Below are 112,452 nucleotides of genomic sequence, written 5' to 3'. Positions count from 1 at the left end.
CCACGCCTCGGGCGAGTTGCGGGCGAAATCCTGGAAGTCGTGGATCAGGTGCGACTGGTCGAAATAACCATATTGCACGGCGACTTGCGCCCAGTCCGGCTGTTCCGCCAGGCGTTTCAGTCCCTGGCTGGCGGCGCGAAAACGGCAGATGCGGGCAAACAGCTTCGGGCTGATGCCCACTTGCTGGCGGAATTGCTGCGCCAGGTGCTGGCGCGATACGCCCAGCTGCTGCGCCAGTCCATCCACGCGTATCTGCCCCGATGCCGCCTCAATGGCTGCGATCGCATGTTCGGCCGCGCCGGCCTGGTGCCGTGGCGGCGCGGCGCGCAGGCGCAGCAGCAGATATTCTTGCAAAATTGAAACCCTTTGTGCATTGCTCAAGGGTTCGCACCATAGCGCGTCGCCCAGGCGCGCCGCCAGCTCGCGTCCCCACAGCTGTTGCAGGTCGGCACGTCCATCATTGAGTTCGCACAGGGGCAGCTGGAAGAATCGGGCCGCCGCGCCCGGCTTGAAGCGGGCCGCCACCGTTTGCACGAGGCCCTGGCTGATGACGGCGATCGGCGCCGTCATCATGCCGACGGCAAAGCTGGCGTCCTGCTGGTCCTGGCACAAAATATCGATGCAATTGTCGGGCAAGACATGGTGCGTCAAGGGCGTGGGGCCCGTCTGCACGCGGCAGGTCCAGACGCAGTCGAGCCAGGGGCGCAGGGCGGGGAGGGGCGGATATTCCTGGTAGACGATCATGGCCGGTGTTGATGCATAGAACAAGATTGCCCATATATTACACAGCCGAATTGTGCGCCGGCCAAAATTTGCCGGCCCGCGCCGCCGGCGCGCCGCGCTATCGGGCGGCGACAACCAGTATAATGCTCGGTTCATATCCACTATTGGCCGCACATCATGCAAGATAAATATAGTCCCGCCGACGTCGAACAAGCCGCCCAATCGCACTGGAAGGCGATCGACGCCTACAAAGCCGTCGAACACGACCCGCGTTTCCCAAAAGGCAAGTATTTTGCCTGCTCGATGCTGCCTTACCCTTCGGGCAAGCTGCACATGGGTCACGTGCGCAACTATACGATCAATGACGTGATGTACCGCTACCTGCGCATGAACGGCTACAACGTGCTCATGCCGATGGGCTGGGATGCGTTCGGCATGCCGGCGGAAAACGCGGCCATGGCCAACAACGTGCCGCCTGCGCAATGGACGTATTCGAACATCGCCCACATGAAGCAGCAGATGGAATCGATGGGCCTGGCCATCGACTGGTCGCGCGAAATGACCGCCTGCAAGCCGGAATACTACAAATGGAACCAGTGGATGTTCCTGAAGATGCTGGAAAAAGGCATCATCTACAAGAAGACGGGTACCGTGAACTGGGACCCGATCGACCAGACCGTGCTGGCCAACGAACAAGTGGTCGATGGCAAGGGCTGGCGTTCCGGCGCGCTGATCGAAAAGCGCGAAATCCCCATGTATTACGCGCGCATCACCGATTACGCGGAAGAGCTGCTGGCCTATGTCGATGACAAGCTGCCGGGCTGGCCCGAGCGCGTGCGCATCATGCAGACCAACTGGATCGGCAAGTCGACGGGCGTGCGCTTCGCCTTCCCGCATGAGATCAAGGACGCGAACGGCGCCCTGATCGGCGACGGCAAGCTGTATGTGTTCACCACCCGTCCGGACACCGTCATGGGCGTGACCTTCTGCGCCGTGGCCGCCGAACACCCGCTGGCCATCCACGCCGCGCAAACCAATCCTGCACTGGCCGCGTTCAACGCCGAATGCAAGCTCGGTTCCGTGATCGAAGCGGATATGGCGACGATGGAGAAGAAGGGCATGCCGACCGGCCTGTTCGTCACGCATCCATTGACGGGCGCGCAAGTGGAAGTGTGGGTCGGCAACTACGTGCTGATCACCTATGGCGACGGCGCCGTGATGGGTGTGCCGGCGCACGACGAGCGCGATTTCGGCTTTGCCAAGAAATACAATCTGCCGATCAAGCAAGTGATCGAGGTCAAGGGCCAGGAATTTTCGACGGACGCCTGGCAGGAATCGTATGGCAGCAAGGATGGCGTCTGCATCGCCTCCGGCAAATACGACGGCCTGCATTTCGCGTCCGCCGTCGACGCGGTGGCCGCCGACCTGGCCGAACTGGGCCTGGGCGAAAAGAAAACCACGTTCCGCCTGCGCGACTGGGGCATTTCGCGCCAGCGTTACTGGGGCACGCCGATCCCGATGATCCATTGCGCCGATTGCGGCGTGGTGCCGGTGCCGGAAAAAGATCTGCCGGTGGTGCTGCCGGAAGACTGCGTGCCGGACGGCACGGGCAATCCGCTGAACAAATATGAAGCCTTCCTGCAGTGCGACTGCCCGCAGTGCGGCAAGCCGGCGCGCCGCGAGACGGACACCATGGACACCTTCGTCGATTCGTCGTGGTACTACATGCGCTATACCTCGCCAGGCTCGAACGACGCCATGGTCGACGCGCGCAACGATTACTGGATGCCGATGGACCAGTACATCGGCGGCATCGAACACGCCGTCATGCACTTGCTGTACGCGCGCTTCTGGACCAAGATCATGCGCGACTTCGGCCTGGTCAAGTTCGACGAGCCGTTCGTCAACCTGCTGACGCAAGGCATGGTGCTCAATGAAACCTACTTCCGCAAGGACGCCGCGGGCAAGACCACCTGGTTCAACCCCGACGACGTGCGCCTGTCGCTCGACGACAAGGGCCGTCCGCAGTCCGCCGTCCTGGTGGCCGACGGCCAGCCGGTGGAAATCGGCGGCACGGAAAAAATGTCGAAGTCGAAGAACAACGGCATCGACCCGCAAGCGCAGATCGAGCAGTACGGCGCCGACACGGCCCGCCTGTTCACCATGTTCGCCTCGCCGCCGGAACAGACGCTGGAATGGTCGGGCAGCGGCGTCGAAGGCGCGAACCGTTTCCTGCGCCGCGTGTGGAACTTCGGCTACGCCCAGTCGGCAACGATCCAGGCCGCACTGGCTGGCGGCGCCGCACCGGCCACGGGCGACGCGCAGAAAAACCTGCGCCGCGAATTGCACAAGCTGCTGCAGCAAGCCGACTACGACTTGAAGCGCATCCAGTACAACACCGTCGTGTCGGCCTGCATGAAGATGCTCAACACGCTGGAATCGGCCAAGCTGGACGATAGCGCGCAGTCGAAGGCGCTGATCGCCGAAGGCTTCTCCATCTTCCTGCGCCTGCTCAATCCTGTCGCGCCGCACATCACCCATGTGCTGTGGGAAGAGCTGGGCTATGCCGGCGTGCATGGCGACCTGCTGAACGTGGCATGGCCGCAGGTCGACCCGCAAGCGCTGGAACAGTCCGAGATCGAGATGATGATCCAGGTGAACGGCAAGCTGCGCGGCTCGATCACGGTGGCCAAGGATGCGGACAAGGCCAGCATCGAAGCGGCCGCGCTGGCGTGTGAAAGTGTGCAGAAGTACGTCGAGACCACGCCGAAGAAGATCATCGTCGTGCCAGGCAAGTTAATCAGCATCGTGGTGTAATCATGACGACTTCCTCTCAAGTATCGCTGTTGGGCCGCCGCGCCGTGCTGGCGTTGGGCCTGACCGTCCTGCTGTCGGCCTGCGGCTTTCACTTGCGCGGTTCGAACGGCAGTTTCATGCTGCCGTTCGCGACGATGTACATCGGCTTGCCCGACTCGTCGCCGCTGGCGATCGGCCTGAAGCGCTATATCCGCGCCATCGGCAGCACGGAGGTGGTCAATACCAGGGATGGCGCCGACGCCGTCCTTGAAGTGCTCTCCGATCCGGAGATGAATCGTACCAAGACCATTTTGTCCTTGAACACCAGCGGCCGCGTACAAGAGTACCAACTCGGCTATTCGATCAATTTCCGCGTATTGGACAAGGCCGGCAACCAGTTGCTGGCGCCGACGACCATCAGCCTGGTGCGTCCCATCACCTTCGACGACAGGCAGGTACTGGCCAAGGAAACCGAGGAAGCGGCGCTGTACCGCGACATGCGCAACGACCTGGTGCAGCAGATCATGCGCCGCCTGGCCGCCATCAAGCCGGTGCTGCCGGCCATGTCGGAGGCGCCAGTGGCGCCCGTGACGCCGGCCGCGCCGGCAGCCCCGCAGCAGTAACGGGGACGCCATGCAATTGCGGATAGATGCGCTCGATGGGCATGTGGCCAAGCCGCTGGCGCAGCTGTATGTGATCACCAGCGACGAACACTTGCTGGCGCTGGAAGCGGCTGACAAGATCCGCCGCGCGGCGCGCGCGCAGGGGTACTCCGAGCGCGACGTGCTGACGGTGGAGCGCAGCTTCAAGTGGGGTGAACTGCTGGCGGCGAACCAGGAACTGTCGCTGTTCGGCGATAAAAAACTGATCGAACTGCGCATCCCCACCGGCAAGCCGGGCAAGGATGGCGGCGCGGCGCTGCAAAGCTACGCGAAAAACCTCAGTCCCGACAACCTGACCCTGATCACCTTGCCCAAGCTGGATTGGGCCACGCAAAAGGCGGCCTGGGTCGCCAGTCTGCAGCAGGCGGCCGTGTATATCGACATTCCGAATGTGGAACGGGCACAGTTGCCGGCGTGGATATCGCAGCGCCTGGCCGCGCAGGGGCAAAGCGCCGAGCGTGCCAGCATCGACTTCATCGCCGAACGGGTGGAGGGCAATTTGCTGGCGGCGCACCAGGAAATCCAGAAACTGGGCCTGCTGCACGCGGCGGGCAAGCTGACGTACGAACAAGTGCAGGACGCGGTGCTGAATGTGGCCCGCTACGATGTCTTCAAGCTGTCCGAAGCCATGCTGGCCGGCGACCCGGCGCGTCTGGTGCGCATGCTCGAAGGCTTGAAAGGCGAGGGCGAGGCGCTGCCGCTGGTGTTATGGGCCGTCTCCGAGGAAATCCGCACGCTGTTAAAATTGAAGGCCGGCATGGCGCAAGGGCGTCCGTTGGGCGCGCTGCTGAAGGAATACCGCATCTGGGGGCCGCGCGAGCGGATGATGGAACCGGCCCTGCGGCGCATTTCGCTGCCCGTGCTGGAAGCGGCGCTGCAGCAGGCGGCGCAGGTGGACAAGATGATCAAGGGTTTGCGCGCCAAGGGCTACGCGGGCGATGCCTGGGACGCCATGCTGCAACTGGGACTGAAGATCGCCCGAGGCTAGTTTTTTACTATATGGATACGAGCATGGACATCACAGAATATATGCAGGACGTGGGCACGCGCGCGCGCGCCGCTTCGCGCGCCATGGCGCGTGCCGACAGCGCCACGCGCAACCGCGCCTTGACCCTGATCGCCGCCGCCATCGTGCGCGATGCCGACCTGCTGCGCGCGGCCAACCAGCGCGACCTCGATGCGGCGGCCGCCGCCGGTCTGGCGCCGGCCATGCTCGACCGCCTGACCCTGTCCGACGCCGCCATCGCCACCATGGTTGAAGGCTTGACGCAAATCGTGTCGCTGGCCGACCCGATCGGCGAAATCTCGAACATGAAATTCCGTCCGACGGGCATCCAGGTAGGCCAGATGCGCGTGCCGCTGGGCGTCATCGGCATCATCTATGAAGCGCGTCCGAACGTGACGGTGGACGCGGCCGGCCTGTGCATCAAGAGCGGCAACGCGACGATCTTGCGCGGCGGCTCGGAAGCGATACACTGCAACCGCGCGCTGGCCAAGCTGGTGGCCGAGGGCTTGCTGGGTGCAGGCCTGCCTGCCGATGCCGTGCAAGTGATCGACACCACCGACCGCGCCGCCGTCGGCGCTTTGATCACCATGCCGCAGTACGTGGACGTCATCGTGCCGCGCGGCGGCAAGGGCCTGATCGCGCGCCTGATGGAAGAGGCCACCGTGCCGATGATCAAGCACCTCGACGGCATCTGCCACGTCTACATCGACGCCAAGGCCGATATCCGGAAGGCGATCGATATCGGCTTCAACGCGAAGTGCCACCGCTACGGCACCTGCAACACCATGGAAACCCTGCTGGTGTCGCGCGCCATCGCACCGACCGTGCTGCCGCAGCTGGCCGAACTGTATCTGACCAAACAGGTGGAATTGCGCGCCGATCCGGAAAGCCATGCGATCCTGGCCGCCGCCGCTTATCCGCACCTGGTGCCCGCCACCGAGGAAGACTGGTCCACCGAATACCTGGCGGCCATCCTGTCGGTGAAGGTGGTCGACGGCATCGACGAAGCGATGGACCATATCAACCGGTATTCATCGAAGCACACCGAGTCCATCATTACCGAGGACTACAGCGATGCGCTGCGCTTCCTGCGCGAAGTCGATTCCGCCTCGGTGATGGTGAACGCCTCGACGCGTTTCGCCGACGGCTTCGAATACGGCCTGGGCGCCGAGATCGGCATCTCGAACGACAAGCTGCACGCGCGCGGCCCGGTGGGACTGGAAGGCCTGACCTCGCTCAAGTACGTGGTCTTCGGCCACGGCGAAGTACGCAAATAGTCTCTTTCGCGGGCGGCCCACAAGGCGGCCCGCGCTCTCCTTTTTCGATACCTCTGACACTGGGAACCCCATGCTCTTTCTCTGGACCAAAGCCTTCCACATCATCTTCGTCATTTCCTGGTTCGCCGGTCTGTTTTACTTGCCGCGCATCTTTGTGAACCTGGCGATGGAGACGGAAACGGTGGCCACCGAGCGCCTGCTGCTGATGGCGCGCAAGCTGTACCGCTTCATGTCCCTGCTGGCGCTGCCGGCGATGGTGCTGGGACTGGCGTTGATGTGGATGCTGTATGGCGGCAGCCAAGGCGGCATGAAGATGCCGGGCTGGATGCACGCCAAGCTGACGTTCGTGGTGCTGCTGCTCGGCTATCACCACGCCTGCGGCGCCATCCTGCGCAAGTTTGAAAAAGGGCTCAACAAGCGCAGCCACACCTGGTTCCGCTGGTTTAATGAAGTGCCGGTGGTGATGCTGCTGGCCGTCGTCGTGCTGGTCGTGGTCAAGCCTTTCTAAGGGAGTCGAGATGAGTGCAAGCCAGAGCAAAGTCGTGCAGTATTTTTTTGCGCCCCACTCGCCATGGACCTACCTGGGGCATGCGCGCCTGATGGCCATCGCCGCGAAGACGGGCGCACAGATCGACGTGCGTCCCTTTGACCTGGGCAAGGTCTTCAGCGTCTCGGGCGGCCTGCCGCTGGCCAAGCGCGCACCGCAGCGCCAGGCGTACCGCCTGGCCGAACTGGCGCGCTGGTCGGCCTTTTTGCAAGTGCCATTGACCCTGCAGCCGAAGTTCTTCCCCGTATCGCCGGATGCGTCGGCCAAGCTGATCATCGCCACGCGCCTGGCGCACGGCGTGGAAGCGTCGCTGAAGCTGGCGCACGCCATCATGCGCGGCCTGTGGGCTGAGGAGCGCAACATCGGCGACGAGGAAACCCTGGTGCAGATCGCGTTTGACGCCGGTTTCGATGGCCGCCAGTTGCTGAAAACGTCGGAGACGGCCAGTGTGCAGGCGGAATACGACGCCAACACGGAAGCGGCCACCGCCGCCAGCGTGTTCGGTTCGCCGTGGTACATCGTCGATGGCGAAGGGTTCTGGGGCCAGGACCGCCTCGATTTTGTCGAGCGCGCGCTGGAGAAGTAGTTTTTTAGAGAGTGGCAGGTCGGATTAGCGTGGCAAAGCCGCGCGTAATCCGACAAGTTTTGAAATTTTTAGTTAATTGTTTTTCAACGGATAAAAGGTACACCATGGCTTCATATTTTTGCCCATGCCCGCGCGGCATGGAAGCGGCGCTGGCCGAGGAACTGGGCGAGATCGCCCAGGATAGTGCGACCATGAAGGTCCACAACCAGGTGCCCGGCGGCGTCCATTGCTCCGGCGACCTGCTCGATTCCTACCGCATCAATCTGCATTCGCGCATCGCTTCGCGCGTGCTGATGCGCATGGCCCATTCCGGCTACAAGACGGAAAACGATATTTACGACCTGACCCTGGCGCAATCGTGGGAAGACTGGTTCGGCGTGCACCACACGATCCGCGTCGACGTCACGGCCGTGAAATCGCCGCTGCGCAGCCTGGAATTCACGACACTGAAAATCAAGGATGCGATCTGCGACCGCTTCCGCGACCAGTTCAACGAGCGTCCATCGGTCAATACCAAGACGCCGGACATGCGCATCGTCGGCTTCCTCGACGCGCACACGTTTACCGTCTACCTCGATACTTCGGGCGAAGCCCTGTTCAAGCGCGGCTGGCGCGAAGAGACGGGCGACGCGCCGCTGCGCGAAAACCTGGCCGCCGGCCTGCTGCGCGTGTCTGGCTGGAAGCCTGGCATGGTGCTGTTCGACCCGATGTGCGGTTCCGGCACCATCCTGGCCGAAGCGGCGCAGATGCTGCAGGGGATACCACCGGGCGCGTCGCGCCAGTTCGCCTTTGAGAACTTCCACGACTTCGATCCGGCGCCGTGGAATGCCATGAAAAACGCCATCAAGGTCAATCCGCTGCCGGCCGAACCGACCATTTTCGGCAGCGACATTTCGGGCGACATGGTCGCCATGACGCGCCATAACCTGCGTTGCGCCGGCGTGCGCTTCGAGGTGCCCCTGAAACAGATCGAGGCGCAGGAAGTCAAGCCGCCGAGCGACGTGCCGGGCATCATGCTGACCAACCCGCCGTACGGCGAGCGTATCGGCGTGCGCGGCGACAGCACCATCCCGGAAGATGAACTGTCGACGTCCTTCTATTCGGCCATGGGCACGACCCTGAAGCAGCGTTTCGCCGGCTGGACCGTGTTCCTGTTCACGGCCGACCTGGGCCTGCCCAAGCTGCTGCGTCTGAAGGAAGCGCGCAAGACGCCTTTCTTCAACGGCGCGCTGGAATGCCGTTTGTTCCGCTTTGATATGGTGGCGGGATACAACCGCCGTGAAGAAGCCAAGCCCAAGCCACAGCAGTAAGCGTTCACCGCAAGACCCTCGCAGTCACCCCGCGCACGGACCGAAACCGGTCCGTGCGCCACTTTGGACCCGCCATGTTTCCCACCCCTCCGGCCGATGTGCCGCCCGACCCGGTCACGCCCGTTCCGCCTCCCACGCCGAGCCATATGGCGCCGCTGAGCCGCGGTGCGCTGGCGATGATGCTGGCCGGGCTGTCGATGCTGGGCCCCTTGTCGATCGATACCTACCTGCCCGCGTTTGGCGCGATCCAGGGTTCGCTGCAGGCGTCGCCGCTGGAAGTGCAGCAGTCGCTGACGTTCTACATGCTGGCCTTCGCCGGCATGGTGCTGTGGCATGGCGCGATCTCGGACACCTTCGGCCGGCGCAACGTCATCCTCGTGTCCTTGCTGATGTTTGCCATCGGCTCGCTGGGCTGCGCCTCGGCGCACACGGTGCACTACCTGTGGTTCTTCCGCATCATGCAGGGCGTTTCGGCCGGTGCCGGCGTGGTGATCAGCCGCGCCATCATCCGCGACCTGTATGCCGATGCGGCGGCGGCGCGGCTGCTGTCGCTGGTGACGATGATCTTTTCCATCGCCCCGGCCGTCGCGCCCATCCTGGGCGGCTGGATCGTCATCTGGTTCGACTGGCGCTCGATCTTCCTGTTCCTCGCCTTTTACACGGTGGTGCTGCTGGCGTTCTGCTACTGGCGCCTGCCCGAAACCCTGCCGATGGAAAAGCGCCAGCCCTTCAATCCCCGTTTCCTGGCGTCGAGCTATGGCCAGATCCTGCGCTCGCCCCTGTTCCACATCAAGGCCGGCATCGTCGCCCTCAATTTCGCGGGCCTGTTCCTGTTCATCACGGCCGCGCCGGAAATGCTGCCCAAGCAGCTGGGCCTGGGGCCATCGCAATTCGCCTGGCTGTTCATTCCCTGCGTGAGCGGCATCTTCATGGGCGCCGCGGCGGCCAACCGCATCGCCGGCAAGGTCACGTTCGCGCGCCAGATCGGCATCGGCTTTGCCTTCCTGCTGTGCGCCGCCAGCGTCAATGTCGTGTATCACCTGTTCCTGCCGCCATCCTTGCCCTGGTCGGTGCTGCCCTTGTTCTTCTACACCTTCGGCATGTCGCTGGTGGGGCCGGGCGCGACCCTGCTGGCGCTCGACCTGTTTCCGCACATCCGCGGCACGGTGGCCTCGTGCCAGTCGTTTGCCAGCACCTTGCTGGGCGCCGTGGTGGCCGGCGTGATCTCGCCGCTGCTGTCCGGCTCCGTGCTGTGGCTGGCGTCGGGTCAGCTGGCGTTTACGGGCCTGGCGCTGGCGCTGTGGCTGATATCGCGGCGCTTCCGCCACCGTTTGCTGGGTTCCTTCAAGGCATAAGTTTCCATGACAGAACGCTGGATTTATTTCAACTTAATTTTCTATATTGCAAGTAATATTCGGCGCTTATGATAAGATGACTTTTTTCCCGGCATCCTCTCAGGCAATAATTTTTTGGGTTACAGGAGTGGAGGATTCCTCTGAACGTGGCCGCGCTTCGCTGCTGAGCGCTCTTCCTTTTCAAACCGGCAATGCCTGATACGATGCATCAATCTGATCAAGATATTCGCAATCGCCTGCTGATTGCCCGCCTGCCGGCCATGCCGCAGATCCTCCTCAAGCTGATCGCCCACCTGCAGGCCGACGATGCCGGCATGCCGGAGCTGGCCGCACTGATCGCCAAGGATGCGGGCATGACCAGCAAGATCCTCGGCGTGGCCAGCAGCTCGGCCTACCATCGGCAGAGCAAGGTCGTCAGCCTGGAACAGTCGCTCGTGTCGCTGGGCACGGACATGATCAAGACCCTGGTCATCAGCGAATCCGTCTTCCAGACCTTCAACAGCTTTCCCCATTCCGGCAGCACGGATTTGCGCGCCTTCTGGAAAAGTTCGCTGTCGGCCGCCGTCATGGCGCGCGCGCTGGCCAAGGCCATGGCGTATCCGCACGTCGAGGAAGCCTATCTGGCCGGCTTGCTGCACAACGTGGGCCGCCTGGCCCTGCTGGCCACGGCGCCGAAGGAATACGCATTCAATTTCACGGCGCGCGACGATGCCGCCCTGTGCGCGGTGGAGCAGCGTACCTTGCAGATCACGCATGCCGAAGCGGGCGCCTGGTTGATCGAGCGCTGGCATCTCGATTCCTTCCTGGCCGACAGCGTGCTGTATCACCATGAACCGCTGGCGCGCCTGGAAGCGAGCCACCCCCTGATCCGCATCGTGCGCCTGGCGCATCTGCTGTGCTGCCATGCCGACGATGCGGACGAGGCCGAGTCCATCACGCAGGCGGCAAGCCTGTGCGCGCTGGACATCGAGACACTGGACGAGCTGGCCGGCAGCGTCGCGCGCCAGGTGGAGCAGGCCGCGCAGCACCTGGGCATCGACCTGGCCGGCGCGGACGATATCGCCACGCCGCCCGCCTATGCGCCGCCATCCGTCGATCCGGTGCAGCGACGCCTGTCCGATGAAGTGCGCAATATGGTGCTGGTGTCCGAAGTGGGCCAGACCTTCGCCCGGCAGCAGGGCGAGAGCAGCCTGCTCGAAGCCATCACGCGTTCGGCGCGCATTCTGTTCGATTTCGACACCGCCGTCATCCTGCTGCAAAACCCCACCGGCCATGCGCTCGTCGGCGTGGCGGCGGGCGAACATCAGCAGCGCCTGGCCGGCTTCTCGATCCCGCTGGCCAAGGGCGGCCTCCTGGCCGCCTCGGCGCTGGAGTGCCAGCTGGCGTTCCTGAAACGCGACATGCCGGCGCTGGGCATCGTCGAGGAGCAGCTGTTGCGCATCCTCGGTACCGACAGCCTGGTCTGCGTGCCTTTGGCGTCGGGCCAGCGCAGCCTGGGCGTGCTCATTGGCGGCGTGGCGGCGTGGCAGATTCCCGCTTGCCAGAAGCGCGAGGGTTTCCTGCGCGCGTATGCCAACCAGGCCGCCACGGCGCTGGAAGCGGCCATCAGCGCGCGCGGGCTGGCGCGGCGCCAGCTCGATCACGTGACCGAGGAATACCGCGCCGCGTCGCGCCGCGTCGTGCACGAAGTGAATAACCCGCTGTCCATCATCAAGAACTACCTGAGCGTGCTCGATCGCAAGCTGGAGAAGCAGGAGCCGGTGTCGGGTGAAATGGCGATCCTGAACGAGGAAATCGACCGGGTCGGTCAGCTGATCGGCGGCCTGGCCGATCTGCAGCCGGCGGCGGCGGGCGGCGTGACCGATTGCGCGCGCGTGGTCGACGATGTGCTGCGCCTGTTCCGCGCCACCGACTTCCTGCCGCCGAAGATCGAGGTGGTCACGCGCATGCAGGATGCGCCATGCGAGGTGGAGGCCGATGCCGACATGCTCAAGCAAATCCTGCTCAACCTGCTGAAAAACGCCGTCGAAGCCCTGCCCGATGGCGGGCGCATCGAAGTGGCGAACCGTGGCCACGTGAACCGCGACCGCCGCTTGTACCTGGAGCTGTGCGTCAGCGACAATGGCGCCGGCCTGGCGCCGGAAGTGCTGGCCAATCTGTTTTCCCCCGTGCGCAGCAGCAAGGAAGGCGCGCATCACGGCTTGGGCTTGTCCATCGTGCATGACCTGGTCACGCGCCTGCATGGCGTGATTGGCTGCCGCAGCAGCAAGTCCGGCACCTCATTTGAAATTTTACTGCCCATTCCCTTGCCGGCAAGCGCTGCAGCCGCGCTGCCCTCTCCCGGCAATACCGCTATGTCTTCGTAACGTCCATGAACTCCTCCGCCATTCCGTTTGACCTGGAAAACAGCCCGCGCATTTTGCTGGTCGACGACGAGCCCCGCCTGCTCGCCTCTCTCCATGAATTGCTGAAGGACCGCGGCTACCAGCTGCACACGGCCACCTGCGGCAGCGAGGCGCTGGCGCAGTTGTCGAAACTGCGCTTCGACCTGATCCTGCTCGACTTGCGCCTGCCCGACATGAGCGGCCATGAAATCATGGACCACATCAACCGGCGCGGCATCGAGGGCGATGTGATCGTCATGAGCGGCGACGTCGGCATCGAGGCGGCCATCGGCGCCCTCAAACGCGGGGCCTACGATTATCTGCGCAAGCCCTACAGCCGCGAGGAGCTGCTCAAGACGGTGGAGAACGCGCTGCAAAAGAGCAAGCTGGCGCTGGAAAACGAGCGCATCGCGCTGCAGCTGGAAAACTCGGAGAAGATGTACCGCTACCTGGTCGACAGCTCGCCCGACATCATCTATACGCTGAACCACGAAGGCCGCATCACCTTCATCAACGACCGGGTACACCAGTTGCTGGGCTTTAGCCGCGAAGAGCTGATCGGCAGCCATTACTCGATTCTCGTGCACGATGAAGACCAGGAGCGGGCGCGCTATGCCTTCAACGAGCGCCGCCTCGACGAGCGCGCCTCGCGCAATGTGGAACTGCGCCTGAAGTGCCATAGCGGCAGCGGCAGCGACCGGACCTTCAACAACACCCTGATGACGATTCCGCTCAATTCGATCGGCATGCACGGCCACGATCAGGAAGCGAAAAAGCAGGAGTACTTCGGCACCTACGGCGTGGCGCGCGACATCACCGACCGCAAGCGCGCCGAGGAAGTCATCTCTTACCAGGCCTATCACGACATCCTGACGGACCTGCCGAACCGCATGCTGTTCAAGGACCGCCTGGGGCTGGCCGTGATCCAGGCGCGCCGCAAGCTGACGGAACTGGCCGTGATGTTCATCGACCTCGATCGTTTCAAGCTGGTCAACGACACCCTGGGCCACGTGAAGGGCGACGAGCTGCTGCAGCAGGTGGCGCTGCGCCTGAAGGATTGCCTGCGCCGCGGCGATACCCTGGCGCGTCAGGGCGGCGATGAATTCACCATCGTGCTGCCGGAACTGCGCGACCGCCAGGATGCGCGCCTGATCGCCGACAAATTCCTCGAATGCCTGCACCAGCCGTTCGACCTCGATGGCAACCAGGTGCATATTTCGGCATCCATCGGCATCGCCATCTATCCGGGCGACGGCGAGACCATCGACGAGCTGCTGCGCCACGCCGACATCGCCATGTACCAGGTCAAGGCGCTGGGCAAGAACGGCCACAGTTTCTATCACGAGTCCATGCTCGACGTGTCGCACCAGAAGATCGCACTCGAGCAGAGCCTGCGCAAGGCGCTGGAGCTGAATCAGCTGGAGATGTATTACCAGCCGCAGGTGGACGTGATGACGGGCCGCATCGTCGGCGCCGAAGGCCTGATGCGCTGGAACCACCCGCAGCGGGGCTTGCTGACGGCCGGCGAATTTTTGCCGTTCGCCGAGGAAAACGGCTTGATGCTGCCGATCTCGGACTGGATGCTGGGCGCCCTGTGCCGCGACCTGGTGCAGTGGAACGCGGCCGGCGGCGAAGCCGTGCGCCTGTCGCTCAATTTGTCGCCGCAATACCTGGACCGCGGCGACTTTTTCGAGAAGATGCGCGGCGCGCTGACGCGCTACGGCATCGCGCCGGAAAAGATCGAAGTGGAGATCACGGAAAACATCTGCATCCGCAATCCGCAGTATGCGATCGAGCAGTTGAACAAGCTGTGCCAGCTGGGCGTGTCGGTCGCCATCGACGATTTCGGCACCGGCTATTCCTCGCTGTCCTACCTGCACCGCTTCCCCATCCACACCATCAAGATCGACCAGTCGTTTGTGAAGGAAATCCACGACGAGCACGGACACTATCCCGTCATCCTGGCCATCATCTCGATTGCGCGCGGCCTGGGTCTGCATCTGATCGCCGAGGGCGTGGAGACGGAAGGGCAGGCGCGCTACCTGCAGGACAAGGGCTGTACCACGATGCAGGGCTATCTGTACCACCGGCCCATTTCGCTGGGCAGTTTTATCGGCGTGCTGCAGGAACAGAACCGCCTGATCGCCGATGCCGCCCCCGCGCCGTCTCCGACGCTGACCATCGAGGCGTGACCGTGTCGCTTGCCGCTCCCCGCTACTCGGCTGCTCATTACACGGCCGATTACCTGCGCCTGAAAGGACTGGCCGAGAAAGGCAATGCGAACGCCCAGCACAGCCTGGGCTTCATGTATTTCAATGGCCAGGGTATCGAGCAAAGCTATGCGCTGGCGCTGCACTGGTACGGCCTGGCTGCCGCGCAGGGACTCGAGCACGCGCAATACAACCTGGGCGTGATGTGCCAGAAGGGCCAGGGCGTGCCGCAGGATTTTGCGCAGGCGGCGCACTGGTACCAGCAGGCGGCCGAACAGGGCTACGCGGCGGCGCAGTACAACCTGGGCTGGCTGTATGCCAAGGGCCAGGGACTCGCGCAAGATAGCGGGCTAGCCATGCTGTGGTTCAGCCGCGCGGCGGAACAGGGCGACGCAGGCGCGCAAAACAACCTGGGCATGATGTATGACAATGGCAAGGGCGTGCCGCAGGACTTCGTGCAAGCCATCGCCTGGTACCGCAAGGCGGCCGACCAGGGCTATGCGCGTGCGCAGTTCAACCTGGGCCTGCGCTACGATAATGGTCAGGGCGTGCGCCAGGATCGCCAGCAGGCAACGGCCTGGATGCGCAAGGCCGCCGAGCAGGGCTATGCGCCGGCCCAGTTCAACCTGGCGCTGCGCTATGAGAATGGCGACGTGCTGCCGCAGGACAGCCGGCAGGCGATCACCTGGTACAGGCGCGCGGCCGAACAGGGCCACGCCAGTTCGCAGTTCAACCTGGGCCTGATCTACGACAATGGACAGGGCGTGCCTTGCGATAAACAGGCGGCGCTGGAATGGTATGTCAAGGCGGCGGGACTGGGCCATGCGGCGGCTCAGCATAACCTGGGACTGCATCATGAACATGGCGCCCACGATTACGCGCAGGCGCAAGCGTTTTACCGTCAGGCTGCCGAGCAGGGCTTCCCCGCCGCGCAGTATCAGCTGGGACTGCTGCATGAGCATGGACAGGGCGTGCCTGCCGATGCGCAGGAAGCCATCTTCTGGTACCGCAAGGCGGCCGACCAGGGCCACGTACGGGCGCAGTTCGACCTGGCCCTGCGCTATGAACATGGCCAGGGTGTGCCGCAGGATCTGTCGCTGGCGCTGGAATGGTACCGCCGCGCCGCCGAGCAGGATTACGCGCCGGCGCAATACATGCAGGGCGTCTTGCACGACCGCGACGATGGTCCGGCACCCGACAGTCAGCAGGCCTGCGCCTGTTACTGCCGTGCCGCCGCCCAGGGCCACAGCCTGGCCCAGTTTGCGCTGGGCCTGCGGCACGACAATGGCCAGGACGTGCCGCAGGACTATGCTGCCGCCTGGGACTGGTATGCGCTGGCCGCGCGCCAGGGCCATGCGCGGGCGCAGATGAATCTGGGCCTGATGGCCGCCAGCGGCCAGGGCGGCCCGCTCGATTTGCAGCAGGCGTATATCTGGCTGTCGATGGCCTCGGCGGCCGGCGTGGCCGGCGCGGAAAAATCCCTGCGCCAGACGGCGGCGCGCATGCGCGAGACGGATCTGAACCAGGTGCGCGAACAACTGGCGGCGATCGCAGGCTAGACCATGCAGCCAGCGTTAGCGTGCGCGGATACGACAGCAGGTGCTGTATAGTCCTTTCCCTTCGCCATCTGTGGCTCTCTTGTTTCCCCCGGACGAAAAAATTGCTGCGGTATTTGCAGTTTTGATGTGCTAAGGTTCCAGAAGAAGGTGGTCTGTCTATTCTCTAGAAAGGAAAACCATGCGCCTGAACTCTTTCCCTGGCCGTCCGGCCGCCATCCTGTGTGCCTTGGCGCTGCTGTCGTCCGGTGCAGGCGCCGCCGGTCCCCTGGATGCCCTCAGCAACCAGGATGCCAGCAATGGCTTGAAAGCGGCGCTGGAAGCGGGATCGGCCGCCGCCGTAGCGAAACTCGGTGTCGAGAATGGCTTCCTGAACAATGACAAGGTGAAAATCAAGCTGCCCGGCATCCTGGAGCAAGCCAAGCCCCTGTTGAAAATGACGGGCCGTGGCCAGCAACTGGACGACCTGGTAGTGTCGATGAACCGTGCCGCCGAGTCTGCCGTGCCCATGGCCAAGCCCTTGCTGCTCGATGCGGTCAAGTCGATGAGCGTGACCGATGCGAAAAATATCCTGTCCGGTGGCGACACCTCCGTCACGGATTTTTTCCGCCAGAAAACATCGGCGCCCCTGGCCGTCAAATTCCTGCCCATCGTGAAATCCGTCACCGACCGTTCCGGCCTGGCCAGCAAATACAACAGCACCATGAGCCAGATCGGCAAGACGGGTTTGGTGCCGCAGCAGCAAGCGACGGTGGAAGGCTATGTCACCGACCGCGCCCTCGACGGCTTGTACCTGATGATCGGCGAAGAAGAAAAAGCCATCCGCAGCAATCCGCTCGAATATGGCAGCAAGATCATTGGCAAGGTCTTCGGCAGCCTGAAGTAAGCACCACCACTGCGAAGATTTGCTCGCCGCATTCCGTTTGGCGTAAAATGCAGGCTTCGCGGGTGTAGCTCAATGGTAGAGCAGAAGCTTCCCAAGCTTACGACGAGGGTTCGATTCCCTTCACCCGCTCCATTTTTCGCTGGCGCCTGGCTTGATGCGGCGCGGCTACTTATTTCTCCATTCCCATGTCTTCTGATACCCCAGCAAACGGCCCGGCGCGGCCGATGATGTACGATCCGACCGAACACCGCATCCGCAGTTTCGTCACCCGCGCGGGACGGCTGTCTGTCGCGCAGGCGCGCGCGCTTGAGACCTTGGGGCCGCAGTTTCTGTTGCCTTTCGCCAAGGAGTCCATGGACTTCGAGCAGGTCTTCGGCCGCAAGGCGCCAGTGATTCTGGAAATCGGTTTCGGCATGGGCGCGACGACGGCGCATATCGCCAAAGCCATGCCGGAGACGGATTTCATCGGCGTTGAAGTGCACACGCCTGGCGTCGGCAGCCTGCTGAAGCTGATCGGCGAAGAGTCGCTGACGAATCTGCGCCTGCTGCAGCACGATGCGGTGGAAGTGCTCACACACATGATCCCAGCCAATTCGCTGGCCGGCATTCATGTGTTTTTCCCCGACCCATGGCACAAGGCGCGCCACAACAAGCGCCGTTTGATCCAGTCGCCGTTCGTCAAGCAATTGACCGACCGCCTGGCGCCGGGCGGCTATCTGCATTGCGCCACCGATTGGGAAGATTACGCGGTGCAAATGCTGGACGTGCTGGGCGCCGAGCCGCAACTGCGCAACAGCGCCGATGCTTATGCGCCGCAACCCGTATATCGTCCGCTGACCAAGTTTGAAAATCGCGGTTTGAAGCTGGGCCATGGCGTGTGGGATCTGGTGTTCATCAAGAAATAAACGCGTTATGGCGGCTTGCCCACCCCTGCCATTTGCATAAAAATGAAGCCTGCTGCAGCAATGCCGCAGGCTTTTTTATTACTTGCGCAGCCTTGTGCGGGCTTGGCAAAGCGGGGAAATTCCGCTAGTCTTATCTTTTTTGCATTGATTGATATTATGTCCAAGACAATACTCGTGACCGGCGCATCCGGTTTCATCGGTTCGCATACCTGTGTCGAATTGCTGGCTGCCGGCTTTGACGTCGTCGCGGTGGATAATCTGTGCAATAGCGCGCGCGAAGCGATGGCGCGCGTGGAGCGCATTGCCGGCAAGAGCGTGCCATTCTATGAAGCGGACGTGCGCGACCGCGCGGCGATGGCCGCCGTCTTGCGCGAGCACGCCATCGATGCGGTGATCCATTTTGCCGGTTTGAAATCCGTGGGCGAATCCGTGGCGCAACCACTGATGTATATGGATAACAATGTGTCGGGCACCGTGGCGCTGCTGGAGGTGCTGGCGGCGGCAAACGTGAAGCGTTTTGTGTTCAGCTCGTCGGCCACCGTGTATGGCGATCCGGAAGTCTTGCCGATCGTGGAATCATCGCGCCTGTCCGTCACCAATCCGTATGGCCGTTCGAAGTTGATGGTCGAGCAGATCCTGGCCGATCTCGTGCATGCCGATGCGCAGTGGCAAGTCGGTGTATTGCGCTACTTCAACCCAGTGGGCGCGCATGCCAGCGGCTTGATCGGCGAAGATCCTGCCGGCATCCCGAATAACCTGATGCCATTCATCGCCCAGGTGGCAGTGGGCCGCCGCGAGCGCCTGGCCGTCTTCGGCAACGACTACGCTACGCCGGACGGCACGGGCGTGCGCGACTACATCCACGTGGTCGACCTGGCGCTGGGCCATGTAGCGGCGCTGAACCGCCTGTTCTCCACCGAGGGCGGCTTTACCGTCAACCTGGGCACGGGCCATGGCTACAGCGTGCTCGATACCGTGCGCGCCTTCGAGGCCGCCAGCGGCCGCGAGGTTCCCTACGAGATCGTGCCGCGCCGCCCCGGCGACATCGCCAGCTGCTACGCCTCGGCCGACAAGGCGAAGCAATTGCTGGGTTGGCAAGCGCAGAAAAACATCGACGACATGTGCCGCGACCACTGGCGCTGGCAGCACCAGAATCCGCAAGGCTACGCGGCGTAAACAAGCCCGGCAGATACAAAAAATCCCGCTCACACAACAGTGTGGCGGGATTTTTTAAAAGTGCCAACAACCCAATGGCGCCTGAAAAATGTCTGGGGCTAGGCGCAAAGCCGAAGACAGTACGCTAGTACGGCGAGGCGAAGCAACAACGCCCCAGGCATTTTCTCAGGCAGCCATTAAGGATACAGGCCGCGCACTTCGCGCGCTTGCAGCACGCGCGTGCACGCCAGGATGAAGGTGGCGGTACGCATCGATACTTTCTTCTCTTGCGACACTTGCCATACCGCGTCGAACGCTTCGCGCATGATGCGGGTCAGGCGGCTGTTGATTTCTTCTTCCGTCCAGAAGAAGCTCGAGAAGTTCTGCGCCCACTCGAAGTAGCTGACGGTCACGCCGCCGGCGTTGGCCAGCACGTCCGGCACGATCAATACGCCACGGTCGGTCAGGATGTCGTCCGCTGCCGGCAGGGTCGGGCCGTTGGCGCCTTCCAGGATGATCTTGGCGCGGATGACTTGCGCGCGTTCTGCGGTGATCTGCTGTTCCAGCGCGGCCGGAATCAGGATGTCGCAATCGATGCCCCAGAAATCTTCGCGCGGCACGAATGCCTCGGCGCCCGGGAAGCCTTCGACGCTGCCCACTTCGGCCACGTGTGCCAGCAGTTGCGGGATGTTCAAGCCGCCGGCGTGCACGACGGTGGTCTTGTGGTCTTGTACCGCGACCACTTTCGAACCGGCTTCAGCGAACATGCGGGCAGCGACGCCGCCCACGTTGCCGAAACCTTGCACGATGACTTTCGCGCCTTCGAGCGACATGCCGACCTTGGCGGCCGCATCGCAACCGACGACGAACACGCCGCGGCCCGTCGCATCGCGGCGACCCAGGCTGCCGCCCAGCGAGATGGGTTTACCCGTCACCACGCCGGTCGACATATTGCCGCCGATCATGGCATAGCTATCCATCATCCACGCCATGACTTGTTCATTCGTGTTGACGTCCGGCGCCGGGATATCCTTGTTCGGTCCGATGATCATGCTGATCTCGCTCGTGTAGCGGCGCGTCAGGCGTTGCAGTTCGTTGCGCGACAGGGTCTTCGGATCGACACGGATACCGCCCTTGGCGCCGCCGTATGGCACGTTGACCGCTGCATTCTTGACCGTCATCCAGGCCGACAGGGCCATCACTTCCGACAGGGTCACGTCCTGGTGGAAGCGCACGCCGCCCTTGCCCGGGCCGCGCGACAGGTTGTGCTGCACGCGGTAGCCTTCGTAGTGGGCAATGGTGCCGTCATCGCGCTCGATAGGCACGTCGACCGTCAGGATGCGCTTTGGACGCTTCAGCGTTTCCACCCAGCGCGACAGGTTGCCCAGGTACGGCGTAACGCGGTCGATCTGCTCGAGGTAGACGCCCCATGGGCCCAGGTCTTCAGGATTGAGGTAGGAAGGAAGTGCGTGCTTGCTGGTCATGCTTGATAAGCTCCTGGACAAAACGGTGGTGTAACGCCGAAAAATCTGCAGAGCATCGCGATGATTTTTTCTGGCGTTCAAAAAATGCTGTGGTAGGCGCACCTTGAGGCTGCGCGCAGCGGAACCGCATCGTAGGCGATAGCCTCATGCCCCGGCCAATGCTTTGTGCGCATCCGGTTATGCATTTATTGCATAGTTGTATTGGCAGGATTGCCAGTCAGGACTGGGTGGCCTCGATGGCGCGTTTGCGGCGCTTGCCGGCGCGCGCCTTGCCGTCCTGCGCCTGCACCAGGTATTGCCACAGGCTTTCGACGATCTGCTTGCCGGGACGCAGGCTGGACGGGCGTTCCCGGTACAAGCGGATTTCCAGCTCGATTTCCCAGCCCGGCGCGCCGCCGTCGGCGCGCGCCAGGTGCTTGTATTTGACGTCGCGCATGACGGCCGATTCGGGTAGGAAGGCGATGCCGCGGCCTTCCAGCGCCATCATTTTCAAACCTTCGGCCATGTCCGTTTCGTAGCAGGTGTCCAGGAACAGGGGCGCCTTGGCGTCGGCCAGCAGCAGTTCCACCATGCGACCCAGATAGGCGTTGTTGGTGTAGGAGAGGAAGGGCAGCGGCTCCTTGGCGCTGCCGGGCAAGACGAAGTCCGGCACCTTGTCCTGGCCGCAGCGTGCATACGCACGCAGGGTTTCGCGGCCCATGACCAGCATGTCGTAGCGGCCCGGGTCCAGCTGCACCGGCTGGCGCGGATGGTGATAGCACAGCAGCAGGTCGCAGCCGCCGTCGACCAGCTGCAGCACGGCGTCGTGCACGTTCAGCGCCATCAAACGGCTGTTGATCGGCGCAAAACCTTCTTCCAGTGCCGTCAGCCACTTCGGCATGAAGGTCAGCGAGAGAGTGTGCGGCACGGCGAAATCGACGCTCGTTTGCGTGGCCGCCCGCTTGCCGCGCAACAGGGCGCGCACGCCGTTGATCTGTCCCAGCATTTCCAGCGCCTGCTCGTAGAACACGGCGCCGGCCGGCGTCAGCCGCGTGGGGTAGGAGGTGCGGTCGACCAGGTCGATGCCGAGCCAGTTTTCCAGCGACTGGATGCGCCGCGAAAAGGCCGGCTGGGTGACGTGGCGCAGGGCCGCGGAACGGCTGAAATTATGCGTTTCAGCGAGCGAGATGAAGTCTTCCAGCCATTTGGTTTCCATCGCGGCAGCGTTCCGTTATCAAGGACAAGGGCAAAGTGAAGTGCTCAGGGCGTAGCGGGCGATGCCGCCGGCTGGTACAGCGCGGCGGGCAGGCCGAAGAAGGAGGGCGGACCCAGGGTCGTGCCTTCGAGCGAGCCGCCCGCATTCAACGCCTTGTTGATGGCCGACAGCAAGGAGCTGCGGCTGGCCAGGTTTTGTATCAGCGCGCGCGGGCCGTTGTGGAAGGTATGCTGGGCGATATCCGCGGCGACGACAAAGATCGGTTCGCGGCGCATGGGAAACTCCACCCACTCGCCGTCCTCGTCCTGGGCGCAGAAGGTATGGGGCAGGGTCATGTTGTCGGCGCCGGGCAGGTGCGACGCCAGCACCAGGCCGAAGGCTTCCGGCACCACGTCGGCCAGGCGGCGCACGGTGAGATCGTCCTGCACCAGTAACCGTACTTGCGCTTCCACCGCGTCTTCGGCGTCGGGCTGGGCGCCGAGAATTTTCACGGCCTGATAGATCAGGTCGGACGAGAGTGCTTCCATCAAATCATCTCCAGGATCATGGCGACGATTTCGTCGCCGTACGAGGCCAGTTTTTTCTCGCCCACGCCGCTCACGCCGCGCATCTGCTCGAGCGAGGTGGGCTTGGCCTTGGCGATTTCGCGCAGGGTGGCGTCGACGAAAATCACGTAGGCGGGCACGTTGTGCGTGCGCGCCGTCTCCACGCGCCACCAGCGCAGCTTGTCGAAGATCGCCTGCTCGCTGGCCGACAGATCCGTCTCGACATAGCCTTTCGCCACGCTGGTGCTGCGCTTGCTGGTTTTCACCGGTTTCTGGTACTGGCGCAGCTGCACCTTCTGGCCGCCCTTGAGCACGGGACGCGAGGCGTCCGTCAGTTTCAGCGAGCTGTATTGTTCATGGTCGACCGAGACGAGACCGAGCGCGATGGCCTGGCGCAAAATCGATTTCCATTCCGCTTCGCCCAGGTCCGAACCGATGCCGAACACGGACAGCGAATCGTGGTGCCAGGTCTTGATGCGTTCGGACTCCACGCCGCGCAGCACATCGATCACGTGGCCGCCGGCAAAGCGCTGGTCGACGCGGTAGATGGCCGACAGCAGTTTTTGCACGGGTACGGTGCCGTCGAACGACACGGGCGGCACCAGGCAGGTATCGCAATTGCCGCACGGCGAAGCCGGTTCGCCGAAGTATTCGAGCAATCGCATGCGGCGGCAGCTGAGCGTTTCGCACAGGCCCAGCATGGCGTCGAGTTTCACGCCCAGCACGCGCTTGAAGGTGTCGTCCGCTTCCGATTCGTCGATCATGCGCCGCTGCAGTACCACGTCCTGCAAGCCGTACGCCATCCAGGCGTTGGCGGCCATGCCGTCGCGGCCCGCGCGCCCCGTTTCCTGGTAATAGCCCTCGATGCTTTTCGGCAGATCCAGATGCGCCACGAAGCGCACGTCGGGCTTGTCGATGCCCATGCCGAAGGCGATGGTGGCGACCATGACGATGTTTTCCTCGCGCAGGAAGCGCGCCTGGTTGGCGCTGCGCTTGGCGTATTCCATGCCGGCGTGATAGGGCAGGGCGCGGATGCCGCTCTGGTTCAAAAATTCCGCCGTCTCTTCGACTTTTTTGCGCGACAGGCAGTACACGATGCCGCAGTCGCCCGCGTGTTCCGTGTTGATGAAGTCGAGCAGCTGCTTGCGGCCATTCGCCTTTTCCACGATCTGATAGCGGATGTTCGGGCGGTCGAAGGACGAGACGAATTGGCGCGCGTCTTCCAGTTGCAGGCGCAGCGCGATTTCGGCGCGCGTCTGCGGGTCGGCCGTGGCCGTGAGCGCGATGCGCGGCACGTCCGGGAACTGCTCGTGCAGCACCGACAGCTTGATGTATTCGGGGCGGAAGTCGTGGCCCCACTGGGCCACGCAGTGCGCCTCGTCGATGGCGAACAGGGAGATCTTCGACGCCTGGAACAGGTCCAGGCAGCGCTGCGTCATCAGGCGCTCGGGCGCCACGTAGACGACGTCGATGCCGCCCGTGCGCACCAGGCGCTCGATGCGGCTCGCTTCTTCGTAGGTTTGCGTCGAATTGAGGAAGGCGGCGCGCACGCCCACTTCTTCCAGCGCGTCCACTTGGTCCTGCATCAGCGCGATCAGCGGCGAGACGACGACACCGACGCCTTCGCGCAGCAGCGCGGGAATCTGATAGCACAGCGACTTGCCGCCGCCGGTGGGCATCAGTACCAGCGCGTCGCCGCCATGGCTGACGTGGTCGACGATGTCGGCTTGCTGGCCGCGGAAGGCCGGGTAGCCGAAAACGGTTTGCAGCAGGTGCAGCGCGCGCTGGTTAAGATCTTGATTCATAGTGCCTTATTCTGCCCAAACAATCCAGCCGTAGTGGGCGCTGGCCAGGACCAGCAAGCCGAACACAATGCGGTACCAGGCAAAAAACGTGAAGTCGTGCGAGCTGATATAGCGCAGCAGCCAGCGCACGCACAGGAAGGCGGAAATGAAGGCGGCCACGGTGCCCAGGCCGAACAGGGGCACGTGGGCGATCGACAGGATGTCGCGCGCCTTGTACAGCGAGTAGAAGGTGGCCGCCAGCAGGGTGGGGATGGCCAGGAAAAACGAAAATTCGGTGGCGGCCTTGCGCGACAGTCCCAGCAGCATGCCGCCGATGATGGTCGAGCCGGAACGGCTGGTGCCGGGAATCAGCGCGAACGCCTGGGCGCAGCCGACCTTAAGAGCATCAAGCGGACTCATATCTTCGACCGTATGTATGCGTACCGCGACCGGATTGTTGCGCGCGCGGCGTTCCACCAGCAGGATGATGATGCCGCCAATAATGAAGGCGGTCGCGACCGCGACAGGGTTGAACAGCAGCGCCTTGATATATTTGCCGAATTTCAAACCCAGCACGGCCAAGGGGATGAAGGCGATTGCCAGGTTCAGCACGAACATGCGCGAGCTGCACTTGGTGGTCAGGCTGCCCAGAACCGAGGCGATGCGTGCACGGTATTCCCAGCACACGGCCAGAATGGCGCCCGCCTGGATGGCGATTTCAAATACCCCCATGACTTCTTTCGAGACATCTTTGGTAAAGTCGAGCAGGCTGCCGGCCAGGATTAAGTGCCCCGTGGACGAAATCGGCAAAAATTCGGTAAAACCTTCGACCAGCCCCATGATGATGGCTTTTAGCGCAAGAATGAGATCCATAGATGTATAAACGGGTATAAGTGGCAGGATGGGGTGGGTGCGTGGCGCCCGCAATGTGCGCGGGGTCGAAGCTTACCATGCCGGAGGCCCGGCGAGCCGATTTGGGCGCTGTCGGGCGGCGCTTTTTTCGCATCGTCCGACAGGCAGCAGGAGGATCAGGAACGCTGTTTGGCCGGCGCCACCAGGCGCGCGCTGGCCGCCACCAGCAGCAGGGCGGCGCCCAGCATGGCGAAGGCGATATTCAGGCTGGTGGCGTGCGCCACGAAGCCGATCACGGCCGGGCCGGCCAGGATGCCCGCATAGCCGATGGTGGTGATGGCCGCCACCGCCAGGCTGGCCGGCATGGCATGTTGCTGGCCGGCCGCCGTAAACAGGATGGGCACGATGTTCGCCGCGCCCAGACCGATCAGCACGAAGCCGGCCATGGCCAGGCTGGCATGCGGCGCCAGCACGGCCAGGAAGAAGCCTGCCGCCGCGCACAGGCCGCCGAAAGTGAGCACCCGCTTTCCGCCAAAGCGGCTGACCACCTTATCGCCAGTGAAGCGGCCCACCGTCATGGCGATGGCGAAGGCGGCGTAGCCGAGACCGCCCTTGGCTTCTTCCACGCCGCGCGTGGTGGTCAGGAACAGGGCGCTCCAGTCGAGGATCGCGCCTTCGGCCAGGAAGACGATAAAGCACAGCAGGCCGATGAAAATGACGGCGCCATGCGGCATGACGAACAGCGGCGTCTTTTCGCCGGAGGGGGACGCCGTCGGCAGCAGATGGCCTTGCGCCGCGCCCAGCACGCCGCACAGCAGCAGCATCACCACCACACAGGACCAGGCCGGCGTCAGGCCCAGCCACAGCAGCAGGGCCATGCAGGCCGCGCCGGCAAAGCCGCCCACGCTGAACAGCGCGTGAAAACCCGACATCATGGCGCCGCCGTTGGCTTTTTCGATGATCACCGCCTGGATATTGATGGCCACGTCAAACGTGCCCATGGCCGCGCCGAACACCAGCAGCACCAGGCCCAGTTGCAGGGGCGTGGCGGCCAGCGCCAGGCCGGGCAGGACGGCGGTCAGCAGCAGGCCGGCGCCGACGATGATTTTGCGGCAGCCGAAGCGGGCCGTGAGTATGCCCGTAAACGGCATCGCGCACAGCGAGCCGGCGCCCAGGCACAGCAGCAGGATGCCGAGCGTCGCTTCATCGAGGCCCAGGCGCGACTTGGCGTAGGGGACCAGCGGGGCCCAGGCGGCCATGCCGAGTCCGGCGGCGAAGAAGACGAGGCGCGTCGCGCGTTGTTGCAGGGTACCGGTAAGGTGCATGGGAGAGCTTTTCAAGAGTCGGGGTGGAAAAGTCAGGCGCGGGCGCGCAACACTTGCACGCCCAGCCGTTCAAAGGCGGCCACGTGGGCCGCATCGGCATCGGCTTCGAGCACCAGGTGCTGCAGCAGGCCCGTGGCCAGCACGCCGAAGGGCGCGGCCGTGCCCAGCTTGTCGCTGGTGACGGCCACCACCACGGCCTTGCTGGCGCCGGCGATGCTGCGCTTGAATTCGGCTTCGTCGTAGTTGAACGCCGTCACGCCCGCGTCCGCGTCGGCGCCGCAGGCACCGAGAAAGCACAGGTCGGGATGCATGCGCTCGACCGTGCGCAGCGCTTGCGGACCCAGGCTGGCGCCGGCGCGGCGCTCGACCCGGCCGCCAGCCATGATCAGCTCGATCTCGGGGCGTTCCATCAGCGCCATGGCGATCGCGGGGGCATTGGTGATGACAGTGAGCGCCAACTCCGGCAAGGCGCTGGCGATGGCCAGGTTGGTCGAGCCCGCATCGAGAAACAGCACCTGGCCTGCACGCACGAGTGACACGGCGGCCTGCGCCAGGCGCGCCTTGCGTTCCGGCGCTTCCTGCTTGCGCTGCGTCAAGGTGCCGCCGTCGGGCGCCAGCGGCAGGGCGCCGCCATATACGCGCTGGCACAGGCCGGCCGCCGCCATCTCGCGCAAATCGCGCCGTATCGTGTCTTCGGACACGTCGAGCTGGCGCGCCAGATCCAGCGCCAGCACCCTGCCATCCGCGTGCAATTGTTGCTGGATCAGCGCGTGGCGTTGTTTGAGGAGCAGGGTGGAGGACATGGTGGAATCTTAAACGTGCATGAATGTGCATGAATATACGCAAACGTGCAAATTTAGTCAACGGTTACCTGATGCACGCATCGTGCTCGGGATGGGACCAGGGCAAGGAATTGCCAACAATATCCCTGTTGTAAATGAATTTGCAAAAAAGATAAATTTACGTTTATGCTCATCGCCGATAGCTTGATGCACCTTGGTATTTGCTTGCCGAGGAATAAGGAAAACAGACGGATGAGTGACATTAAACTTTTCAAGTTGGTCCATGGCCAGGCCCAGGAACTGCAAGGCAGTGCATCGGACCTGGAAAAACCATTGCAGACCTTGATAGAGGCAAACCTCGATACTTTGCTGAGTATCCGTTTTCTGGCGAGCGAATATTCGACCGGTAAGACGCATGCCGGCCGCATCGATTCGCTTGGATTGGATGAGAACAATTGCCCCTGCATTCTTGAATACAAACGGTCGGTTGGTGAAAATGTCATCAATCAGGGCTTGTATTACCTGGACTGGTTGATGGACCATCAGGCCGACTTTCAACTGCTGGTCTTCGCTAAGCTGGGCAAGCTGGCATCGGAGGCCATCGATTGGAGCGCGCCGCGGGTGATTTGCATTGCCGCCGACTTTACCAAGTTCGATAGCCATGCCGTCCAGCAGATCGGCCGGACGATCGAACTGATCCGCTATCGCCGATTTGCAGAGGATTTGCTTCTGCTGGAGTCCGCAAGCGCCGGCATGGATCCCGCAACAAAGAAAAGCTCCGCCAAGCGGCAGACGTCGGCACCAGCCAGGTTGGAAGCAATGGTAGCTGTACCCGCCGATGGGGGCGCGAACAAGCCGACGGGACCAGACAAGGCATTCGTGGAAGTGCCGGCAGGTCTTTCGGAGCCCATGCGTCAGTTGTTGGCCTCGCTGGAGGATTACACGATGTCGCTGGGGGATGATGTTGAACGTAAAGAGCTGCGCTTGTACCTGGCGTTCAAGCGGCTGAAGAACTTTGCGACCGTGGTGATACACAAGAAGAACTGCCTCGTGCTGTACTTGCACATCGACCCGGCCCCCGTAGCGCACGTCCTGCCAAAATCGCGCGACGTGACCGCGATCGGGCATTGGGGTACGGGTAACCTGGAAATCAGCATTGGCACGCTGGCGGAACTGGATGCGGCAAAGCCGTTCATTTTTGCCGCGTATGCAGGTCAGCGGGACGTGAAACCTTAGCCGATGGTGGCGTGTGCAAGCATCAGCTGTACGGTGCTGTTGCCTGTTCCAGCTGATGTAACCAACGCATCGCATGTTCGCGGCTGCTGCCGCACATATCCTCGGAAGGCTGCAGGCCGCCGCAAAACGCGGGTCGCTCCGGTTGGCCAAAGATCTTGCAGCGGTTGTCGTCGGCCAGTTGCACGCAGCGCACGCCCGCAGGTTTTCCATCCGGCATGCCCGGAATCGGGCTGGTGATGGACGGTGCGGTGCAGCAGGCGCCGCACGATGGACGGCATGCCAGGGTGGCAGATGGTGACATGGGATTTCAGGCGAGCGGGTGACGAGCCGACAGTATAGCAAGCCGGCTCCCCTGCGTCGCCAGGGCGCGTTAGCGCACGATGCTGACGCGCTTGCCCGACAGGGTGCGGCGGGCCGGATCGCCATGCACGGTGATGCGGCCGGAACCGCTGGCGCGGGCGTTGACTTCATTCTGGACGGTGACGTCGACGTCGCCGGAACCGTTGCTCGCCAGATAGGCAACGTCGCTGCGCAGGGCGGCCAGGTTGATGTCGCCCGAGCCATTCACGTTGGCGTCGAGGCGCTGCACGGCGCCGCTGGCGCTGATGCTGCCCGAGCCGTTGACGGCCACGTTCATGCGTTCGCCGCGCACGCTGCCCAGCTGGATGGTGCCCGAACCGTTTTGCACCGCGTCCGTGTTGCCGCTGGCGAGGGCCGCCGCGTTGATGCTGCCCGAGCCATTGTTGGCCACGTCGAGGCGTCCCACCGTGCCCGACAATTCGCTCTTCATCGCACCGCGCTGCTCCAGGCTGAAATCGTCGCCATTGAAACCGCTGGCCACCAGGCGGCCCGAGCCGGAAATGGTGATCTTCCTCAATTGCGGCGTCGTGTAGATGACGTGGATGCCATTGCTGCTGCGAATGTTCGTATCGCTCCAGATGCGCAGGGTATTACCGTTCACTTCGCTATGGATGCGCGGCTGCAGGTTGCTGTCCGCTTCGATCACCAGCGATGTGGCCGGCCCCACGCGCACGTCGATCTTGATATCGATGCGCTTCATGCTGTCGATGTCGAGCGTGTTGATGTTGCTGACTTGTCGCACATCGCGGCTCACTTGCTCGTTGCCCTGGATGGCATTGCTGCTTGAATCGGCGTGGCGCACTTCGCCATCGTTGGGGTTGATGACGATGGCGCAACCGCCAAGGGCAAGGGCACAGCACAGGGCCAGCAAGGTACGCATGGTGTTTCCTTTATGATTGTTTTAGTGCGGGACAAGAAAAAAAGCCGGCTGCCGCGCCGCGGCTGCCGTGCCGTCGATGAGAAGGTAGCAAATCCGGCATGCTTGCTCAGTGGAAATGCGATGAACTGCGCAAAATGGGGGCTGAAACGCATTCTGCTCCACCCGGTGCCGCCAGCGTTGACACGGAGCGTACAATGCCTGTGTTCGGCGTGCCGGGCGGTGCTCCGCGCTTGACCTTGACGATAGACAGGTCTACTATTAATGACTCAAAAGTAAGTTATTTGGAAAGATACATGCAAGCCCCGATTGATACCAAGCCCCGCTGGGAGCGGCGCAAGGATGCCCGCCCGCAGGAATTGCTCGCCGCCGCCCTCGACCTGTTTGTCGAGCGGGGCTTTGCATCGACGCGCCTGGAAGACGTGGCCAAGCGGGCCGGCGTGTCGAAAGGCACCTTGTACCTGTACTTTGAGAATAAACAGGAGCTGTTCAAGGCCGTCGTGCGCGACAATATCGTGCAATCGATCGGCGAGGCGGAAGACAGCATGGCCGCCTCGGACAGCACGAGCGCCGAGTTGTTGCGCAAGGTGATGATGCAGTGGTGGGAAGAGTTCGGCGCCACCAAATTGGCCGGTTTGACCAAGCTGATGCTAGCCGAAGCGAACAATTTCCCGGAACTGGCGCAGTTTTACAACGAAGAAGTCGTCGCGCGCGGCAATGCGCTGGTCGTCACCCTGCTGGAACGGGGCATGCAGCGCGGCGAATTCCGCCAGGTCGATCCCGTGCTGGTCAGCACCATCCTCAGCGCACCCGTGACCATGCTGATGATGTGGACGCACTCCTTCCTGCCATGCGAGGTCAAGGATATCGATCCGCTCGCCTACATGGATGCGTTTATCGACATGAGCTTGCGCAGCCTGCAGGTGGAGGCGCCCGGGAAAAGCTGACGCGCCGGCGTGGCTGCTACCGTTCAGTTGCCCCTTTTCCAAGGTTCGCCCCCCCAAATCTGCAGATCGTCGCAAATTTCCTCCATTCCCCGTCTTTATGGTTAACATGTGCTTTCAGCCAGTTCAACGATAAAATGGCGGATTATTACTTCACTTACCGAGTCCAAAGATGAATATCGAACAAGCCCGCTTCAATATGATCGAACAGCAGATCCGTCCATGGGACGTACTGGATATCGACGTACTGGAGCTGTTGAACGTGGTCAAGCGTGAAAATTTCGTGCCGGCCGCCTATAAAAACCTGGCCTTCGTCGATACGGAAATTCCACTGGGCGGTGGCGAATACATGTTCACGCCAAAGCTGGAAGCGCGTATTTTGCAAGACGTAGCCGTCAAGAAGCATGAAAATGTGCTGGAAATCGGTGCCGGCAGCGGCTACATGGCCGCGTTGCTGGCGCACAAGGCGCGTCATGTGACGAGCGTGGAAATCGTCCCCCAATTGAAAACCTTGGCCGAGCAGAACCTGGCCGCCAACGGTGTGACGAACGTGACCGTGGAACTGGGCGACGGCGCCCAGGGCTGGAGCAAGGGCGCTCCGTACGACGTGATCGTCGTGTCCGGCGCCCTGGCCGTGCTGCCGGAAGCACTGTTGCAACAAGTCAAAGTCGGCGGCCGCATCCTGGCCATCATCGGCGAAGCACCGATCATGTCGGCGCACCTGATCACGCGCAGCTCGGACAAAGCCTATGACACGCGCAAGCTGTTTGAAACCAATGTCACGCCGCTGCAAGCCGTGGCACCGTCGCATTTCCAGTTCTGAGGCGACCGATTCGATGGAGCATTTGAGTGCACCGCAGCTGGCCGCCTGGCTGGCTGACCCTTCCCGCCCGCGTCCGTTCTTGCTGGACGTGCGGGAACAGTGGGAGTTCGACCTGTGCCACCTCGACGGTGCCACCTTGATGCAGATGAACTCGATTCCCGCGCGCATCGATGACCTCGATGAAGACGCCGAAATCGTCTGCATTTGCCATCACGGCATGCGCAGCATGCAAGTGGCGGCCTTCCTGGAGCGCAATGGTTTTGGCAAGATCAGTAATTTGACGGGCGGCGTGCATGCCTGGGCGCTGCAAGTCGACAGCGCCATGCCGAAATACTAAGTTAATTCGCAGTAGATGCACCCAGGCATGTTTTCCTGCATGCCTGCGGAGGCCTGTACTCTGCTCATCCGGCGAGCGCAAGGCAAGCGGTAGCAGATTTTTGATTCCATCAACTTTTGACGACTCCAACGGAGAAATGCAATGCGGAAACCCCTTATCGCCGTGCTGATGACCAGCGCCTTTGTCTCGATGACATGCTCGCTGCAAGCGCAGGCGGCCGATCTCATCCAGGTCTACCAGCAGGCGCTGGCCAATGACGCGCAGTACGCCAGCGCGCGCGCGGCCCTGTCTGCCGGGATGGAGCGGGTTCCGCAGGGGCTGGCAGGCTTGCTGCCGCAAATCTCCGCGTCGGGCAGCAATACGCGTGGCAATCAGGAGCCGATTGTATTGAGTCAAGGCAATAAGATCACCATGCCGACCGTTAACGTGCACACGAATACCTACAACCTGACCCTGGCGCAGCCGCTGTTCCGTTGGGATCGCTGGGAAACCTATCAGCAAAGCAAGCTGGCGCAGGCGATTGCCGAAGCGCAATTTGCGCAAGTCCAGCAAGACTTGATCACGCGCGTGGCGCAAGCGTATTTCGACGTGCTCAGCGCGCAGGACAACCTGGGCGCTACGCAGGCGCAAAAAGTGGCGACGACGGAGCAGCTGGCATCGGCCAAGCGCAACTTCGAGGTCGGCACGCAAACGATTACCGACACGCACGAAGCGCAAGCGGCCTATGACCTGGTGGTGGCGCAGGAATTTGCCGCCATCAATGACCTGGCCAACAAGCGCAGCGCCTTGCAAACCATCATCGGTGAAGCGCCAACGTCACTGGCGCCGATGCGCACCGGCGTGGTCATCAGCGCGCCGGAACCGGCCGCCATCGAACCGTGGGTGAGCTCGGCCGAAGAGCAGAACTACGGCGTCGTCACGGCCCAGTTCAACGTGGAATCGGCCAAGCGCGACATCGGCCGCAACCGCGCCGGCCACTACCCGACCCTGGATCTGATCGCCAACACGGGCCACACTTACACGACGGGCGGCGCCGGCGGCGCCAACAACAATGCTATCGGCGTGCAGTGGAGCATCCCGATCTTCAGCGGCTTTGCCGTCACCAGCAAGGTACGCGAATCGATCGCGCTGGAAAACAAGGCCCGCAACGATCTGGAAACGGCACGCCGCACGGCATCGCAAGGCGCGCGCCAGGCATTCCTGGGCGTGAATAGCGGCCTGGCGCAAGTCAAGGCGCTGGAAGCGGCGGAAGTGTCGAGCAAGTCGGCGCTGGAGTCGAACCAGCTCGGCTATCAAGTGGGCGTGCGCATCAATATCGACGTCTTGAATGCGCAGAAACAATTGTTCTCGACGCAAAAAGACCTGTCGAAAGCCCGCTACGACACCATCATGAACGGCTTGCGCCTGAAGGCTGCCGCCGGCACCCTGAAGGAAACGGACTTGATGCCCGTCAATGCCTTGCTCGACAAGTAAGCGGGCTCTTGCTTTACATTAAAACCAGCCCCGGCAACGGCGCTGGTTTTTTTTCGCCTTGAAGTGTGGTCACACGGCGCGGCTGTTGGCGAACTGGGTCAGCACGACACCGGCCACCACGAGGCCCGCGCCGGCCCAGTGCAGCGGAGAAATATGCTTGACGGCAAAGCCCAGCAAGCCGTAGCGGTCGATGGCCAGCGCGGCCAGCATCTGCCCGCCGATGACGGCCGCCATGAAGGGGCCGGAGCCCATGCGCGGCGCCAGCATCAGCGCGGCCGTAATATAAAACACGCCGGCCGCGCCCCCGAGCCAGGACCAGCCCGGCCCGCGCACGGCGAGGTGAAGATCGGGTGCCGGCACCCGCCAGACCAGCATCACGAACGACGCCAGCACGGCGCTGACCGCCAGCGAGGCGAGCGTGGCCCACAGCGGGTGGCCCAGATTGCGGCCCAGCGCGGCGTTCGCGCCCGCCTGAAAAGGGACGACGGCGCCGGCCAGCATGGCCAGCGGGGCAAACAAGGTGATCCATCCGTTCATGTGCGACTCCCTGCGTGTTAAGTTGATGGAGTCATCGTATTATGCTGTCATGATTAAATCCAATTCGTAGTTTGTCAGCTAACTATGCACCAAATGAATAATCTGCGCGCCGTCGATTTGAACTTGCTGGTGATCCTCGAAGCGCTGCTCAGCGAGCGCCATTTGTCGCGCGCGGCCGAGCGCTTGCACATGAGCCAGCCAGCCGTCAGCCATGCGCTGGCACGCCTGCGCCACTTGCTCGACGATCCGCTGCTGCTGCGTGGCAAGGGCGGTTTCCAGCCCACCGCGCGAGCCCTGGAATTGGCGCGCCCCCTGGCCGAAGCCCTGCAAAGCGTGCGCTCCGTGCTCGGCGGCGCCGTCTTCGAGGCCGCCACGGCGCAGCGCGTGTTTCGCCTGGCCATGTCGGATTACGGCGCGGCGTTGATCTTGCCCTGCTTGCTGCGCCGATTGCGCGTGGAAGCGCCCGGCATCGACGTGGTTGTCAGCTATGCCAGCCGCCAAGCCGTGGTGGCCGGCGTGCAGGATGGCGAGATCGACCTGGCGCTGGGCGTGTTCCCGCAACTGCCCGAGCACTTACATAGAGAAACTTTATTCGAGGAAACGTTCGTGTGTGCGCTCGATCCGGCCAGCCTGGCGCCGGGCGAAACATTGAGTCTGGACACGTATCTGGCGCGCCCCCATGTGCTGGTGGCGTCCGGCGAAGGCGGCATGGCGGCCGAAGTCGATGCTGCGCTGGCACAACTGGGCCAGGCGCGCCGCATCGCCGTGCGTGTGCCGTACTGGACGGTCGCACCCGATGTCGTGACGGGGACGGACTTGATCCTGACGGTGGCGCAGCGCGCCTTGCAGGCAAGCGCGGCGCAAGGGCTGGCGCAGTACGCTGCACCGTTTGCCATCGCGCCGTTTGCATTTGAAGTGATACGGCACCGTCGCACGGACGGCGATGCGGGCATCGCCTGGCTGCGCGCGGCCATTGCAACGGCCGCCGAGTCAGGCTGAGGAATTACAGGCCGGCGCCCTGGCCGTCGAACTTGCGTTCGATCAATTCGATCTTGTAGCCATCCGGATCGGTGATGAAGGCGATGACCGTGTTGCCGCCCTTGACGGGGCCCGGTTCGCGCGTGACGTTGCCGCCGTTCGCGCGTGCCGCGTCGCAGGCGGCGACGATATCGTCGGCCGAGATGGCGATGTGGCCGTAGGCCGTGCCCAGCTCGTAGCTGGTGGTGCCATAGTTATACGTCAGTTCCAGTTCCGCGTGGTCGGGGTTCGCGCCATAGCCGACGAAGGCCAGCGTGTACTGGTATTCCGGATTGTCGCTGGTGCGCAGCAGCTTCATGCCCAGGACGTTCGTGTAAAAGTCGATGGAGCGCTGCAGGTCGCCGACCCGTAACATGGTGTGCAAAATACGCATCGTAAATCCTTGAGGGTGAGGGGGAATGGCGGGATTTTATGCGTTTTATGGCTTTCTTGCCGAGACCGCCCTTGCCGTCCGCTGATTGGACAGCAGCGGGCGGTCTGCCGGAATTACTCCAGACGGGCGTCCAGCGTGATTTCCGTGGCCAGCAACTTCGATACGGGGCAGCCGAGCTTGGCGCGCAGGGCCGCGTCCTGGAACGCTTCGTCGGTGGCGCCAGGAATGGTGGCCACCAGGGTCAAATGCACGGCCGTGATGGCATAGCTGCCATCGATTTTTTCCAGGCTGACGTCGGCCGTGGTTTTCAGGGCCGTGGCGCGCAAGCCCGCCTCGCCCAGTTGGCCGGACAGGGCCATGGTGAAGCAGGCCGCGTGGGCCGCGCCGATCAGTTCTTCCGGATTGCTGCCGGGACCATCCTCGAAGCGCGTGTTGAAACCATAGGCCACATTGTCGAGCGCGCCGCTTTCGGTGGAAATAAATCCTTTGCCATCTTTAAGGCCGCCACTCCAGACGGCTGATCCTGTTTTTTTCATGATGTACTCCTTGCGTGGTTCGAAGGTCCATCATGCGCGCCCCATCCCTGCGCTTCCGTTCGTTGTGCCACACAGGGGGCGCATGCGCGGCGCCCATGCATTCACGGCGCCGGCGTGACGCGCCAGATGACATTACCCACGTCGTCCGCCACCAGCAGCGCGCCCGCCTTGTCGACGGCCACGCCGACAGGGCGCCCCTGCGCCTTGCCATTGCTGTCGAGGAAGCCAGCGACGACGTCCTGCGGAGGACCGCTGGGCACGCCATCGGCGAACGGAACAAAGATGACTTTATAGCCGCTGAAGGGTTTGCGGTTCCACGAGCCGTGCTGGCCGATGAAGGCGCCGCCCCGGTAGCGTTCCGGCAGCAGGGTAGCGTCATAAAACGCCAGTCCCAGCGAGGCCGTATGGGCGCCCAGCGCGTAGTCGGGTGCAACAGCCGTGGCCACCAGTTCGGGACGGGGCGGCGTGACCCGCGCATCGACGTGCTGGCCGAAATAACTGTAGGGCCAGCCATAGAAGGCGCCATCCTTGACGGACGTCATGTAGTCGGGCACCAGGTCGTTGCCCAGCTCGTCGCGCTCATTGACGGCCGTCCAGAGGGCGCCCGTCCTGGGCTGCCAGGCCAGGCCCACGGGATTGCGCAAGCCCGTCGCATACACGCGGGCCTTGCCCGTGGCGCGCGTGAATTGCCAGATGGCGGCGCGGCCATCTTCGGCCGCCATGCCGTTTTCACCCACGTTGCTGTTCGAGCCGACGGAAACATAGAGAAATTTGCCATCGGGGCTGGCGATGACGTTCTTGGTCCAGTGGTGATTGATGGGGCCGCCCGGCAAATCCATCACCTTGACGCCGGGCGCCGTGATGGCTGTCTGGCCTTCCTTGTAAGGAAAACGCATCAAGGCGTCGGCATTGGCGATGTACAGCTCGTTACCCACCAGGGCCATGCCAAATGGCGAGTTCAGTCCCTGCAGGAAGATGCTGCGCGTTTGCGCCACGCCATTCGCGTCGACGCCGCGCAGCAGGGTGATGCGGTTGGCGCTGGGCGTGGCCGCGCCCGCTTTTTTCATCTGCATCTGCATGATGGCGCCCTTGATGCCCTTGCTGTCGTCCGGCTTGGGCGGGGCGTTCGTTTCCGCCACGAGCACGTCGCCATTCGGCAAGACGTACAGCCAGCGCGGATGGTCGAGGTCGCGCGCATATGCATGGATGGCCAGGCCCGCCGCGACAGCGGGGTGCTGCGCGGCCGTCCAGCGCTGCACGGGCGCCACATTCACGGTGGGAATCAGTTGTCTGTCCGGTGCGGGCAGGGCGGGCTGGGGGCCGAAGCCCACGGGCATGGCGGGCGCCTGGGCGTGGGCGAGATGGGCGCCGCAGGCACTGGCGAGCAGGAATGAACAGACGTAACGGTGCATGGCGTACTCCGTAATATGACCAGTGCGATGACCAGTGCGCATCAGCAGTGCGAGTAGCGGGGCGTGACAGTTAGAGTCAGCGCGCCTTCTTTGGTTCCAGTTGCGCGTCGGGACGGGCTTGCTGCGGCGCGGCGGGCTTGACCTTTTCCACGCCCGGCTGGGCGTGCAGGTCCGTATCGACCAGCCCTTGCTCCAGGTCGCTGGCCGCCTGCTGCATGATCTTGCGTGGGCGCACGTTTTGCGCATCGGGCGATTCGTCGCGCTCGTGCGGCAGACGGTCGACGCCGTCATTGCTGACCTTTTCATCGGTATTGATCTTGCGTTCGCTATGCTGGGTAACCATATGGCCTCCTGACAGAAGAATTGACGTGAAATCAGTGTCCTGCCGCGCCAGAGTGCATGCAAGCGGATTTGTCCATGCAGGGAGCGCTGGCGCACGCATGGACGATTCTTTTTCTGCGCTACACTGCGTGCAACACCAAGAACGCCCCTTGCGGGCACACGGCAGCCGCACTATACTGTGTATATATACAGTACCATGCGATGGCGGCGTGCGACAGCCTGGGGCGGCTTGCCACCGAATTTACTACCGAGACTCTTATGCCCGTCGATACACACGCCGAACAGCCAACCGCGACCTTGCCAGCCCCGGGCGAGCGCTTCAATCTGGGCGCCAAGACCATCGCCCTGGTCGTGCGCCAGAATACGGATGGCATTGCCGAGCCCGTGAAAAGCATCGTCGATTTCCTGCAGGTGCTGGGCCACACGGTGGTCTTCGAGGCGGAGACGGCCGCGCACCTGAACCTGGCGTTTCCCGGCGTGCGCGCCATGTCGCCGGCCGAGATCGGCGCGGCCGCCGATTGCGCCATCGTCATGGGCGGCGATGGCACCATGCTGGGCATTGCGCGCCAGCTGGCGCCATTCGACGTCCCCTTGATCGGTATCAATCAGGGGCGCCTGGGTTTCATGACCGATATTCCGCTTGAGCGCATGCTGCCCGTGCTGGCGCAAATTCTCGGCGGCCGTTTCAAGGCCGAACGCCGCACCTTGCTTGAAGGCAGCGTGCTGCGCGACGGCGAGTCGATCCACGTGGGCATGGCCGTCAACGATGTCGTCGTCTCGCGCGGCGGCGGCGCCGGCATGGCCGAATTGCGCGTCGAGGTCGACGGTCATTTCATGTACAACCAGCGTTCGGATGGCTTGATCATTTCCACGCCCACGGGCTCGACCGCATATTCGCTGTCGGCCGGCGGCCCGTTGCTGCATCCGACCCTGGGCGGCATCGTGCTCGTGCCGATCGCCCCGCATGCGCTATCGAACCGCCCCATCGTCCTGCCCGATTCCAGCCAGATCGTCGTGGAAATCGTGCGCGGGCGCGATATCAGCGTCAATTTCGACATGCAGACCTTTGCCAGCCTGGTGCAGCAAGACCGCATCCTCATCCGCCGTTCGCCGCACACGATTACCTTCCTGCATCCGGAAGGGTGGAGCTACTACAACACCCTGCGTGAAAAACTGCACTGGAATGAGTACCCGTCGGGCGAGGGCAAGCTCAGCTAATAGTTTCTCCACCTCAACCCGCGGTGCGCCGCCTAACCACAGAAGCCATGCTCCATACACTGTCCATTCGCGATTTTGTCATTGTCGATACCATTGAACTGGAATTTTCCGCCGGCTTCAGCGTGCTGACGGGCGAGACGGGCGCCGGCAAGTCCATCCTCATCGATGCGCTGACTTTGGCGCTGGGCGGGCGCGGCGACGCCAGCGTGGTGCGCGAAGGCGCGGCCAAGGCCGACATCACGGCCGATTTTTCCGTCAGCGAGGTGGCGCAGGCCTGGCTGGTGGCGCATGAATTTGCCAACGACGAGGGCGGCGCCCTGCTGCGCCGCGTGATCGACAATGCGGGCCGCTCGAAGGCGTATATCAACGGCATCCCCGCCACGGCCGCGCAGCTGCGCGAACTGGGCGACATGCTGGTCGATATCCACGGCCAGCACGCGCACCAGTCCTTGCTGAAAAGCGAAGCGCAGCGGGCCCTGCTCGACGGCCAGGCGACGGCGCGCGAAGCGGGCGCGGAGCAGGATGCGCGGCAAGCGGCGGCCTTGCACAAGCGCTGGCGCGCCCTCGTGCGCCAGCGCGAGGAATTTGAAACCAACGCCGCCAACGTGCTGTACGAGCGCGAACGCCTGGAATGGCAAGTGGGCGAACTGGAAAAGCTGGCCGCCAAGCCCGGCGAATGGACGGAGATCACGAACGAGCACAGCCGCCTGTCGCACGCGGCTAGCCTGCTAGAAGGGGCGCAGGAAGCCTTGTCCCTTATTTCCGAGTCGGAAGACCATCCGATCGTGTCGCAATTGTCGGCCCTGAACCAGAAGCTGGGCAAGCTCGTCTCCGTCGATGCGGAATTGCAGCCGATCGTCGACCTGATCGAGTCGTCGCGCATTCAATTGCAGGAATCCGTGTACGCGCTGAACAATTACCTGGACCGGGTGGAGCTGGACCCGGAACGCCTGCACCAGCTCGACGCGCGTATGGAAGCCATGCACAGCACGGCCCGCAAATTCCGCGTCACGCCCGAAGAGTTGCCCGAGGAACACGCCAAGCTGTCGGAAAAGCTGCAGCACCTGGCCGACGCTTCCGATATCGAAGGCTTGCTGCGCCAGGAAGCGAAGATCGAGGCCGAGTACCGCAGCGTCGCCGAGCGATTGTCCGCCACACGCCGCGCCGCCGCCCTGGAACTGGGGCAAGCCGTCACGCGCGCCATGCAGGAACTGAGCATGACGGGCGGCAGCTTCGAGATCGCCCTGCACCCGTGCGAGCCGGCCGCGCACGGACTCGAGCAAGTGGAATTTCTTGTCGCCGGCCACGCGGGCACGGCGCCCCGTTCGCTGGCAAAAGTCGCGTCCGGCGGCGAACTGGCGCGCATTGCGCTGGCCATCTCCGTCATCACCTCGCACGCCACCACCACGCCGACCCTGATTTTCGACGAGGTTGACAGCGGCATCGGCGGCGCCGTCGCGGAAGTGGTGGGGCGTTTGTTGAAACGCCTGGGGCAGGGACGGCAAGTGTTGTGCGTGACCCACTTGCCGCAAGTGGCCAGCCAGGCGAATCAGCATTTCCAGGTGGCAAAAAGCACTCTGGACAATGGCAAGACGGCGTCGCGTATCGACATGCTCGACGCCAAGGCCAGGGTGGAAGAAGTGGCGCGCATGCTGGGCGGCCTGGAAATTACGGCCACCACGCGCAAGCATGCGCGCGAATTACTGGCTATCTAGTACACCTAACCAAACCTACTGCGCGTCGCGATTTGCGGCCTGCGATGCTCACTATGCATTCGCACAGCTCCGCTTCTCAGCCACAACTCGCTGCCGCTCGCTACGGTTTTGTTAGGCGTTGTTAGCGTAAACCGATCTGGCGAGAATGGCAGTTAGCCTTATGCCGTTCCTTTCCATCTTTCCCGATGTTGACGCAATGTAACTATAATGGTTGGCTAATCCATCCAACGCCTTCGAAGAGCCTTCATGTCATTTCAAACAGAACCGTCGTACACGCATGGCAGCATCGACCGCAGCGCCGTGGTGCTGGTCAACCTGGGCACGCCTGATGCACCGACCTCGTCGGCTGTGCGGCGCTACCTGAAGCAATTTTTGTCGGACCCGCGCGTGGTGGAAATTCCCCGCGCCGTCTGGTGGTTCATCCTGAACCTGATCATTTTGCCCTTCCGCTCGGGCCAGTCGGCCAAGAAATACGCGTCGATCTGGACGCGCGAGGGCTCGCCCCTGAAGGTGCATACGCAAAAGCAGGCCAAATTGCTGGCCGGCGCGCTGGCGGAGCGGGGCCATGACGGCGTGACCGTGGCCATGGCCATGCGCTACGGTTCGCCTTCCTTGCCCGAGGTGCTGGCCCGGCTGAAAAGCGAAGGCTGCGAGCGCATCGCCATCTTGCCGGCCTATCCGCAATACTCGGGCACGACGACGGGTTCCATCTACGATGCCGTGTTCGCCCACTACGCCACGGTGCGCAATGTGCCGGAATTGCGTTTTATCAAGCAATACCACGAGCACGATACGTATATCGACGCCTTGCGCGATTCCGTGCTGAACCACTGGGAAGCGCATGGCCGTCCGGAAAAACTGGTGATGAGCTTTCATGGCGTGCCCAAGCGCACCTTGCTGCTGGGCGACCCCTACCACTGCCAATGCCTGAAAACGGCGCGTCTGCTGGCGGAAAAGCTGAAATTAACCAAAGAGCAATACGTGGTGACTTTCCAGTCGCGCTTTGGCAAGGCCGAATGGCTGCAGCCGTACACGGCGCCCACCCTGGTGGCGCTGGCGCAGCAGGGCGTCAAGCGCGTTGACCTGCTGTGCCCGGGCTTTACCAGCGATTGCCTGGAAACGCTGGAGGAGATTGCCATGGAAGCGAAGCATGATTTCGAGGCGGCCGGCGGCCAGCAGTTTCATTACATCGCTTGCCTGAACGAAACGCCAGCCTGGATCGCGGGTATGGCGGAAATTGCAGAACAACACATGATTGGCTGGCCGACGATGAAGACGGCGCCGCAGCGCGAGGCGGACAAGAAGGCGGGCGAGCAGGCGCGCGCGGCGGCGCTGGCGCTGGGCGCGGCGAATTAAACTGCCGCCGCCGCTGCCAGATATCATCAAGAAAGCCGCGCTTGCGCGGCTTTGTCATGTCTGGCGGGGACGCCAAGTCTTCCAAATGGCAACGCCGCCAGTGGCGATGGCCGTGGCGGGGCTGGTAGAATGCGCGCTTTGCCGGGGGAAGCCTGGAAAATCAAGGGGGCGCGCACGGTTCACTGGCCGAAATGGGTAGCCTTTTGTAATAAGCTGTAACATGAATCGCTGTAATTCTGGTTTTGCCACGTATACCCCTTGAAACAATAGGATATAGCCCCATCTGCCCGTTAGTGTTGTAAAGATAGTTAGACTAACTCATTTAAGTCATTGATTGTAGGAGCTTTCTAGATGCAAGATCAGGAAAACCAAGCTGTACCTAATCCGCAAGCGGACGCCGCGGCGACTGCCCCATCGACTCCCGCAGAGCCTACTTTGGAAGAGCAGCTGGCGAGTACCGAAGCGCGTCTTGCAGAGATGCACGATGCCTTCATGCGCGCCAAGGCCGATGGCGAAAATATTCGTCGCCGTGCGCAGGAAGATGTTGCTAAAGCGCATAAATTCGCAGTCGAAAGCTTTGCCGAAGCCATGGTGCCGGTGAAAGACAGCCTGGAAACGGCGCTGACGGTGGAAGCACCGACCATCGACTCGCTGAAAGAAGGCGTCGAGATGACCCTGAAGCAACTGAACGCCGCGTTCGAGCGCAACCGCCTGGTGGAAGTATTGCCAGTGCAGGGTGAAAAGCTCGATCCGATGAAACACCAGGCCGTTGCCGTGGTGCCAGCGGAGCAGGAAGCCAATACCATCGTGTCAGTCTTGCAAAAGGGCTATATGATTGCGGACCGCCTGCTGCGTCCAGCCATTGTCACGACCGCGCAAGCAAAATAATCAGAGTGCGGCATCAAGCAAGCCTTGAAACCATGCCGCTTTGCCACATATAAGAACCATCTGAAATCTAGCAAATAAAAGGAAAAAAATCATGGGTAGAATTATCGGTATCGATCTGGGAACCACGAATTCCTGCGTTTCCATCATGGAAAACGGTCAACCAAAGGTAATCGAAAACGCTGAAGGCGCACGCACGACGCCGTCGATTATTGCTTATCAAGAAGATGGCGAAATTCTCGTCGGCGCGCCGGCGAAACGCCAGGCCGTGACCAATCCGAAAAACACGCTGTACGCAGTCAAGCGTCTGATCGGTCGCAAGTTCGACGAAAAAGAAGTGCAAAAAGACATCGCGCTGATGCCTTACCAAATCATCAAGGCCGACAACGGCGATGCATGGATTAGCGTACGCGACAAAAAACTGGCGCCGCCGCAAATTTCGGCTGAAGTCCTGCGCAAGATGAAAAAAACGGCAGAAGACTACCTCGGTGAAGAAGTCACCGAAGCCGTCATCACCGTGCCTGCGTACTTCAACGACTCGCAGCGTCAAGCCACCAAGGATGCCGGCCGTATCGCTGGCCTGGACGTCAAGCGCATCATCAACGAGCCAACCGCAGCAGCGCTGGCATTCGGCCTGGACAAGACCGAAAAAGGCGACCGTAAAATCGCCGTGTATGACTTGGGTGGCGGTACGTTCGACGTGTCGATCATCGAAATCGCAGATGTTGATGGCGAGAAACAATTTGAAGTGCTGTCGACCAACGGCGACACCTTCCTGGGCGGCGAAGACTTCGACCAGCGCGTCATCGATTACATCATCGACGAGTTCAAGAAGATCAATGGCATCGACCTGAAAAAAGATCCGATCGCCCTGCAGCGCATCAAGGCTTCGGCCGAGCGCGCGAAGATCGAATTGTCGTCGTCGCAGCAAACCGAGATCAACGAGCCGTACATCGCCATGGCGAACGGCGCACCGGTCCACTTGAACCTGAAGATGACCCGCGCCAAGCTGGAATCGCTGGTGGAAGAGCTGATCACGGCCACGATGGAACCATGCCGCATCGCTATCAAAGATGCTGGCGTGAAAGTGTCGGACATCGACGACATCATCCTGGTCGGCGGTATGACCCGTATGCCGAAGGTGCAGGAAAAAGTGAAGGAATTCTTCGGCAAGGATCCACGCAAGGACGTGAACCCGGACGAAGCCGTCGCTGTGGGCGCAGCGATCCAGGGTTCGGTCCTGTCGGGCGAACGCAAGGACTTGCTGTTGCTGGACGTCACTCCTCTGTCCCTGGGTATCGAAACCCTGGGCGGCGTGATGACCAAGATGATCCACAAAAACACGACGATTCCGACCAAGTTCAGCCAGGTATTCTCGACGGCCGACGACAACCAGCCTGCGGTGACCATCAAGGTCTTCCAGGGTGAGCGCGAAATCGCCGCCGGCAACAAGGGTCTGGGCGAATTCAATCTGGAAGGCATCCCGCCAGCATCGCGCGGCACGCCACAGATCGAAGTGACCTTCGACATCGACGCCAACGGCATCTTGCATGTCGGCGCGAAAGACAAGGCCACCGGCAAGGAAAATAAGATCACGATCAAGGCCAATTCCGGCTTGACCGAGGCTGAAATCCAGAAGATGGTGAAAGACGCCGAGCTGAACGCTGAAGAAGACAAGAAGGTCAAAGAATTGGCCGAGTCGCGCAACCAGGCCGATGCTCTGGTACACTCGACCCGGAAATCCTTGACCGAATACGGCGACAAGCTGGACGCGGGCGAGAAAGAGAAGATCGAAGCGGCGATCACCGACCTGGAAGCAAGCATCAAGGCCGGCGACAAGGCTGAGATCGACGCCAAGGTGGAAGCACTGTCGAGCGCATCGCAGAAACTGGGCGAAAAAATGTATGCCGACATGCAAGCGCAGCAAGCTGCCGGCGGCGCGGAAGGTGCACAGCAAGCTGCTGGCGCATCGGACGCAGGCGCCAAGCAAGACGACGTTGTTGATGCTGACTTCAAGGAAGTCAAAGACAGCAAGTAGTGTCTTGCGCTCCCATGAACTGGGGGCAGCCGGGCTGAACGCTACATCGCGGGATTAGCCGCGAAGACCGGCCGAGCCGAGTCGCTGCGCCTAGCGCAGCACTCGACTCGGCTTTTTCGTGTAATTTTTACATCAGTAGATAGACTGCAAGGTGCCGACAACATGGCAAAGCGTGATTTTTACGAGACACTCGGTGTCGCAAAAAATGCTTCGGAAGAAGAAATCAAAAAGTCTTACCGTAAACTGGCGATGAAATACCATCCGGACCGCAATCCGGATAGCAAGGAATCGGAAGAAAAGTTTAAGGAAGTCAAAGAAGCCTACGAGATGCTGACCAATCCGGAAAAGCGCGATGCGTATGACCGTTATGGTCACGCTGGCGTGGACCCGAACATGGGCGGCGGTGGCGGCTTCGGCGGCGGCGCTGGCGGCTTTGCCGACAGCTTCGGCGATATCTTCGGCGACATCTTTGGCGGTGGCGGTGGACGCAGCCGCAATGCGGGGCCGCAGGTGTACCGTGGCGCCGACTTGCGCTACAACCTGGAAATTACACTGGAGCAAGCTGCTCACGGCTTCGACACGACCATTCGCGTGCCGAGCTGGGACAAGTGCGACACCTGCCACGGCAGCGGCGCCAAGCCGGGCACGTCGCCGACCACTTGCGGTACGTGCGGTGGTCACGGCCAGGTGCGCATGCAGCAAGGCTTCTTCAGCATCCAGCAAACCTGCCCGAAATGCCATGGCAGCGGCAAGGTCATCACCGACCCCTGCACGCCATGCGGCGGCGCCGGTCGCATCAAGCGCAACAAGACCCTGGAAGTGAAAATTCCAGTCGGTATCGACAACGGCATGCGTATCCGTTCGTCCGGCAACGGCGAACCGGGCACGAATGGCGGTCCGTCGGGCGACCTGTATGTGGAAATCCACATCAAGCCGCACGCCGTGTTCCAGCGCGAAGGCGACGACCTGCATTGCGAAATGCCGATCTCGTTCACCAAGGCGGCCTTGGGCGGCGAAATCGAAGTGCCTACCCTGAACGGCAAAGTGTCGTTCACGATTCCCGAAGGCACCCAGTCGGGCAAGACCTTCCGCCTGAAAGGCAAGGGCATCAAGGGCGTGCGCTCCGGTTACGCGGGCGACCTGTTCTGCCACGTGGCCATCGAAACACCGGTGAAACTGACGGAAAAACAAAAAGACCTGCTGCGCGACTTTGAAAAGTCGACGACCGAGGGCGGTGCCAAGCACAGTCCGCAAAGCAAGACCTGGAAAGACAAGGTCAAGGATTTTTTTGAATAAGCACACGTAATACCATGCGCCGGGATGCTGAAACATCCCGGCGTTTTTTTACCCAGGTTGAATAGCATCTGCGCGCATCGCGCGCTAACACACGCGATCGGCGCGCTGTTCAACCGAACTTACCTCATGGGAGCGATATGACCGAACAGAAAAATGGCTCGGCCCTGGCGGAACTGCTGCAGCGTAACCGCCGCTGGGCCGACTCGATGGTGGCGAAAGACCCGAACTTCTTCAAGAACCTGGAAGCGCAAACGTCGCCCGAATACCTGTGGATCGGCTGCTCCGACAGCCGCGTTCCCGCCAACGAACTGCTGGGCATGGCGCCTGGCGACGTGTTTGTGCACCGTAATATCGCCAATGTGGTCGTGCATTCCGACCTCAATTGCCTGTCCGTCCTGCAATTTGCCGTGGACGTGCTGAAAGTCAAACATGTCATCATCGTCGGCCATTACGGCTGCAAGGGCGTGCATGCGGCCATGACGGGCACGCGCATCGGCCTGGTCGACAACTGGCTGCGCCACGTGCAGGATGTGGGCCAGAAGCACGAGCGCTACCTGGGCGACGTGCTGACGAGCCGCCAGCGCGGTGACCGCCTGTGCGAACTGAACGTGGTCGAGCAAGTCTTGAACGTATGCCAGACCACCGTCGTGCAAGATGCGTGGGAACGGGGCCAGGAACTCAGCGTTCACGGCTGGGTCTATGGCTTGAAGGATGGCCTGCTGAACGATCTCGAAGTGACCGTCACGGCCGGTCACGAGCTGGCGCCGCGCATGGCGACCCGCCTGGCCCGCTACGAAGCAATCGCGTAAGCGGCGCTGGCGCCGCGTCTATGGCGCGGCGCTTTGCAGGCGGTCCAGGTATTCGGCTGCCTCCCGCACGCCTTCCTGCGCCGCCTGGCGCAGCCAGGTTTTGGCCTGGGCAAGATCCTGCGGCGTGCCGCGTCCCTCGGCCAGCGCCACGCCATAGTGATAGCGCGCCAGCCGCGCATAGGCGGCGTCATCGTTGGTGTGCGCGCCGCGCCGCATCAGCGCCGTCGCTTGCGCCAGGTCCTTGGTCACGCCGATGCCCGTTTCATACAGCTGGGCCAGCCAAATCATCGAATACACATCGTTCCAGCGCCGGATGCAGTCTTCAAAGATGGCGACGGCAGCCCCATGGTCGCCCGTCTTGTCGGCCGCATAGCCGTACAGACACTTGATGCGCTTGTCGCTGTGCACATAGGCTTTGTAGCTGAGATCACTTTCACCCTGGCTATCCTGGGCGTGCACGGAAGCAGTGAACAGCAAGACGAGCAGCAGGGCGATGGCGGGCATGGCATTCCTGTCTATGCGTTGAAAATGAATGGATAAGCAAGTTGCGTGCTAGCGCCAATCCCGGGCAAAGCCGGTGCCGCTGTGCCATTGCGTGACAGCCGCTGTTGCAGTCTGGCGCAACGCGCCGCGCATATCCATATCAGAAATGCTTCGTTTGCAGGATCGATGCGCAGGCATACAGTGGACTTCCCCAGACTCTAGTCGAGTTCCCATGTCGGCCGTCCTGAAATCCGCGTTTTCTCCCAGCCCGTTCCGTATCGAGACGTTCGATGCTCCGCTCGGCGCGCAAGTGCTGGGGCTGGACCTGGCGCAGCCGCTGTCGCTGGGCGACTTCCAGCACCTGCACCACGCCCACCTCGACCATCACGTGCTGGTGTTCCGCGACCAGCGCATCACGCCGCGGCAGCAGGTCGATTTCAGCCGCCGCTTCGGCCCCCTGCAAATCCACGTGCTGCGTCAGTTCCAGCTGCCGACGCAGCCGGAAGTGCTGATCATCTCGAACATCGTCGAGGATGGCCAGCCCATCGGCCTGGGCGACGCGGGCCATTTCTGGCATTCGGACCTGTCGTACAAGGAAGTGCCCAGCCTCGGCTCCATGCTGCATGCGCAAGAGTTGCCTGACGAGGGCGGCGATACCGTGTTTGCCAACATGCACCTGGCCTGGGAAAGCTTGCCGGCCGCGCTGCGCCACGCCGTGCGGGGCGCGCGTGCCGAGCACAGCTACTTGAGCCAGTATGAGGAATTACGTCGCCGCAACCCATGGCGGCCCGCCCTGACGCAGGCGCAGATCGATGAAGTCAAGCCCGTGACGCATCCCGTCGTGCGCGTGCATCCGGAAACGGGACGCCGCGCCCTGTTTGTCAGCGAGCATTTCACCACGCGCATCGTCGGCTTGCCCGAGGATGAAAGCCGCGCCCTGCTCGATGAATTGTTCGTGCACAGCGTGCGCCCCGAGCATCTGTATGTGCACCGCTGGCGGCCGCATGACCTGGTGTTCTGGGACAACCGTTCCCTGATGCACCTGGCGACGGGGTGCCCGCCCGACCAGCGCCGCAAACTCTACCGCACCACCATCGAAGGCGATGCGCCGTACTGATTTTTTGACTGTTGATCTGACCCAAGGAGTGTCCATGTTGCCGATCTTGACCTTTTCCCGCCGCCTGCTCGCCGTCATCGCCCTGCTGTGCATGGCCATGTCCATGGCCCGGGCCGAAGGACAGATCCGCATCGCGGGCCAGCACGGCATCACCTTCTTGCTGCTCAATATTGCGCAGGAACAAAAGCTGATTGAAAAGCATGGCAAGCAGCAGGGCGTCGACGTTAAGGTCGAGTGGATCACCCTGTCCGGCGGCCCTGCCATCAACGATGCTTTGTTGTCGGGCAATATCGACATCGCGGGGGCGGGCCTGGGGCCGCTGCTGACGATCTGGGACCGGACGAAAGGCCGGCAGAACGTGCGCGGCGTGGCGTCCTTGGGCAATTTTCCCTACTATTTGATCAGCAACAACCCCAAGGTGAAAACCCTGGCCGACTTGACGGACAAGGACCGCATCGCCTTGCCCGCCGTCTCCGTTTCCGTCCAGGCGAGGATATTGCAGATGGCTGTGGCGAAGCAGTGGGGCGACAAGGAATTTGCGCGCCTCGACAAGATCACGCAAACCCTGCCGCATCCGGATGCGGCCGCCGCCATCATCGCCGGCGGCACGGAGCTGACCGGCCACTTCGGCAATTCGCCGTTCCAGGAACAGGAACTGGCGCAGAATCCGAACGCCCGCATCATCCTGAACTCGTACGACGTGCAGGGCGGGCCCAGCTCGTCGACCCTGCTGTATGCGACGGAAAAGTACCGCAAGGACAATCCGAAGACTTACCGCGCCTTCATCGCCGCCCTGGCCGAAGCGGCGCAGTACGCGAGCAGCAACCGCCAAGGCGCGGCCGACATCTACATCAAGGTAAATAAAAGCAAGGTGGACCGCAATTTGCTGCTGAAAATCTTTGCGAATCCGCAAGTGCAATTCAAGATCGCGCCGCAAAATACCTATGGCCTGGCGCAATTCCTGCACCGCGTGAGCGCCATCCGCAACTTGCGACCCTGCCATCACGCAAGGAGGCTGACATGAATGCGCCCGCTTTTCACCTCGTACGCCCTCCGGTTGCGCTGGAGCCCTTGCTCAGCGTCAAGAATGTCAGCCTGGAATACCGCACGCAGCAGCGCACCGTGCGCGCCACGCACGACGTCAGTTTCGACGTGTTCCGCAGTGACCGTTTTGTGTTGCTCGGGCCATCGGGCTGCGGCAAATCGTCCTTGCTGAAAGCCGTGGCCGGTTTCATCGCTCCGCGCGCGGGCAGCATCGCCATGCAGGGCCAGCCCATTCATCAACCGGGGCCGGACAGGGGCGTCGTGTTCCAGGAATTCGACCAGTTGCCGCCATGGAAGACCGTGCTGGACAACGTCATGTTCCCCCTGCTGGCCAGCAAGCGGCTGGACAAGGTGGCGGCCCGCGAACGCGCCCATCACTGGATCGCCAAGGTGGGCCTGGCCGGTTTTGAGGATGCCTATCCGCATACCTTGTCGGGCGGCATGAAGCAGCGTGTTGCCATTGCGCGCGCCCTGGCCATGCAGCCGGAAGTGCTGCTGATGGACGAGCCGTTCGCCGCCCTCGACGCCTTGACGCGGCGCAAGATGCAGGAAGAGTTGAACCGCTTGTGGGACGAGCTGCGCTTCACGCTTGTGTTCGTCACGCATTCGATCGACGAAGCGCTGGTTGTCGGCAACCGCATCCTGCTGCTGTCGCCCCATCCTGGCAGGGTGCGTGCCGAGCTCAACAGCCATCAGTTCGGCTTGCATAGCGCGGGCAGCGCGGAATTCCAGGCTGCCAGCCGCCGCATCCACGGCTTGCTGTTCGATGAGGAAGTAATTCCCGTCCCGCAAGCAGCTGGCGCGCAGCGGGAGGCCGTATGAGCGCGCTGCTGGAGCCGCCCATCCGCCAGGAATTCGTCTATGTGGCGCCGCCGCCCGCCGGCGTCATCGTCGAGCGGCCATTGTCGCGCTGGCAGCGCTGGAGCCAGCACGCGCTGTGGCGCAAGGCCCTGATTTTGCTCGGCCTGGCGCTGCTGTGGGAAGGGGCGGCGCGCTGGACGCACAACGATTTATTGTTGCCCAGTTTTCTGCAGACGGCGCAGGCGTTCATCGGCGGCATCGCCAGCGGTGAATTGCTCACGCGTACGGCCGCGTCCCTCGTCGTCTTGCTGCAAGGCTATGCGGTGGGCGTGCTGGCCGCCTTCGTGCTGACTCTGCTGGCCGTGTCCAGCCGCATCGGCCGCGACCTGCTGGAAACCCTGACGGCCATGTTGAATCCCTTGCCGGCCATCGCCCTGCTGCCGCTGGCCCTGCTGTGGTTCGGCCTGGGGCGCGCCAGCCTGATCTTCGTCATCGTCCATTCCGTGATGTGGCCGCTGGCCTTGAACACGTATGCGGGCTTCCAGGGCGTGCCCGAGACCCTGCGCATGGCGGGGCGCAACTACGGCTTGAACGGTTTGCGGCTGGTGCTGCACATCCTCGTGCCGGGCGCCTTGCCGTCCATCGTCTCGGGCCTCAAGATCGGCTGGGCGTTTGCCTGGCGCACCCTGATCGCGGCCGAGCTGGTATTTGGCACCACATCGGGGCAGGGCGGCCTGGGCTGGTACATCTTCCAGAACCGCAACGAGCTGTACACGGACAAGGTGTTCGCCGGCCTGGCGGCCGTCATCGTCATCGGCCTGCTGGTGGAAAACATCGGCTTTCGCACCCTGGAGCGCGTGACCTTGAAACGCTGGGGCATGCAGCGATAATTATCTCAGCATGGTGCGTGCCGCCGCGATGATCTGCCGCGACAGCTGTTCCATGCGCGGCGACTGCACCTTCCACGTGTGCCAGTACAGGGCCACGTCGGCGGGGGTCTTGGGCGTGAGCCTTTCCACCAGCTCGCCATCCGCGTTCGCCTTCAGCAGCAACTCCGGCACCATGCCGTAGCCCAGGCCGTAGCGGATGGCGTTGAAGTGCGAGGTGGCGCCCGGCACGTAATGGCAGGGGTAGGCGCCTTCGGGCAAGCCCAGCGCCTCTTGCAGGAACGACGACTGCAAGGTGTCCTTGCGCGTGTAGGCGACGACGGGCGCCGTGCGCGCCGCCTTGCGCGTCAGGCCGTGCGCGAACCACTGCTGGCGGAACGCGGGCGTGGCCACCAGCCAGTAGCGCATCACGCCCAGCGGCTCGGCCGTGCAGCCGCGCATGGGCTTGGGCTCCGTGCTGATGCAGCCGATCGCCATGCCCGTCTCCAGCAAGGTGTAGGTGTGATCCTGGTCTTCCACGGTCAGGTCCAGCAGCACGCGTTCGCGTATCAGCACCTGCGACAGGGCGGGGAAGAACCAGGTGCCCATCGAATCGGCGTTCAGCGCCAGCACCAGGGTCAGCGGGGCATCCTGCTGCACCGCCAGCTCCGCCTGCAAGTCCGCTTCCAGCAGCTTGGCCCGCTTCAGATACTGCATCAGGCGCTGGCCCATGCGCGTGGCGCGCGCGGGACGGCTGCGCACGATCAGCGCATTGCCGAGCTGGCTTTCCAGCGCCCGCACCCGCTGTGAAATGGCGGGCGACGTCAGGTGCAGCCGCAGCGCGGCCTGCTCGAAACTGCCCGTTTCGACGACGGCGCGGAACGCTTCCGTGTGCTTGGGATTGAGATCCATGACCACTGCCTTACATAAGAAAAATTTATCAATACTAAATAATACTTACTTTTCATAAGGATTGGTGTGTTGCAGTGCACAATGTCTCTTTGATGGAGTGCCGCGTACGCGTATGCAGCGCGGCCTCCTGGCAGCAAGGGAATACCACCATGGAAGCACAAGCGCAAGATATAAAGCCCCGCAAGCCGTCATCGACACTGGCGCGCAATTTGAAATTCGGCCTGGGGTTGACCCTGGGCCTGGGCTTGTCCGCAGCCCTCGCGGGCGGCTGGTGGCTGCGCCAGGCGTGGCAGGACTTGCCGGCCGTCGAGCACCTGGCCCAGTACAAGCCTGCGCTGCCGCTGCGCATTTTCTCCAGCGAAGGCGAGCTGCTGGCCGAATACGGCGAAGAGCGCCGCGAATTCCTGCCCTTGAAGGACATCCCGCTGCGCATGCGCCAGGCCTTGCTGGCCATCGAGGATGCGCGTTTCTACGAGCATGGCGCCGTCGATTTCTATGGTCTCACGCGCGCCACGCTGGCCAACGTCGTCACGGGTCACCATGCGCAGGGCGCCAGCACCATCACCATGCAGGTGGCGCGCGACTTCTTCCTGTCGCGTGAAAAAACCGTGCAGCGCAAGCTGACGGAGATGCTGCTCGCCTACAAGCTGGAGCAGCACTATGGCAAGGACAAGCTGCTGGAGCTGTATATGAACCAGATCTATCTGGGCGAGCGCTCCTACGGCTTTTCCGCCGCCTCGAACATTTATTTCGACAAGCCGCTGGCCGACGTCAGCATCGCCGAAGCGGCCATGCTGGCCGGCTTGCCGAAGGCGCCGTCGGCCTACAACCCCGTCGCCAATCCCCAGCGCGCCACCGTGCGCCAGCATTACATCCTGCAGCGCATGCGGGAACTCGGCTACATCACGCCGGCAGAATACACGGCGGCCGTGGCGGAAAAACTGGCGCTGAACAAGGACCGCAACAGCTCCGTGCACGCGGCCGCGTATGCGGTCGAGGAAGCGCGTCAGCTGATCGTGCAAAGCTACCCGGAAGGCGCCTACAGCATGGGCCTGGACGTGACGACCACCATCCGCATGGCACCGCAGCGGGCGGCCGACCAGTCGCTGCGCGATGGGCTATTGAATGCGCAGGCGCGGCGCGGCTACCGTGGCCCGGAAGCGCGCCTGGTAGCCTCCGCAGACGGCGTGGCGCGCCAGCTGGCCGCCTATCCGGACAGCGGAGAACTGCGCGCCGCGCTGGTGCGCAAGGTAGATACCGCCGGCAAGCGCCAGGTGACGGCGCAGCTGCGCAATGGCGACGAGATCGTGCTGGCGGCATCGGACGCGCGCCTGGGCGGCAAGCTGCCGCTCGACGGCAAGCGCGCCATCGTGGAAAACAGCGTCATCCGCGTGGTGCACGACGCGGCGAAAAAGCGCTGGCTCGTGAGCCAGTTGCCCGAGATGGAAGGCGCGCTCATTTCCGTCGAGGCGCACAGCGGCGAAATCGTCGCCATGGCAGGCGGCTTCGATTTTTACCGCAACCACTACAACCACGCCATGCAGGCCTACCGCCAGCCCGGTTCCAGTTTCAAGCCTTTCGTGTATTCGGCGGCGCTGGAAAAAGGCTACTTTCCCGGCACGGCCGTGGACGATACGCAGCGCCTGCTGCTGCCGCGGGAAACGGGCGCGCAGCCGTGGCGTCCGCGCAATTACGGCAACAACTATGAAGGCTTTATCAGCGTACGGCGCGGTCTCGTGCGCTCGAAAAACCTGGTGGCCGTCAGCCTGATGCAGGCGGCCGGCCCCGGCTACGTGCAGCACTACGCCACGCGCTTCGGTTTCGAGGGCGCGCGCAATCCCGTCTCGCTGCCGCTGGCGCTGGGCGCGGGCGCCGTCACGCCGCTGCAGCTGGCGCAGTCGTATGCCGTGTTCGCCAACGGCGGCGTGCAGATGCCGCCAAAGCTGATCAAGGAAGTGCGCAGCCGTAGCGGAGAAGTGCTGTTTTCCGACGCGGTGCCACGCGCCAAAGGCGCGCCGGCACCGGGCACGCAGGTCATCTCCACGCGCAATGCCTACGTCATGGACAGCATGCTGCGCGACGTCGTCAAGAGCGGCACGGGCCGCGGCGCGCTGGCGCTGGGAAGGGGCGACGCGGCCGGCAAGACGGGGACATCCAATAACGCGTACGACGCCTGGTTCGCCGGCTATTCTTCGGGCCTCGTCTCCGTCGTCTGGCTCGGCTACGACCAGCCGAAAAGCCTGGGCAACGCCACGGGCGGCACCCTGGCGCTGCCCGTCTGGCGCGATTACATGCAGGTAGCCGTGCAGGGCCGCCGCGAACAGGTGCTGGCCGAACCGCCTGGCCTGGCCCTGCTCGACGGCGACTACGTGTATGCCGAATACCTGGCCGGCGACTGCCTGAAGGATAACTTCGCCTTTATCCACAGCAGCGTCGGCTGCGGCAGCGCCGGTACCGATACGCGCATGGCGCACGGCGATGCCGGCGATGGCGGCTCCGGCGCGGGCACGAACGAGGCGCGCACCCTGAGCGAAGCGCGCGAACGCGAACAAATTCTCAAATCATTTTCGGAAGAGTAAGACCATGCTGCTATATACGATTTACCTGGTGGCGATTGTCGCCGAAGCGATGTCCGGCGCCATCATGGGCATGCGGCGCGGCATGGATTTGTTCGGCATCTGCATGATCGGCACCGTCACGGCGCTGGGCGGCGGCACCGTGCGCGACGTGCTGCTGGGGCACTATCCGCTGGGCTGGATCGCGCATCCAGAATACCTGCTGTTTACCATCGGCGCGGCCGTCGTCACGGCCTTTGTCGCGCGCTACCTGCACCATCTGCGCGCCATCTTCCTGCTGGTTGACGGACTGGGCCTGGTGGCGTTTTGCGTGATCGGCTGCGACATCGCCATGTCTGCCAAGATGCACCCGGCCATCGTCGTGCTGGCGGGGATGATCACGGGCGTTTTCGGCGGCCTGCTGCGCGATATCCTGTGCAACCAGATTCCCCTCGTGCTGCAGCGCGAAGTGTATGCCACCGTGGCGCTGTTTACGGGCGCCCTGTATGTCGGCCTGCTGCACTTCAAGGTCGATAGTTCAGTGGCGCAGCTGGCGTCCATCGGCGCGGGCTTTTTGTTCCGCTTCCTGGCGTTGCACTTCGAGTGGCGCCTGCCGAATTTCAACGGCGACCGCATACGGGGTTTTGAGTAAGGCGGCAGGCGCGTGAATATTTTTGCGCATATTTAACCCTTTTTTCTCTGCCGCTGCGTTTCATGTTGGACACCCCAGCCAACCGGAGAAGAAGCGATGTCCAGCGCCCTCAAGATCACATTGATGCTGTCCTTGCTGCTGTCGGCAGGCAGCCACGCCGCCGGCACGGCGCCGCGCAAGACCCTGGCGCCGTTCGCCAGCGAGCACGCCTTGAGCAGCTACCTGCAGCAGTTGCAGGCGCGCCAGGAAACCCTGCTGAGGGAGCAGCGGCAACTGCAGCGCGCCACGTCGCAGTACGCGGCGGCGGCGCCCGCACCGCCGCCGGCGCCAGCGCCCATGGTGGCGAAAGCGGCGCCGGCGGCGTCGGCAGAAGCGGCTGAATCGGTCACCAATGTGCAGACGGCGGGCGTGGACGAAGGCGGCATCGTCAAGCTGCACGGCAAGCATCTGGTGATGCTGCGGCGCGGCAGGCTGTTCACGGTGCAGGTGGGCGGCAATGCCTTGCGGCCCGTGGCGGCGCTCGACGCGTTCGCGCCCGGCAGCGACCCGTCGGGCAGCTGGTATGACGAGATGCTGATCGACGGCGATACGGTGGTGGTGATCGGCTACAGCTACAGCCGTGGCGGCACGGAAATCGGCCTGTTCGACATCGATGCGGATGGCAAGCTGGCCTACCGCGCCACGTATCATTTGCGCTCCAACGACTATTACTCGTCGCGTAATTACGCGAGCCGCCTGGTCGGCGGCAAACTGGTGTTCTATTCGCCCCTATCGCTGAACCTGCGCCGTGGCGACCCATTCGGCGGCTTTCCCGCGCTGCGCCGCTGGCGTCCCGACGCCGTGCCGGCCGACTTCAAGCGCATCGCCCCGGCCACGCGCATCTACCGCACCGATGAAGAGCCCGAAGCTGGCGCTGGCCTGACCCTGCACACGGTCACCGTGTGCGACCTGGCGCAGCGCGACATGCGCTGCGAAGCGACCGCCGTGATGGGGCCGCAGGGCCGCGTGTTCTACGTGTCGGGCGAATCCGTTTTCGTGTGGACGACGCGCCGGGGCCGCGACTCGGGCGTGTTCCGCATTCCCCTCAATGGTTCGGCGCCCAGCGCATTGAAAGTGGCGGGCGCACCCGTCGACCAGTTCTCGTTCCTGGAAAGTAGCGATGGACATCTGAACGTGCTGCTGCGCGCCGAAGGCCAGGGCGACGCGATGTGGGATGGCGCGCGCGGGCGCGGCGACATGGCCCTGCTGCGCGTGCCATTGACGTCGTTTTCCGATGGCCGCGACAGCGCGCCCGCCAGCAGCTACAAGGCGCTGCCCGGTGGCGGCGGCTACGGTCTGCAGAACCGCTACGTGGGGCCGTATCTGCTGTACGGCCATCCCGGCAATCCGGGACGCCGCCAGGCGGACCAGGCCTGGCCGCGCCAGCCCCTGTATGCCGTGCGCTGGGCCGATGCGGGCAGCGTGCAAGCCTTGTCGCTGCCGCACGGTGTGGAGCGTATCGAGGCGCTGGGCAATGACGCCGTGGTGATCGGTGCGCAGGGCAGGGATCTGCACTTCAGCACCATCGGCCTGGGGCCGCAGGCGGCGGTTGCCACGCGCTACATCCGCGCCGACGCGGCGCAGGGCGAGTCGCGCAGCCACGGATTTTTCTACAAGCCGCAAGCGGCCGGCGAGGGCCTGATCGGCCTGCCCATCCTGAGCGCGGATGAACGGCCGGGCCTCAACAAGTTTGCCGCCTCCGTCCTGTATCTGCGCAACAGCAGCCTGCAATTGAGCGAACTGGGTGCGCTGGCGGCGCGGCCAGGCCAGGCGCCGGACGACGGCTGCCGCGCATCGTGCATCGACTGGTACGGCAATGCGCGTCCCCTGTTCCTGCAGGGCCGCGTCTTCGCCCTGCTCGGCTATGAACTGGTGGAAGGGGCGCTCAAGGAGGGACAGATCCGCGAAGTGCGCCGCGTCAGCTATGCGCCCACTTTACGCTGAAGGCGCAGGGAAATTGTCGCTGCCGCGTAGTTCGGCTACACTGGTCCGCATGCCCGACACTTTACTCACCGCGACGGATGAAGACCTGATGCTGCGCTACAGCGCCGGCGACTTGCCGTCGTTTCGCGAATTGTACCGGCGCCATAGCCAGGGCCTGTACCGCTTCGTGGCCTGGCGCGCGCCGCGCCGCGCGTGGGTGGACGAGATCGTGCAGGATGCGTGGGCCAGCCTGCATGCGGCGCGCGCCGGCTACCGGCCACAGGCGGCGTTTCGCACCTATCTGTACCAGATCGCGCGCAACCGCCTGATCGACCTGCTGCGCCAGCGGGAAGGGCAGGAACATGACGACGCGGGCGAACTGGCGGACGAAGGCGCATCGCCGCAGCAGTCGCTGGAGCAGAAACAGCAGCACGCGCGGCTGCATGCGGCCATCGCCGCGCTGCCGGTGGAGCAGAAGGAAGCGCTGGTGCTGCAGCAGTTCAGCGGCATGAGCATCCTCGAGATCTCCGCAGTGACGGGGGCGGAAGCGGAAACCGTCAAGAGCCGGCTGCGCTACGCCATGCAGAAATTGCGCGCGGGCTTGGACAGCGCCGCGGGCGCGGGAGGACAGGCATGAAGACGCACGATCAAGATCACGAGGAACCGAATGACGAGGAATTGAACGCGCTGCTGGCCAGCCTGCCGCAACCGGCGCCTTCCAGCGCGCTCGATGCGGCCATTCTGGCCGACGCGGAAAAAGCCTTGCGCCAGCCGGCGGCCGCGAACGACAGCGCCGATGGCGTGCTGCGCACCTTGCCGGCCAAGAAATCACCGGACTACCTGCAGCGCTGGCGCGTTCCGCTGGGCCTGGCCGCCGCAGTGCTGCTGACGGTCAACCTGATCGGCGTGGACTGGTTCGGCTCGAAGCCGGCGCAATTTCCCGTGGTCGGGGAGCCGGTCACGCAGGAGGTGATGCCAGCGCCGACTGCGGCGCCGGCCGCCGAAGCCACGGCGTCGCCACCTCCCTTACCAGCGGCACCGGCGCCGGCACCGCGCGCCATGGCCAAGGCGGCACCGAGGCCGGCGGCGCAAGCCGGGCCGGCGCCGGCGCCTGTCTTTCCGCCGGAGCCCCGGCTGACGGCGACGGTACCCATTGCTCCGCCTGCGCCGCCCCCCCCGCCGGCGCCGGCTTCGGCGATGCATCAGGCAATGGAGCAGCAAGCGGCCATGCCGGCCGAGTCCAGCATGCAGCGTCAGGCGCCCGTGCAGCGCGCGCTGGCCATGCCTGCTCCCGTCGCGGCCCGCTCCGCGCCGCTGCCGCCGCCGGCAAAGCTCGACGCTTCCGTGTGGCTGGTGAAGATCGACGCTCTGCTCAAGGCGGGCGAAGGCGCGCTGGCGCGCGAGGAGTGGACGGCCTTTCGGCAAGCCTATCCCGACTATCCGGTGGCCGAGGAGCTGCGGCAGCGCCTGGAAACGAAGTAAAAAACGAACTAAAAAACGCTACACGATCCCCTTCCGGCGCTCCCATACGGCGCTGCCGACGAAAATGGCGGCGCACACCCACATCACGGCCGGCAGGGCGTTCACCCCCACCGACTGCATCAGCACGCCCGTCAGCAGGGGGCCGCCGCCGCTGGTCACGCCCCAGGTGGCGTTGACGATGGCGCTGGCGCTGGTCAGCGACAGGCCCGTAAACCGCTCGCCGCACGCCACCAGCGCCAGCATGTAGATGCCGCCCGCCGCCGCGCCCAGCAACAGCAGCAAGGTCCACCACAGCCATGGCGTGCCGACGGCGAACGGCAGCAGCGGCAGCAGCAGGCAGACGGCCACGCCGCAGCCCGCGTGGACCCTGGCGCGGCCGAAGCGGTCGGCCATCCATCCCAGCGCGAATTGCAGGCCCGTGTCGCCCACCAGCACCACGGTGGCCGACAGCAGGGCCAGGTCCGTGCCGATGCCGTGCTCCATCGCATATAGCGGCAGCAAGCTCAATGCCAGGGTGTCGAACAGGGCGAAGAAGGCGGCGCCGAGCACGATCATCGGCATGCGCGGCAGGATCAGGGTCCACTTCACGCCGTGTTCTTCCGGCTCTTTTTCCGGGCCGCTGTTCGAGATCAGCATCAGGCCCGGCACGGCCAGCAGGAACAGCAGGCCGCAGGCGGCGAAGCTCCAGCTGATCTTGTCGTTGAACAGCGCCACGAGGGCGGGGCCGATCAGCTGGAAAAAGGTAAAGCTGGTGGTGTACATGGCCACCACGCGACCGCGCGAATTGTCGGGCGCCAGGCGGTTCACCCACGCCTCGCCGATGGTAAACAGCACGCCCATGGCGCCGCCGAACAGGAAGCGCAGCACGCTCCACGCCAGCAGGTGGTCGCTGAACTGCATGGCGATCGTCGCCAGCGAGGCCACCCAGACGGCGCCCAGCATGGTGGCGCGCGCGCCGAAGCGCCCCACCCAGCCCGAGACGAAGGGCGAGGCGGCCAGGATGCCGAGGGCGCTCACGGCCGTGATCATGCCGATGATGTCCGTGCCCACGCCGCGCTGGTGCAGGGTCAGGGCGGTGAGCGGCATGGTGGCGCCCAGACCCAGGCCCACGACGCCGATGCTGACCACGAGGGCGAAGAAGTCGCGCCACGGCATGGTCTTCATGGCTGCCCCCGCAAGGGGGAAAAGGTATTCAGGATGGCGGGAAAACGGTGTGGATGCATGGGAAAGTGAAGGGACTTTGCCTGCGGCGCTGGTGTTTGGCGCCGGACGGGCATATGATGATTTTAATAAGAGCAATATTGCAAAGCCGTAGTGTAGGCGATGTATGCCGTCGCTGGCCATGCCCATCGGTGTGGCCGCCTCTGCCGGCTCTGCTGTACAGTGAAGCGAGCGGCAGCGCTGTCATGGCGCTGTCATTGGATCGTCACGCCAGCGAGGTAGCTCCATGCGCCGTCCCATCGTTCTCGTTCCCGCCTGCCAGCGCCAGCTTGGCAGCCACGCCTGGCACATGGCGCAGGACAAATACCTGCACGCCGTGCTGCGCGGCGCCGGCTGCATGCCGCTGCTGCTGCCCGCCCTGGGCGCGGACGCGGACCTTGAAGCGGCGCTGCAGGTCGCCGACGGCGTCATGCTGACCGGCTCGGCCTCGAACGTCGATGCGCGCCTGTATGGCGAAGACATCCTGCATCCCGACCTGCCGCAAGACCCCGCGCGCGACGCCACCACCTTGCCCCTGATCCGCGCCGCGCTGGCGCGCCAGCTGCCGCTGCTGGCCATCTGCCGCGGCTTCCAGGAAGTCAACGTGGCCCTGGGCGGCAGCTTGCACCAGGCCGTGCACGCCGTGCCGGGCATGCAGGACCACCGCGAGAATGTGCTCGCCCCCCTGGCGCGCCAGTATGCGCCCGCGCACCGCATCAAGCTGATGCCTGACGGCGTGCTGTCACGGTTGCTGGGCGGCGAGAGCGAAATGATGGTCAATTCCCTGCATGGCCAGGGCATCGCCCGGCTGGCCGATGGCTTGCTGGTGGAAGCCCTGGCCGACGACGGCCTGGTGGAAGCGTACACGGTGGCCAGCGTCGCCGGTTTCACCCTGGCCGTGCAATGGCACCCGGAGTGGCAGGTCGAGGACAACCCGCAGTCCATGCGGCTGTTCGGCGCCTTCGGCCAGGCGTGCCGCGATTACCAGGAACAGCGGCACAGAAAGACAGAATGACAGGCGCACCGCCCGCAGTACGCGGTGTTTGATCAAGACCAGCGAGAGGGAAACATGGCAATACGCGAAAATTTCACTTATACGGATATGGATTTGTGGCTCAATGAAAAGCGCGTCACGGAAATCGAATGCCTGGTCCCCGACTTGACGGGCGTGGCGCGGGGGAAGATCCTGCCGCGCGGGAAATTCACCCAGGAGCGCGGCATGCGCATCCCGGAAGCGGTACTGGGCATGACGGTGACGGGCAATTACCCGGTCGACGATGGCGGCTATGACCGCGCCATTTCCAGCACCGACCGCGACATGATTTTAAAGGCCGATCCCACCACCATCACCATGGTGCCGTGGGCCACGGACCCCACCGCGCAAGTCATCCACGACTGCTATTTTGCCGACGGCATGCTGGTCGATTTCGCCCCCCGCTCCGTGCTGCGGCGCGTGCTGAAACTGTATGCGGACAAGGGCTGGAAACCGGTGGTGGCGCCCGAGCTGGAGTTCTACCTGACGGCGAAGAATACGGACCCGGACCTGCCATTGAAGCCGCCCATCGGGCGCAGCGGCCGGGCCGAGACGAGCCGCCAGGTGTACAGCATCGACGCCGTCAATGAATTCGACCCGCTGTTCGAGGATATCTACGATTACTGCGAACTGATGAACCTTGACGTCGACACCCTGATCCACGAGATCGGCGCGGGACAGATGGAAATCAACTTCCTGCATGGCGATCCGCTGGGCCTGGCCGACAAGGTCTTCTTCTTCAAGCGCACCCTGCGCGAAGCGGCCTTGAAACATGATATGTACGCGACCTTCATGGCCAAGCCCATGGCGGGCGAGCCGGGCTCCGCCATGCACGTGCACCAGAGCGTCGTCGACGCGAAGACGGGCCTGAACATCTTCAGCAACGAGGACGGTTCGGCCGCGCCCATCTTCAAGCATTACATCGCCGGCCTGCAGCGCTACATGCCGTCGGCCATGGCCATCGTCGCGCCCTACGTGAATTCCTACCGCCGCATCGTGCGCCACACGGCCGCGCCGATCAACATCCAGTGGGGCCTGGACAACCGCACCGTGGGCTTCCGTGTGCCCGAGTCGGGCGTGCAGGACCGGCGCGTGGAAAACCGCATCATCGGCGCCGATGCGAATCCCTATCTGGCCCTGGCCGTGACCCTGGCCTGCGGCTACCTGGGCATGACGGAGCAGCTGGAAGCGACGCCGATGATGGTGGGCAGCGCCTACGACATGAAGTTCGAACTGCCGCAAGGCTTGCCCGAGGCCCTGCAGCTTCTGCGCGCGGAAGACAAGCTGCGCACCGTGCTGGGCGAGCGCTTCATCGACGTGTATGCGGCCATCAAGGACCTCGAGCACCAGGAATTCATGACGGTGATCAGTCCGTGGGAGCGTGAACATCTTCTGCTCCATGTTTAAGAAAGGATCGCAATGAGCACATCCAACAATCCGCTGGCGCCGAGCGCCGCTTTTGTCGCCTCCGTGGCGCAGAAAAACGCGGCGCCGCAGGTGTATGACACGGCCGCCATCCAGCAGATGGACTCGGCCCACTACCTGCATCCGTTCACCGATTTCCAGGACCTGGCCAGCAAGGGCGCGCGCGTGATCGTGCGCGGCGACGGCATCTACCTGTGGGATAGCCAGGGCAAAAAAATCGTCGACGGCATGTCGGGCCTGTGGTGCGTCAACGTGGGCTACGGCCGCACGTCGATCTCGCAAGCCGTGTACAAGCAGATGGAGACGCTGCCCTTCTATAACAGCTTCTTTGGCACGACCAACGTGCCGGCCGCGCAGTTGGCGGCCAAGCTGGCGCAGATCTCGCCGCCGCAGTTTCAGCACGTGTTCTTCACCAGTTCCGGCTCGGAAGGCAACGACACGAACTTGCGCATGGTGCGCCGTTACTGGGATATCCTCGGCTACAAGGAGCGTCACACCATCATCAGCCGCCACAACGCGTATCACGGCAGCACGGTGGCGGGAGCATCGCTGGGCGGCATGGACGGCATGCATGCGCAGGGCGGCTTGCCGATACCGGGCATCGCGCATATCGGCCAGCCCAATTACCTGGAATCGGGCCACGGCTTGTCTCCGGAAGCCTTCGGCTTGAAAGCGGCCGGCTGGCTGGAAGACAAAATTCTGGAAATCGGCGCCGACAAGGTGGCCGCCTTCATCGGCGAGCCGGTACAGGGCGCCGGCGGCGTCATCATCCCGCCCTCCACCTACTGGCCCGAGATCCAGCGCATCTGCGACAAGTATGGCATCTTGCTCATCGCCGATGAAGTCATCTGCGGCTTCGGTAGGCTGGGGCGCTGGTTCGGCTCCGAGCTGTTCGGCATCAAGCCCGACCTGATCACGTTTGCCAAGGGCGTCACCTCGGGCTATGTGCCGCTGGGCGGCGTGCTGGTGGGCGACAGGGTGGCCAAGGTATTGATCGAGCAGGGCGGCGAATTCACGCACGGTTTCACGTATTCGGGCCACCCCGTCGCCTGTGCTGCCGCGCTGGAAAACATCCGCATCATCGAGGAAGAACAATTGGTGGCCAAGGTGGCCGACGACACGGGACCGTACCTGAAGCAGTGCTTTGCCAGCCTGGGCGAGCATCCGCTGGTGGGGTACGCGGACAGCTGCGGCCTGGTCGCGGGCCTGAACCTGGTGCGCAAGAAGGGCGCCACCGTGCACGACAACGAGCTGTTCGACGAGGACCAGGGCGTGGGCATGATCTGCCGCGGCCACATGTTCGACAACGGCGTCATCATGCGCGCCGTGGGCGAGCGTATGATTGTCGCGCCGCCGCTGGTGATGACGCGCGCGCAGATCGATGAAATGGTGGGCTTGATACGGGTGTGCCTCGACAAGACCCATGCGGACGTGAAAGCGAAGGGCTGGGTGTAGGTTTTTGCCCCATTTTGCCGCCATCTGCGCATTTTTTGGACCAGAATCGCGGCAGTTCCGCTAAACTTCCATCCTGGCCGCTCTTTGTAGCGGCCAGTTTTTCATTTTGACACCCTCTTACCCAGAAGCTACCCACAATGACGATAGCAACACCAGCCGCGTCGGCCAGCGACGCCCCAGCGCCTTTCTTGCTGATTGATCAATTGGTCAAGGAATTCGATGGCGTGCGCGCCGTCAATGATATTTCCGTGACGATCAACAAGGGCGAGATTTTCGCCCTGCTGGGCAGTTCAGGTTGCGGCAAGTCGACCCTGCTGCGCATGCTGGCCGGCTTCGAGACGCCGACGTCGGGGCGCATCGCCCTGGCGGGCAACAGCATCGTCGATGTGCCGCCGCACCAGCGGCCCATCAACATGATGTTCCAGTCGTACGCGCTGTTCCCGCACCTGTCCGTGTGGGACAACATCGCCTTCGGCCTGCGCCGCGACGGCTTGCCGAAAGCGGAAGTGGCGGCGCGGGTCGAGCAGATGCTGGCGCTGGTGCAGCTGGGCCAATACGCGAAGCGCAAGCCGCACCAGCTGTCGGGCGGCCAGCAGCAGCGCGTGGCGCTGGCGCGCAGCCTGGCCAAGCGGCCGCAGTTGCTGCTGCTCGACGAGCCGCTGGGCGCGCTCGATAAAAAACTGCGCGAGCGCACGCAGATGGAACTGGTCAACATCATCGAGCAGGTGGGCGTCACCTGCGTGATGGTCACGCACGACCAGGACGAGGCCATGAGCATGGCCACGCGCATCGCCGTCATGAGCGAAGGGCGCATCCTGCAGGTGGGCGCGCCCGGCGAAATCTATGAGACGCCGAATTGCCGCTTCGTCGCCGACTTCATCGGCAGCGTCAACCTGTTCGACGGCCGCATCACGGAAGACGAACCCGATCACGTGGTCATCGACACGCCCGACGGTCGCCAGTATGTTGCGCACGGCATCACGGGCAATCTGGGCATGGATGTCTCGGTGGCCGTGCGCCCCGAAAAGATCGGCATCCAGATCGCGCCGCCCGCCCTGGAAGAGCGGGCGTCACCAAAGGAACACGGCTACAACTGCGCCCAGGGCGTGATCGTCGCCATGGCATACTTTGGCAATGAAACCAGCTACCACGTGCGCCTCGACAGCGGCACGGTGGTGAAAGTCTCGCGCACCAACGCGGCCCGCCACGACGCCGCGCGCCTCGAGCGCGAACAGCGCGTGTGGGTGTGGTGGGATGGCGCCGACATCGTCGTGCTGACCAGCTGAGGCCACCATGACGTCCATTTTGCAATCGCTGCGCAAGCTCGTCACCCTGCGTTGGGTCACCGGGCGCAACGCCGTCATCGCCGTGCCGTCGCTGTTCCTGACGGCCGCTTTTCTCATTCCCTTCCTGATCGTGCTGCGCATCAGCCTGTCCGACATGGACACGGCGGGCAGCCCGTTCGGCGGCTTGCTGTCGTATGTCGACGGCATCGTCGTGCTGAAGGTCAAAATCGCCAACTATCTGTTCATCGCCGCCGATGAACTGTATCTGCTCACCTACCTCAGTTCCATCAAGTACGCGGCCATCACGACGGCCATTTGCCTGTGCATCGGCTACCCGTTTGCCTACTTCATGGCGCGCGCCAGGCCGTCGATCCGCCCCGTGCTGATGATGCTGGTGATGCTGCCGTTCTGGACCTCGTTCCTGCTGCGCGTGTATGCGTGGAAGGGCATCCTGGCCAATCACGGCCTGCTCAACGACCTGCTGCTCGCGCTGGGCGTGGTGAGCGAACCGCTGCACATGATGAACACCTCGTTTTCGCTGGTGGTCGGCATGGTGTACGCCTACCTGCCCTTCATGATCCTGCCCCTGTACGCGAACCTGGTGAAAATGGACATGCGCTATCTGGAAGCGGCGGCCGACCTGGGCGCCACGCCCCTGCAGGCGTTCTGGCGCATCACGGTGCCCCTGTCGAAGTCGGGCATCATCGCCGGCGCCATGCTGGTGTTCATTCCGTCCGTGGGCGAATACGTGATCCCCGAGCTGCTGGGCGGACCGGAAACGCTGATGATCGGCCGCGTGCTGTGGGATGAGTATTTCACCAATAACGACTGGGCCATGGCTTCGTCGGTGACGGTGCTGGTGGTCCTGCTGATCCTCGTGCCGATGGCGATCTTTAACAAATACAAGATGGACCAGGACGCGGAGGAGCGCACATGAACGGACGTACCTTTTTGCAGCGCTGGTTCGGCCGCGGCTGGCTCTCGCTCGGCTACCTGTTCCTCTACCTGCCCATCATCGTGCTGATCGTCTTCTCGTTCAACAGCTCGCGCCAGGACATGGTGTGGAGCGGCTTTTCGCTGCGCTGGTACCGCGAGCTGATGGGCGATGCGGAAATCATCTCGGGCTTCGGCCTGTCATTAAAAATCGCCTTCATGTCGGCGACGTCTTCCGTCATCCTCGGCACCTTCGCCGCCTTCGCCTTGAACAGCTACCAGCGCTTCCGCGGCCGCACGCTGTTTTCCGCCATGGTCAGCGCGCCTCTGGTGATGCCGGAAGTGATCATCGGCCTGTCCCTGCTGCTGATGCTGGTATCCATGCAAAAGGTCTTCGGTTTCCCCGAACGGGGTGTGCTGACCATCTGGCTCGGCCACACCTTGCTGGGCATGGCATATGCGGCCGTGGTGGTGCAGTCGCGCCTGCAGGAGATGAGCAAGTCCCTGGCCGAAGCGGCCATGGACCTCGGTTGCCGCGCGCACCAGGTATTCTTCCTCGTGACTCTGCCGAACATCACGCAGGCGCTGGCCTCGGCCTGGCTGCTGACATTCACGCTGTCGCTCGACGATGTGGTGCTGTCGGCCTTCCTGTCCGGCCCCGGTTCGACGACGATGCCGCTGGTGATTTTCTCGCGCGCGCGCCTGGGGCTCGATCCGCGCGTCAATGCCATCGCCGCGCTGACCATCCTCGTCGTGACGATTGCCGTGATCGCGTATGCCGTGATGCTGGCGCGCGCCGACCGCAGGCGCCGCAAGCAACTGTCTGCGGCCTATTCGGCGGATCAGGAGTAAGCTGGCGTTTTCACCTTGCAGGAGACGACCATGACGGAAAACACCAGCTGGCACGCACGTGCCGCAGAGATCACGATCGATGGACGCGCCGTCATCAACGGCGAGCGTGCCTGGGCCAGGTCCGGCCAGACCTTCGACAATCTGTCGCCCATCGACGGGCGCCTGCTGGGGCAGGTGGCGCGCTGCGACGGCGCCGACGTAGAGGCGGCCGTGCAGGCCGCGCGCGCCGCTTTCGACGACCGCCGCTGGGCGGGCAAGTCGCCGGCGCAGCGCAAGCGCACATTGATCAAGTTCGCCGACCTGGTGCAGAAATACGGTCCCGAGCTGGCCCTGCTGGAAACGCTGGACATGGGCAAACCGATCAAGTACAGCCAGAGCGTGGACGTGGGCGCCACGGCCAACTGCCTGCGCTGGTATGGCGAGGCGATCGACAAGGTCTACGATGAAATCGCCCCCACTCCCGCCAACAGCCTGGCCCTGATCACGCGCGAACCGGTGGGCGTCGTCGCCGCCATCGTGCCGTGGAATTACCCGATGATCATGGCCGCCTGGAAGATCGCGCCGGCCCTCGCGGCCGGCAACAGCGTGATCTTGAAACCGTCTGAAAAATCGCCGCTGACGGCCCTGCGCCTGGCCGACATCGCGCTCGAAGCGGGCGTGCCGCCCGGCGTCTTCAACGTGCTGCCCGGCTACGGCCACGAGGCGGGCGCCGCGCTGGCGCTGCACATGGATGTCGATTGCATCGGCTTTACGGGTTCCACGCGCACGGGAAAATTGATCGTGCAGATGGCGGGCCAGTCGAATCTGAAACGGGCGTGGACGGAGCTGGGCGGCAAGTCCGCCAACATCGTCTGCGCCGATTGCCCGGATATGGACAAGGCCGTGGCGGCCGCCGTCGGCTCCATCTTCTTCAACCAGGGCGAAAGCTGCAACGCGCCCTCGCGCCTGTTCGTGGAAGAATCGATCAAGGAGGAATTCCTGACCAAGGCGCTGGCCATGCTGCCCCGCTTCCAGCCGGGCGACCCGCTTGACGAAGCCACCGTCATGGGCGCCATCGTCGACGCCACGCAGATGAATACGGTGATGGGCTATATCGCGGCCGGCAAGAGCGAAGGCGCGCAGCTGCTCGGTGGCGGCGAGGCCGTGCGGGCGGAGACGGGCGGCTATTACGTGCAGCCGACCATCTTCGGCGTGGACGCGGGCATGACGATCGCGCGCGAAGAGATCTTCGGGCCTGTCCTGTCGGTGCTGGGCTTTACGGATGTCGCCGAGGCCATCAAGCAGGCCAACGCCACGCCGTACGGCTTGCAGGCGGCCGTGTGGACGTCCGACATCAGCAAGGCGATTCAGACGGCGCGCGCCTTGCGCGCCGGCACCGTGCACGTCAACCAGTACGACGGCGACGACATCACCGTGCCGTTCGGCGGCTACAAGCAGTCAGGCAATGGGCGCGACAAGTCCTTGCACGCGCTGGATAAATACACGGAGCTGAAGACGACGTGGATACAGGTGGGGTAGTGAGAATTGTTGGCGTTAAGCCGGGGTCAGACCCGTCGGGTCTGACCCCAGATTTGGCAGTTACAGGCCTGCTTAGCGCGCAGCGCGTAAGCCGACGTAAAACAAACCTACGTCAGAAGCAGTGTTCCAGCGCCGGGAAGCTGCCATCCTTGACGGCTTTGACATAGCCGGTGACGGCGTCGTCGATGCTGGCAGCGCCTTCCATGAAGTTGCGCACGAAGCGCGCCTTGCGGCCTGGGAACACGCCCAGCATGTCGTGCATGACGAGCACCTGGCCCGAGCAGTCGGGACCGGCGCCGATGCCGATGGTGGGGATCGTCAGCATGTCGGTCACTTCCTTGCCCAGCTGCGACGGCATCGCTTCCATCAGCACGATGGCGGCGCCCGCGTTTTGCAGCACCAGCGCGTCGTTCTTCAGTTCGGCGGCGCTTTCCGTGCTCTTGCCCTGTACCTTATAGCCGCCCAGCTGGTGCACGAATTGCGGCGTCAGGCCGATGTGGGCGCAGATGGGGATGCCGCGCTCGGTGAGGAAACGGACGGTCTCGGCCAGCCAGGCGCCGCCTTCGATCTTGATCATGTGCGCGCCCGCCTGCATCAGGATGACGGCGTTGGCGTAAGCCGTTTCAGGCGTGCCGTACGCGCCGAACGGCAGGTCGGACAGGATCATGGCCGACTTGCTGCCGCGCGCGACGGAAGCCGTGTGGTAGGCCAGTTCGGCCACGGTGACGGGCAGGGTGGAGTTCAGGCCGTTGCAGACCATGCCGAGCGAATCGCCGATCAGCAGGATCTCCACGCCGCAGCGGTCCATCAGCGACGCAAAGCTGGCGTCATAGCAGGTCAGCATGGTGATCTTTTCGCCGGCGGCGCGCAGCGTGGCCAGGGTATGGATGGTCACGGCCTTGTTGGCGACAGGCTTGGATGGCGCCGGCGCCGGTGTGGCGGCCTTGTCTTTTGCGGCCAGATCTGTTCCTTGCAAATAAGCGGACATAGGTATTCTCTAGAGTGAAAGGGGGGTTATGCTATTGCGACGCCGCTAGTGTAGTACTTTATATGGCGGCGTGCAGGGGCGGCATTGTAGAGCAATGCCGCGTGGCGCTCAGAGCTGGCTGATGGCCTGGTCTGCCACGCCCGCCAGGTAGCTCTGTGCCGGGCCGAGGCCGGGCACGGCGATGGCTGGCGCCAGGGCCAGCAGCGGCACCAGCACGAAGGCGCGCTCGGTGATGCGCGGATGGGGTACCGTCAGGGTGGCGCTGGCGATCTGTGCATCGCCGTACAGCAGCAAGTCCAGGTCCAGGGTGCGTGGGGCGTTGCGGTAAGGCCGCTCGCGCCCGTGCGCCGCCTCGATGGCGTGCAGGGCCTGCAGCAATTCCTCCGCCGGCAGGGTGGTCGCGATGCGCGCCACGGCGTTGATGTAGTCGTCGCCGCTCGCATCGATGGGCGCCGTGCGGTAGCTGGCCGAAGCGTCCACGAGGGATGCGCCGGGCAGGCGCGCCAGGCGCGCGATGGCATCCTGCACATTGGCGCGCGCGTCGCCCAGGTTGGCGCCGATGCCGATGTAAGCGATAACTGACATTATTCGCCGCTGCTGCTGCCGGTGGTGGTGCTTCCGCCGCCGGTATTCGATTTGCTGCGCGTACTGCGGCGCGGCGGGCGCTTCTTCTTGACGGCGCCCGGCGCGGCATTGGCGCTGACGAGCAGCGCTTCACGCGTTTCCTCGTCGCCTTCATAAAAGGCCGTCCACCATTCGCCGATGTCCGTGTCGATCTCGCCCGAGGCGCAGCGCAGCAGCAGGAAGTCGTAGCCGGCGCGGAAGCGCAGGTGCTCGAGCAGCTTGTACGGCGCCTTGCCGACGCGGCGCTCGAAGCGCGGCTGCATCGACCAGATGTCGCGCATGTCGGAACCGATCTTGCGCTGCAAGGCCAGTTTTTCCGTCTGCGAATCGAGCACGTCGTCGGCCGCCAGGTGCAGCGCGGGAATCGTCGATTCGCCGGCGGCGCGGTAGGCCGTCCATTTTTCCAGCACCTGGTGCCACAGCAGCGAGGCGAACAAAAAGCCCGGCGAGACGGTCTTGCCGGCGGCGATGCGGGCGTCCGTGGCGTCCAGCGCCAGGGTGACGAATTTGGCGCCCAGCGGCTGTTCCAGCACCACGTCGAGCAGCGGCAGCAGGCCATGATGCAAGCCTTCCTTGCGCAGCTGCTGCAGGCAGGCCAGCGCATGACCGCTCATCAGCAGTTTCAGCATCTCGTCGAACACGCGCGGCGCGGGCACGTTGTTGATCAGCGGCGCCATGACGGGAATCGGCGCGGCCGTGTGCGGCTCGATGGTGAATTTCAGCTTGGCGGCGAAGCGCACCACGCGCAGCATGCGCACGGGGTCTTCGCGGTAGCGCTCTTCCGGCTTGCCGATCATGCGCAGGGTCTTGGCGCGGATGTCTTCCACGCCGCCGTGGTAATCGAGCACTTCCTGCGTGGCCGGGTTGTAGTACATGGCGTTGATGGTGAAGTCGCGGCGCAGCGCGTCTTCGTGCTGCAAACCGAAGGTGTTGTCGCGCAGGACGCGGCCATGTTCATCCTTGGGCGCGGAATCGGCGCCGGCGCCGCGGAAGGTCGTCACTTCCAGCAAATCCTGGCCGAACATCACGTGCACGATCTGGAAGCGCTTGCCGATGATGAAGGCGCGGCGGAACAGGCGCTTGACCTGTTCCGGCGTGGCGTTGGTGGCGATGTCGAAGTCTTTCGGCTTCACGCCCAGCAGCAGGTCGCGCACGGCGCCGCCGACGACAAAGGCCTCGAAGCCCGCTTCCTGCAGGCTGCTGGTGACGCGAATGGCATTCGACGACACCAGTTTCGGGTCGATTCCGTGTTGCGCAGGACCGAGCACGACGGGTGCCGTGGTGTCGCGCGCTGCCTCTTTTTTAACGCCGAGGATCTTGCGGATGAATTTTTTAATCATTGAATAAGTGGAGTGATGGCCAGCCGTGGAGGGATGCGTGTGCGCTCAAAGCGGTGTTGGGATTGGTCGCGACCGGGTGGGTCACGACCGACAGCAGGGGAATATCGTTGTGCGAATCGCTGTAAAAATAGCTGCGCTCGAACTGCCCCAGTTCCTTGCCCATTTTTTCCAGCCAGGCATGGGTGTGGGTCAGCTTGCCCGCGCCCAGCGTGGGCGTGCCCAGCAGCTTGCCCGTGACATTGCCTTGAGTGTCATATTCGGGCATGGCGGCCAGCAGGTGCTCGACGCCGAGCGCATCGGCGATGGGTTTGGTGATGAAATGGTTGGTGGCCGTGACGATGGCCAGCAGGTCGCCCGCGTCCTGGTGCTGTTTCAGCAGGGCCACGACTTCCGGGCGGATGGCCGGCAAGACCACTTCTGCCATGAATTGCTTGTGCAGCGCTTCCAGGCGTTCGCGCGGGAATTGCGCCAGGGTGCCCAGCGAAAATTCCAGGTATTCCACGGGATCGAGCGTGCCGGCCTGGTATTGCGCGAAAAATTCGTCGTTGCGGCGGGTGAATTCGGCGGCGTCCACGGCACCGATGCGTACCAGGAATTCGCCCCACTCGTGATCCGAGTCGATGGGCAGCAGGGTGTGGTCGAGGTCAAACAGGGCCAGATTCATCATTCTTTCGCTTCCGCCTGCAGCAACTCGCGCAACAATGGCAAGGTGATCGGGCGTTGGGTTTCAAGGGAGTAGAGGTCGAGAGAGTCCAGCATCGTCGACAGCGAACGCATGTCGCGCCGGAAATGGGACAGCAGATAGGGTAACACGCCAGGCGACAAGGTCAAGCCGCGGGTGGTGGCCGCCTGGGTCAGGGCGGCGATTTTTTCATCGTCCGTCAAGCCGTGGATCTGGTAGATCAGGCCCCAGCCCATGCGCGTGCGCAAGTCTTCGCGCACGGGCAGCACGGCCGGCGGCACGGCGCCGCTGCAGACCATGAACGCCTGGTTGGCGCGGATTTCATTGAACAGGGCAAAGGCGTCGATCTGCGCCAGCGGCGACAGCTTTTCGCAGTCGTCGAGCAGGTACAAATCCACGTCGGGCGAATACACGAATTCGGACTCGATCGAGAACGGCGAAATGTAGCGCGCGCGCTCGGTGCTGGCCAGGGCCTTGAGCAGGTGGCTCTTGCCGGCGGCCAGTTCGCCCCACAGGTAGGCAAAATGTTCGCGCGAAGTGCGCGCGGCGAACTGGCGCATCAGCTGCGCCACTTCGGCATTCTGTCCCACCTCGAAGGTATCGAGGCTGTGCGCCTGGTCTGTGCCTAAATCGAGCACCAGTTGTTTCATGGCGTACGCCTTGTCCTGTTTTTCATTACTGCATGTGCATCGTGGTATTGCTAGGTTGATATGATATCCGCTTTTACTAGGTATTATAGAAGCTGCTGGAGAGGTAGTGGCGTCTTAGATGCTTAAAAGCGACCATCAGGACGGCAGAAGCGGGTAAAGCAAGTAAAACGCCGACGAAACCGAACAGTTGCCCGAACGCTAATAGGGCGAAGATCACGGCCAGCGGGTTCAAGCCGATGCGCTCGCCCACCAGACGCGGCGTGAGGAAAAAGCCTTCGATGACCTGGCCGCAGCCATAGATGACGGCCACGGCGATGACGCCGCTCCAGTCGGCAAACTGCAGCAGGGCGGCGATCAGCGCCAGCATCAGGCCCAGGCCGAAGCCCAGGTAGGGGATGAACACCAGCAAGCCCGTGATGATGCCCACAGGCAATGCCACTTCAAAACCGGCGATGGCCAGCGCCACCGAGTAATACGTGGCCAGCACCAGCATGACGAGCAACTGGCCGCGCAGATATTGCGCCAGCAGGGTGTCGACCTCCTGCGCCATGCCCACCGTGCGGCCGACCCAGCGGCGCGGCACGGCACCGGCGATGCGCGCCAGCATCGGATGCCAGTCCAGCAACAGGTAGAACAGCACCACGGGAATCAAGACCACGGTGGCCAGCCAGCCCAGCACGGCCGTGCCGCCGGTGCGGGCCGAGGCGAGTACCGTGCTCCAGATTTCATCGCCGCTGGTGGCCATCTGCTGGCTCAGCATGCGCTTGATGCCCGTGCCGTCGAGGCGCACGCGGATGCCCAGGTCGCGCAGTTTCGGCGCCAGGAACTCGTTCGCCTTGCTCAGGAATTGCGGAATTTGCGCCTGCAGCAGCGGGATTTCCTTTTGCAGCACTGGCACGACGATCAGCACGAGTGCCGTAATGGAGAGGAAAAACAACACTACGATGACCAGCACGGCCAGCGGACGGGGCACGTAAAAGCGCTGGTAATGCACGCGCTGCAAGCGGTCGACGCCGGGATTGAGCACGTAGGCGAGGATGGCGGCGGCCAGGAAGGGCGTCAGGATGGGGCCCAGGCTGACGAGCAGCAGCAAGAATGCCAGCCAGACCGCGATCCAAAATGCTGTTTGCTTCTGTTCGGCGGTGATGGCGAATGGCATGGAGTTTGTGCTGTTGCGTTAAAAAAAGGCAGTTAATTACGAAATGGCGGGGCAGTTTGATAAAATAGCGTCTTGATCGACCGAATTCACCCGCTGGCGCCCTGCCGCACGATGTTGAAAAACATGCTTGCGCGCGCGTGCCGGGGGGTATCCGCCTTCTATTTTACCGCCTCCGCTGCCACCACACCATGAACCAGACTTCTAATGTTTCCCTTTCCTACCGTGACGCTGGCGTCGATATCGACGCAGGTGACGCTTTAGTCGAAGCAATCAAGCCGTTTGCCAAGCGCACCCTGCGCGAAGGCGTGATGGGCGGCCTGGGCGGTTTTGGCGCCATGTTTGAAATCAGCAAGAAGTACAAGGAACCGGTGCTGGTCTCGGGCACCGACGGCGTGGGCACGAAATTGCGTCTGGCGTTCGAACTGAACCGCCATGACACGGTCGGCATCGACCTGGTCGCCATGAGCGTCAACGACATCCTGGTGCAAGGCGCCGAACCGCTGTTCTTCCTCGACTACTTCGCCTGCGGCAAGCTGGACGTGGCCATTGCCACCGACGTCATCAAGGGCATCGCCCAGGGTTGCGAACAAGCGGGCTGCGCGCTGATCGGCGGCGAAACGGCGGAAATGCCGAGCATGTACCCGGCCGGCGAATACGACCTGGCAGGTTTTGCTGTCGGCGCCGTGGAAAAATCGAAAATCATCGACGGCACCAAGATCGCCCCGGGCGACGTGGTGCTGGGCCTGGCCTCGTCGGGCGTGCACTCGAACGGTTATTCGCTGGTGCGCAAGATCATCGAAGTGGCGAAACCGGACCTGGAAGGCGACTTCCACGGCCGTAAACTCGCCGACGTGCTGATGCAGCCGACGCGCATCTACGTCAAGCCGCTGCTGGCACTGATGGACGCCATGGAAGTCAAGGGCATGGTGCACATCACCGGCGGCGGTCTGGTGGAAAACATCCCGCGCGTGCTGCAGCCTGGCCTGGTGGCCGAGCTGGACTCGAAGGCATGGACCATGCCGCCGCTGTTCACGTGGCTGCAACAGCACGGCGGCGTGGCTGACGCCGAAATGCACCGCGTCTTCAACTGCGGCATCGGCATGACCGTCATCGTCGCGCAGGAAAACGCGGACGCCGCCATCGCCCAGTTGCAGGCGGCCGGCGAAACCGTCTCGCGCATCGGCACCATCCGCGCCCGCGTGGGCGACGAGCATCAGACCATCGTTATCTGATCGCACCTGACCAAACCTGCTGCGCGCCGCGCTTTGCGGCCTGCGATGCTCACCGTACTAAAGTACGGTTGCGCTTCTTAGCCACAAATCACTGGCGCTCGCTACGGTTTTGTCAGGCGCTGTGGCATTCGTAAGAAAAAAGCAGGCCTCTTTGAGAGCCTGCTTTTTTTATGCCTGTTGCCAGCTTACCTTGCGTGCGCCGGCTTCATGCGGCCGTCGGGCTGCGAACCGCCCCTGCCGATCATGGCCACGCTGACGGCCGAGACGAGGGAGGCGAACAGGATGTAGCCGACGATGTGCCACGGTTCGCCATTGCCCGTTTTCAGCAGGTAGGTGGCGATGATGGGCGTCAGGCCGCTGGCGAAGATGCCGGAGAACTGGTACACGAAGGAGATGCCCGTGTAGCGTACCTTGGCGTCGAACAGGTCGCAGAACAGGGCCGCTTCCGGGCCGTACACGGCCGAATACAGCACGCCCAGCGGGATGATCACGGAACACCACAGCAGCAGCGGATTGTCGGCGTGATGGAGCATGATCCAGAAGGCGGGAATGGCCGACACACCCGTGATCAATGAACCCCAGAAAAATACCTTGCTGCGGCCGATGCGGTCCGACAGGCGGCCAAAGAAGGGAATGCAGAAGCACATCACGACGGCCGACGCCATCACGCCCATCAGCGCTTCCGTGCGGGCGATCTTGATGGTGTTGGTCAGATAGGTGATGGAAAACACGCCGAAGATATTGAAGAACACGCCGTCGATATAGCGCGCGCCCATGCCCTTCAGCACGTTGCCCGGGTAGCGTTTTAGCAGGTCGAAGAACGGAATCTGCGTCTCCGCATTCTTTTCCTTGACGGCCTGGAATTCCGGCGTTTCCATCACGTTCAAACGTATCCACATGCCGATGAAGACGAGGGCCGCCGACAGGATGAAGGCCACGCGCCAGCCCCACGAGAGGAACTGCGCATCCGTCAGGCTGTACGACAGGATGGCCACCACGCCGGAAGCGAGGCACAGGCCGATGGCCAGGCCGATCTGCGGCAGGCTGGCGTAGAAGCCGCGCTCCTTTGGTGGCGCATATTCATATGCCATCAGCACGGCGCCGCCCCATTCGCCACCGAGGCCGATACCTTGCAGCACGCGTAGGAACAGCAGCAGGCCGGGCGCCCAGTAGCCGATGTGGTCATAGGTGGGCAGCACGCCGATCAGGAAGGTGGAGATGCCCATGATCATCAGGGTCATCACCAGCATGCTCTTGCGGCCGATCTTGTCGCCGAAGTGGCCAAAGATCACGCCGCCGATGGGACGCGACAGGAAGCCCACGGCGAAGGTGCCGTAGGCCAGCATGGTCGAGACGAGCGGATCGCCGCCCGGGAAATACAGTTTGCTGAACACGATGCCGGCCACGACGCCGTATAAAAAGAAGTCGTACCACTCGATGGTGGCGCCGATCACGCTGGCCATCACGACTTTCCGCAGCTCTTGGGCTTTTTTCGGATTGCTGGGATTGTTGTCCATATCTAGTCTCCAATCGATATCGATTATGTGTGTTTTTTGGATGCCTGGCTTGTCGCCGGGTCATTGGAGGCGGGGCCGTCTGCCCGCCGCTGACATCCTCCTTGCCGGGAATGGAATGGGTGGGTCAGGCCGCCTGCGGCAGCCGCACCGCGTCCGCCAGGATCATGTCGGCCGCTTTTTCGGCGATCATGATGGTGGGCGCATTCGTGTTGCCCGAGACGATTTCCGGCATGATCGACGCGTCGACCACGCGCAGGTTCCGCATGCCGTGCACGCGCAGGCGCTCGTCGACGACCGCCATGGCGTCGTGGCCCATCTTGCAGGTGCCGCTCGGGTGGTAGATCGACTGGCTGAAGCGCCGCGCCGCATCCAGCAATTCCTCGTCCGTCTCGAACTGCGGGCCGGGCACGAATTCAGCAATGATGTGCGGCGCCAGCGACGGGGCGGCGGCGATTCTCCGGGCCACGCGCAGGGCGGCAATCGCCGTGCGCTGATCGCGCGGATCGGACAGGTAGTTCGGGTAGATGCCCGGATAGGCAAGGGGATCGGCGGACTTGATCGATACGTGGCCGCGGCTGTGCGGGCGCAGCTGGCACACGGACGACGTGAAGGCGGAAAACGGATGCGCGCCTTCGCCCGGCTTGTCGGCGCTCAGCGGCTGCATGTGGAACTGGATGTCGGGCCGCTCCACCTCGGGCGAGGATTTGGTAAATACCGTCACCTGGCTGGCCGCCAGGGTCAACGGCCCGGAGCGGGAAAAGACATATTGCATGCCCACCCACAGCTTGCCCCACAGGCTGTTGACTTCATCGTTCAGGGTTTTCAGCCGCGTCTTGAAGACGAGGCGGATTTGCAAATGGTCTTGCAGGTTCTGTCCCACGCCGGGCAAGTCGTGCACCAGCGGCACGCCCACGTCCGCCAGCAGGGCGCGCGGACCCACGCCCGAGCATTGCAGGATCTGCGGCGAGCCGATGGCGCCCGCGCATAAAATCACTTCGCCGCTGGCGCGCGCCTGGCGCAGCTGGCCATCCTGCCGGAACTCGATGCCGACGGCGCGCTTGCCTTCGAACAGCACGCGCGTGATCTGCGCGCGCACTTCCACGCGCAGGTTGGCGCGCTTGCGGGCCGGACGCAAAAAGGCTTTCGCCGTGCTCCAGCGCAAGCCCTTGCTGGCCGTCTGCTGGAAGTAGCCGACGCCTTCCTGCGTGGCGCCGTTGTAATCGGCATTGAAAGGGATGCCGCTTTCCGTGGCGCCGGCAATGAAATGCTCGGCGATGGGACGGCGCAGCCGCAGGTCCGACACTTTCAATGGGCCGCCCACGCCGTGGTAATCGCTGGCGCCGCGTTCCTGATCTTCCGATTTTTTAAAGTAAGGCAGCACCTCGGCATAGCTCCAGCCTGCGTTGCCCAGTTCGGCCCAGCGGTCGTAATCCTCTTTCTGTCCGCGCACGTACAGCAAGCCGTTGAGCGAGCTGGAGCCGCCCAGCACTTTGCCGCGCGGCCATTGCAACTGGCGTCCTGCGATGCCGGCATCCGCTTCCGTGCGGTAACACCAGTCCAGCTTGGGGTCGTGCATGGTCTTGAAATAGCCGACCGGCACGTGTATCCAGGGATTGTTGTCCTTGCCGCCCGCTTCCAGCAGCAGCACCTGGTTGCCGCTGTCGTGCGACAGGCGGTTGGCCAGCACGCAGCCGGCGGAACCGGCGCCGACGACGATGTAATCGTAGTGTGTTTGCAACATTGCTCTTGTCTCCTGCGTTGCGGTATCGCACCGCCTCGGCGGGCGTTTTTTGCGATACACTGGTCTTTATTGATTATTTTTGGAACTTCTTGTTCCATTTATAAAAGACGTGCAGCACCGGGACAAGCGGAAACAGCCGCATATGCGAGAGGTGAAACAGAACATGCATGATGCGTTTCAAAAACGGCAGGCCGAGGCCGGAGAAGACGGCTCGGCGGGCGGCGTGGTGGCGGCGAATGCGGCGACCGGCCATGGCGACGAGGCGCGCGGCTTGCGCGTGCTGCGTCTGATCGAGCACCTGGCCAGCGCCAGCCAGCCCTTGACCCTGTCGCAGCTGGCCGCGCGCATGCAGGTGCCCAAGGCCAGCATGATGCGGCTGCTCGATACCCTGGAGCAACATGGCTATGTGCTGCGCACACCCGTGGGACGCGGCTATGTACCGGGCGCCGCTTCCACCAACCTGGCGCTGGCGACCCTGCGCAACAATGCGCTGATTCGCATGAGCCGCAGCATCCTGGGCAGTCTGGTGGCCGTCACGGGCGAGACCTGCAACCTGGCCATTCCCGAGGGCAATGCCATCGTCTACGTGGACCGGGTGGAAACGCAGGAACCGCTGCGCCTGCACCTGGTGCTGGGCACGCGCGCGCCCATGCATTGCACGGCCAGCGGTAAACTCTTCCTCGCGCATATGTCCTTGCTGGAGCGGCGCGAGTTGCTGGCCATGCTAAACCTGCAGGCGCGCACGCCGAAAAGCATCACCGACCCGGCATTGCTGGAACGCGAGATCGTGCGCATCGCCCGGCTGGGCATCGGCATCGACGACGAGGAATTCGTCCACGGCATGGTGGCCGTGGCCGTGCCGATCTGCGCGGCCGACGGGCGCATCGTGGCGGCCGTCGCCTGCCACGCGCCGGTGGCGCGCAAGTCTGTGGAGCAATTGCTGCAACACGTGCCGCAGTTGAAGGAGGCGGCCGTCAAGCTGCGGCCGCTGCTGTTGGCGGAAAACAGCTAGGGTTTGAGCACCTTTGCCACCTTGGCCGCCCGCAGGCGGAAGGCGTCCGGCATGCCGGAACCGAGCAGCGGGCGCAGATACAGGCGGAAAGCGTCCGTCACGTCCGTGCCGCTGGCGCTGATGAATTCGTCTTCCATGGTGCGCGTCTTGCCCGCCACGTCGCTCAGCGGCAGCAACTCGTAATCGACGGAATAAAAGCCCGTGCGTTTGATGGCGACGGAACCGTCGCGCTCGCCCCACATGGCGAACTGCACCGCCTTTTCGCCCACTTCACGGGCTTCGCGCTGGTCCACGTCGGAAACGCAGCCGATGAAGGAGCGCTGCAGATAGCCGAAGGTATCGCCGCGCACGCGCTTGATGCCCAGTTTCGCCTTGATCTCGTCGCACAGCAGGTCGGCCAGCGCGCCCGTGCCGGACAATTGCACGTTGCCGTGCGCATCGCGCTCCACCTCATTGCCCACCTGCCTGGCCAGCAGGCTGGCGATCGGCTCGCCCGACGCGTCGTGGATGCCCTCCGAGACGGCGATCACGCAGCGGCCGTATTTTTCATACGTGGCCTTCACGTCGGCAAGAAATTGCTCCAAAACGAAGACGCGTTCGGGCAGGTAGATCAGGTGCGGGCCGTCGTCGGGGAACTTCTTGCCCAGCGCCGAGGCGGCCGTCAAAAAGCCCGCGTGGCGGCCCATCACCACGCCCACGTAGACGCCGGGCAGGGCCGCGTTGTCGAGGTTGGCGCCGGCGAACGCTTGCGCGACGAAGCGCGCGGCCGAGGGAAAACCGGGCGTGTGATCGCTGCCCACCAGGTCGTTGTCGATGGTTTTCGGGATGTGGATGCAGCGCAGCGGATAGCCGGCCTTGTGCGCCTCCTCGCTGACGATGCGCACCGTGTCGGACGAGTCGTTGCCGCCGATATAAAAGAAGTGCTCGATCTCGTGCGCGCGCAGCACTTCGAAGATTTGGTGGCAGTAGGCGATGTCGGGCTTGTCGCGCGTGGAACCGAGCGCCGAGGATGGCGTGGCCGCCACCAGCTCCAGGTTGTGGCTGGTTTCCTGCGTCAGATCGACAAACTCTTCATTGATGATGCCGCGCACGCCATGCAGGGCGCCGTACACGCGCGTGACATGTTGAAAGCGCCGCGATTCGAGCACCACGCCCACCAGCGACTGGTTGATGACGGCGGTGGGGCCGCCTCCCTGGGCAACAAGAATTTTTCCAGACGGCATGGGATTTCCTCGTAAATGGAACGGCCCTCCAGCCTACTCCTTTTTTAGCGCCATGCTGTCTTTTTCCCCATGCCGCCCAAGGAATTGATCTGGCGGGCCGGCCTGCCTATTCATTCCGGCGCCCGGATATGCTCGACCAGCCCCGTGCTGCGCCGTCCCGGCGCCGGCGTCAGCCAGCTGACCAGGATGGCGGCGGCCAGGCCGGCCGGTACGCCGAAGATGCCGGCGGAGATGGGCGCGATATGAAACCATTGACCGCTGGCATTACCGCCCAGCATGGTGCTCGTGTGCAGCATGTAATACAGGCACACGCCAAAGCCCGTCAGCATGCCTGCCAGCGCGCCCTGGTAATTGGCGCGTTGCCAGAAGACACCGAGCACCAGCGGCGGGAACAGGGTCGAGGCGGCCAGGGAGAAGGCCACGCCCACCAGCGACAAAATGTCCGCCGGCTTTTGCGAAGCGGCATAAGCGGCGATGAAGGCCACGGCCAGCAGCAGCAATTTGGAAATCGTCACGCGCTTTTGCGTCGAGGCGCTGGGATCGACCACCTTGTAATAGATATCGTGCGACAGGGCGTTGGAGATGGCCAGCAGCAAGCCGTCGGCCGTCGACAGGGCGGCAGCCAGGCCGCCGGCCGCCACCAGGCCGGAAATCACGTAGGGCAGTCCGGCGATCTCGGGCGTGGCCAGCACCAGCACGTCGGCGTCGATGGAAATTTCCGCCAACTGCACGATGCCGTCGCGGTTGACGTCGACGATGCTGATCAGGGGACTGAGCTTGTCCACGTTGGCCCAGTACGACACCCAGGTGGGCAGGTTCGCGTATTGCGTGCCGACCAGGGCCGAGTAAATATCGTACTTGACCAGCACGGCCAGCGCGGGAATCGTGAGATAGATCAACAGGATGAAGAACAGGGTCCAGAACACGGAGACGCGCGTTTCGTGCACGGACGGCGTGGTGTACGATCGCATGAGGATGTGGGGCAGGGCGGCCGTGCCCAGCATCATGCAAAACACGAGGGCCAGGAAATTGTTGCGTTTGATATCGGATTGCTCCCGGTCGGCGGCGGGAAACGGCTGCGCGTGCGGAATGATCGGCTCGGCGCGTTTCCGGTTTTGCGCCTGCATCGCCTGCCACAGCACGCGAGCCTCGTCGGGGCTCTTGGGATAGGCGATCAGGGTGCGTTCCGCGTTGCGGATATCGAACAGCGAGGTATTGCGCTGGCGCAAACTGTCGAGCTGGCGCTGGGCCGCCAGGCGGCCTTGTTCCCAGGAGCCGGGCAAGCCGTCGATGCGCGCCTGGTAGCTTTGCGCGCGCTGACGGAAGATGGCGCGCACCTCGTTTTCTTTCGGATCCGTTTCCAGCACGTGTTCGCGCGCGCTCAGTTGCGGCAGCACCTTGCCGTAGGCGATCTGCGGCACGGGATTGTCCGCATGCTTGACCGACAGCCACATGGCGGGAATCAGGAAGGCGACGAGGATGATGATGTACTGCGCCACCTGCGTCCAGGTGATGGCGCGCATGCCGCCGAGAAAGGAGCAGACGAGGATGCTGGCCAGGCCCAGGAAGATGCCGACGGAAAAATCCACGCCCGTGAAGCGCGAGGCGATCAGGCCGACGGCGTAGATCTGCGCCACCACATATGTAAACGACACGATGATGGTGGCGGCCACGGCCACCACGCGCACGCTGGCGCCCCGCTTGTCGGCGCCGCTGCCATAGCGGGCGGCGAGAAAATCGGGAATCGTGTACTGGCTGAACTTGCGCAGGTAGGGGGCGATCAACAGCGCCACCAGGCAATAGCCGCCCGTCCAGCCCATGATGAAGGCCAGGCCGTCGAAGCCGTTCAGGTACAGGCCGCCGGCCAGGCTGATGAAGCTGGCCGCCGAAATCCAGTCGGCGGCCGTGGCCATGCCGTTGAACATGGCCGGCACCCGGCGCCCCGCCACATAGTATTCGGTGACGTTCGAGGTGCGGCTGATGACGCCGATGGTGGCGTACAGGGTGATGGTGACGAGCATGAACAGGTAGCCGATCCACGCGCGCGGCATGCCTTCCTGTTCCAGCACCGACAGGGCCAGCAGGAAGGCGGCGAAACCGGCGGTAAACAGCAGGTAGTAGCGGCACAGGCGCGCAAAGAAGCTGCGCTGGCCGCTCATGCGTGCTCCTCGGCATGGAAATCCCGGTCGAGGCGCCGCATGCGCCAGGCATAGAAGGCGATGATGGCCAGGTACACCAGCGAGGCGCCCTGGGCCGCCATATAGAAGGGCAGGGGCCAGCCGAACAGGTTCAGGTGCAACAGCTCGCGCGCATAGAACACGGTCAGGAAGCCCGTCAGCAGCCAGACCAGCAGCAGGATGGCCGTCAGGCGCCGCGTCTTGCGCCAGTGCACGTCGTGGCGCGCCTGCAGCTCGGGGCCGGGCGTGCGCGCCGGCTGCAGCGGCGCCGCGGGAAGGCTGGGCTTATCCATACGTGATGTCATCCTCTTCTGGCGCTTCCGGCAACAGCAGGGCGATGCTCAGGCGCAGCAAGGTGCCCGGCAGCTTCGGCGACTGCGCGCGCGGATTGTTAAAAATATCGACTTCGGCGCCGTGCTGCTGCGCAATCTCGCGCACGATGGCCAGGCCCAGGCCGCTACCGTCGACATTGCTGCCGAGAATGCGGTAAAAGCGCTCGAACACATGGGCCCGTTCTGCCGGCGCAATGCCGGGCCCCGTATCTTCCACTTCCAGGATGGCCAGTTCCAGGGTGCTGCGCACGCGCACCGTGACGCTGCCGCCGGCCGGCGTGTAGCGCAGGGCATTGTCGATCAGATTGCTCAGCAGCTCGCGCAGCATCATGGCATTGCCGGAAATCATGATCGAATACCCGGGCTGTTCGAAGCCCAGGTCGATATGCTGGGCAAACGAGGCTTGCACCCAGTCCTGCACCACGCCGCGCGCCAGTTCGCTCAGCTCGATCGGTTCGAAGGCCGTGCCTGCCTGTGGCTGGTTTTCCGCGCGCGCCAGGGCCAGCAGCTGGTTGACCAGGCGCGTGGCCGCTTCCGAACTTTTCGCCAGTTGCAGCAGCGAGCGGTGAATCTCGTCGTGGTCGGTCTGGCGCAGGGCCAGCTCCGATTGCATGCGCATGCCGGCCAGCGGCGTCTTCATCTGGTGCGCCGCATCGGCGATGAAGCGCTTCTGCATGTCGATCGACAGCGACAGGCGCGCCAGCATCTCGTTGAGCGAACCGACCAGCGGCGTGATTTCCTCGGGCACCTGGCCCGATTCGATGGGGGAGAGATCGTCGGGCGGCCGGGCGCGTATGCGTTCTTGCAATTGCGCCAGCGGCGACAGCCCGCGCGCCAGGGCGAACCAGACCAGGGCCAGGATCACGGGCAGGATGATGAACTGCGGCAAAATCACGCCCTTGATGATTTCATTGGCTAGCTGGGCGCGTTTTTCCAGCGTCTCGGCCACTTGCACCAGCGCGCGGCTCGGCTCATCGTCGTTGCCGGCAGGAATATCGAGATAGCTGAACGCCACGCGCACGGGCGTGCCGTGGATGGTGTCGTTGCGGAACAGCACCATGCCGCTGCGGTATTTGTCGGGGTCCTGTGGCGGCGGCAAGTCGCGGTCGCCGTCGAGGTATTCGCCGCGCGCACCCACCACCAGGTAATACAGGGTATCGACGTCGTCGCCGCGCAGGAAGTCGCGGCCCTTGTTATTGCTGTTCTTGTCCGGCACGCGGCGCAGCAGCGCGCCGTCGGCCTGCTTGACCTGTTGCGTCAGCACGGTCACGCTGTCTTCCAGCGCATGGTCGAACGGCTGATTGGCGATGCCCTTGGCCACCAGATAGGTGATGGCGATGCTCATCGGCCACAGCAGCAGCAGGGGCGCCAGCATCCAGTCGAGGATTTCGCCGAACAGCGAATGCTCGATGGTGTCGTCCTGCTCCGTCGTGGGCGGCTCGAACCAGTCGTCGTCGTCCGGCTCGTCCGCTGGCGCCTCGCGCGCCTTCACTTGCTGGCGGACCCGCTGGCCGGGGCTGCCGACTCGCCCGCTTCGGCGTTCAGGCGCGCCGCTTCCGAGTATTTTTCCAGGCAATAGCCGAGGCCGCGCACGGTGGCGATGCGCACGCCGCCCACCTCGATCTTCTTGCGCAGGCGGTGCACATACACTTCGATGGCGTTGTTCGACACTTCCTCGCCCCATTCGCACAGGTGGTCGACCAGCTGCTCTTTCGAGACGAGGCGGCCGGTGCGGCCCAGCAGGATTTCCAGCAAGCCCAGTTCGCGCGCCGACAGGTCGAGCATCTGGTCGTTGATGTAGGCGCTGCGTCCCACCTGGTCGTAGCTGAGGGGGCCGTGCTTGATGATGGTGGCGCCGCCGCCGGCGCCGCGGCGCGTCAGGGCGCGCACTCTTGCTTCCAGTTCCGACAAGGCGAACGGCTTGGCCATATAATCATCGGCACCGAGGTCAAGGCCATTTACGCGTTGTTCGATGGAATCGGCGGCCGTCAGGATCAGCACCGGCAGCAGCGAGGCGCGCGCGCGCAGGCGGCGCAGCACTTCCAGGCCGGACATCTTCGGCAGGCCCAGGTCGAGGATCAGCAAGTCGAATTCCTGGGTGGACAGGGCCGTATCGGCCTCCTGCCCGGTCTTGACGTAGTCGATCGCATAACCGGACTGGCGCAGCGAGCGGGTCAGGCCATCGGCCAGCACGCTGTCATCTTCGGCAAGTAAAATACGCATGGTGCACTTCCTATGCTTGCGGCGGTAGAAGCTTGTATTGTGTTTCATTTCCCGCAAGGTGGCGAGTTTTTGTGAGAAACCAGGCTTGTATTGATCTGTTTCAAAACAAATCCACGTTCCGCTTGCATTGATCACTGTTTTTTTATACAGTACTGTCTGTGTAAAGAATTTAACCCACTGGCGCTATCGCAGGCTGCACGGTTCACGTAGATGCGTCACGTGAGTCCGCACCTGTAGAACGGCTGAAAGAACATATGGACGATAAAAAAGCTGTAGTACCCGCATCGGAAAAAGCCAAGGCGCTCGCCGCCGCACTGGCGCAGATCGAGAAGCAGTTTGGCAAAGGTTCGGTCATGCGCATGGATGCCAGCGCACCGATCGAAGAAGTGCAAGTCGTGTCGACCGGTTCGCTCGGCCTCGATATCGCGCTGGGCGTGGGCGGCTTGCCGCGCGGCCGCGTGGTGGAAATCTATGGTCCGGAATCGTCGGGTAAAACCACGCTGACCCTGCAAACCATCGCCGAAATGCAAAAACTGGGCGGCACCTGCGCCTTTATCGATGCCGAGCACGCGCTCGACGTCGGTTACGCGCAAAAACTGGGCGTGAACCTGCATGAATTGCTGATCTCGCAACCGGACACGGGCGAGCAGGCACTGGAAATCTGCGACGCCCTCGTGCGTTCGGGCAGCGTCGACCTGGTCGTCATCGACTCCGTGGCCGCGCTGACGCCACGCGCCGAGATCGAAGGCGACATGGGCGATTCCCTGCCAGGTTTGCAAGCGCGTCTGATGTCGCAAGCCCTGCGCAAGCTGACCGGTTCCATCAACCGCACCAATACTCTGGTCATCTTCATCAACCAGATCCGCATGAAGATCGGTGTGATGTTCGGCAGCCCGGAAACGACTACCGGCGGCAATGCGCTGAAATTCTACGCTTCCGTGCGTCTGGATATCCGCCGTACCGGCTCGATCAAGTCCGGCGATGAAGTGATCGGCAACGAAACCAAGGTCAAGGTCGTCAAGAACAAGATCGCGCCACCGTTCAAGGAAGCGCACTTCGACATCCTGTACGGCGCCGGCACCTCGCGCGAAGGCGAAATCCTGGACCTGGGCTCGGATGCCAAGATCGTGGAAAAATCCGGTTCGTGGTACAGCTACAACGGCGAACGCATCGGCCAGGGCAAGGACAACGCCCGCGCCTTCCTGCAGGAGCGTCCGGCGCTGGCGCGCGAAATCGAAAACAAGGTGCGCGCTTCGCTGGGCGTGCGCGAACTGCCGCCGCTGGCCGCTGAAAAGCCGGAAAAAGCGGATAAGGCCGCCGACAAGGCTGCCAAGGCGGAAGCCAAGCCAGAGTAGGTCGGATTAGCGCGGCAAAGCCGCGCGGAATCCGACAACACCACAGACGTCAACAATGTTGTCGGATCAAACGCCAACAATGTTGTCGGATCACGGCCCAAGGGGCCTAATCCGACCTACGCATGGCTTGCCGCAAGGTAGGATCCTGATCGCCGTCCCGCGCTGTTGCGCCGGGCGGCGATTGTGTTTGGGTGATGTGATCGTGGAATGAAAGACAAGGTGGGGGTATGGCCGCAGTACAACTAAGCCTGAAGGGCAGGGCGCTACGCTTTCTGTCGATGCGCGAACACAGCCGCATGGAATTGCGGCGCAAGCTGCAGCGCCATGCGCAGGAGGGCGACGACGTGGAAGCCCTGCTCGACAGCCTGGAGCAGGCCAACTGGCTGTCGCAGGAGCGTTTTTCCGAGTCGCTGATCCACCGCCGCTCGGCCCGCTTCGGCAATAGCCGCATCATGGCGGAATTGCAAAGCCATGGCATTGGCGGCGAAGCGCTGCAGGAACTCAAGGCGGGCCTGGCCGAAGGCGAGACGGCGCGCGCCTGCGAAGTGTGGCGCCGCAAGTTTGGCCAGGTGGCGCAGGATGCCGAGCAGCGCAACAAGCAGATGCGCTTCCTGATGCAGCGCGGTTTTTCCCAGCGCGCCGTGCAGGCGGCCTTGAAGGGGCTGGAGCCCGACGAGGAATAGCTCATCCAGGGCCAGCCGGCCGCCATGCCGCGCCGCGCTGAACTGCGCTTTCAAACGCCGTCTGTTTCCAGTATGGTGACGCCGCGCGATAGGGTATTCTGGCGCTCGAACGCTGTGCGATGCGCGCAGCACCATTGACCGTGACAGGATCGAGATGAGCAACTGGAATGCCGGCTATATGGCCGAAATTGCCTATATCTATGGCTATTACGAAGAATTGAACCCTCTGCGCCTGCGCCTGCCTTTGCTGGCCGCCGGCCTGGCCTTGCCGGCCAGCGGCACGGCTTGCGAGCTGGGCTTTGGCCAGGGCGTCAGCGCCAACATCCATGCGGCGGCGTCCGCCACGCGCTGGCATGGCAATGATTTCAATCCGTCCCAGGCCGCCTTTGCGCAGGAGCTGGCCAACGCGGCCGACGCCGGCGCGCAGTTCACGGATGAATCGTTCGCGCAGTTTTGTTGCCGCGACGACTTGCCCGATTTCGACTTTATCTGCCTGCATGGGATATGGAGCTGGGTTTCGGCGGAAAATCGCGCGCTCATCGTCGACTTCCTGCGGCGCAAGCTGAAAGTTGGCGGTGTCGTCTTCATCAGCTACAACACGCAGCCAGGCTGGGGCGCAATGATGCCGATGCGCGACTTGCTGGCCGAACATAGCCGCGTCATGAGCGCCCCGGGCCAGGGCGTGCTGGCCAGAGTCGCTGGCGCCATCGATTTCGTCGACAGGATGATCGCCACGCAACCGCGCTACCTGGACGCCAACCCGCAACTGGCGGACCGCTTCGAAAAGCTCAAGGCGATGGATGGACATTATCTTGCCCATGAGTATTTCAATGCCGATTGGCAGCCGATGGCTTTTTCCAGCGTCGCGGCCATGCTGGGCGAGGCCAAGCTCGAGTTCGCTGCGTCCGCCAACTATACCGCTCTGGTCGACATGCTGAACCTGACGGCTGAGCACCAGCAGTTCCTGGCCGAGATACCCGATCCCATTTTTCGCGAGACGACGCGCGCCTTCCTCGTCAACGAGCAATTCCGCCGGGATTACTGGGTCAAGGGCGCACGCAGGCTGACGCCGTTCGCCCAGGCCAGCGCCTTGCGGGCCGTGCGCGTGATGCTGGCCGTACCCCGCGACGAAGTGGTGTTGAGCGTGCATGGCGTGCTGGGCGACGCCGATATGGACGAGCGCGTGTATGCGCCCGTGCTTGACGCCATGGCTGACCATCGCGTGTACACGATAGGCGAACTGGAGCAGCAACTGGCTGGCAGCGAAGCCAGTCTGGCCGCCTTGCTGCAGATCATGCTGGTACTGGTCAGCAAGGGCAGCGTGTCTGCCGTCCAGGATGAGGCCGGCATCGCCGCGGCGCGGCCGCAGACGGCGCGCCTGAATGCACACTTGCTGGAGCAGGCGCTGGCAAGAACCGATTTGCACTTCCTCGCCAGCCCCCTGACGGGCGGCGGTGTGGTTGTATCGCATTTACAACAGCTCTTCCTGTGGGCGAAACTGCAAGGTTGTCCAACGCCGCAAGACTGGGTGCGCACGACGTGGCCCGTGCTGCTGCGCCTGAAGCAGCTGATGACGAAGGATGGGCAGCCCTTGTTGACGGAAGAGGAAAACCTGGACGAATTGTTGGCGCAGGCACAGTATTTTTCCGTGCGCATCTTGCCGGTTTTACGCGCACTGGGTGTGACTGACTGAGGCGCGGTGCCGGCCAGCCTGCCGGTGCCGGCCTGCCCGCATCCAAGTTATTTGAATTGCGAATGATCGTCATTGATTTTGCGATTTTCGTTAATGATTCGCGGCGGGCGGCACAAGCAATAAAAAATTATGTTGCGGCGCAACTAGCGCCCTGTGTGCTACACTTTTAGGGTTTTTGCGGCGCCGCAGGTGCGGTTGCTGTTCGTAGAAGCTGCGAACAGAGTGCTTTAGGCACATGGCTGCTTACTAATTATGGCCGCGCAAGCGGCATCGGTCTTATGCCCCTGTCAACTCCCGTATCCCGGCGCGCCCTACGGCACTCCCGCGTTATCGACGTCCAAGCGTATATGCGCGACGACGGCCTGTGGGATATTGACGCCCATATCACCGATATCAAAAGCTATGACGCGACCCTGGCCTCCGGCCCCCGTCCCGCCGGCGCCCCTCTGCATGACCTCCATTTACGCATTACCGTCGATCGCGAACTGACCATTGTCGAGGCCGAAGCTGCCTCCGATGCCGTGCCCTATCCCGGTTTTTGCGATACCATCGGCCCCGCTTACAGGGCGCTGATCGGTTTGAACTTATTGAAGAATTTCCGCCGCGACTTGAAACAGCGCCTGGCGGGAATCGCCGGCTGTACCCATTTGACCGAACTGGCGCAAGTCTTGCCGACTGCGACGGTTCAGGCATTTGCCGGCGATGTCTGGTCGACCCGTGACGGTGCGAATGCTGACGTGTCGCATGAAAAGCCGTTTCAACTCGACAAATGCCACGCCCTGCGCACCGATGGCGGGGCGGTTGCACAGTATTACCCGCGCTGGGTAGCCAAAGCGTGACCCCGGCGCTTTCCTGTTTTTTTTGCACCACTAACCGTATTTTTACACATCAGTATCAGAAGGGAAGCCAGCATGAAAATCCATGAGTATCAAGCCAAAGAAATCCTCCGGCAGCACGGAGTGACGGTACCACGCGGTATTCCGTGCATGTCCGTCGAAGAAGCCGTCAAGGCTGCGGAAACCCTGGGCGGCCCGGTGTGGGTTGTCAAGGCGCAGATCCACGCAGGTGGCCGCGGCAAGGGCGGCGGCGTGAAAGTGGCAAAATCGATGGAGCAGGTCAAGGAATACGCTGACCAGATCATGGGCATGCAGCTGATCACGCACCAGACCAGCGCCGAAGGCCAGAAAGTCAACCGCCTGCTGGTGGAAGAAGGCGCCGACATCAAACAGGAACTGTACGTTTCGCTGGTCACCGACCGCGTTACCCAGAAAATCGTCCTGATGGCGTCGTCCGAAGGCGGCATGGACATCGAAGAAGTGGCCGAGAGCCACCCTGAGAAGATCCACCACGTCACCATCGATCCGGGCGTTGGCCTGACCGATGCCCAGGCAGACGACATCGCCGCCAAAATCGGCGTGCCTGCCGGTTCCATCGCCGACGCGCGCGCCAACCTGCAAGGCCTGTACAAAGCCTACTGGGAAACCGACTGCTCGCTGGCCGAAATCAACCCGCTGATCGTCACCGGCAGCGGCAAGGTCATCGCCCTGGACGCCAAGTTCAACTTTGACCCGAACGCCCTGTTCCGTCATCCGGAAATCGTCGCCCTGCGCGACCTGGACGAAGAAGATCCAGCGGAAATCGAAGCGTCGAAATTCGACCTGGCCTACATCTCGCTCGACGGCAACATCGGTTGCCTGGTGAACGGCGCCGGCCTGGCCATGGCCACCATGGACACGATTAAACTGTTCGGCGGCGAGCCAGCCAACTTCCTGGACGTCGGCGGCGGCGCCACGGCAGAAAAAGTGACCGAAGCGTTCAAGATCATGCTGAAAAACCCAGGCCTGAAAGCCATCCTGGTGAACATTTTCGGCGGCATCATGCGTTGCGACGTGATCGCCGAAGGCGTCATCGCCGCAGTGAAAGCCGTCTCGCTGAACGTACCGCTGGTGGTGCGCATGAAGGGCACCAACGAAGACCTGGGCAAAAAGATGCTGGCCGATTCCGGTCTGCCTATCATCGCAGCCGACACCATGGAAGATGCAGCCAAGAGCGTCGTTGCCGCTGCTGCCGGTCAAGCTTAATTAAGGAATCAACATGTCCATTCTGATCAATAAAGATACCAAAGTCGTTACCCAAGGGATCACCGGCAAGACCGGCCAGTTCCATACCCGCGGTTGCCGCGACTACGCGAACGGCAAAGCTGCCTTCGTGGCAGGCGTGAACCCGAAGAAAGCCGGCGAAGATTTCGAAGGCATTCCTATTTTCGCTAACGTCACCGAAGCGAAAAAAGAAACCGGCGCCAACGTTTCCGTGATCTACGTGCCGCCAGCAGGCGCGGCAGCGGCGATCTGGGAAGCTGTCGAAGCTGAAATGGATCTGGCCATTTGCATCACCGAAGGCATTCCTGTCCGCGACATGATGGCCCTGAAAGACCGCATGGCCAAAGCCAACAGCAAAACCTTGCTGCTGGGCCCTAACTGCCCAGGCCTGATCACGCCAGACGAAATCAAGATCGGCATCATGCCGGGTCACATCCACAAGAAGGGCCGTATCGGCGTCGTTTCCCGTTCGGGCACCCTGACCTATGAAGCAGTGGGTCAGCTGACCGCACTGGGCCTGGGCCAATCGTCGGCAGTCGGCATCGGCGGCGACCCGATCAACGGTCTGAAGCACATCGACATCATGAAGATGTTCAATGATGATCCAGATACCGACGCGGTCATCATGATCGGCGAAATCGGCGGTCCGGACGAAGCCAACGCGGCTTATTGGATCAAAGACAACATGAAAAAACCGGTCGTCGGCTTCATCGCTGGCGTAACGGCTCCTCCAGGCAAGCGCATGGGCCACGCCGGCGCGCTGATCTCGGGCGGTGCCGATACGGCGCAAGCCAAGCTGGAAATCATGGAAGCTTGCGGCATCACCGTGACCAAGAACCCGTCGGAAATGGCGCGTCTGCTGAAAGCCATGCTGTAATTTCAGCCGGCTTACCGCAGTATAAAAAAGGAGCTTCGGCTCCTTTTTTTTGTCCGCAAGACAGGCCGATTCCCGCCCTGGGGCGACGGCGCTGGTCCGAATCCGCCCAAATGCGTCGCTTTTCTTTCCATGCTTACCAACGCCGCCCCGGCGTGCCGCTGGCATGGCGCTTGCAACATGCACGGCGTGACCAACTGCACTCCGGGAGGATGCGATGCGCGCGCAAAGCGGATTTACCCTGATAGAACTGATGATCGTGGTGGCCATCGCCGGCATCCTGGCGGCCGTGGCCATTCCCCAGTACGGCGACTATACGATGCGGGCCAAGGTCAGCAATGTGCTGGCGGCCGCTGCCCCGTTGAAAACGGCCGTGGCCCTGTGCGTACAGGAAAACGGTGGCACCGCTACCGCCTGCAGCACGCCCACCCAGGCCGTGCCCAGCGCCATCCCCGTGTTCAGTGCCACGCGCGAAGTGGCCAGCGCCACAGTGGACAAGGGCGATATCGTGCTGACCCTGGCGGCCGACCTGGGCACGGGTATCGGTGGACAAACCGTGACGATGACCATGAAGCCGGGGACGAGTAGCCTGACCTGGTTCAATAGCACTACCGTGACGAATCCGGCGGCGAAGGAAGCGATTACCAAAAACAACATTCCCGACGTGACTCCGACGCTGTAAGTGACGCTTGCCAGCCCGGTGTCAGACGATTTTTTGCCGGTCCGCGATCAGCGCTTCATAGGTGAGGTTTTGCAGCAGGGTGTAGTGGGTCGGTTCCAGGTCGATGAATTGCACGCCATACGTATAGATTTCAGCTACCCCGGCGGCATGGCCATTGGACGGCTTGCCCACGCTGACATTCTGGATGCGGGCGCGCGTGTTGACGCGCATCTGATGTTTGTTCGGCTGTACCAGCAGGGTAAAGCTGAGCGCCACGCCTTCGTCGTCCGGCGTGAGCATGCTGGGCGCCTCGATCAGCGCGCCCGAGACGCTGAGGTTGACGATGAACACGGGCACGGCCGCCACGTCGCGGTAGCTCAGCTGCGCGGGAATGTCCACTTTCACGCGCATGGCCGTGCGCAGGCTGGTGCCCTGGATGGCGTCGGGAAAGCTCAGGTGTACATAATTGAGCGGGCGGCCGAAGATGCGCAGCACGCTGCACGCAAACGAACAGACGGTGACGCCGGAAAACACGCGGATGGTCAGCTTGTCACCCTCGTTGAGCACGATGGAGGCGCCGTTTTCCATGGGAATCTTGACGATCAGGTACTCGTCTTTCACATAGCCGATCACGGTCGAGAAATGCTGGATGGGTTTGATGGTGCGGTGCGTGATGAACTGGATGCGTCCGCCCACCTGCAGATTCATGGCCTCGAATTCGAAGTCCTGGAGCTTGCTTTCTGCGGCGGGCTTGTTGCTTGTCATGCGATGCTCATCTGGATATGGTCGACTCGCAGTATGCATGATTTCTTGATGAAAAAGCATTCCTATCAATGAAATTCACTTTCGCGTCGAAAAATACCATGGGCACGCGCCGGTGCGCGGTGCAGGCTTTACAATTGCGTCAATATTGACGAATGTAAATCTTATGCCACGCAGCTACTTCTGGACCATGTTGTTCCTGATCCTGCATCAAATCGACGCTGCCTACTGGAAAGAGTGGGAGATGTTTCATGTGCCGGGCGGCGTGCAGGGTTTTCTCGTGTTTAACCTGGCGGCGATTGCCGTGGTGCTGGCCGGTTACCGGCATGTGCTGCTGGCCACCCCGCAGGCGCCCCGCTATGCGGCAGTGTGCGCCGCACTGGGCGTGGGAACGTGCCTGATCCATGCCGGCTTTGCGCTGGCAGGACTGGAACAATTCCACTTGCCCCTGTCCGTGGCCATCATTGTGCTGTGCCTGGGCTGTGCCGTCTGGCTGCTGTGCGACATGCGCCGCATCGGGGGCCAGCTGGCGCGCCAGGACGCATAGTCACACTTCCGCGTGCCAATCGCCCGACTTGCCGCCATGCTTTTCCAGCACGCGCACGTTCGTCATGACCATGCCCCGGTCGACGGCCTTGCACATGTCGTAGATCGTCAACAGGCCGATCTGTACGGACGTGAGCGCTTCCATTTCCACGCCCGTCTTGCCCGTGGTGTCGACCTGGGCACGGCAGTGCACGCTGTTGGCCGCTTCATCGACTTCAAAATCGACGGTGACGCGCGTGAGGGCCAGCGGGTGGCACAGGGGAATCAGGTCGCTGGTGCGCTTGGCGCCCATGATGGCGGCGATGCGGGCGATGCCCAGCACGTCGCCTTTCTTGGCGTTGCCCGAAATGATCAGGGCCAGGGTAGCCGGCTGCATGCGGATGGTGCCGGCGGCCACGGCGCTGCGGCGCGTGTCTTCCTTGCTGCCCACGTCGACCATATGGGCTTGGCCCGTGGCGTCGAAATGGGTCAGTTCCCCGGCGGGGGCTTGCTTGTCTGCTGTTGTCATGGCGTCAAAATAGGTGAGGAACGGGGGCGCGGCAGGCCGAATCACGATCCCATGCCACTGGCATGGCGCGTGGGAATGGGCGCCGCTAACAAGGTATGATAGCACCCGTGAATTCAAAAACTCCCCTTTCGATCCTCGTTGAAAACGCCGCTGCGGGATGGCTGCGCGGCTGGCGGCGCGCAGCCGTGCTGGCTGCATTGTCGCTGGCGGCGCCCTGTGCGCTGGCGCAAACCTATACGTCCGCGCCAGCGGCGCCGGCTGCCGGCGCGGCGCCCAAGCCGGGTAGCGGCTGGACGCCCCTGGCCGTGCCGCCGGCGCCGAACCTGCCGAACCTGGGCGATACCTCGCGCGAAGACCTGTCGCCGGCGATGGAGCGCAAGATCGGCGAGGAAATCATGCGCGGCATCCGCGGCGACCGCGACTACCTCGATGACGCGCCGCTGCTCGAATACCTCAATACCTTCGGCAACGCCCTCGTGGCGGCGCGCCCCAGCGTGCGCGGCGAAACGAATTACGACTATTTCTTCTTTGCCGTGCGCGATCCCCAGTTGAACGCGTTTGCCTTGCCGGGCGGCTTCATCGGCGTGCACTCGGCCCTGGTGCTGGCGGCGCAAACGGAGGCGGAACTGGCTTCCGTGCTGTCGCACGAGATCGGCCACGTGGCGCAGCGCCATATCGCGCGCATGCTGGGCCAGCAGCGCCAGGATGCCCTGATGCCGCTGGCGGCCATGCTGCTGGCGGCGCTCGCGTCGCGCGCGGGCGGCGACGTGGCCATGGGCGTGTTTGCCGCCGGCCAGGGCCTGGCCATCCAGCGCCAGCTCAATTTCGGCCGCGACGCCGAACGCGAGGCGGACCGCATCGGTTTCCAGATCATGGGCGAAGCCGGTTTCGACACCACCGGCATGGTGGCCTTCTTCGGCCGCATGCAGGCGGCCAGCCGCTCGTACAGCGACCTGATGCCCGCCTATCTGCAGACCCACCCGCTGACGACGGAACGCATCGCCGACATCCAGGCGCGCATCCGCGAGCAGCCCTACAAGCAGCGTGCGGACAGCCTGAGTTTCCACCTGGCGCGGGCCCGCGCCCGCGTGCTGCAGGATGAAAGCGTGCAAGGCTTGCTGAACGCCAAGGCCGCCTTCAAGACGCAGCTGGAACAGCAAAGCCGCTTCCAGGTGACGGCCGCCCATTACGGCTTGTCCTTTGTCGCCGTCAAGCAGGGCAAGCCGGCGGAGGCGCAAAAGGAACTCGATGCGGCCAATGCGGCCCTGCACCAGCCGGCCGGGCCGAATGTCTTTACCTCGGGCGGCACGCAAGCCCCGAATTCCCTGCTGGCGGCGATGGGGCTGGAAGTGCTGTTGATGCCGGCGCAAAAGAAGGAAGTGGCGCAACAGGCTTTGAAGGCGGCCGATGCGGCGCGCCAGCAGTTTCCCCTCTCGCGCGGCATTGCCCACCAATATGCGGAAGCGCTGACGGCTGCCGGCAAGCTGGAGCAAGCCACCTTATACCTGCGCGAGCAGGTGCAGCTCTACAAGGAAGAGCCGGAACTGTACGATCTACTGGCGAAAGCCTATGCGGACCAGGGCAAGATGACCTTGCAGCACATGGCGCTGGCCGAATCCTACGTACTGCAGGGGGCCACCATGGCCGCGCTGGACCAGCTGACGATCGCCCGCAAATCGACGGACGCGACCTTCTATGACCAGGCCGTGATCGATGCGCGCGAGCGGGAATTGCAGGAAAAGCGCCGCGAACAGATCAAGGAGCAGAAGGGATAAGCCTTATTCGGCTTGCGGCGCGCGCCGGAAGCCGAAGGTTGTCGGCACGGCAGCGTAGCGCAGCGGCTGCACGGTGATCTCCTTGCCGTCATGCAATAAGGTCAAGTTGCCACGCGCATGTTCCAGCCAGCCCAGCAAGGCCTCGTCGCTGGTCTGCTGGCCGTCGACGCGCAGAGATGCCAGGACCTGCGTCATGTCGCGGTCGTCGACCTGCGCCACGACCTCGCCCTGGCGCAGGATCAGCGCGCCGTTGTCGCACAGGTAAGCTTGTTCGATCTGCGCCAGCGGCGCGCCCGTCTGCACGACAAAACCATGCTGCGGGTCGCTGCGGGCGATATACGGCGTCGCCTCCAGGTTCAGGTAGACGCGCTGCGGGCCATTCTGGAAAAACCAGCAGCCGCGTTCGTCATGGTCGTAATTGCGGTTGATAAATCCCAGCAGTGCGTCATGGGCGATCTTGTCGCCAGGCAGTTGTTGCTGTTGCGCATGCTGGTCGCGCATGCGCCAGTGGCCGCGCGCGTCCAGGCCCAGCCAGCCGTAGCAGTGGGGCACGTTCGGCCATTTGGCCAGGGCCTGCTTGACGAGGTCATCCATGTGGTGCGTTTTCCGTGTGCGTTTGCGAACTGCCAGCGTGACAGGTTTGCGGGGCCGGTGGCGCCATGTTGCCGCCTTCAAAAAAATGGATCAGGCGCTGCGGCAGCCAGCGTGTGCTGCCCGGCAACTTGCCTGCCGCAAAGCCGACGTGGCCGCCGTGGCGCGGATACTCGAGCGTGACTGTCGGCGCGGCGCTGCGCGGCAGGAAGCGCCCGGGCAGGAAGGGGTCGTTTTGCGCATTGAGCACCAGGGTCGGCACGGTGATGTCCGGCAAGACGTGCCTGGCGCTGGCGCGGTGCCAGTAATCGTCGGCGTCGCGGTAGCCGTGCAGGGGCGCCGTGACGACATTGTCGAAGGCGTGCAAGTCGCGCGCGGCCAGCATGGCGTCGCGCGCGAACAGGCCGGGAAACTGTTCCAGCTTGGCCAGGCATTTGGGTTTCAAGGTGTTCAGGAACATGCGCGTGTAGAGCCGGTTGGCGCCCGAAGACAGGGCCTTGCCTCCTTGCGCCAGGTCCAGCGGCGCGGACACGGCCGCCGCCGCATCGATGAAATCGGCCTGGTGCTGCGACTGGCCCAGCCAGCACAGCAGGGCGTTGCCGCCCAGTGAAACGCCGGCTGCGTAAAACTTGCCTGTCGCGCGCGGCCGCAGGCGCTGCACGATCCAGTCCACTTCCTGCGCATCGCCGGAATGGTAGAAGCGGGGCGCCAGGTTCGCTTCGCCCGAGCAGCCGCGAAAATGCGGCACGGCGCCCGACCAGCCGCGCGCGGCCACCTCGGCCATCAGGGCGCGCGCGTAGTGGCTGTTCGACGAACCTTCCAGGCCGTGGAACAGCAGCACGAAGGGCTGGCCCGGCTGGCCGTCGACCAGGTCGACGTCGACGAAGTCGCCATCGGGCGCTTGCCAGCGTTCGCGGCGGAAGGCCACGGCCGGCTTGGCGAGGCACACGGCCGGATAAATCGTCTGCGCGTGGCCGCCAGGCAGCCAGAGCGGGGCGGTGTAGGAAAGAGACAAGGACATCAGTGCAGGATCTGCGTTCCCGTGGCGTCGGCCGGCGCGCCGCCCGGTGCGATGGAGGCGTGGTGCAAGACGATGCGCCAGCCGCGCGGCGTTTTCACATACACGTTCGTCGCCAGCAGATGTGCCGGACCGCCATCCTCATTCGTGACACCTTCGATGACGGTGTGCACGGAGCTCATCAGATTGTGCGTTTCATGCAGCTGCGCGGGCACGATATGCAGGCCGCCGCCCGCCAGGATGGTTTCCCACGAGGCGCGGATGGCGGCATGGCCGATCAGGCGCGCGCCGCCCGGATGGATGCAGACGATCTCTTCATCGTCGGCCCACAGCGCCATCAGCGCTTCGAGGTCGGCGCGGTGCAAGGCATCGTAGAACGCCGCTTCGACTTCCGCGGCGCTGCCATTGAGTTCTTTCAGACGTTTCATGACGACTCCGGGCTGGTGCACATAAAAACGGCGCGCTGGTGGCGCGCCGCTGGGCAGTTTAATGATGGCCGGCGCTGGCGCCTTCCTTCAGGGTGTAGGCCGTGCCGCAGTACGGGCACTTGGCGATACCGTCCTTGTTGAATTCCAGAAACACGCGCGGATGCGACGACCACAGCGGCATGGCCGGGTTAGGGCAGTGGGCTGGCAAGTCTTTACCGTCGAGTTCGACCGCTGGCTGGGTGGTTTTTGTCATCTTGTCATGCTCCGTGAGGCTGTATGGATGGAAGTCGGCTGCTGCCAAAAGCACGATTTTAACGGATTCAGGCAGACAGCAAAAATCATGGCTAAAATGGCGGCTCGATCATCTTCGGCTGCGGCGCGGGTTTTTACGGAAATATGGCAGCTGCAGCGCCACACTGACTGGATTTGCCTTGCCGGTATCGCCGTTGTCACCCTTGTCACCACGCACCATTGTTGTGCAGTTACCACAGTACGCCTGCCGGAGCGCCGCGTGAACGCCGCCCTGGCCGCCAAGGACGACGCCGTGCTGAAAGATGCCTGGCGCGCCGGCCTGACCCTGGGGGCGCCCACCCTGCTGGGCATCGCCGCCTGGGGCATGGTGGTGGGCGTGGCCATGGTGAAAAGCGGCCTGACCGTGGCGCAGGCGGGGGCCATGACCTTGTTTGTCTTTGCCGGCTCGGCCCAGCTCGCGTCCTTGCCCCTGCTGGCCGCGCAAGCGCCCGTGTGGGTGATCTTCGCCACGGCCCTCGTGGTCAATTTGCGTTTTGTCATCTTTTCCGTGCTGCTGGCCCCCCATTTCGCCCATCTGCCGTGGCGCCAGCGCTTTGCGCTCGGCTATGTGGCCGGCGATATCACCGTGGGCCTGTTCCTGCAGCGCTACCCGAATGAAACGCCGGATCCGGCCAAGCTGCCTTTCCTGAAAGGCTTGATCTACCCCAACTGGCTGGCCTGGCAAATCGGCTCCTTCATCGGCATCGTACTGGGCGCCGTCGTGCCGGCCGAATGGGGGCTGGGTTTTGCCGGCACCCTGGCGATCCTGTGCGTGACCGTGCCTCTGATCCTCAGCCGCGCGGCCCTGTGCGGCGTGCTGGTGGCGGGCGCGGTGGCCGTGCTGGCCTATGGCTTGCCATACAAGCTGGGCTTGCTGGTGGCCGTGCTGGTGGGCATGGTCAGCGCCATGGCCGTGGAAGAATTGACAGAGAAATGGACAAAACGCCATGTTTGACGGCATCGACTGGGGCAGGGCCGATGTGTGGATCGCCATCGCCGTGCTGGTGGTGGCGACCGCCGCCACGCGCAGCACTTTCTGGCTGATCGGCCATCACATCACCATCCCGCGCCGCGTGGGCGAGATGCTGCGCTATGCGCCGGCGTGCGCGCTGGCGGCCATCATCGCGCCCGACATGTTGATGGAAGGGCAGCAGGTACACTTCGACTTGTCGAATTTGAAACTCTTGTCGGGTATTGCCGCCACGCTCTTTTTCGTGATTCGCCGCAATATGCTGCAAACCATCGTCTTCGGCATGCTGGTTTTCACGGGCTTGCGACTGTTGCATGTTTTTCAGTAAAGCAGGACAAATCGGGGATTTGCGCTGGTCATTGCGGTAAAATAGCGCACTTCCTTCCACTCGTCATCTGGATCGCCATGTCAGCTGTTCTCAACTTCATCCGTCTGCAAGATTTGATCGCCCAAAATGCACTGCAAGGCAAGCGCGTATTCATCCGCGCCGACCTGAACGTCCCGCAAGATGACAGTGGCAAGATCACCGAAGATACGCGCATCCGCGCCTCGGTGCCGGCCATCCGCGCCGCGCTCGACGCTGGCGCCGCCGTCATGGTGACGTCGCACCTGGGCCGTCCGACGGAAGGCGAGTTCAAGCCGGCCGACAGCCTGGCGCCCGTGGCGGCCCGCCTGTCCGAACTGCTGGGCCAGGAAGTGGCACTGAAACAAAATTGGATCGATGGCGCCGGCCTGGAAAATCTGGCTGCCGGCCAGGTCGTCTTGCTGGAAAACGTGCGCGTCAACAAGGGCGAAAAGAAAAACAGCGATGAGCTGGCGCAAAAAATGGCCCAATTGTGCGATATCTACGTCAATGACGCGTTCGGCACGGCCCACCGCGCCGAAGCATCCACGCACGGCATCGCCAAATTCGCGCCCGTCGCCTGCGCCGGCCCATTGCTGGCCGCCGAACTCGATGCGCTGGGCAAAGCTTTGCACGCGCCCGCCCGCCCGCTGCTGGCCATCGTTGCCGGTTCGAAAGTATCGAGCAAGCTGACCATTTTGAAAGCCCTGTCCGACAAGGTCGATAACCTGATCGTCGGCGGCGGCATCGCCAACACCTTCATGAAAGCCGTCGGCTTGAACGTCGGCAAGTCGCTGGTGGAAGCGGAACTCGTCGAGGAAGCCAAGGCCATCATCGACATCATGGCCAAGCGCGGCGCGCAAGTGCCGATCCCCGTCGATGTCGTGTGCGCCAAGGAGTTTTCGCCGACAGCCGCCGCCACCGTCAAGGATGTGGCCGACGTGGCGGACGACGACATGATCCTCGATATCGGCCCGAAAACGGCCGCCCTGCTGGCGCAGCAGATCGCCGCCGCCGGCACCATCGTGTGGAACGGCCCTGTCGGCGTGTTCGAATTCGACCAGTTCGGCAACGGCACCAAGACCCTGGCCCTGGCCATTGCCGAGTCGAAAGCATTTTCGATCGCCGGCGGTGGCGACACCCTGGCGGCGATTGCCAAATACGACATTACGGATAAAATCAGCTATATCTCGACCGGCGGCGGCGCTTTCCTGGAGTTCCTGGAAGGTAAGACTTTGCCTGCCGTAGAGATCCTGATGCAACGCGCAGGCTAAGAACACCTGATGAAACCTACTGCGCGTCATGATTTGCGGCCTCCGATGCTCACTGTGCATGCGCACAGCTCCGCGTCTCGGCCACAACTCATTGCCGCTCGCTACGGTTTTCTTAGATAGTTCGAGACTGTGGAATGATGAATAGACCAAGCGCAGCCTGATCGCTGCGCTTTTACCTTGCCGGGCGGCCCAGCCGCCAGGTCTTGCTCACCTTCGCTCGCGCACAAGGATTCCTATGCCACGTGGTACAAAAATCGTAGCAACAATCGGCCCCGCCTCCACCGACTTCGATATCCTGGTCAAAATGATACGTGCGGGCGTCGACGTGGTGCGCTTGAATTTTTCCCATGGCAAGGCGCAAGACCATATCGACCGCGCCGCGCTGGTGCGCCTGGCGGCGGCCGAATGCGGCCGCGAAGTGGCCATCATGGCCGACATGCAAGGGCCGAAGATTCGCGTGGGCAAGTTTGAAAACACGCGCATCGAGCTCGAAGCGGGCGCGCGCTTCATTCTCGACGCCAAGTGGGGAGAAAACGGCGAACTGGGCAACCAGGAACGGGTCGGCCTCGATTACAAGGCCTTGCCGCGCGACTTGCACAAGGGCGACGTGCTGTTGCTGAACGACGGCCTCATCGTGCTGATCGTCGAGCGCATCCACGGCAGCGAAATCCACACCACCGTCAAGATCGGCGGCGAGTTGTCGAACAACAAGGGCATCAACCGCCAGGGCGGCGGCCTGTCCGCGCCCGCGCTGACGGCCAAGGATATGGAAGATATCAAGACGGCCATGAGTTTCCAGGCCGACTATCTGGCTATTTCCTTCCCGAAATGCGCGACCGACATGGAAATGGCGCGCCAGCTGGCCAATATCGCGGGCGAACCGTACCACCACAAGCCGATGATGATCGCCAAGATCGAACGGGCCGAAGCCATTCCTGCCCTGCAAGAGATTCTCGACGCCTCCGACGGCATCATGGTGGCGCGCGGCGACCTGGCCGTCGAGGTGGGCAATGCGGCCGTGCCGGCCCTGCAAAAGCGCATGATCAAGATGGCGCGCGCGTCGAACAAGCTGGCGATCACGGCCACGCAGATGATGGAATCGATGATCGTCAACGCCGTGCCCACGCGCGCCGAAGTGTCCGACGTGGCGAATGCCGTGCTCGACGGCACGGACGCCGTCATGACGTCGGCCGAGACGGCCTCGGGCAAATACCCGATCGAGACGGTGGAAATGATGGCCGCCATCTGCGTGGAAGCGGAACAGTCCGAATACAACAAGCTCGATGCCGATTTCCTCAACGTCACATTCACCCGCATCGACCAGTCGATCGCGTATGGCGCGCTGTTCACCGCCCATCACCTGCGCGTCAAAGCCATCGTGGCGCTGACGGAATCGGGTTCCACCGCCTTGTGGATGAGCCGCCACAGTATCGACACGCCGATTTACGCGCTCACGCCCAGCGTGACGACTTTGCGCAAAGCCGCGCTGTACCGCAATGTTCGGGCGTATCATCTGATGCAGAACGCCCCCAGCGCGCAAGTGCTGAAGCAGGCGGAAGACTTGCTGGTCGAGCAGGGCATCGTCCGCAAGGGCGACATGATCGTCGTCACCTGGGGCGAGCCGATGGGCCAGGTGGGCGGTACGAATGCATTGAAAATTGTCAAAGTCGGCGACCTTGAATCCGTGCTGATTTGATGTAAATAATTCAGGCGCCGGCGCGGTGATCGACCGCGAAGCGCCGCAACGGTTTCTATTGTTATCTGGAGTATTACCATGTCTCTCGTATCCATGCGTCAACTGCTGGACCATGCCGCCGAAAATGGCTATGGCATTCCTGCTTTCAACGTCAACAACCTGGAACAAGTGCAAGCCATCATGGCTGCCGCCGATGCGCTCAACAGCCCGGTGATCATGCAGGCGTCCGCCGGCGCGCGCAAGTACGCCGGTGAAGCGTTCCTGCGCCACCTGATCGACGCGGCCGTCGAAGCGTATCCGCACATCCCTGTCGTCATGCACCAGGATCATGGCCAGTCGCCGGCCGTCTGCATGGCCGCCATCCGCTCGGGTTTTACGTCCGTGATGATGGACGGTTCGCTGGAAGCGGACGGCAAGTCGGTCGCTTCCTACGAATACAACGTGGAAGTGTCGCGTGAAGTGGTGAAATTCTCGCACGCCATCGGCGTGACGGTGGAAGCGGAACTGGGCGTGCTCGGTTCGCTGGAAACCATGAAGGGCGACAAGGAAGACGGCCACGGCGCCGACGGCACCATGACCCGCGAGCAACTGCTGACGGACGTGGCGCAAGCGGCCGACTTCGTGCAGCGCACCCAGTGCGACGCCTTGGCGATCGCCATCGGCACCTCGCACGGCGCCTACAAGTTCACGCGCAAGCCGACGGGCGACATCCTGGCCATCGACCGCATCAAGGAAATCCATGCGCGCATCCCGAACACCCACCTGGTGATGCACGGTTCCTCGTCGGTGCCGCAGGAATTGCTGGCCATCATCCGCGAATTCGGCGGCGACATGAAGGAAACCTACGGCGTGCCCGTCGAGGAAATCCAGGAAGGCATCCGTCACGGCGTGCGCAAGATCAACATCGACACCGACATCCGCCTGGCGATGACGGCCGCGATCCGCAAATACCTGTTTGAAAATCCATCGAAATTCGACCCGCGCGACTACCTGAAGCCAGCCCGCCTTGCTGCAGAGCAAATCGTGCGCGCGCGCATGCAGGCATTCGGCTGCGAAGGCCAGGCGTCGAAAATCAAGGCCATGCCGCTGGAAAAAATGGCCGAGCGCTACAAGGCCGGCGAGCTGTCGCAAATTGTGAAGTAAAATTCTGTCTGGAACGGGCAGCAGGCATGCGCATACAGCGTAGCCTGGTGCCCGATTTTCTCGACCGGCGGGCACCCCCTGCCTGCCGGTTTCGTTTCATCCAACTATTCCCCCGCTATGAACAGCCTCTATCAGACTTCCATCCACTCCCTGCCATTGCTGGGCCACGGCAAGGTCCGCGACAACTACGCCGTCGGCGACGACAAGATCCTGATCGTCACCACGGACCGCCTGTCGGCCTTCGATGTCGTCATGAACGAGCCTATCCCCGGCAAGGGCAAGGTGCTCAACCAGATGAGCGATTTCTGGTTCGAGAAACTGGGCCATATCGTGCCGAACCACCTGACCGGCGTGGCGCCGGAATCCGTGGTGGCGCCCGAGGAAGTGGAGCAAGTCAAGGGCCGCGCCGTCGTGGCCAAGCGTTTGAAACCGATCATGGTCGAGGCGGTCGTGCGCGGCTACATCATCGGCTCGGGCTGGAAAGATTACCAGGACACGGGCAGCATCTGCGGCATCAAGCTGCCAGCCGGCCTGCAACAGGCGGAAAAACTGCCGGAGCCGATCTTCACCCCGGCGGCCAAGGCCGAGCTGGGCGAGCATGATGAAAACATCAGCTTTGCTGAAATGGAAGAGCGCATCGGCGCCGACCTGGCAGCCAAGATGCGCGACGTCGCCATTGCCCTGTACAAGACGGCCGCCGAGTACGCCGCCACGCGCGGCATCATCATCGCCGACACCAAGTTCGAATTCGGCCTGGACGACAATGGCGTCATGCATCTGATGGATGAAGTGCTGACGGCCGACTCCTCGCGTTTCTGGCCCGCCGATTCCTATCAGCCTGGCATTTCGCCGCCGTCGTTCGACAAGCAATTCGTGCGCGACTACCTGGAAACACTGACCTGGGGCAAGACCGCACCGGCGCCAGCGCTGCCGGCCGACGTCATCGAAAAAACCCAGGCCAAGTACTTTGAAGCCATCGAACGCCTGACGGGCGAGAAGCTGAAGGCCTGAGATGAGCGAGCAGAATAAGCCGCTGGTCGGCGTCATCATGGGTTCGTCTTCGGACTGGGACGTGATGCAGAACGCGGTCGCCATCCTGAAACAGTTTGGCGTGCCGTACGAAGCGCAAGTCATTTCCGCGCACCGCATGCCCGACGAGATGTATGCGTACGCGAAAAGCGCGCGCGCGCGCGGCTTGCGCGCCATCATCGCCGGCGCCGGCGGCGCCGCCCACCTGCCTGGCATGGTGGCCGCGATGACCATCGTGCCCGTGCTGGGCGTGCCCGTGCCGTCGAAGTATTTGCGCGGCGAGGATTCCATGCTGTCCATCCTGCAAATGCCCAAGGGCGTGCCCGTGGCCACCTTCGCCATCGGCGAAGCGGGCGCGGCGAATGCGGCGCTAACGGCCGTGGCGATGCTTGCCGCCAACGACGACGCCCTGGCCGAGCAGCTGGAAGCCTTTCGCGCCACGCAAACGGCCGCCGCCAAGGCCATGGTCTTGCCTGACTAATGTGTTTGAAAAATAATGAATAGTAAATCGACTTCCCCATTGCTGCCCGCCGCCCACCCACCGGCGTGGCTGGGCGTGATGGGCGGCGGCCAGCTTGGCCGCATGTTTGCCCAGGCCGCCCAGAGCATGGGCTACCAGGTTGCAGTTCTTGAACCTGTACTGGAGCCGGCCGCCACCTGCCCTGCAGGGCAGGTGGCGCAGCGCCTGATCAACGCCGGCTACAGCGATGCGGCCGGCCTCGACGCGCTGGCGGCGCAGTGCCTGGCTGTCACCACGGAATTCGAGAACGTCCCGGCCGACAGCCTGTCGCGCCTGGCCGAACGCGTGTTCGTGGCGCCCAACGCCCACGGCGTATCGGTGGCGCAAGACCGCATCGCGGAAAAGCGTTTCTTTGTCGACTGTGCCCCGAAATCGGGCGTGCTGCCGGCGCCGCATAGGGTGATCGCCACGCAGGCCGATATTGACGCCATTGGCGATGACTTGCTGCCAGGCATCCTGAAAACCGTGCGCATGGGCTATGACGGCAAGGGCCAGTTCCGCGTGCGCACGCGCGACGACGTGCGCACCGCGTTTGCGGAAATGGGGGAGGTGACTTGCCTGTTGGAAAAGATGCTGCCGCTGGCCTACGAAGTGTCCGTGCTCACGGCGCGTGGCGTGGATGGCGCATCGGTCGTGTATCCGATCGCTGAAAACGTGCACCGCGACGGCGTCTTGTTTACCACCACGGTGCCGGGCCCGAACGTGTCCGACGACTGCGCCGCCAGGGCGCAGCGGGCGGCGCAAGCCATGGTTGCCGAACTCGGCTATGTCGGCGTGCTGTGCATCGAATTTTTCGTGCTGGAAGATGGCAGCCTGGTGGTCAACGAGATGGCGCCGCGTCCGCACAACAGCGGCCATTACACGATGGATGCCTGCGTCACCAGCCAGTTCGCGCAGCAGGTACGCGCCATGGCGCGCCTGCCGCTGGGCGACGTGCGCCAGCATTCGCCGGCCGTGATGCTCAACATCCTCGGCGACGCCTGGTTTGCCGACGACAGCGATATTGCCAGCGAACCGGCGTGGGACCAGGTGCTGGCGCTGCCAGGCGCGTGCCTGCACCTGTACGGCAAGGACGATCCGCGCCGTGGCCGCAAGATGGGCCACCTGACCTTCATCGCGGCAACCTTGCCGCAGGCGCAGCAGCGCCTGCGCGACGCCTGCCTGATCCTGGGAATCGCGCCGTGAGCGTGCCCGCACACGACCTGGCGGCGGCCGCCGCCGTGCTGGAGGCGGGCGGCCTCGTCGCGTTCCCGACGGAAACGGTGTACGGCCTGGGCGCCGATGCGGAAAACCCGGCCGCCGTGGCGCGCATCTATGAAGCCAAGGGCCGTCCCTCGGACCATCCCGTGATCGTGCACGTGGCGCCGGGCGCCGACCTGGCGCACTGGTCCGATGATATCCCGCGGGAAGCGGAGCAACTGGTGGCCGCCTTCTGGCCCGGTCCGCTGACCCTGATCGTCAAGCGCGCCGCGCATATCCCCGACGCCGTTTCCGGCGGCCAGGATACGGTGGGCTTGCGCTGCCCGTCGCACCCGGTGGCTATCGAACTGCTACGCACTTTCAAGGGCGGCAAGGGCGGCCTGGCGGCACCGTCGGCGAACAAGTTCGGCAACGTCAGCCCCACCACGGCGCAGCACGTGCGCGATGAATTCGCGGCGGAGCTCGACAGCGGCTTGCTGGGCCTGGTGCTCGACGGCGGTCAGAGCGACGTGGGCATCGAGTCGACCATCGTCGACCTGTCGCGCCTGGCCACGCACGGTCCCGTGCTGTTGCGTCCCGGCCATATCAGCAGCGAGCAGATCGCCGCCGTCATCGGCCGCGCACCGGCCGTGGCGGACGCAGCCGCGCCGCGCGCCTCGGGCACGCTGGAATCGCACTATGCGCCACACACGCCTGTTGCGATGCAGCACAGCGACGACGTGCGCGCCACCTTGAACCGCCTGCTCAATGACGGGCGCCGCGTGGCGCTGATCCACTACTCGGATCTGCCGCCGGCCAGCGCCAGCGTGCGCCTGGCCGCCAGCCCGGAAAACTACGCACATGCGCTGTATGCCTCGCTGCGCACGATGGACCAGGTCGGCGCCGAGCTGATACTCGTCGAAGCGCCACCGACCGGCCCCGCGTGGCTCGGCGTCAACGACCGTTTGCGGCGTGCCGCGTTCGGCTCAAGTGGTATCTTGCAGCAATTCCTGTCCGTCTGAAAAAAGCCCCGCAAGGGGCTTTTTATTGATGCAGCGCAATAGCAATGCTTGCCACGAAACACATTAAATCCTCCATAATTCAGCGGATCGCCCGGCCATCGCAGGGCGCCGGCGGTGTTGTTATTTCGTTGATTTTTAAAGCATATTTTCTATACAAGCCTCTGGAACGATGGCATATTAGTTGGGTAGCGAATAGCACGCCCGTTCGTTTAGAAACCATAAAAAAGACCGAGGAGACAAAATGCATCAAACAAAATTTGCGCTGGCCGTGCTGGCTGCGGCTGTCCTTGCAGGTTGCGGCGGCGCCAGTGGCGGTGATCAAACCTTGAAAGTCAAATACACGGCGCAGGTGTCGTTCGGCGACAGCCTGTCCGATGTCGGTTCGTATGCCGTGGGCACAGTGCTGGCGAAAGGTGGCGGCAAGTTCACCATCAATGGCGACAATACCAAGATCAATCCTGAACTGACGGGCAAGAACTGGACCGAGCACCTGGCTGCGCAATTCGGCCTGGCCGCCCCATGCGCCGCCGAGACTGGCCTGGAAGGCAATGTGGCGAAGGGCTTGCTCGTCGCCCGCGTCAAGCATCCCGGCTGCTACGGCTATGCCATGGGCGGTTCGCGCGTGACCAACCCCGTCGGTCCGAACAACAAATTGACGGGCAGCGAACTGGGCGCCTTGACCGTGCCCGTGGTGACGCAGATCGCGAACCACCTGGCCGCTTCCGGCGGCAAGTTCAGCGGCACGGAAGCCGTCTTCGTGATGGCGGGCGGCAATGACGTGCTGTTCCAGCTCGGCGCATTGCAGGCCGGTGCGACGGCCGCCGGCAAGACGGCAGGTGCCGCCGCTGGCGCCCAGGCTTTCGCCACCAATCTGACCATGGCGCTGGCCGCCGGCGCCACCAATCCTGCCACGGCAGCGGCTGCCATCGGCGCCGCCGTCAAGACGGCCAGCGCGGCGCCTGGCGCCACCTCGACATCGATCACGCAGGCCGCCATCGTCGCAGCAGCCGGCGAGCCGCGCAATGACTCCATCAGCTTGCCTACCGTGTATGGCCCGCTGGTCGCCAAGGCGCAAGCCGACGCGACGGTGACGGGCAATGCCGCCGGCGCCAAGGCCGGCGCCGATTACGCTGCGGCCCAAGGGCCGTTGCTGATTGCGGCCATGAAACAAGCGGGTACCGAACTGGTGGCGCTGGTCAAGGATCAGATCATCGCCAAGGGCGCCAATTATGTCATCGTCAACAACCTGCCGGACGTGGCCGGCACGCCATCGGGCTTGAGCAAGGATGCCAATACCAAGACGCTGATCAATGCCATGGTCAGCGCCTTCAATGGCGAACTGAGCGGTGGACTGAGCGGCAATGCGAAAGTCTTGCTGGTCGACGTGTTTGCCGTCAGCCATGACCAGGGCGTCAATCCTGGCCCGTATGGCTTGACCAATGTCAGCGAGACGGCGTGCGACCTGAGCGCGCCGGGCAATATCCTGGGCAGCTCGCTGGTGTGCAATGGCACGAACCTGAAGGCCGGTGACGTCAGCCATTACGCGTATGCCGACGATGTGCATCCTACGCCGTTCAACAACCTGCTGCTGGCCCGTTATGTGGCCAAGGACATGGTCGTGCGGGGCTGGCTGTAAGGAATCGCCGCGCCAGCCGCGTCCCCTGGACGTGGCTGGCGCCGGCGGCGACAAGACTCGATAGCGGAACACCCCGCACATACTGAATCAGGAGACAAGATGAAGAATCGTTTGAATACCGCCGTACGCGTACTGGCCGCGGCTGCCGCGATGGCCATGGCGACGGGCGCTTCGGCGCAAAGCGCAGGCACCTGGATGGCAAAGGTCGGCCTCAACAAGATCACGCCGCACGTCGACAGCGGCGACATTTCCGCGCCGGCATTGCCGGGCACCAAGGCCGACGTCAAGGCCGATACCAAGCCCATCCTGACGTTTGCCTACATGATCACGGACAATATTTCCGCTGAAATGATTTTGGGCGTGCCGTACAAACATGACCTGATGGGCGCCGGTTCCATCAAGGGCACGGGCAAGCTGGGGACGGCGGAAGCCTTGCCGCCGACGGCCTTCATCCAGTACCGTTTCTTCCAGCCCAATGCGATGATCCGCCCTTACGTGGGCGCGGGCTTGACGTATGCCTATTTCCAAAAGGAAAAAGGCTCGGGCCAGATGACGGCCTTGCTGGATCCGGGTGGTTCGCCGGTTACCTACCGCATGGACAACAAGCTGGCAGGCAGCCTGGTGGTCGGCAGCACCGTGGCGATCAACGAGCGCTGGTTTGCCGACGTGGCCGTGGTCAAGACGTTCCTGAAAACCAAGGCGAAATTCTCGACGGGGCAGACGCAGGACATCAAGCTCGACCCGCTCGCCGTAAGTGTCAGCATCGGGTATAAATTTACCCTGTAAAACAAAAAATCCGCCTCGGCGGATTTTTTTTGTCCCGCTCAGGCTGGCGGTGTATTGAACTTACCATTGTGGAAGATCAAGGGCGGCTGCGCGGCAAACGCGCATTGTTCCACTTCGCCCACGAAAATGACGTGGTCGCCTTCCGGATAACGGCTGCGGTTGTGGCATTCGAACCAGGCCGACGCGCCTTTCAGGATGGGCTGGCCCGTGCGCGACAGTTCGTATTCGACGTCGTCGAAGGGATTGGGGGTGCGGCGTGAAAAGCGCGTCGCCAGTTCCGCCTGGTCGGCGCCCAGCACATTGATGACGTAATGCGAGTTGCCGCTGAAAATGGGCATGCTGTTGGCCACGGAACCGAGGCTCCACAGCACCAGCGGCGGCGACAGCGAGACGGAATTGAAGGAACTGGCCGTCAGACCGCGGAAACTGCCGTCGGCCAGGCGCGTCGTAATCACCGTCACGCCGGTGGCAAACTGCGACAGTGCCTGGCGGAAATGTGTCGTATCGAATTCTTGCGCTGGCGCGCGGGGAGAGCGTGTGTTCATGGGTGACCTGTCTATTTGCTGACATTATGCCAAAAATCGGCCACGCCAGCGCAATCGTGGCCGGCATGCCCCTTATGTGCGGTGCATCACGCGCCGTTTCAAGCGGCACTGCAGGCCATGGCGCTTTGCGTTACAGTAATGAAATGATACGTCGCACAGGCGTTGCGGGAGGACATCATGAACCAACAGACGGAAGTGGCGGTATTCGGCGGTGGCTGTTTCTGGTGCCTCGCTGCCGTGTACGCGCAAGTGCGCGGCGTGACGAGCGTCGAGTCCGGCTACACGGGCGGCACGGTGCCCAACCCCAACTATGAACAGGTGTGCACGGGCGAGACGGGCCACGCGGAAGTGGTACGGCTGGAATTCGATCCCGCCCTCATCCCTTACCACGACTTGCTGGAAATCTTTTTTACCTTGCACGACCCCACCACCCTGAACCGGCAGGGCAATGATGTCGGCACGCAATTTCGTTCCGTCATCCATTATCAGTCGGCGGAGCAGGAAACCGTGGCGCGCAAGGTGCTCGCCGAGATGGCCGGCGTGTGGGATGCACCGATCGTCACGCAGCTGGCGCCGGCATCGGTCTTTTATCCGGCCGAGGATTACCACCAGAATTATGTCGAGCAGCATCCCTTGCAGGGCTATTGCGCCCTCGTTGTCGCGCCCAAGGTGGAGAAATTCCGCGCCATGTACGCGGGGCGCCTGAAGTAAGCGCCCCGCGCGTCTGTCAGGGCGTGAGCGCGGGCGCCGGCCTGGCATCGTGCGCATACATGTAGTTGCGCGACCAGGGCAGGGTGGAGGAACGCCGGCCCGCCTTCACGCAGACGATCTGGTACAGGCTGATCAAATCTTGCTCGAAGGCATAGGCGCAGCCTGCCAGGTAGACGTGCCAGATGCGGAAGCGCCGCTCGCCCGCCAGCGGACGAATCTGCTCGGCATGGGCTTCGAAATTTTCCGTCCACAGGGCGCAGGTGCGCGCATAGTGGCGGCGCAGGTTTTCCACGTCCAGCACTTCCAGCCCCCCTTGCTGCATGGTTTTCAGGACATTGCCGATATGGGCCAGTTCGCCGTGCGGAAACACATATTTTTCGATGAATTCCCCGCCGCCATACGGCGTTTCGCCATTCTCCGGGTCGGTCGAGGTGATGCCATGGTTCATCGCCATGCCGTCCGGCGCCAGCAGCTTGTTGATGATGGAAAAATAATCGGGCAAATGTTTCAAGCCCACGTGCTCGAACATGCCCACGCTGGTGATGCGGTCGAACTGACCCGTGACGTCGCGGTAGTCTTGCAGACGGATGTCGATCAGGTGGGCCAGGCCGGCCGCCGCCACGCGCTCGCGCGCCAGCGCGTACTGGTTTTCCGACAGGGTCACGCCCACGCAGCGGGCGCCATATTGCTGGGCGGCACGAATGACGAGCGCACCCCAGCCGCAGCCGATGTCGAGCAGGGTCTGGCCCGGTTGCAGCTGGATTTTCTTCAGGATATGGTCGATCTTCTTGACTTGCGCCTGCGCCAGGGTTTCATCGCCGTGTTCGAAATAGGCGCAGGAATACACGAGGGCGGGATCGAGAAACTGTTCATAAAACGCGTTCGACACGTCGTAGTGGTAGCGGATG

General features: G+C 63.2%; 105 protein-coding genes and 1 tRNA gene (2 of these 106 only partly in view). 67 read left to right on the top strand and 39 right to left on the bottom strand.

The features are described 5' to 3' along the window. Positions 1 to 768, bottom strand: the 5' portion of a protein-coding gene (locus ACQ4W4_RS07620; protein ID WP_436541445.1) for a DUF6597 domain-containing transcriptional factor. The gene continues 21 nt to the left of window position 1, outside the view; the window shows 768 of its 789 coding nt (coding positions 1–768); the start codon lies at positions 766 to 768; its stop codon lies off the left edge, out of view. Positions 769 to 900: 132 nt separating this feature from the next. On the opposite strand from ACQ4W4_RS07620, the gene leuS reads away from it, so the two are divergent. From leuS to galE, 15 genes are all read left to right on the top strand, one after another. After that, entirely contained in the window at positions 901 to 3,540 is a 2,640-nt protein-coding gene (leuS, locus tag ACQ4W4_RS07615; RefSeq protein ID WP_326459802.1) for a leucine--tRNA ligase, read from the top strand. A 2-nt stretch (positions 3,541 to 3,542) separates the two neighbouring features. Continuing rightward, positions 3,543 to 4,142: an LPS-assembly lipoprotein LptE gene (locus tag ACQ4W4_RS07610; RefSeq protein WP_436541444.1), complete on the top strand. Its 600-nt coding sequence runs from the start codon at positions 3,543 to 3,545 to the stop codon at positions 4,140 to 4,142. 10 nt (positions 4,143 to 4,152) lie between these two features. Next, entirely contained in the window at positions 4,153 to 5,169 is a 1,017-nt protein-coding gene (gene holA, locus ACQ4W4_RS07605) for a DNA polymerase III subunit delta (protein WP_058048018.1), read from the top strand. A gap of 11 nt (positions 5,170 to 5,180) precedes the next feature. Continuing rightward, a complete protein-coding gene (locus ACQ4W4_RS07600) occupies positions 5,181 to 6,464 on the top strand; it encodes a glutamate-5-semialdehyde dehydrogenase (protein WP_436541443.1) in 1,284 nt (427 codons plus the stop codon). A 70-nt stretch (positions 6,465 to 6,534) separates the two neighbouring features. Next, positions 6,535 to 6,972: a CopD family protein gene (locus ACQ4W4_RS07595; protein ID WP_290600109.1), complete on the top strand. Its 438-nt coding sequence runs from the start codon at positions 6,535 to 6,537 to the stop codon at positions 6,970 to 6,972. A gap of 10 nt (positions 6,973 to 6,982) precedes the next feature. Next, positions 6,983 to 7,597, top strand: a complete 615-nt coding sequence (locus ACQ4W4_RS07590; protein ID WP_436541442.1) for a 2-hydroxychromene-2-carboxylate isomerase — start codon at positions 6,983 to 6,985, stop codon at positions 7,595 to 7,597. A 104-nt stretch (positions 7,598 to 7,701) separates the two neighbouring features. Then, entirely contained in the window at positions 7,702 to 8,907 is a 1,206-nt protein-coding gene (locus ACQ4W4_RS07585) for a THUMP domain-containing class I SAM-dependent RNA methyltransferase (protein ID WP_419177865.1), read from the top strand. 74 nt (positions 8,908 to 8,981) lie between these two features. Then, positions 8,982 to 10,262, top strand: coding sequence for a multidrug effflux MFS transporter (locus ACQ4W4_RS07580; RefSeq protein ID WP_200880291.1), 1,281 nt, complete (start codon positions 8,982 to 8,984; stop codon positions 10,260 to 10,262). A gap of 203 nt (positions 10,263 to 10,465) precedes the next feature. Continuing rightward, positions 10,466 to 12,628 carry an HDOD domain-containing protein gene (locus tag ACQ4W4_RS07575; RefSeq protein ID WP_436541441.1) on the top strand — a complete coding sequence of 721 codons (2,163 nt, stop codon included), beginning with the start codon at positions 10,466 to 10,468 and terminating at the stop codon, positions 12,626 to 12,628. A 5-nt stretch (positions 12,629 to 12,633) separates the two neighbouring features. Then, entirely contained in the window at positions 12,634 to 14,838 is a 2,205-nt protein-coding gene (locus ACQ4W4_RS07570) for an EAL domain-containing response regulator (RefSeq protein WP_436541440.1), read from the top strand. Then, positions 14,835 to 16,415 carry an SEL1-like repeat protein gene (locus ACQ4W4_RS07565; RefSeq protein ID WP_436541439.1) on the top strand — a complete coding sequence of 527 codons (1,581 nt, stop codon included), beginning with the start codon at positions 14,835 to 14,837 and terminating at the stop codon, positions 16,413 to 16,415. The genes ACQ4W4_RS07570 and ACQ4W4_RS07565 overlap by 4 nt, the downstream gene beginning before the upstream one ends. A 178-nt stretch (positions 16,416 to 16,593) precedes the next feature. Continuing rightward, positions 16,594 to 17,298, top strand: coding sequence for a DUF4197 domain-containing protein (locus tag ACQ4W4_RS07560; RefSeq protein ID WP_436541438.1), 705 nt, complete (start codon positions 16,594 to 16,596; stop codon positions 17,296 to 17,298). A 58-nt stretch (positions 17,299 to 17,356) separates the two neighbouring features. After that, positions 17,357 to 17,430, top strand: a tRNA-Gly gene (locus ACQ4W4_RS07555). 92 nt (positions 17,431 to 17,522) lie between these two features. Further along, positions 17,523 to 18,203, top strand: coding sequence for a tRNA (guanosine(46)-N7)-methyltransferase TrmB (trmB, locus tag ACQ4W4_RS07550; RefSeq protein WP_436541437.1), 681 nt, complete (start codon positions 17,523 to 17,525; stop codon positions 18,201 to 18,203). Positions 18,204 to 18,359: 156 nt separating this feature from the next. Next, positions 18,360 to 19,379, top strand: a complete 1,020-nt coding sequence (gene galE, locus ACQ4W4_RS07545; RefSeq protein ID WP_436541436.1) for a UDP-glucose 4-epimerase GalE — start codon at positions 18,360 to 18,362, stop codon at positions 19,377 to 19,379. Positions 19,380 to 19,555: 176 nt separating this feature from the next. Here the strand turns inward: galE and ACQ4W4_RS07540 are convergent, their stop codons facing one another. From ACQ4W4_RS07540 to ACQ4W4_RS07510, 7 genes are all read right to left on the bottom strand, one after another. Beyond that, positions 19,556 to 20,842 (bottom strand): Glu/Leu/Phe/Val family dehydrogenase, encoded by a 1,287-nt coding sequence (locus ACQ4W4_RS07540; RefSeq protein ID WP_034785857.1) that lies wholly within the window; start codon positions 20,840 to 20,842, stop codon positions 19,556 to 19,558. A 217-nt stretch (positions 20,843 to 21,059) separates the two neighbouring features. Then, entirely contained in the window at positions 21,060 to 22,037 is a 978-nt protein-coding gene (locus tag ACQ4W4_RS07535; protein ID WP_436541435.1) for a LysR family transcriptional regulator, read from the bottom strand. A gap of 44 nt (positions 22,038 to 22,081) precedes the next feature. After that, positions 22,082 to 22,564, bottom strand: coding sequence for a hypothetical protein (locus ACQ4W4_RS07530; RefSeq protein ID WP_436541434.1), 483 nt, complete (start codon positions 22,562 to 22,564; stop codon positions 22,082 to 22,084). After that, complete coding sequence (gene recQ / locus ACQ4W4_RS07525) at positions 22,564 to 24,387, bottom strand: DNA helicase RecQ (RefSeq protein WP_436541433.1); 1,824 nt, start codon at positions 24,385 to 24,387, stop codon at positions 22,564 to 22,566. The genes ACQ4W4_RS07530 and recQ overlap by 1 nt, the downstream gene beginning before the upstream one ends. Positions 24,388 to 24,393: 6 nt before the next feature. Beyond that, positions 24,394 to 25,239: an undecaprenyl-diphosphate phosphatase gene (locus ACQ4W4_RS07520; protein WP_436541432.1), complete on the bottom strand. Its 846-nt coding sequence runs from the start codon at positions 25,237 to 25,239 to the stop codon at positions 24,394 to 24,396. A gap of 155 nt (positions 25,240 to 25,394) precedes the next feature. After that, positions 25,395 to 26,543 carry an MFS transporter gene (locus ACQ4W4_RS07515; RefSeq protein WP_436541431.1) on the bottom strand — a complete coding sequence of 383 codons (1,149 nt, stop codon included), beginning with the start codon at positions 26,541 to 26,543 and terminating at the stop codon, positions 25,395 to 25,397. Positions 26,544 to 26,575: 32 nt separating this feature from the next. Then, the gene (locus ACQ4W4_RS07510; RefSeq protein WP_436541430.1) at positions 26,576 to 27,346 is read right to left on the bottom strand and encodes a DeoR/GlpR family DNA-binding transcription regulator; all 771 of its coding nucleotides are present in this window, start codon (positions 27,344 to 27,346) and stop codon (positions 26,576 to 26,578) included. A 231-nt stretch (positions 27,347 to 27,577) separates the two neighbouring features. Here ACQ4W4_RS07510 and ACQ4W4_RS07505 point away from each other — a divergent pair, with 231 nt between their 5' ends. Beyond that, complete coding sequence (locus tag ACQ4W4_RS07505) at positions 27,578 to 28,561, top strand: DUF5655 domain-containing protein (RefSeq protein ID WP_436541429.1); 984 nt, start codon at positions 27,578 to 27,580, stop codon at positions 28,559 to 28,561. A gap of 22 nt (positions 28,562 to 28,583) precedes the next feature. Here ACQ4W4_RS07505 and ACQ4W4_RS07500 read toward each other — a convergent pair whose 3' ends face one another. Both ACQ4W4_RS07500 and ACQ4W4_RS07495 read right to left on the bottom strand, forming a co-directional pair. Next, positions 28,584 to 28,862: a YkgJ family cysteine cluster protein gene (locus tag ACQ4W4_RS07500; RefSeq protein ID WP_436541428.1), complete on the bottom strand. Its 279-nt coding sequence runs from the start codon at positions 28,860 to 28,862 to the stop codon at positions 28,584 to 28,586. 69 nt (positions 28,863 to 28,931) lie between these two features. Further along, on the bottom strand, positions 28,932 to 29,801 hold the full coding sequence (locus ACQ4W4_RS07495; protein WP_436541427.1) for a head GIN domain-containing protein: 870 nt from the start codon (positions 29,799 to 29,801) through the stop codon (positions 28,932 to 28,934). A 293-nt stretch (positions 29,802 to 30,094) separates the two neighbouring features. Between ACQ4W4_RS07495 and ACQ4W4_RS07490 the strand changes: the two genes are divergently transcribed. The 4 genes from ACQ4W4_RS07490 to ACQ4W4_RS07475 all read left to right on the top strand — a co-directional run bounded on the left by ACQ4W4_RS07490 (position 30,095) and on the right by ACQ4W4_RS07475 (position 33,375). After that, positions 30,095 to 30,745, top strand: coding sequence for a TetR/AcrR family transcriptional regulator (locus ACQ4W4_RS07490; protein WP_436541426.1), 651 nt, complete (start codon positions 30,095 to 30,097; stop codon positions 30,743 to 30,745). A gap of 169 nt (positions 30,746 to 30,914) precedes the next feature. Continuing rightward, positions 30,915 to 31,565 carry a protein-L-isoaspartate O-methyltransferase family protein gene (locus tag ACQ4W4_RS07485; RefSeq protein ID WP_436541425.1) on the top strand — a complete coding sequence of 217 codons (651 nt, stop codon included), beginning with the start codon at positions 30,915 to 30,917 and terminating at the stop codon, positions 31,563 to 31,565. A 13-nt stretch (positions 31,566 to 31,578) separates the two neighbouring features. Next, positions 31,579 to 31,902, top strand: coding sequence for a rhodanese-like domain-containing protein (locus tag ACQ4W4_RS07480; protein WP_034788759.1), 324 nt, complete (start codon positions 31,579 to 31,581; stop codon positions 31,900 to 31,902). Positions 31,903 to 32,043: 141 nt separating this feature from the next. Then, positions 32,044 to 33,375 (top strand): TolC family outer membrane protein, encoded by a 1,332-nt coding sequence (locus tag ACQ4W4_RS07475; RefSeq protein WP_436541424.1) that lies wholly within the window; start codon positions 32,044 to 32,046, stop codon positions 33,373 to 33,375. 69 nt (positions 33,376 to 33,444) lie between these two features. Here ACQ4W4_RS07475 and ACQ4W4_RS07470 read toward each other — a convergent pair whose 3' ends face one another. Further along, entirely contained in the window at positions 33,445 to 33,912 is a 468-nt protein-coding gene (locus tag ACQ4W4_RS07470; protein WP_436541423.1) for a DMT family transporter, read from the bottom strand. Positions 33,913 to 34,005: 93 nt separating this feature from the next. On the opposite strand from ACQ4W4_RS07470, the gene ACQ4W4_RS07465 reads away from it, so the two are divergent. Further along, positions 34,006 to 34,911, top strand: a complete 906-nt coding sequence (locus ACQ4W4_RS07465) for a LysR substrate-binding domain-containing protein (protein ID WP_436541422.1) — start codon at positions 34,006 to 34,008, stop codon at positions 34,909 to 34,911. 4 nt (positions 34,912 to 34,915) lie between these two features. On the opposite strand, the gene gloA is transcribed toward ACQ4W4_RS07465, so the two are convergent. From gloA to ACQ4W4_RS07445, 4 genes are all read right to left on the bottom strand, one after another. Next, positions 34,916 to 35,323 carry a lactoylglutathione lyase gene (gloA, locus tag ACQ4W4_RS07460; RefSeq protein ID WP_099409047.1) on the bottom strand — a complete coding sequence of 136 codons (408 nt, stop codon included), beginning with the start codon at positions 35,321 to 35,323 and terminating at the stop codon, positions 34,916 to 34,918. A 113-nt stretch (positions 35,324 to 35,436) separates the two neighbouring features. Continuing rightward, entirely contained in the window at positions 35,437 to 35,859 is a 423-nt protein-coding gene (locus ACQ4W4_RS07455; protein WP_298402647.1) for an OsmC family protein, read from the bottom strand. A 101-nt stretch (positions 35,860 to 35,960) separates the two neighbouring features. Further along, the gene (locus ACQ4W4_RS07450; protein ID WP_436541421.1) at positions 35,961 to 37,271 is read right to left on the bottom strand and encodes a PQQ-dependent sugar dehydrogenase; all 1,311 of its coding nucleotides are present in this window, start codon (positions 37,269 to 37,271) and stop codon (positions 35,961 to 35,963) included. A 76-nt stretch (positions 37,272 to 37,347) separates the two neighbouring features. Further along, complete coding sequence (locus ACQ4W4_RS07445; RefSeq protein ID WP_436500023.1) at positions 37,348 to 37,614, bottom strand: hypothetical protein; 267 nt, start codon at positions 37,612 to 37,614, stop codon at positions 37,348 to 37,350. 257 nt (positions 37,615 to 37,871) lie between these two features. Between ACQ4W4_RS07445 and ACQ4W4_RS07440 the strand changes: the two genes are divergently transcribed. The 7 genes from ACQ4W4_RS07440 (at position 37,872) to can (ending at position 46,930) form a co-directional block, all read left to right on the top strand. Next, positions 37,872 to 38,831 carry an NAD kinase gene (locus ACQ4W4_RS07440; protein WP_436541420.1) on the top strand — a complete coding sequence of 320 codons (960 nt, stop codon included), beginning with the start codon at positions 37,872 to 37,874 and terminating at the stop codon, positions 38,829 to 38,831. A 47-nt stretch (positions 38,832 to 38,878) separates the two neighbouring features. Next, the gene (gene recN / locus ACQ4W4_RS07435; RefSeq protein WP_436541419.1) at positions 38,879 to 40,546 is read left to right on the top strand and encodes a DNA repair protein RecN; all 1,668 of its coding nucleotides are present in this window, start codon (positions 38,879 to 38,881) and stop codon (positions 40,544 to 40,546) included. 246 nt (positions 40,547 to 40,792) lie between these two features. Continuing rightward, complete coding sequence (hemH, locus tag ACQ4W4_RS07430; protein WP_436541418.1) at positions 40,793 to 41,902, top strand: ferrochelatase; 1,110 nt, start codon at positions 40,793 to 40,795, stop codon at positions 41,900 to 41,902. A 351-nt stretch (positions 41,903 to 42,253) separates the two neighbouring features. Then, positions 42,254 to 42,790 carry a nucleotide exchange factor GrpE gene (gene grpE / locus ACQ4W4_RS07425; RefSeq protein ID WP_152250733.1) on the top strand — a complete coding sequence of 179 codons (537 nt, stop codon included), beginning with the start codon at positions 42,254 to 42,256 and terminating at the stop codon, positions 42,788 to 42,790. A 91-nt stretch (positions 42,791 to 42,881) separates the two neighbouring features. After that, positions 42,882 to 44,825: a molecular chaperone DnaK gene (gene dnaK, locus ACQ4W4_RS07420; protein WP_326455998.1), complete on the top strand. Its 1,944-nt coding sequence runs from the start codon at positions 42,882 to 42,884 to the stop codon at positions 44,823 to 44,825. A 162-nt stretch (positions 44,826 to 44,987) separates the two neighbouring features. Then, positions 44,988 to 46,121, top strand: coding sequence for a molecular chaperone DnaJ (dnaJ, locus tag ACQ4W4_RS07415; RefSeq protein WP_034745985.1), 1,134 nt, complete (start codon positions 44,988 to 44,990; stop codon positions 46,119 to 46,121). 137 nt (positions 46,122 to 46,258) lie between these two features. Then, positions 46,259 to 46,930 (top strand): carbonate dehydratase, encoded by a 672-nt coding sequence (gene can / locus ACQ4W4_RS07410; RefSeq protein WP_436541417.1) that lies wholly within the window; start codon positions 46,259 to 46,261, stop codon positions 46,928 to 46,930. 18 nt (positions 46,931 to 46,948) lie between these two features. Here can and ACQ4W4_RS07405 read toward each other — a convergent pair whose 3' ends face one another. Continuing rightward, the gene (locus tag ACQ4W4_RS07405; RefSeq protein ID WP_436541416.1) at positions 46,949 to 47,434 is read right to left on the bottom strand and encodes a tetratricopeptide repeat protein; all 486 of its coding nucleotides are present in this window, start codon (positions 47,432 to 47,434) and stop codon (positions 46,949 to 46,951) included. A gap of 211 nt (positions 47,435 to 47,645) precedes the next feature. Here ACQ4W4_RS07405 and ACQ4W4_RS07400 point away from each other — a divergent pair, with 211 nt between their 5' ends. From ACQ4W4_RS07400 to ACQ4W4_RS07385, 4 genes are read left to right on the top strand one after another with little or no spacing between them, the layout of a single operon-like run. After that, positions 47,646 to 48,530, top strand: coding sequence for a TauD/TfdA dioxygenase family protein (locus tag ACQ4W4_RS07400; RefSeq protein WP_436541415.1), 885 nt, complete (start codon positions 47,646 to 47,648; stop codon positions 48,528 to 48,530). Positions 48,531 to 48,564: 34 nt separating this feature from the next. Further along, the gene (locus tag ACQ4W4_RS07395) at positions 48,565 to 49,554 is read left to right on the top strand and encodes an ABC transporter substrate-binding protein (protein WP_436541414.1); all 990 of its coding nucleotides are present in this window, start codon (positions 48,565 to 48,567) and stop codon (positions 49,552 to 49,554) included. Beyond that, a complete protein-coding gene (locus ACQ4W4_RS07390; protein WP_436541413.1) occupies positions 49,551 to 50,396 on the top strand; it encodes an ABC transporter ATP-binding protein in 846 nt (281 codons plus the stop codon). The genes ACQ4W4_RS07395 and ACQ4W4_RS07390 overlap by 4 nt, the downstream gene beginning before the upstream one ends. Beyond that, entirely contained in the window at positions 50,393 to 51,265 is an 873-nt protein-coding gene (locus ACQ4W4_RS07385) for an ABC transporter permease (protein ID WP_436541412.1), read from the top strand. The genes ACQ4W4_RS07390 and ACQ4W4_RS07385 overlap by 4 nt, the downstream gene beginning before the upstream one ends. Here the strand turns inward: ACQ4W4_RS07385 and ACQ4W4_RS07380 are convergent, their stop codons facing one another. After that, a complete protein-coding gene (locus ACQ4W4_RS07380; RefSeq protein WP_436541411.1) occupies positions 51,266 to 52,159 on the bottom strand; it encodes an HTH-type transcriptional regulator ArgP in 894 nt (297 codons plus the stop codon). 143 nt (positions 52,160 to 52,302) lie between these two features. On the opposite strand from ACQ4W4_RS07380, the gene ACQ4W4_RS07375 reads away from it, so the two are divergent. The 5 genes from ACQ4W4_RS07375 (at position 52,303) to ACQ4W4_RS07355 (ending at position 58,804) form a co-directional block, all read left to right on the top strand. Continuing rightward, positions 52,303 to 54,732 carry a penicillin-binding protein 1A gene (locus ACQ4W4_RS07375; RefSeq protein ID WP_436541410.1) on the top strand — a complete coding sequence of 810 codons (2,430 nt, stop codon included), beginning with the start codon at positions 52,303 to 52,305 and terminating at the stop codon, positions 54,730 to 54,732. A 4-nt stretch (positions 54,733 to 54,736) separates the two neighbouring features. Continuing rightward, the gene (locus ACQ4W4_RS07370) at positions 54,737 to 55,360 is read left to right on the top strand and encodes a trimeric intracellular cation channel family protein (protein WP_071075300.1); all 624 of its coding nucleotides are present in this window, start codon (positions 54,737 to 54,739) and stop codon (positions 55,358 to 55,360) included. Positions 55,361 to 55,456: 96 nt separating this feature from the next. Next, positions 55,457 to 57,343, top strand: coding sequence for a beta-propeller domain-containing protein (locus tag ACQ4W4_RS07365; RefSeq protein WP_436541409.1), 1,887 nt, complete (start codon positions 55,457 to 55,459; stop codon positions 57,341 to 57,343). A gap of 49 nt (positions 57,344 to 57,392) precedes the next feature. Next, positions 57,393 to 57,959, top strand: a complete 567-nt coding sequence (locus ACQ4W4_RS07360; RefSeq protein WP_436541408.1) for a sigma-70 family RNA polymerase sigma factor — start codon at positions 57,393 to 57,395, stop codon at positions 57,957 to 57,959. Continuing rightward, the gene (locus ACQ4W4_RS07355; protein WP_436541407.1) at positions 57,956 to 58,804 is read left to right on the top strand and encodes a hypothetical protein; all 849 of its coding nucleotides are present in this window, start codon (positions 57,956 to 57,958) and stop codon (positions 58,802 to 58,804) included. Before ACQ4W4_RS07360 ends, ACQ4W4_RS07355 begins: the two co-directional genes overlap by 4 nt. 18 nt (positions 58,805 to 58,822) lie before the next feature. On the opposite strand, the gene ACQ4W4_RS07350 is transcribed toward ACQ4W4_RS07355, so the two are convergent. Further along, positions 58,823 to 59,968: an MFS transporter gene (locus ACQ4W4_RS07350; protein WP_436541406.1), complete on the bottom strand. Its 1,146-nt coding sequence runs from the start codon at positions 59,966 to 59,968 to the stop codon at positions 58,823 to 58,825. 283 nt (positions 59,969 to 60,251) lie between these two features. Here ACQ4W4_RS07350 and ACQ4W4_RS07345 point away from each other — a divergent pair, with 283 nt between their 5' ends. The 7 genes from ACQ4W4_RS07345 to ACQ4W4_RS07315 all read left to right on the top strand — a co-directional run bounded on the left by ACQ4W4_RS07345 (position 60,252) and on the right by ACQ4W4_RS07315 (position 68,506). Continuing rightward, positions 60,252 to 61,019 (top strand): gamma-glutamyl-gamma-aminobutyrate hydrolase family protein, encoded by a 768-nt coding sequence (locus tag ACQ4W4_RS07345; RefSeq protein ID WP_436541405.1) that lies wholly within the window; start codon positions 60,252 to 60,254, stop codon positions 61,017 to 61,019. A gap of 54 nt (positions 61,020 to 61,073) precedes the next feature. After that, complete coding sequence (locus ACQ4W4_RS07340; RefSeq protein ID WP_034788700.1) at positions 61,074 to 62,444, top strand: glutamine synthetase family protein; 1,371 nt, start codon at positions 61,074 to 61,076, stop codon at positions 62,442 to 62,444. A 12-nt stretch (positions 62,445 to 62,456) separates the two neighbouring features. Beyond that, a complete protein-coding gene (locus tag ACQ4W4_RS07335) occupies positions 62,457 to 63,917 on the top strand; it encodes an aspartate aminotransferase family protein (RefSeq protein WP_436541404.1) in 1,461 nt (486 codons plus the stop codon). 137 nt (positions 63,918 to 64,054) lie between these two features. Further along, on the top strand, positions 64,055 to 65,203 hold the full coding sequence (locus ACQ4W4_RS07330; RefSeq protein ID WP_436541403.1) for an ABC transporter ATP-binding protein: 1,149 nt from the start codon (positions 64,055 to 64,057) through the stop codon (positions 65,201 to 65,203). Between the two features lie 7 nt (positions 65,204 to 65,210). Beyond that, entirely contained in the window at positions 65,211 to 66,140 is a 930-nt protein-coding gene (locus ACQ4W4_RS07325; RefSeq protein ID WP_436541402.1) for an ABC transporter permease subunit, read from the top strand. Continuing rightward, complete coding sequence (locus ACQ4W4_RS07320; protein ID WP_436541401.1) at positions 66,137 to 66,988, top strand: ABC transporter permease; 852 nt, start codon at positions 66,137 to 66,139, stop codon at positions 66,986 to 66,988. Before ACQ4W4_RS07325 ends, ACQ4W4_RS07320 begins: the two co-directional genes overlap by 4 nt. A gap of 30 nt (positions 66,989 to 67,018) precedes the next feature. Then, a complete protein-coding gene (locus ACQ4W4_RS07315; protein ID WP_436541400.1) occupies positions 67,019 to 68,506 on the top strand; it encodes an aldehyde dehydrogenase in 1,488 nt (495 codons plus the stop codon). Between the two features lie 112 nt (positions 68,507 to 68,618). Here the strand turns inward: ACQ4W4_RS07315 and panB are convergent, their stop codons facing one another. From panB to ACQ4W4_RS07285, 6 genes are all read right to left on the bottom strand, one after another. Beyond that, complete coding sequence (panB, locus tag ACQ4W4_RS07310) at positions 68,619 to 69,494, bottom strand: 3-methyl-2-oxobutanoate hydroxymethyltransferase (RefSeq protein WP_230501826.1); 876 nt, start codon at positions 69,492 to 69,494, stop codon at positions 68,619 to 68,621. A 108-nt stretch (positions 69,495 to 69,602) separates the two neighbouring features. Beyond that, positions 69,603 to 70,079 carry a 2-amino-4-hydroxy-6-hydroxymethyldihydropteridine diphosphokinase gene (folK, locus tag ACQ4W4_RS07305; protein WP_436541399.1) on the bottom strand — a complete coding sequence of 159 codons (477 nt, stop codon included), beginning with the start codon at positions 70,077 to 70,079 and terminating at the stop codon, positions 69,603 to 69,605. After that, the gene (gene pcnB / locus ACQ4W4_RS07300; RefSeq protein ID WP_436541398.1) at positions 70,079 to 71,458 is read right to left on the bottom strand and encodes a polynucleotide adenylyltransferase PcnB; all 1,380 of its coding nucleotides are present in this window, start codon (positions 71,456 to 71,458) and stop codon (positions 70,079 to 70,081) included. Before pcnB ends, folK begins: the two co-directional genes overlap by 1 nt. Next, the gene (locus ACQ4W4_RS07295; protein ID WP_436541547.1) at positions 71,451 to 72,122 is read right to left on the bottom strand and encodes a histidinol-phosphatase; all 672 of its coding nucleotides are present in this window, start codon (positions 72,120 to 72,122) and stop codon (positions 71,451 to 71,453) included. Before ACQ4W4_RS07295 ends, pcnB begins: the two co-directional genes overlap by 8 nt. After that, positions 72,122 to 72,790 (bottom strand): DnaA regulatory inactivator Hda, encoded by a 669-nt coding sequence (hda, locus tag ACQ4W4_RS07290; RefSeq protein ID WP_230539092.1) that lies wholly within the window; start codon positions 72,788 to 72,790, stop codon positions 72,122 to 72,124. Before hda ends, ACQ4W4_RS07295 begins: the two co-directional genes overlap by 1 nt. Before the next feature lie 76 nt (positions 72,791 to 72,866). After that, positions 72,867 to 73,949 carry an AI-2E family transporter gene (locus tag ACQ4W4_RS07285; RefSeq protein WP_436541397.1) on the bottom strand — a complete coding sequence of 361 codons (1,083 nt, stop codon included), beginning with the start codon at positions 73,947 to 73,949 and terminating at the stop codon, positions 72,867 to 72,869. A gap of 188 nt (positions 73,950 to 74,137) precedes the next feature. Between ACQ4W4_RS07285 and purM the strand changes: the two genes are divergently transcribed. Then, positions 74,138 to 75,181, top strand: a complete 1,044-nt coding sequence (gene purM / locus ACQ4W4_RS07280; RefSeq protein ID WP_070220403.1) for a phosphoribosylformylglycinamidine cyclo-ligase — start codon at positions 74,138 to 74,140, stop codon at positions 75,179 to 75,181. A 185-nt stretch (positions 75,182 to 75,366) separates the two neighbouring features. On the opposite strand, the gene ACQ4W4_RS07275 is transcribed toward purM, so the two are convergent. Both ACQ4W4_RS07275 and ACQ4W4_RS07270 read right to left on the bottom strand, forming a co-directional pair. Continuing rightward, positions 75,367 to 76,698: an MFS transporter gene (locus tag ACQ4W4_RS07275; RefSeq protein ID WP_436541396.1), complete on the bottom strand. Its 1,332-nt coding sequence runs from the start codon at positions 76,696 to 76,698 to the stop codon at positions 75,367 to 75,369. A 124-nt stretch (positions 76,699 to 76,822) separates the two neighbouring features. Continuing rightward, a complete protein-coding gene (locus ACQ4W4_RS07270; protein ID WP_436541395.1) occupies positions 76,823 to 78,439 on the bottom strand; it encodes a GMC family oxidoreductase in 1,617 nt (538 codons plus the stop codon). 163 nt (positions 78,440 to 78,602) lie between these two features. On the opposite strand from ACQ4W4_RS07270, the gene ACQ4W4_RS07265 reads away from it, so the two are divergent. After that, on the top strand, positions 78,603 to 79,451 hold the full coding sequence (locus ACQ4W4_RS07265; RefSeq protein WP_436541394.1) for an IclR family transcriptional regulator: 849 nt from the start codon (positions 78,603 to 78,605) through the stop codon (positions 79,449 to 79,451). On the opposite strand, the gene ACQ4W4_RS07260 is transcribed toward ACQ4W4_RS07265, so the two are convergent. The 5 genes from ACQ4W4_RS07260 to ACQ4W4_RS07240 all read right to left on the bottom strand — a co-directional run bounded on the left by ACQ4W4_RS07260 (position 79,448) and on the right by ACQ4W4_RS07240 (position 85,406). Next, the gene (locus ACQ4W4_RS07260) at positions 79,448 to 80,674 is read right to left on the bottom strand and encodes a 6-phosphofructokinase (protein WP_436541393.1); all 1,227 of its coding nucleotides are present in this window, start codon (positions 80,672 to 80,674) and stop codon (positions 79,448 to 79,450) included. The two genes, ACQ4W4_RS07265 and ACQ4W4_RS07260, sit on opposite strands and share 4 nt — an antisense overlap. Positions 80,675 to 80,784: 110 nt before the next feature. Next, positions 80,785 to 82,833 carry a sodium:solute symporter family protein gene (locus ACQ4W4_RS07255; protein WP_436541392.1) on the bottom strand — a complete coding sequence of 683 codons (2,049 nt, stop codon included), beginning with the start codon at positions 82,831 to 82,833 and terminating at the stop codon, positions 80,785 to 80,787. Next, entirely contained in the window at positions 82,830 to 83,144 is a 315-nt protein-coding gene (locus tag ACQ4W4_RS07250) for a DUF4212 domain-containing protein (RefSeq protein ID WP_436541391.1), read from the bottom strand. The genes ACQ4W4_RS07255 and ACQ4W4_RS07250 overlap by 4 nt, the downstream gene beginning before the upstream one ends. After that, complete coding sequence (locus ACQ4W4_RS07245; protein WP_436541390.1) at positions 83,137 to 84,675, bottom strand: sensor histidine kinase; 1,539 nt, start codon at positions 84,673 to 84,675, stop codon at positions 83,137 to 83,139. Before ACQ4W4_RS07245 ends, ACQ4W4_RS07250 begins: the two co-directional genes overlap by 8 nt. After that, positions 84,672 to 85,406 carry a response regulator gene (locus tag ACQ4W4_RS07240; protein WP_436541389.1) on the bottom strand — a complete coding sequence of 245 codons (735 nt, stop codon included), beginning with the start codon at positions 85,404 to 85,406 and terminating at the stop codon, positions 84,672 to 84,674. The genes ACQ4W4_RS07245 and ACQ4W4_RS07240 overlap by 4 nt, the downstream gene beginning before the upstream one ends. 254 nt (positions 85,407 to 85,660) lie before the next feature. Between ACQ4W4_RS07240 and recA the strand changes: the two genes are divergently transcribed. From recA to ACQ4W4_RS07205, 7 genes are all read left to right on the top strand, one after another. Beyond that, positions 85,661 to 86,761, top strand: a complete 1,101-nt coding sequence (gene recA, locus ACQ4W4_RS07235; protein ID WP_436541388.1) for a recombinase RecA — start codon at positions 85,661 to 85,663, stop codon at positions 86,759 to 86,761. A 227-nt stretch (positions 86,762 to 86,988) separates the two neighbouring features. Next, complete coding sequence (recX, locus tag ACQ4W4_RS07230; RefSeq protein ID WP_436541387.1) at positions 86,989 to 87,444, top strand: recombination regulator RecX; 456 nt, start codon at positions 86,989 to 86,991, stop codon at positions 87,442 to 87,444. Between the two features lie 154 nt (positions 87,445 to 87,598). Then, positions 87,599 to 89,137, top strand: coding sequence for a methyltransferase regulatory domain-containing protein (locus ACQ4W4_RS07225; protein WP_436541386.1), 1,539 nt, complete (start codon positions 87,599 to 87,601; stop codon positions 89,135 to 89,137). Between the two features lie 278 nt (positions 89,138 to 89,415). Next, positions 89,416 to 89,976, top strand: a complete 561-nt coding sequence (locus tag ACQ4W4_RS07220) for a DUF2889 domain-containing protein (RefSeq protein WP_436541385.1) — start codon at positions 89,416 to 89,418, stop codon at positions 89,974 to 89,976. A gap of 72 nt (positions 89,977 to 90,048) precedes the next feature. Then, positions 90,049 to 91,218 (top strand): ADP-forming succinate--CoA ligase subunit beta, encoded by a 1,170-nt coding sequence (gene sucC, locus ACQ4W4_RS07215; protein WP_070220383.1) that lies wholly within the window; start codon positions 90,049 to 90,051, stop codon positions 91,216 to 91,218. A 13-nt stretch (positions 91,219 to 91,231) separates the two neighbouring features. Next, on the top strand, positions 91,232 to 92,113 hold the full coding sequence (sucD, locus tag ACQ4W4_RS07210; protein WP_034746085.1) for a succinate--CoA ligase subunit alpha: 882 nt from the start codon (positions 91,232 to 91,234) through the stop codon (positions 92,111 to 92,113). Between the two features lie 214 nt (positions 92,114 to 92,327). After that, entirely contained in the window at positions 92,328 to 92,792 is a 465-nt protein-coding gene (locus ACQ4W4_RS07205; RefSeq protein ID WP_436541384.1) for a pilin, read from the top strand. A gap of 21 nt (positions 92,793 to 92,813) precedes the next feature. Here the strand turns inward: ACQ4W4_RS07205 and ACQ4W4_RS07200 are convergent, their stop codons facing one another. Beyond that, positions 92,814 to 93,536 (bottom strand): flagellar brake protein, encoded by a 723-nt coding sequence (locus ACQ4W4_RS07200; RefSeq protein ID WP_436541383.1) that lies wholly within the window; start codon positions 93,534 to 93,536, stop codon positions 92,814 to 92,816. Between the two features lie 163 nt (positions 93,537 to 93,699). Here ACQ4W4_RS07200 and ACQ4W4_RS07195 point away from each other — a divergent pair, with 163 nt between their 5' ends. Then, on the top strand, positions 93,700 to 94,080 hold the full coding sequence (locus tag ACQ4W4_RS07195) for a DUF6713 family protein (RefSeq protein WP_436541382.1): 381 nt from the start codon (positions 93,700 to 93,702) through the stop codon (positions 94,078 to 94,080). Here ACQ4W4_RS07195 and moaC read toward each other — a convergent pair whose 3' ends face one another. Further along, on the bottom strand, positions 94,081 to 94,587 hold the full coding sequence (gene moaC, locus ACQ4W4_RS07190) for a cyclic pyranopterin monophosphate synthase MoaC (RefSeq protein WP_034746095.1): 507 nt from the start codon (positions 94,585 to 94,587) through the stop codon (positions 94,081 to 94,083). Positions 94,588 to 94,772: 185 nt separating this feature from the next. Here moaC and ACQ4W4_RS07185 point away from each other — a divergent pair, with 185 nt between their 5' ends. Next, entirely contained in the window at positions 94,773 to 96,362 is a 1,590-nt protein-coding gene (locus tag ACQ4W4_RS07185; RefSeq protein ID WP_436541546.1) for a M48 family metallopeptidase, read from the top strand. Positions 96,363 to 96,365: 3 nt separating this feature from the next. On the opposite strand, the gene ACQ4W4_RS07180 is transcribed toward ACQ4W4_RS07185, so the two are convergent. The 4 genes from ACQ4W4_RS07180 to ACQ4W4_RS07165 are packed head-to-tail and all read right to left on the bottom strand — an operon-like array spanning position 96,366 to position 98,652. Further along, positions 96,366 to 96,956 (bottom strand): DUF2946 family protein, encoded by a 591-nt coding sequence (locus ACQ4W4_RS07180; RefSeq protein ID WP_436541381.1) that lies wholly within the window; start codon positions 96,954 to 96,956, stop codon positions 96,366 to 96,368. Further along, complete coding sequence (locus ACQ4W4_RS07175; RefSeq protein ID WP_436541380.1) at positions 96,949 to 97,974, bottom strand: YheT family hydrolase; 1,026 nt, start codon at positions 97,972 to 97,974, stop codon at positions 96,949 to 96,951. The genes ACQ4W4_RS07180 and ACQ4W4_RS07175 overlap by 8 nt, the downstream gene beginning before the upstream one ends. Further along, complete coding sequence (locus ACQ4W4_RS07170) at positions 97,974 to 98,399, bottom strand: YybH family protein (RefSeq protein WP_436541379.1); 426 nt, start codon at positions 98,397 to 98,399, stop codon at positions 97,974 to 97,976. Before ACQ4W4_RS07170 ends, ACQ4W4_RS07175 begins: the two co-directional genes overlap by 1 nt. A 58-nt stretch (positions 98,400 to 98,457) precedes the next feature. Then, entirely contained in the window at positions 98,458 to 98,652 is a 195-nt protein-coding gene (locus tag ACQ4W4_RS07165; protein ID WP_070220739.1) for a zinc-finger domain-containing protein, read from the bottom strand. 258 nt (positions 98,653 to 98,910) lie between these two features. Between ACQ4W4_RS07165 and ACQ4W4_RS07160 the strand changes: the two genes are divergently transcribed. From ACQ4W4_RS07160 to ACQ4W4_RS07110, 11 genes are all read left to right on the top strand, one after another. Beyond that, positions 98,911 to 99,645 carry an AzlC family ABC transporter permease gene (locus tag ACQ4W4_RS07160; protein WP_436541378.1) on the top strand — a complete coding sequence of 245 codons (735 nt, stop codon included), beginning with the start codon at positions 98,911 to 98,913 and terminating at the stop codon, positions 99,643 to 99,645. After that, a complete protein-coding gene (locus ACQ4W4_RS07155; RefSeq protein WP_166446440.1) occupies positions 99,638 to 99,988 on the top strand; it encodes an AzlD domain-containing protein in 351 nt (116 codons plus the stop codon). Before ACQ4W4_RS07160 ends, ACQ4W4_RS07155 begins: the two co-directional genes overlap by 8 nt. Positions 99,989 to 100,065: 77 nt before the next feature. Continuing rightward, a complete protein-coding gene (locus tag ACQ4W4_RS07150; RefSeq protein WP_436541377.1) occupies positions 100,066 to 101,277 on the top strand; it encodes a phosphoglycerate kinase in 1,212 nt (403 codons plus the stop codon). A 235-nt stretch (positions 101,278 to 101,512) separates the two neighbouring features. Beyond that, complete coding sequence (pyk, locus tag ACQ4W4_RS07145; RefSeq protein ID WP_436541376.1) at positions 101,513 to 102,973, top strand: pyruvate kinase; 1,461 nt, start codon at positions 101,513 to 101,515, stop codon at positions 102,971 to 102,973. 78 nt (positions 102,974 to 103,051) lie between these two features. Then, positions 103,052 to 104,116 (top strand): class II fructose-bisphosphate aldolase, encoded by a 1,065-nt coding sequence (gene fba / locus ACQ4W4_RS07140; RefSeq protein WP_034746119.1) that lies wholly within the window; start codon positions 103,052 to 103,054, stop codon positions 104,114 to 104,116. A gap of 117 nt (positions 104,117 to 104,233) precedes the next feature. Next, entirely contained in the window at positions 104,234 to 105,127 is an 894-nt protein-coding gene (locus ACQ4W4_RS07135; protein ID WP_436541375.1) for a phosphoribosylaminoimidazolesuccinocarboxamide synthase, read from the top strand. 1 nt (position 105,128) lies between these two features. Further along, positions 105,129 to 105,626, top strand: a complete 498-nt coding sequence (purE, locus tag ACQ4W4_RS07130) for a 5-(carboxyamino)imidazole ribonucleotide mutase (RefSeq protein ID WP_436541374.1) — start codon at positions 105,129 to 105,131, stop codon at positions 105,624 to 105,626. Positions 105,627 to 105,641: 15 nt separating this feature from the next. Continuing rightward, a complete protein-coding gene (locus ACQ4W4_RS07125; protein WP_436541373.1) occupies positions 105,642 to 106,850 on the top strand; it encodes a 5-(carboxyamino)imidazole ribonucleotide synthase in 1,209 nt (402 codons plus the stop codon). Beyond that, positions 106,847 to 107,866 (top strand): L-threonylcarbamoyladenylate synthase, encoded by a 1,020-nt coding sequence (locus ACQ4W4_RS07120; protein WP_436541372.1) that lies wholly within the window; start codon positions 106,847 to 106,849, stop codon positions 107,864 to 107,866. The genes ACQ4W4_RS07125 and ACQ4W4_RS07120 overlap by 4 nt, the downstream gene beginning before the upstream one ends. A gap of 241 nt (positions 107,867 to 108,107) precedes the next feature. Next, positions 108,108 to 109,502, top strand: coding sequence for an SGNH/GDSL hydrolase family protein (locus ACQ4W4_RS07115; RefSeq protein ID WP_436541371.1), 1,395 nt, complete (start codon positions 108,108 to 108,110; stop codon positions 109,500 to 109,502). A 99-nt stretch (positions 109,503 to 109,601) separates the two neighbouring features. Continuing rightward, positions 109,602 to 110,288, top strand: coding sequence for an OmpW/AlkL family protein (locus ACQ4W4_RS07110; RefSeq protein WP_436541370.1), 687 nt, complete (start codon positions 109,602 to 109,604; stop codon positions 110,286 to 110,288). A gap of 38 nt (positions 110,289 to 110,326) precedes the next feature. Here the strand turns inward: ACQ4W4_RS07110 and ACQ4W4_RS07105 are convergent, their stop codons facing one another. Beyond that, positions 110,327 to 110,833: a flavin reductase family protein gene (locus ACQ4W4_RS07105; protein WP_077408668.1), complete on the bottom strand. Its 507-nt coding sequence runs from the start codon at positions 110,831 to 110,833 to the stop codon at positions 110,327 to 110,329. Between the two features lie 177 nt (positions 110,834 to 111,010). Here ACQ4W4_RS07105 and msrA point away from each other — a divergent pair, with 177 nt between their 5' ends. Next, complete coding sequence (msrA, locus tag ACQ4W4_RS07100; protein ID WP_436541369.1) at positions 111,011 to 111,544, top strand: peptide-methionine (S)-S-oxide reductase MsrA; 534 nt, start codon at positions 111,011 to 111,013, stop codon at positions 111,542 to 111,544. A gap of 16 nt (positions 111,545 to 111,560) precedes the next feature. On the opposite strand, the gene ACQ4W4_RS07095 is transcribed toward msrA, so the two are convergent. Continuing rightward, on the bottom strand, positions 111,561 to 112,452 hold the 3' portion of the coding sequence (locus ACQ4W4_RS07095; protein WP_436541368.1) for a class I SAM-dependent methyltransferase. Its footprint extends 344 nt past the window's final position; the window shows 892 of its 1,236 coding nt (coding positions 345–1,236); its start codon lies beyond the right edge, outside the window; the stop codon is at positions 111,561 to 111,563.

It is taken from the genome of Janthinobacterium glycogeni (assembly GCF_051380725.1).
Classification (GTDB): Bacteria; Pseudomonadota; Gammaproteobacteria; order Burkholderiales; family Burkholderiaceae_D; genus Janthinobacterium.
Note: the sequence above shows the minus strand (reverse complement) of the source record. Positions and strands in the feature narration are given on the sequence as shown.

Bases quoted from the DNA above. Each gene is read 5' to 3' on its own strand.
- leuS (WP_326459802.1), top strand. From the start codon at position 901: ATGCAAGATAAATATAGTCCCGCCGACGTCGAACAAGCCGCCCAATCG.
- ACQ4W4_RS07610 (WP_436541444.1), top strand. From the start codon at position 3,543: ATGACGACTTCCTCTCAAGTATCGCTGTTGGGCCGCCGCGCCGTGCTG.
- holA (WP_058048018.1), top strand. From the start codon at position 4,153: ATGCAATTGCGGATAGATGCGCTCGATGGGCATGTGGCCAAGCCGCTG.
- ACQ4W4_RS07600 (WP_436541443.1), top strand. From the start codon at position 5,181: ATGGATACGAGCATGGACATCACAGAATATATGCAGGACGTGGGCACG.
- ACQ4W4_RS07595 (WP_290600109.1), top strand. From the start codon at position 6,535: ATGCTCTTTCTCTGGACCAAAGCCTTCCACATCATCTTCGTCATTTCC.
- ACQ4W4_RS07590 (WP_436541442.1), top strand. From the start codon at position 6,983: ATGAGTGCAAGCCAGAGCAAAGTCGTGCAGTATTTTTTTGCGCCCCAC.
- ACQ4W4_RS07585 (WP_419177865.1), top strand. From the start codon at position 7,702: ATGGCTTCATATTTTTGCCCATGCCCGCGCGGCATGGAAGCGGCGCTG.
- ACQ4W4_RS07580 (WP_200880291.1), top strand. From the start codon at position 8,982: ATGTTTCCCACCCCTCCGGCCGATGTGCCGCCCGACCCGGTCACGCCC.
- ACQ4W4_RS07575 (WP_436541441.1), top strand. From the start codon at position 10,466: ATGCATCAATCTGATCAAGATATTCGCAATCGCCTGCTGATTGCCCGC.
- ACQ4W4_RS07570 (WP_436541440.1), top strand. From the start codon at position 12,634: ATGAACTCCTCCGCCATTCCGTTTGACCTGGAAAACAGCCCGCGCATT.
- ACQ4W4_RS07560 (WP_436541438.1), top strand. From the start codon at position 16,594: ATGCGCCTGAACTCTTTCCCTGGCCGTCCGGCCGCCATCCTGTGTGCC.
- trmB (WP_436541437.1), top strand. From the start codon at position 17,523: ATGATGTACGATCCGACCGAACACCGCATCCGCAGTTTCGTCACCCGC.
- galE (WP_436541436.1), top strand. From the start codon at position 18,360: ATGTCCAAGACAATACTCGTGACCGGCGCATCCGGTTTCATCGGTTCG.
- ACQ4W4_RS07540 (WP_034785857.1), bottom strand. From the start codon at position 20,842: ATGACCAGCAAGCACGCACTTCCTTCCTACCTCAATCCTGAAGACCTG.
- ACQ4W4_RS07535 (WP_436541435.1), bottom strand. From the start codon at position 22,037: ATGGAAACCAAATGGCTGGAAGACTTCATCTCGCTCGCTGAAACGCAT.
- ACQ4W4_RS07530 (WP_436541434.1), bottom strand. From the start codon at position 22,564: ATGGAAGCACTCTCGTCCGACCTGATCTATCAGGCCGTGAAAATTCTC.
- recQ (WP_436541433.1), bottom strand. From the start codon at position 24,387: ATGAATCAAGATCTTAACCAGCGCGCGCTGCACCTGCTGCAAACCGTT.
- ACQ4W4_RS07520 (WP_436541432.1), bottom strand. From the start codon at position 25,239: ATGGATCTCATTCTTGCGCTAAAAGCCATCATCATGGGGCTGGTCGAA.
- ACQ4W4_RS07515 (WP_436541431.1), bottom strand. From the start codon at position 26,543: ATGCACCTTACCGGTACCCTGCAACAACGCGCGACGCGCCTCGTCTTC.
- ACQ4W4_RS07510 (WP_436541430.1), bottom strand. From the start codon at position 27,346: ATGTCCTCCACCCTGCTCCTCAAACAACGCCACGCGCTGATCCAGCAA.
- ACQ4W4_RS07505 (WP_436541429.1), top strand. From the start codon at position 27,578: ATGAGTGACATTAAACTTTTCAAGTTGGTCCATGGCCAGGCCCAGGAA.
- ACQ4W4_RS07500 (WP_436541428.1), bottom strand. From the start codon at position 28,862: ATGTCACCATCTGCCACCCTGGCATGCCGTCCATCGTGCGGCGCCTGC.
- ACQ4W4_RS07495 (WP_436541427.1), bottom strand. From the start codon at position 29,801: ATGCGTACCTTGCTGGCCCTGTGCTGTGCCCTTGCCCTTGGCGGTTGC.
- ACQ4W4_RS07490 (WP_436541426.1), top strand. From the start codon at position 30,095: ATGCAAGCCCCGATTGATACCAAGCCCCGCTGGGAGCGGCGCAAGGAT.
- ACQ4W4_RS07485 (WP_436541425.1), top strand. From the start codon at position 30,915: ATGAATATCGAACAAGCCCGCTTCAATATGATCGAACAGCAGATCCGT.
- ACQ4W4_RS07480 (WP_034788759.1), top strand. From the start codon at position 31,579: ATGGAGCATTTGAGTGCACCGCAGCTGGCCGCCTGGCTGGCTGACCCT.
- ACQ4W4_RS07475 (WP_436541424.1), top strand. From the start codon at position 32,044: ATGCGGAAACCCCTTATCGCCGTGCTGATGACCAGCGCCTTTGTCTCG.
- ACQ4W4_RS07470 (WP_436541423.1), bottom strand. From the start codon at position 33,912: ATGAACGGATGGATCACCTTGTTTGCCCCGCTGGCCATGCTGGCCGGC.
- ACQ4W4_RS07465 (WP_436541422.1), top strand. From the start codon at position 34,006: ATGAATAATCTGCGCGCCGTCGATTTGAACTTGCTGGTGATCCTCGAA.
- gloA (WP_099409047.1), bottom strand. From the start codon at position 35,323: ATGCGTATTTTGCACACCATGTTACGGGTCGGCGACCTGCAGCGCTCC.
- ACQ4W4_RS07455 (WP_298402647.1), bottom strand. From the start codon at position 35,859: ATGAAAAAAACAGGATCAGCCGTCTGGAGTGGCGGCCTTAAAGATGGC.
- ACQ4W4_RS07450 (WP_436541421.1), bottom strand. From the start codon at position 37,271: ATGCACCGTTACGTCTGTTCATTCCTGCTCGCCAGTGCCTGCGGCGCC.
- ACQ4W4_RS07445 (WP_436500023.1), bottom strand. From the start codon at position 37,614: ATGGTTACCCAGCATAGCGAACGCAAGATCAATACCGATGAAAAGGTC.
- ACQ4W4_RS07440 (WP_436541420.1), top strand. From the start codon at position 37,872: ATGCCCGTCGATACACACGCCGAACAGCCAACCGCGACCTTGCCAGCC.
- recN (WP_436541419.1), top strand. From the start codon at position 38,879: ATGCTCCATACACTGTCCATTCGCGATTTTGTCATTGTCGATACCATT.
- hemH (WP_436541418.1), top strand. From the start codon at position 40,793: ATGTCATTTCAAACAGAACCGTCGTACACGCATGGCAGCATCGACCGC.
- grpE (WP_152250733.1), top strand. From the start codon at position 42,254: ATGCAAGATCAGGAAAACCAAGCTGTACCTAATCCGCAAGCGGACGCC.
- dnaK (WP_326455998.1), top strand. From the start codon at position 42,882: ATGGGTAGAATTATCGGTATCGATCTGGGAACCACGAATTCCTGCGTT.
- dnaJ (WP_034745985.1), top strand. From the start codon at position 44,988: ATGGCAAAGCGTGATTTTTACGAGACACTCGGTGTCGCAAAAAATGCT.
- can (WP_436541417.1), top strand. From the start codon at position 46,259: ATGACCGAACAGAAAAATGGCTCGGCCCTGGCGGAACTGCTGCAGCGT.
- ACQ4W4_RS07405 (WP_436541416.1), bottom strand. From the start codon at position 47,434: ATGCCCGCCATCGCCCTGCTGCTCGTCTTGCTGTTCACTGCTTCCGTG.
- ACQ4W4_RS07400 (WP_436541415.1), top strand. From the start codon at position 47,646: ATGTCGGCCGTCCTGAAATCCGCGTTTTCTCCCAGCCCGTTCCGTATC.
- ACQ4W4_RS07395 (WP_436541414.1), top strand. From the start codon at position 48,565: ATGTTGCCGATCTTGACCTTTTCCCGCCGCCTGCTCGCCGTCATCGCC.
- ACQ4W4_RS07390 (WP_436541413.1), top strand. From the start codon at position 49,551: ATGAATGCGCCCGCTTTTCACCTCGTACGCCCTCCGGTTGCGCTGGAG.
- ACQ4W4_RS07385 (WP_436541412.1), top strand. From the start codon at position 50,393: ATGAGCGCGCTGCTGGAGCCGCCCATCCGCCAGGAATTCGTCTATGTG.
- ACQ4W4_RS07375 (WP_436541410.1), top strand. From the start codon at position 52,303: ATGGAAGCACAAGCGCAAGATATAAAGCCCCGCAAGCCGTCATCGACA.
- ACQ4W4_RS07370 (WP_071075300.1), top strand. From the start codon at position 54,737: ATGCTGCTATATACGATTTACCTGGTGGCGATTGTCGCCGAAGCGATG.
- ACQ4W4_RS07365 (WP_436541409.1), top strand. From the start codon at position 55,457: ATGTCCAGCGCCCTCAAGATCACATTGATGCTGTCCTTGCTGCTGTCG.
- ACQ4W4_RS07360 (WP_436541408.1), top strand. From the start codon at position 57,393: ATGCCCGACACTTTACTCACCGCGACGGATGAAGACCTGATGCTGCGC.
- ACQ4W4_RS07355 (WP_436541407.1), top strand. From the start codon at position 57,956: ATGAAGACGCACGATCAAGATCACGAGGAACCGAATGACGAGGAATTG.
- ACQ4W4_RS07350 (WP_436541406.1), bottom strand. From the start codon at position 59,968: ATGAAGACCATGCCGTGGCGCGACTTCTTCGCCCTCGTGGTCAGCATC.
- ACQ4W4_RS07345 (WP_436541405.1), top strand. From the start codon at position 60,252: ATGCGCCGTCCCATCGTTCTCGTTCCCGCCTGCCAGCGCCAGCTTGGC.
- ACQ4W4_RS07340 (WP_034788700.1), top strand. From the start codon at position 61,074: ATGGCAATACGCGAAAATTTCACTTATACGGATATGGATTTGTGGCTC.
- ACQ4W4_RS07335 (WP_436541404.1), top strand. From the start codon at position 62,457: ATGAGCACATCCAACAATCCGCTGGCGCCGAGCGCCGCTTTTGTCGCC.
- ACQ4W4_RS07330 (WP_436541403.1), top strand. From the start codon at position 64,055: ATGACGATAGCAACACCAGCCGCGTCGGCCAGCGACGCCCCAGCGCCT.
- ACQ4W4_RS07325 (WP_436541402.1), top strand. From the start codon at position 65,211: ATGACGTCCATTTTGCAATCGCTGCGCAAGCTCGTCACCCTGCGTTGG.
- ACQ4W4_RS07320 (WP_436541401.1), top strand. From the start codon at position 66,137: ATGAACGGACGTACCTTTTTGCAGCGCTGGTTCGGCCGCGGCTGGCTC.
- ACQ4W4_RS07315 (WP_436541400.1), top strand. From the start codon at position 67,019: ATGACGGAAAACACCAGCTGGCACGCACGTGCCGCAGAGATCACGATC.
- panB (WP_230501826.1), bottom strand. From the start codon at position 69,494: ATGTCCGCTTATTTGCAAGGAACAGATCTGGCCGCAAAAGACAAGGCC.
- folK (WP_436541399.1), bottom strand. From the start codon at position 70,079: ATGTCAGTTATCGCTTACATCGGCATCGGCGCCAACCTGGGCGACGCG.
- pcnB (WP_436541398.1), bottom strand. From the start codon at position 71,458: ATGATTAAAAAATTCATCCGCAAGATCCTCGGCGTTAAAAAAGAGGCA.
- ACQ4W4_RS07295 (WP_436541547.1), bottom strand. From the start codon at position 72,122: ATGAATCTGGCCCTGTTTGACCTCGACCACACCCTGCTGCCCATCGAC.
- hda (WP_230539092.1), bottom strand. From the start codon at position 72,790: ATGAAACAACTGGTGCTCGATTTAGGCACAGACCAGGCGCACAGCCTC.
- ACQ4W4_RS07285 (WP_436541397.1), bottom strand. From the start codon at position 73,949: ATGCCATTCGCCATCACCGCCGAACAGAAGCAAACAGCATTTTGGATC.
- purM (WP_070220403.1), top strand. From the start codon at position 74,138: ATGAACCAGACTTCTAATGTTTCCCTTTCCTACCGTGACGCTGGCGTC.
- ACQ4W4_RS07275 (WP_436541396.1), bottom strand. From the start codon at position 76,698: ATGGACAACAATCCCAGCAATCCGAAAAAAGCCCAAGAGCTGCGGAAA.
- ACQ4W4_RS07270 (WP_436541395.1), bottom strand. From the start codon at position 78,439: ATGTTGCAAACACACTACGATTACATCGTCGTCGGCGCCGGTTCCGCC.
- ACQ4W4_RS07265 (WP_436541394.1), top strand. From the start codon at position 78,603: ATGCATGATGCGTTTCAAAAACGGCAGGCCGAGGCCGGAGAAGACGGC.
- ACQ4W4_RS07260 (WP_436541393.1), bottom strand. From the start codon at position 80,674: ATGCCGTCTGGAAAAATTCTTGTTGCCCAGGGAGGCGGCCCCACCGCC.
- ACQ4W4_RS07255 (WP_436541392.1), bottom strand. From the start codon at position 82,833: ATGAGCGGCCAGCGCAGCTTCTTTGCGCGCCTGTGCCGCTACTACCTG.
- ACQ4W4_RS07250 (WP_436541391.1), bottom strand. From the start codon at position 83,144: ATGGATAAGCCCAGCCTTCCCGCGGCGCCGCTGCAGCCGGCGCGCACG.
- ACQ4W4_RS07240 (WP_436541389.1), bottom strand. From the start codon at position 85,406: ATGCGTATTTTACTTGCCGAAGATGACAGCGTGCTGGCCGATGGCCTG.
- recA (WP_436541388.1), top strand. From the start codon at position 85,661: ATGGACGATAAAAAAGCTGTAGTACCCGCATCGGAAAAAGCCAAGGCG.
- recX (WP_436541387.1), top strand. From the start codon at position 86,989: ATGGCCGCAGTACAACTAAGCCTGAAGGGCAGGGCGCTACGCTTTCTG.
- ACQ4W4_RS07225 (WP_436541386.1), top strand. From the start codon at position 87,599: ATGAGCAACTGGAATGCCGGCTATATGGCCGAAATTGCCTATATCTAT.
- ACQ4W4_RS07220 (WP_436541385.1), top strand. From the start codon at position 89,416: ATGCCCCTGTCAACTCCCGTATCCCGGCGCGCCCTACGGCACTCCCGC.
- sucC (WP_070220383.1), top strand. From the start codon at position 90,049: ATGAAAATCCATGAGTATCAAGCCAAAGAAATCCTCCGGCAGCACGGA.
- sucD (WP_034746085.1), top strand. From the start codon at position 91,232: ATGTCCATTCTGATCAATAAAGATACCAAAGTCGTTACCCAAGGGATC.
- ACQ4W4_RS07205 (WP_436541384.1), top strand. From the start codon at position 92,328: ATGCGCGCGCAAAGCGGATTTACCCTGATAGAACTGATGATCGTGGTG.
- ACQ4W4_RS07200 (WP_436541383.1), bottom strand. From the start codon at position 93,536: ATGACAAGCAACAAGCCCGCCGCAGAAAGCAAGCTCCAGGACTTCGAA.
- ACQ4W4_RS07195 (WP_436541382.1), top strand. From the start codon at position 93,700: ATGCCACGCAGCTACTTCTGGACCATGTTGTTCCTGATCCTGCATCAA.
- moaC (WP_034746095.1), bottom strand. From the start codon at position 94,587: ATGACAACAGCAGACAAGCAAGCCCCCGCCGGGGAACTGACCCATTTC.
- ACQ4W4_RS07180 (WP_436541381.1), bottom strand. From the start codon at position 96,956: ATGGATGACCTCGTCAAGCAGGCCCTGGCCAAATGGCCGAACGTGCCC.
- ACQ4W4_RS07175 (WP_436541380.1), bottom strand. From the start codon at position 97,974: ATGTCCTTGTCTCTTTCCTACACCGCCCCGCTCTGGCTGCCTGGCGGC.
- ACQ4W4_RS07170 (WP_436541379.1), bottom strand. From the start codon at position 98,399: ATGAAACGTCTGAAAGAACTCAATGGCAGCGCCGCGGAAGTCGAAGCG.
- ACQ4W4_RS07165 (WP_070220739.1), bottom strand. From the start codon at position 98,652: ATGACAAAAACCACCCAGCCAGCGGTCGAACTCGACGGTAAAGACTTG.
- ACQ4W4_RS07155 (WP_166446440.1), top strand. From the start codon at position 99,638: ATGTTTGACGGCATCGACTGGGGCAGGGCCGATGTGTGGATCGCCATC.
- ACQ4W4_RS07150 (WP_436541377.1), top strand. From the start codon at position 100,066: ATGTCAGCTGTTCTCAACTTCATCCGTCTGCAAGATTTGATCGCCCAA.
- pyk (WP_436541376.1), top strand. From the start codon at position 101,513: ATGCCACGTGGTACAAAAATCGTAGCAACAATCGGCCCCGCCTCCACC.
- fba (WP_034746119.1), top strand. From the start codon at position 103,052: ATGTCTCTCGTATCCATGCGTCAACTGCTGGACCATGCCGCCGAAAAT.
- ACQ4W4_RS07135 (WP_436541375.1), top strand. From the start codon at position 104,234: ATGAACAGCCTCTATCAGACTTCCATCCACTCCCTGCCATTGCTGGGC.
- purE (WP_436541374.1), top strand. From the start codon at position 105,129: ATGAGCGAGCAGAATAAGCCGCTGGTCGGCGTCATCATGGGTTCGTCT.
- ACQ4W4_RS07125 (WP_436541373.1), top strand. From the start codon at position 105,642: ATGAATAGTAAATCGACTTCCCCATTGCTGCCCGCCGCCCACCCACCG.
- ACQ4W4_RS07115 (WP_436541371.1), top strand. From the start codon at position 108,108: ATGCATCAAACAAAATTTGCGCTGGCCGTGCTGGCTGCGGCTGTCCTT.
- ACQ4W4_RS07110 (WP_436541370.1), top strand. From the start codon at position 109,602: ATGAAGAATCGTTTGAATACCGCCGTACGCGTACTGGCCGCGGCTGCC.
- ACQ4W4_RS07105 (WP_077408668.1), bottom strand. From the start codon at position 110,833: ATGAACACACGCTCTCCCCGCGCGCCAGCGCAAGAATTCGATACGACA.
- msrA (WP_436541369.1), top strand. From the start codon at position 111,011: ATGAACCAACAGACGGAAGTGGCGGTATTCGGCGGTGGCTGTTTCTGG.